This window comes from Nocardia sp. NPDC041819, from assembly GCF_055590505.1.
This window is the reverse complement of the sequence record NZ_JBVJAP010000021.1, coordinates 1-94,238: the sequence shown is the minus strand read 5'-3', so window position 1 is coordinate 94,238 and position 94,238 is coordinate 1. Positions and strand designations below refer to the sequence as shown.

At 64.2% G+C, this 94,238-nt stretch carries 85 protein-coding genes and 8 pseudogenes; 33 read left to right on the top strand and 60 right to left on the bottom strand.

The window, feature by feature from the left end; all coding sequences use genetic code 11:
- Positions 1–477: 477 nt before the first annotated feature.
- Complete coding sequence (locus tag ACZ6DL_RS34660) at positions 478–1,680, top strand: hypothetical protein (RefSeq protein ID WP_466057558.1); 1,203 nt, start codon at positions 478–480, stop codon at positions 1,678–1,680.
- A gap of 620 nt (positions 1,681–2,300) precedes the next feature.
- Here ACZ6DL_RS34660 and ACZ6DL_RS34655 read toward each other — a convergent pair.
- Positions 2,301–2,924: a TetR/AcrR family transcriptional regulator gene (locus ACZ6DL_RS34655; RefSeq protein WP_466057557.1), complete on the bottom strand. Its 624-nt coding sequence runs from the start codon at positions 2,922–2,924 to the stop codon at positions 2,301–2,303.
- A gap of 203 nt (positions 2,925–3,127) precedes the next feature.
- Here ACZ6DL_RS34655 and ACZ6DL_RS34650 point away from each other — a divergent pair, with 203 nt between their 5' ends.
- From ACZ6DL_RS34650 to ACZ6DL_RS34635, 4 genes are all read left to right on the top strand, one after another.
- Positions 3,128–3,940, top strand: coding sequence for an oxidoreductase (locus ACZ6DL_RS34650; protein WP_466057555.1), 813 nt, complete (start codon positions 3,128–3,130; stop codon positions 3,938–3,940).
- Between the two features lie 207 nt (positions 3,941–4,147).
- The gene (locus ACZ6DL_RS34645) at positions 4,148–4,291 is read left to right on the top strand and encodes an alpha/beta fold hydrolase (protein ID WP_466057553.1); all 144 of its coding nucleotides are present in this window, start codon (positions 4,148–4,150) and stop codon (positions 4,289–4,291) included.
- Between the two features lie 63 nt (positions 4,292–4,354).
- A complete protein-coding gene (locus ACZ6DL_RS34640) occupies positions 4,355–5,350 on the top strand; it encodes an NAD(P)/FAD-dependent oxidoreductase (RefSeq protein WP_466057552.1) in 996 nt (331 codons plus the stop codon).
- 155 nt (positions 5,351–5,505) lie between these two features.
- Positions 5,506–7,005: an MFS transporter gene (locus ACZ6DL_RS34635; RefSeq protein ID WP_466057550.1), complete on the top strand. Its 1,500-nt coding sequence runs from the start codon at positions 5,506–5,508 to the stop codon at positions 7,003–7,005.
- A 230-nt stretch (positions 7,006–7,235) separates the two neighbouring features.
- Here ACZ6DL_RS34635 and ACZ6DL_RS34630 read toward each other — a convergent pair whose 3' ends face one another.
- From ACZ6DL_RS34630 to ACZ6DL_RS34600, 7 genes are all read right to left on the bottom strand, one after another.
- On the bottom strand, positions 7,236–7,496 hold the full coding sequence (locus ACZ6DL_RS34630; protein ID WP_466057549.1) for a tyrosine-type recombinase/integrase: 261 nt from the start codon (positions 7,494–7,496) through the stop codon (positions 7,236–7,238).
- A gap of 137 nt (positions 7,497–7,633) precedes the next feature.
- The gene (locus tag ACZ6DL_RS34625; protein ID WP_466057547.1) at positions 7,634–8,605 is read right to left on the bottom strand and encodes a DUF7065 domain-containing protein; all 972 of its coding nucleotides are present in this window, start codon (positions 8,603–8,605) and stop codon (positions 7,634–7,636) included.
- Entirely contained in the window at positions 8,572–9,450 is an 879-nt protein-coding gene (locus ACZ6DL_RS34620) for a phosphotransferase family protein (protein ID WP_466057545.1), read from the bottom strand. The genes ACZ6DL_RS34625 and ACZ6DL_RS34620 overlap by 34 nt, the downstream gene beginning before the upstream one ends.
- A 202-nt stretch (positions 9,451–9,652) precedes the next feature.
- On the bottom strand, positions 9,653–10,954 hold the full coding sequence (locus tag ACZ6DL_RS34615; RefSeq protein WP_466057543.1) for an enoyl-CoA hydratase-related protein: 1,302 nt from the start codon (positions 10,952–10,954) through the stop codon (positions 9,653–9,655).
- Positions 10,955–10,965: 11 nt separating this feature from the next.
- Positions 10,966–11,817, bottom strand: coding sequence for a phosphotransferase (locus tag ACZ6DL_RS34610; RefSeq protein WP_466057564.1), 852 nt, complete (start codon positions 11,815–11,817; stop codon positions 10,966–10,968).
- Positions 11,818–11,904: 87 nt separating this feature from the next.
- Positions 11,905–12,165 (bottom strand): hypothetical protein, encoded by a 261-nt coding sequence (locus ACZ6DL_RS34605; RefSeq protein ID WP_466057541.1) that lies wholly within the window; start codon positions 12,163–12,165, stop codon positions 11,905–11,907.
- Between the two features lie 45 nt (positions 12,166–12,210).
- Positions 12,211–13,269, bottom strand: a complete 1,059-nt coding sequence (locus tag ACZ6DL_RS34600) for an ABC transporter ATP-binding protein (RefSeq protein WP_466057539.1) — start codon at positions 13,267–13,269, stop codon at positions 12,211–12,213.
- Between the two features lie 376 nt (positions 13,270–13,645).
- Here ACZ6DL_RS34600 and ACZ6DL_RS34595 point away from each other — a divergent pair, with 376 nt between their 5' ends.
- Entirely contained in the window at positions 13,646–14,680 is a 1,035-nt protein-coding gene (locus ACZ6DL_RS34595; protein ID WP_466057538.1) for an MBL fold metallo-hydrolase, read from the top strand.
- 63 nt (positions 14,681–14,743) lie between these two features.
- Here ACZ6DL_RS34595 and ACZ6DL_RS34590 read toward each other — a convergent pair whose 3' ends face one another.
- On the bottom strand, positions 14,744–15,721 hold the full coding sequence (locus tag ACZ6DL_RS34590; protein ID WP_396978113.1) for an NAD(P)H-dependent flavin oxidoreductase: 978 nt from the start codon (positions 15,719–15,721) through the stop codon (positions 14,744–14,746).
- A gap of 299 nt (positions 15,722–16,020) precedes the next feature.
- Between ACZ6DL_RS34590 and ACZ6DL_RS34585 the strand changes: the two are divergent.
- Positions 16,021–16,544: pseudogene (locus tag ACZ6DL_RS34585) on the top strand (GTP-binding protein).
- 487 nt (positions 16,545–17,031) lie between these two features.
- Here the strand turns inward: ACZ6DL_RS34585 and ACZ6DL_RS34580 are convergent.
- Complete coding sequence (locus ACZ6DL_RS34580) at positions 17,032–17,331, bottom strand: alpha/beta fold hydrolase (RefSeq protein ID WP_466057537.1); 300 nt, start codon at positions 17,329–17,331, stop codon at positions 17,032–17,034.
- Between the two features lie 221 nt (positions 17,332–17,552).
- Between ACZ6DL_RS34580 and ACZ6DL_RS34575 the strand changes: the two genes are divergently transcribed.
- The 4 genes from ACZ6DL_RS34575 (at position 17,553) to ACZ6DL_RS34560 (ending at position 21,676) form a co-directional block, all read left to right on the top strand.
- On the top strand, positions 17,553–18,245 hold the full coding sequence (locus ACZ6DL_RS34575) for a TetR/AcrR family transcriptional regulator (RefSeq protein WP_466057535.1): 693 nt from the start codon (positions 17,553–17,555) through the stop codon (positions 18,243–18,245).
- A 442-nt stretch (positions 18,246–18,687) separates the two neighbouring features.
- Positions 18,688–19,317 carry a TetR/AcrR family transcriptional regulator gene (locus tag ACZ6DL_RS34570; protein ID WP_466057534.1) on the top strand — a complete coding sequence of 210 codons (630 nt, stop codon included), beginning with the start codon at positions 18,688–18,690 and terminating at the stop codon, positions 19,315–19,317.
- Positions 19,318–19,374: 57 nt separating this feature from the next.
- Positions 19,375–20,526, top strand: coding sequence for an acetyl-CoA C-acetyltransferase (locus ACZ6DL_RS34565; RefSeq protein ID WP_466057532.1), 1,152 nt, complete (start codon positions 19,375–19,377; stop codon positions 20,524–20,526).
- Position 20,527: 1 nt separating this feature from the next.
- Entirely contained in the window at positions 20,528–21,676 is a 1,149-nt protein-coding gene (locus ACZ6DL_RS34560; RefSeq protein ID WP_466057531.1) for an acyl-CoA dehydrogenase family protein, read from the top strand.
- Positions 21,677–21,866: 190 nt separating this feature from the next.
- Here the strand turns inward: ACZ6DL_RS34560 and ACZ6DL_RS34555 are convergent, their stop codons facing one another.
- From ACZ6DL_RS34555 to ACZ6DL_RS34540, 4 genes are all read right to left on the bottom strand, one after another.
- The gene (locus ACZ6DL_RS34555) at positions 21,867–22,649 is read right to left on the bottom strand and encodes a CoA transferase (protein WP_466057530.1); all 783 of its coding nucleotides are present in this window, start codon (positions 22,647–22,649) and stop codon (positions 21,867–21,869) included.
- Between the two features lie 457 nt (positions 22,650–23,106).
- Complete coding sequence (locus tag ACZ6DL_RS34550) at positions 23,107–24,471, bottom strand: aldehyde dehydrogenase family protein (protein ID WP_466057528.1); 1,365 nt, start codon at positions 24,469–24,471, stop codon at positions 23,107–23,109.
- 32 nt (positions 24,472–24,503) lie between these two features.
- Positions 24,504–26,051, bottom strand: coding sequence for an acyl-CoA synthetase (locus tag ACZ6DL_RS34545; RefSeq protein WP_466057526.1), 1,548 nt, complete (start codon positions 26,049–26,051; stop codon positions 24,504–24,506).
- 38 nt (positions 26,052–26,089) lie between these two features.
- Positions 26,090–26,494 (bottom strand): SCP2 sterol-binding domain-containing protein, encoded by a 405-nt coding sequence (locus ACZ6DL_RS34540; RefSeq protein WP_466057525.1) that lies wholly within the window; start codon positions 26,492–26,494, stop codon positions 26,090–26,092.
- Between the two features lie 445 nt (positions 26,495–26,939).
- Between ACZ6DL_RS34540 and ACZ6DL_RS34535 the strand changes: the two genes are divergently transcribed.
- Positions 26,940–27,077: a hypothetical protein gene (locus tag ACZ6DL_RS34535; RefSeq protein WP_466057523.1), complete on the top strand. Its 138-nt coding sequence runs from the start codon at positions 26,940–26,942 to the stop codon at positions 27,075–27,077.
- A gap of 35 nt (positions 27,078–27,112) precedes the next feature.
- Here the strand turns inward: ACZ6DL_RS34535 and ACZ6DL_RS34530 are convergent, their stop codons facing one another.
- Positions 27,113–28,099 (bottom strand): MaoC family dehydratase, encoded by a 987-nt coding sequence (locus ACZ6DL_RS34530; RefSeq protein ID WP_466057521.1) that lies wholly within the window; start codon positions 28,097–28,099, stop codon positions 27,113–27,115.
- Positions 28,096–28,974 (bottom strand): HpcH/HpaI aldolase/citrate lyase family protein, encoded by an 879-nt coding sequence (locus ACZ6DL_RS34525; RefSeq protein WP_466057520.1) that lies wholly within the window; start codon positions 28,972–28,974, stop codon positions 28,096–28,098. Before ACZ6DL_RS34525 ends, ACZ6DL_RS34530 begins: the two co-directional genes overlap by 4 nt.
- Before the next feature lie 77 nt (positions 28,975–29,051).
- Here ACZ6DL_RS34525 and ACZ6DL_RS34520 point away from each other — a divergent pair, with 77 nt between their 5' ends.
- Positions 29,052–30,209 (top strand): acyl-CoA dehydrogenase family protein, encoded by a 1,158-nt coding sequence (locus ACZ6DL_RS34520; RefSeq protein WP_466057518.1) that lies wholly within the window; start codon positions 29,052–29,054, stop codon positions 30,207–30,209.
- Between the two features lie 82 nt (positions 30,210–30,291).
- Here the strand turns inward: ACZ6DL_RS34520 and ACZ6DL_RS34515 are convergent, their stop codons facing one another.
- The 3 genes from ACZ6DL_RS34515 to ACZ6DL_RS34505 all read right to left on the bottom strand — a co-directional run bounded on the left by ACZ6DL_RS34515 (position 30,292) and on the right by ACZ6DL_RS34505 (position 34,611).
- On the bottom strand, positions 30,292–31,743 hold the full coding sequence (locus tag ACZ6DL_RS34515) for a WS/DGAT/MGAT family O-acyltransferase (protein ID WP_466057517.1): 1,452 nt from the start codon (positions 31,741–31,743) through the stop codon (positions 30,292–30,294).
- Positions 31,744–32,001: 258 nt separating this feature from the next.
- Complete coding sequence (locus tag ACZ6DL_RS34510; RefSeq protein WP_466057515.1) at positions 32,002–32,886, bottom strand: SDR family oxidoreductase; 885 nt, start codon at positions 32,884–32,886, stop codon at positions 32,002–32,004.
- A 486-nt stretch (positions 32,887–33,372) separates the two neighbouring features.
- A complete protein-coding gene (locus tag ACZ6DL_RS34505) occupies positions 33,373–34,611 on the bottom strand; it encodes an NAD(P)/FAD-dependent oxidoreductase (protein ID WP_466057514.1) in 1,239 nt (412 codons plus the stop codon).
- Positions 34,612–34,855: 244 nt separating this feature from the next.
- Between ACZ6DL_RS34505 and ACZ6DL_RS34500 the strand changes: the two genes are divergently transcribed.
- Positions 34,856–35,410, top strand: a complete 555-nt coding sequence (locus ACZ6DL_RS34500; protein WP_466057512.1) for a serine/threonine-protein kinase — start codon at positions 34,856–34,858, stop codon at positions 35,408–35,410.
- Positions 35,411–35,804: 394 nt separating this feature from the next.
- Here the strand turns inward: ACZ6DL_RS34500 and ACZ6DL_RS34495 are convergent, their stop codons facing one another.
- The 18 genes from ACZ6DL_RS34495 to ACZ6DL_RS34410 all read right to left on the bottom strand — a co-directional run bounded on the left by ACZ6DL_RS34495 (position 35,805) and on the right by ACZ6DL_RS34410 (position 54,150).
- Positions 35,805–37,112, bottom strand: a complete 1,308-nt coding sequence (locus tag ACZ6DL_RS34495; RefSeq protein WP_466057510.1) for a phytoene desaturase family protein — start codon at positions 37,110–37,112, stop codon at positions 35,805–35,807.
- A 14-nt stretch (positions 37,113–37,126) separates the two neighbouring features.
- Positions 37,127–37,990, bottom strand: coding sequence for an SDR family oxidoreductase (locus ACZ6DL_RS34490; protein ID WP_466057509.1), 864 nt, complete (start codon positions 37,988–37,990; stop codon positions 37,127–37,129).
- A 35-nt stretch (positions 37,991–38,025) separates the two neighbouring features.
- The gene (locus tag ACZ6DL_RS34485) at positions 38,026–39,186 is read right to left on the bottom strand and encodes an acyl-CoA dehydrogenase family protein (RefSeq protein ID WP_466057507.1); all 1,161 of its coding nucleotides are present in this window, start codon (positions 39,184–39,186) and stop codon (positions 38,026–38,028) included.
- 8 nt (positions 39,187–39,194) lie between these two features.
- Positions 39,195–39,971 carry an enoyl-CoA hydratase/isomerase family protein gene (locus ACZ6DL_RS34480; RefSeq protein WP_466057506.1) on the bottom strand — a complete coding sequence of 259 codons (777 nt, stop codon included), beginning with the start codon at positions 39,969–39,971 and terminating at the stop codon, positions 39,195–39,197.
- A gap of 101 nt (positions 39,972–40,072) precedes the next feature.
- Entirely contained in the window at positions 40,073–41,266 is a 1,194-nt protein-coding gene (locus tag ACZ6DL_RS34475) for an acetyl-CoA acetyltransferase (RefSeq protein ID WP_466057504.1), read from the bottom strand.
- Positions 41,263–42,627, bottom strand: a complete 1,365-nt coding sequence (locus tag ACZ6DL_RS34470) for an OB-fold domain-containing protein (protein WP_466057502.1) — start codon at positions 42,625–42,627, stop codon at positions 41,263–41,265. Before ACZ6DL_RS34470 ends, ACZ6DL_RS34475 begins: the two co-directional genes overlap by 4 nt.
- Positions 42,627–43,823 carry an acetyl-CoA C-acetyltransferase gene (locus ACZ6DL_RS34465; RefSeq protein ID WP_466057500.1) on the bottom strand — a complete coding sequence of 399 codons (1,197 nt, stop codon included), beginning with the start codon at positions 43,821–43,823 and terminating at the stop codon, positions 42,627–42,629. Before ACZ6DL_RS34465 ends, ACZ6DL_RS34470 begins: the two co-directional genes overlap by 1 nt.
- Positions 43,824–43,890: 67 nt before the next feature.
- Entirely contained in the window at positions 43,891–45,147 is a 1,257-nt protein-coding gene (locus ACZ6DL_RS34460) for an acetyl-CoA hydrolase/transferase family protein (RefSeq protein WP_466057498.1), read from the bottom strand.
- Between the two features lies 1 nt (position 45,148).
- Positions 45,149–45,400, bottom strand: coding sequence for a hypothetical protein (locus tag ACZ6DL_RS34455; RefSeq protein WP_466057496.1), 252 nt, complete (start codon positions 45,398–45,400; stop codon positions 45,149–45,151).
- An 11-nt stretch (positions 45,401–45,411) separates the two neighbouring features.
- Positions 45,412–45,897 carry an aromatic-ring-hydroxylating dioxygenase subunit beta gene (locus ACZ6DL_RS34450; RefSeq protein ID WP_466057494.1) on the bottom strand — a complete coding sequence of 162 codons (486 nt, stop codon included), beginning with the start codon at positions 45,895–45,897 and terminating at the stop codon, positions 45,412–45,414.
- Positions 45,894–47,237, bottom strand: a complete 1,344-nt coding sequence (locus tag ACZ6DL_RS34445) for an aromatic ring-hydroxylating oxygenase subunit alpha (protein ID WP_466057492.1) — start codon at positions 47,235–47,237, stop codon at positions 45,894–45,896. Before ACZ6DL_RS34445 ends, ACZ6DL_RS34450 begins: the two co-directional genes overlap by 4 nt.
- On the bottom strand, positions 47,234–48,940 hold the full coding sequence (locus ACZ6DL_RS34440; RefSeq protein ID WP_466057490.1) for a class I adenylate-forming enzyme family protein: 1,707 nt from the start codon (positions 48,938–48,940) through the stop codon (positions 47,234–47,236). Before ACZ6DL_RS34440 ends, ACZ6DL_RS34445 begins: the two co-directional genes overlap by 4 nt.
- Before the next feature lie 6 nt (positions 48,941–48,946).
- Complete coding sequence (locus tag ACZ6DL_RS34435) at positions 48,947–50,572, bottom strand: class I adenylate-forming enzyme family protein (RefSeq protein WP_466057562.1); 1,626 nt, start codon at positions 50,570–50,572, stop codon at positions 48,947–48,949.
- 15 nt (positions 50,573–50,587) lie between these two features.
- Positions 50,588–51,370 carry an enoyl-CoA hydratase/isomerase family protein gene (locus ACZ6DL_RS34430; protein WP_466057488.1) on the bottom strand — a complete coding sequence of 261 codons (783 nt, stop codon included), beginning with the start codon at positions 51,368–51,370 and terminating at the stop codon, positions 50,588–50,590.
- A gap of 2 nt (positions 51,371–51,372) precedes the next feature.
- Entirely contained in the window at positions 51,373–52,164 is a 792-nt protein-coding gene (locus ACZ6DL_RS34425) for an enoyl-CoA hydratase/isomerase family protein (RefSeq protein WP_466057486.1), read from the bottom strand.
- Entirely contained in the window at positions 52,161–52,931 is a 771-nt protein-coding gene (locus tag ACZ6DL_RS34420) for an enoyl-CoA hydratase/isomerase family protein (protein WP_466057484.1), read from the bottom strand. Before ACZ6DL_RS34420 ends, ACZ6DL_RS34425 begins: the two co-directional genes overlap by 4 nt.
- A 29-nt stretch (positions 52,932–52,960) precedes the next feature.
- Positions 52,961–53,701 carry a 3-oxoacyl-ACP reductase FabG gene (gene fabG / locus ACZ6DL_RS34415; protein WP_466057482.1) on the bottom strand — a complete coding sequence of 247 codons (741 nt, stop codon included), beginning with the start codon at positions 53,699–53,701 and terminating at the stop codon, positions 52,961–52,963.
- Complete coding sequence (locus tag ACZ6DL_RS34410; RefSeq protein ID WP_466057480.1) at positions 53,698–54,150, bottom strand: MaoC family dehydratase; 453 nt, start codon at positions 54,148–54,150, stop codon at positions 53,698–53,700. The genes fabG and ACZ6DL_RS34410 overlap by 4 nt, the downstream gene beginning before the upstream one ends.
- Before the next feature lie 250 nt (positions 54,151–54,400).
- On the opposite strand from ACZ6DL_RS34410, the gene ACZ6DL_RS34405 reads away from it, so the two are divergent.
- The 3 genes from ACZ6DL_RS34405 (at position 54,401) to ACZ6DL_RS34395 (ending at position 57,591) form a co-directional block, all read left to right on the top strand.
- Complete coding sequence (locus ACZ6DL_RS34405; protein WP_466057478.1) at positions 54,401–55,198, top strand: SDR family NAD(P)-dependent oxidoreductase; 798 nt, start codon at positions 54,401–54,403, stop codon at positions 55,196–55,198.
- Positions 55,199–55,262: 64 nt separating this feature from the next.
- Positions 55,263–56,414 (top strand): acetyl-CoA C-acetyltransferase, encoded by a 1,152-nt coding sequence (locus tag ACZ6DL_RS34400; RefSeq protein WP_466057476.1) that lies wholly within the window; start codon positions 55,263–55,265, stop codon positions 56,412–56,414.
- Position 56,415: 1 nt separating this feature from the next.
- The gene (locus tag ACZ6DL_RS34395; protein WP_466057474.1) at positions 56,416–57,591 is read left to right on the top strand and encodes an acyl-CoA dehydrogenase family protein; all 1,176 of its coding nucleotides are present in this window, start codon (positions 56,416–56,418) and stop codon (positions 57,589–57,591) included.
- A 238-nt stretch (positions 57,592–57,829) separates the two neighbouring features.
- Here ACZ6DL_RS34395 and ACZ6DL_RS34390 read toward each other — a convergent pair whose 3' ends face one another.
- Positions 57,830–58,468 (bottom strand): TetR/AcrR family transcriptional regulator, encoded by a 639-nt coding sequence (locus tag ACZ6DL_RS34390; RefSeq protein ID WP_466057472.1) that lies wholly within the window; start codon positions 58,466–58,468, stop codon positions 57,830–57,832.
- A 201-nt stretch (positions 58,469–58,669) separates the two neighbouring features.
- Here ACZ6DL_RS34390 and ACZ6DL_RS34385 point away from each other — a divergent pair, with 201 nt between their 5' ends.
- From ACZ6DL_RS34385 to ACZ6DL_RS34360, 6 genes and pseudogenes are all read left to right on the top strand, one after another.
- On the top strand, positions 58,670–59,758 hold the full coding sequence (locus ACZ6DL_RS34385; RefSeq protein WP_466057470.1) for a phosphotransferase family protein: 1,089 nt from the start codon (positions 58,670–58,672) through the stop codon (positions 59,756–59,758).
- 14 nt (positions 59,759–59,772) lie between these two features.
- Positions 59,773–60,897 carry an Rv3169 family protein gene (locus tag ACZ6DL_RS34380; RefSeq protein ID WP_466057468.1) on the top strand — a complete coding sequence of 375 codons (1,125 nt, stop codon included), beginning with the start codon at positions 59,773–59,775 and terminating at the stop codon, positions 60,895–60,897.
- Positions 60,898–61,422: 525 nt separating this feature from the next.
- A pseudogene (locus tag ACZ6DL_RS34375) lies at positions 61,423–61,657 on the top strand (IS701 family transposase); the annotation flags it as partial.
- Positions 61,658–62,147: 490 nt separating this feature from the next.
- Positions 62,148–62,393 carry a hypothetical protein gene (locus ACZ6DL_RS34370; protein WP_466057467.1) on the top strand — a complete coding sequence of 82 codons (246 nt, stop codon included), beginning with the start codon at positions 62,148–62,150 and terminating at the stop codon, positions 62,391–62,393.
- Positions 62,394–62,437: 44 nt separating this feature from the next.
- Positions 62,438–63,163: a hypothetical protein gene (locus ACZ6DL_RS34365; protein ID WP_466057465.1), complete on the top strand. Its 726-nt coding sequence runs from the start codon at positions 62,438–62,440 to the stop codon at positions 63,161–63,163.
- Between the two features lie 130 nt (positions 63,164–63,293).
- A pseudogene (locus ACZ6DL_RS34360) lies at positions 63,294–64,228 on the top strand (IS481 family transposase).
- Positions 64,229–64,233: 5 nt separating this feature from the next.
- On the opposite strand, the gene ACZ6DL_RS34355 reads toward ACZ6DL_RS34360, so the two are convergent.
- The 4 genes from ACZ6DL_RS34355 to ACZ6DL_RS34340 are packed head-to-tail and all read right to left on the bottom strand — an operon-like array spanning position 64,234 to position 65,943.
- On the bottom strand, positions 64,234–64,617 hold the full coding sequence (locus tag ACZ6DL_RS34355) for a hypothetical protein (protein ID WP_466057463.1): 384 nt from the start codon (positions 64,615–64,617) through the stop codon (positions 64,234–64,236).
- Complete coding sequence (locus tag ACZ6DL_RS34350) at positions 64,581–64,868, bottom strand: cytochrome C oxidase subunit IV family protein (RefSeq protein WP_466057461.1); 288 nt, start codon at positions 64,866–64,868, stop codon at positions 64,581–64,583. The genes ACZ6DL_RS34355 and ACZ6DL_RS34350 overlap by 37 nt, the downstream gene beginning before the upstream one ends.
- Before the next feature lie 2 nt (positions 64,869–64,870).
- Positions 64,871–65,464, bottom strand: a complete 594-nt coding sequence (locus ACZ6DL_RS34345; protein ID WP_466057459.1) for a cytochrome c oxidase subunit 3 family protein — start codon at positions 65,462–65,464, stop codon at positions 64,871–64,873.
- A gap of 5 nt (positions 65,465–65,469) precedes the next feature.
- On the bottom strand, positions 65,470–65,943 hold the full coding sequence (locus ACZ6DL_RS34340) for a MaoC family dehydratase (protein ID WP_466057457.1): 474 nt from the start codon (positions 65,941–65,943) through the stop codon (positions 65,470–65,472).
- Between the two features lie 121 nt (positions 65,944–66,064).
- Between ACZ6DL_RS34340 and ACZ6DL_RS34335 the strand changes: the two genes are divergently transcribed.
- A complete protein-coding gene (locus ACZ6DL_RS34335; RefSeq protein WP_466057455.1) occupies positions 66,065–66,694 on the top strand; it encodes a TetR/AcrR family transcriptional regulator in 630 nt (209 codons plus the stop codon).
- A gap of 18 nt (positions 66,695–66,712) precedes the next feature.
- On the opposite strand, the gene ACZ6DL_RS34330 is transcribed toward ACZ6DL_RS34335, so the two are convergent.
- Entirely contained in the window at positions 66,713–66,904 is a 192-nt protein-coding gene (locus ACZ6DL_RS34330) for a ferredoxin (RefSeq protein ID WP_466057454.1), read from the bottom strand.
- Between the two features lie 373 nt (positions 66,905–67,277).
- Between ACZ6DL_RS34330 and ACZ6DL_RS34325 the strand changes: the two are divergent.
- Positions 67,278–67,566, top strand: a pseudogene (locus ACZ6DL_RS34325) (acyl-CoA dehydrogenase family protein); the annotation flags it as partial.
- 384 nt (positions 67,567–67,950) lie between these two features.
- Positions 67,951–68,511, top strand: a complete 561-nt coding sequence (locus ACZ6DL_RS34320) for a TetR/AcrR family transcriptional regulator (protein WP_466057452.1) — start codon at positions 67,951–67,953, stop codon at positions 68,509–68,511.
- A gap of 378 nt (positions 68,512–68,889) precedes the next feature.
- On the opposite strand, the gene ACZ6DL_RS34315 is transcribed toward ACZ6DL_RS34320, so the two are convergent.
- Complete coding sequence (locus tag ACZ6DL_RS34315) at positions 68,890–70,407, bottom strand: GMC family oxidoreductase (RefSeq protein WP_466057450.1); 1,518 nt, start codon at positions 70,405–70,407, stop codon at positions 68,890–68,892.
- Positions 70,408–70,516: 109 nt separating this feature from the next.
- A complete protein-coding gene (locus tag ACZ6DL_RS34310; RefSeq protein ID WP_466057449.1) occupies positions 70,517–71,338 on the bottom strand; it encodes a maleylpyruvate isomerase N-terminal domain-containing protein in 822 nt (273 codons plus the stop codon).
- Positions 71,339–73,018: 1,680 nt separating this feature from the next.
- Here ACZ6DL_RS34310 and ACZ6DL_RS34305 point away from each other — a divergent pair.
- Positions 73,019–74,287: a cytochrome P450 gene (locus ACZ6DL_RS34305; RefSeq protein ID WP_466057447.1), complete on the top strand. Its 1,269-nt coding sequence runs from the start codon at positions 73,019–73,021 to the stop codon at positions 74,285–74,287.
- Between the two features lie 343 nt (positions 74,288–74,630).
- Here ACZ6DL_RS34305 and ACZ6DL_RS34300 read toward each other — a convergent pair.
- A pseudogene (locus ACZ6DL_RS34300) lies at positions 74,631–75,299 on the bottom strand (IS3 family transposase); the annotation flags it as partial.
- A 113-nt stretch (positions 75,300–75,412) separates the two neighbouring features.
- Between ACZ6DL_RS34300 and ACZ6DL_RS34295 the strand changes: the two are divergent.
- Positions 75,413–76,022, top strand: a pseudogene (locus ACZ6DL_RS34295) (transposase); the annotation flags it as partial.
- Positions 76,023–76,486: 464 nt separating this feature from the next.
- On the opposite strand, the gene ACZ6DL_RS34290 reads toward ACZ6DL_RS34295, so the two are convergent.
- Genes ACZ6DL_RS34290 through ACZ6DL_RS34245 form a run of 10 tightly spaced genes read right to left on the bottom strand, consistent with a single transcriptional unit; the run spans position 76,487 to position 86,235 of the window.
- Positions 76,487–77,110: a twin-arginine translocation pathway signal gene (locus tag ACZ6DL_RS34290; RefSeq protein WP_466057445.1), complete on the bottom strand. Its 624-nt coding sequence runs from the start codon at positions 77,108–77,110 to the stop codon at positions 76,487–76,489.
- Positions 77,107–77,682, bottom strand: coding sequence for a hypothetical protein (locus ACZ6DL_RS34285; RefSeq protein ID WP_466057444.1), 576 nt, complete (start codon positions 77,680–77,682; stop codon positions 77,107–77,109). The genes ACZ6DL_RS34290 and ACZ6DL_RS34285 overlap by 4 nt, the downstream gene beginning before the upstream one ends.
- Before the next feature lie 51 nt (positions 77,683–77,733).
- The gene (locus ACZ6DL_RS34280; protein ID WP_466057442.1) at positions 77,734–78,933 is read right to left on the bottom strand and encodes an MCE family protein; all 1,200 of its coding nucleotides are present in this window, start codon (positions 78,931–78,933) and stop codon (positions 77,734–77,736) included.
- A gap of 18 nt (positions 78,934–78,951) precedes the next feature.
- Positions 78,952–80,088, bottom strand: coding sequence for an MCE family protein (locus tag ACZ6DL_RS34275; RefSeq protein WP_466057440.1), 1,137 nt, complete (start codon positions 80,086–80,088; stop codon positions 78,952–78,954).
- Between the two features lie 5 nt (positions 80,089–80,093).
- Positions 80,094–81,383 carry an MCE family protein gene (locus ACZ6DL_RS34270; protein ID WP_466057438.1) on the bottom strand — a complete coding sequence of 430 codons (1,290 nt, stop codon included), beginning with the start codon at positions 81,381–81,383 and terminating at the stop codon, positions 80,094–80,096.
- Positions 81,380–82,408, bottom strand: a complete 1,029-nt coding sequence (locus tag ACZ6DL_RS34265) for an MCE family protein (protein WP_466057437.1) — start codon at positions 82,406–82,408, stop codon at positions 81,380–81,382. Before ACZ6DL_RS34265 ends, ACZ6DL_RS34270 begins: the two co-directional genes overlap by 4 nt.
- Positions 82,405–83,418 carry an MCE family protein gene (locus ACZ6DL_RS34260; RefSeq protein WP_466057435.1) on the bottom strand — a complete coding sequence of 338 codons (1,014 nt, stop codon included), beginning with the start codon at positions 83,416–83,418 and terminating at the stop codon, positions 82,405–82,407. Before ACZ6DL_RS34260 ends, ACZ6DL_RS34265 begins: the two co-directional genes overlap by 4 nt.
- Complete coding sequence (locus tag ACZ6DL_RS34255; RefSeq protein ID WP_466057433.1) at positions 83,415–84,602, bottom strand: MCE family protein; 1,188 nt, start codon at positions 84,600–84,602, stop codon at positions 83,415–83,417. The genes ACZ6DL_RS34260 and ACZ6DL_RS34255 overlap by 4 nt, the downstream gene beginning before the upstream one ends.
- Positions 84,599–85,435 (bottom strand): ABC transporter permease, encoded by an 837-nt coding sequence (locus tag ACZ6DL_RS34250; protein ID WP_466057560.1) that lies wholly within the window; start codon positions 85,433–85,435, stop codon positions 84,599–84,601. The genes ACZ6DL_RS34255 and ACZ6DL_RS34250 overlap by 4 nt, the downstream gene beginning before the upstream one ends.
- A 32-nt stretch (positions 85,436–85,467) precedes the next feature.
- Positions 85,468–86,235 (bottom strand): MlaE family ABC transporter permease, encoded by a 768-nt coding sequence (locus ACZ6DL_RS34245; RefSeq protein ID WP_466057431.1) that lies wholly within the window; start codon positions 86,233–86,235, stop codon positions 85,468–85,470.
- Positions 86,236–86,632: 397 nt separating this feature from the next.
- On the opposite strand from ACZ6DL_RS34245, the gene ACZ6DL_RS34240 reads away from it, so the two are divergent.
- A complete protein-coding gene (locus ACZ6DL_RS34240; RefSeq protein ID WP_466057429.1) occupies positions 86,633–87,094 on the top strand; it encodes a B-4DMT family transporter in 462 nt (153 codons plus the stop codon).
- 1,205 nt (positions 87,095–88,299) lie between these two features.
- Here the strand turns inward: ACZ6DL_RS34240 and ACZ6DL_RS34235 are convergent.
- Both ACZ6DL_RS34235 and ACZ6DL_RS34230 read right to left on the bottom strand, forming a co-directional pair.
- Positions 88,300–88,686 (bottom strand): hypothetical protein, encoded by a 387-nt coding sequence (locus tag ACZ6DL_RS34235; RefSeq protein ID WP_466057428.1) that lies wholly within the window; start codon positions 88,684–88,686, stop codon positions 88,300–88,302.
- Between the two features lie 244 nt (positions 88,687–88,930).
- The gene (locus tag ACZ6DL_RS34230; protein ID WP_466057427.1) at positions 88,931–89,242 is read right to left on the bottom strand and encodes a hypothetical protein; all 312 of its coding nucleotides are present in this window, start codon (positions 89,240–89,242) and stop codon (positions 88,931–88,933) included.
- Between the two features lie 210 nt (positions 89,243–89,452).
- Here ACZ6DL_RS34230 and ACZ6DL_RS34225 point away from each other — a divergent pair, with 210 nt between their 5' ends.
- Complete coding sequence (locus ACZ6DL_RS34225) at positions 89,453–89,662, top strand: hypothetical protein (RefSeq protein ID WP_466057426.1); 210 nt, start codon at positions 89,453–89,455, stop codon at positions 89,660–89,662.
- A 251-nt stretch (positions 89,663–89,913) separates the two neighbouring features.
- Positions 89,914–90,564, top strand: a complete 651-nt coding sequence (locus ACZ6DL_RS34220) for a TetR/AcrR family transcriptional regulator (protein ID WP_466057424.1) — start codon at positions 89,914–89,916, stop codon at positions 90,562–90,564.
- A gap of 386 nt (positions 90,565–90,950) precedes the next feature.
- On the opposite strand, the gene ACZ6DL_RS34215 is transcribed toward ACZ6DL_RS34220, so the two are convergent.
- Positions 90,951–91,694, bottom strand: coding sequence for a TetR/AcrR family transcriptional regulator (locus ACZ6DL_RS34215; protein ID WP_466057422.1), 744 nt, complete (start codon positions 91,692–91,694; stop codon positions 90,951–90,953).
- A 135-nt stretch (positions 91,695–91,829) separates the two neighbouring features.
- Here ACZ6DL_RS34215 and ACZ6DL_RS34210 point away from each other — a divergent pair, with 135 nt between their 5' ends.
- Together ACZ6DL_RS34210 and ACZ6DL_RS34205 are read left to right on the top strand one after the other, a co-directional pair.
- Positions 91,830–93,461, top strand: coding sequence for an MFS transporter (locus ACZ6DL_RS34210; RefSeq protein WP_466057421.1), 1,632 nt, complete (start codon positions 91,830–91,832; stop codon positions 93,459–93,461).
- Positions 93,462–93,826: 365 nt separating this feature from the next.
- Positions 93,827–93,946, top strand: a pseudogene (locus tag ACZ6DL_RS34205) (transposase); the annotation flags it as partial.
- A gap of 8 nt (positions 93,947–93,954) precedes the next feature.
- Here the strand turns inward: ACZ6DL_RS34205 and ACZ6DL_RS34200 are convergent.
- A pseudogene (locus ACZ6DL_RS34200) lies at positions 93,955–94,152 on the bottom strand (IS30 family transposase); the annotation flags it as partial.
- Between the last annotated feature and the right edge of the window lie 86 nt (positions 94,153–94,238).

The window sequence follows — 94,238 nt, the reverse complement described above, 5'->3', positions numbered from 1 at the left end:
ACCGAAGGCACCGTCGGCACATCCGCCAACCGATACAAATGCGCCTTCTCCGCCGCATCCAACGACAACGTCCGCGCCACCGCATTCAAAACTTGGACACTGACATTGATTTCGCGCCCTTGTTCAAGCCAGGACAACCACGGAAAGATATATCAATGAGCCGGGGACAGCCGACTCCGCTCGAGACGCGCGAATATGCAGGTCAGAGCACCATTCTGGCGTCTACCACACAACCCCAGCAGGCGTATAGATCACTTGACGCCTGCGAGACATCGTCGAACGATGTTTTGGACTTCACCACAGTTCAGGTAGCCGGGCATGCGCCTACGCTCCAGGAGCATTACCAAGCCGCAGCAGGAACAGTGCGTGCAGAGCCGTCTCAACTGCCCAACGCAATGCGAAGGCTCCGCGACCAGTACAGCCACTTCGAACCGTGCGCCTGGCAACTGACAGCCCTGGATGTGCAACGATCTGTCGGTGCCTCAGCATTTCCGCATCTTTGTCGCCTCGCCGTCCGATGTGCGAGATGAACGCCAAGCGATCTTCGAAATAGCGGCCCGAGTTCCATACGACCCGGCGCTACGCGGCAAGGTCACGCTCGAGATCGTGGCGTGGGACGGCCCATACGGCTCGATACCCTTGCTAGCGACCGTCGACCCCCAGACCGCAGTCTCGGCAGGATTGCCACTGCCATCGGAATGTGACGTCGTGGTCGTCGTCATCCACAGTCGACTCGGCACCCCCCTGCCATCGAAATACGCGAAAGACGATGGGAACCGTCCTGTCACAGGAACCGAATGGGAGTATGAGGACGCAATCCGCGCCCATCACACATCAGGAACACCCGAGGTCTTGGTATACCGACGGGAGGGCCCGGTTTCTTTTGATCTCGATCCCACGACGGACACCTCCGTTGTGATACAGGCACACCGCCAGATCCAGGCAGTCGAGGAATTCTTTTCCCGGCTCGAAGCCGAGCGGCGCGGATTCAACAGCTACAACTCAGTGGCCGATTTCGCCGCGTCATTCGCCGACCACCTGAAAACAATCGTGCGTGCACGCTTGGACGACCCCACGCCGGTTCGCTCGAGGGTTCTCGCTGCGCTGGCCGATGGGAATGACGATGTCCCCACCAGCGAGCTCATCGGTTTTGCGGCGACCATACTGGAGGAGCCGCACCTTCGAATCATGGCGGTTGACCGACTCTCGGAGCGAGTCGTATCCGCCGAGCAAGCCGATGCCGCGCAACTCAGAGAGTTGGCGCAGCAACTCATGACCACTCGGCACGACGAACTCGGCGAAGCAGGCATCAAGCTCGCCAAACGCCTTGTCACCGATGGCAAGGCACCGATCGCGTTCCTGCGGTCGGGAGCGACGAACCCCAAGTGGCGGGTCAAGTCGGCAACAGTCGCCATCACGAGGGGGTTCGACGACACCGCTGTCATCGATGTGTACGAGGGCATCGGCAAGGCACTGAGCTACTGGCGGCCGGTGCAGACAATCTCAGAGCATCTCTGCGAGATGACGGAACGGTTGGGCGACACCGACCGAGCACGAGCAATTCATATCCTCCGAACGTTGTTGTCCAACCCTCGGCAATCGGCGAATCAGCAGACACGTCTACGACAGGCCATCACTCAACTCGGCGGTCAACCGACTTCCGACACTGCTTTCGACTAGGTCGAACTCCCACAGACGGACAGTGCCGTCGGCACCGACGCTCGCCAACCGTCTCGGGCCTCCAACGGCAAGACATCAGCTGTCCGGGCACCATGCCACCAAAAGCGCGGAGTAGGGATTCGCATTCCACGCGACCCCGCCATCAGCGGTCACCGAGCACAATCCGGCGTCGGAACTCGACAGACCGTTGCCGTCGCACACCGCCCAAAGCGACACCGACGAAGGAGGCCACAAAGCGCCCCGCCAAAGAACACCCCTACGGCGCCCACCGAGACCCTGACCGCCAGATAGGTCACCGACGCACTCGGCACCGCCCGAAGGCGCTGCGCGTGGTAGTCCTTCATGCGTCGGACGCCTACGTAGCCGTGGGCACCGGGTCGCGCTACTCGGTCACCGCGAAGGAGGTCGATCCGACGCACACTCGCTGATGACGTGTATCAACGAGCGCGAAGCCGCGAAGAATCTGCATGCCAACACCTGCGCCTGGAGGGTCACTACAGCTTCCACCTGCCCGACCTCGGCGGCAGCCACCGGCCGCTCAGGCCCGCGGCCAGGAAGGCGACGGCGTCGACCGCATCGACGAGCACGTCGAGTGTGACGAAAGTTCTGCCGTGCCCTTCTCAGCGGTGGCGCGGGCGAGGCAACAATGCGAATGCGCTTTCCGCAATCGAGGTCAGGCGGGCGGGACTGTGGCCGTGCGCGCCTACGACATCGATCCCGCGGACGATGGTCAGCAGAAGGTACGCGAGGTCGTCGGGATCCGCGTCGGGGTCGATGTCGCCGCTGCGCTGCGCGGCTCGCACACACTCGGCCACCGCCGTCGCGACCACGGAGAAGCAGTCGTTGGCCAAGCGTTCCACCTCGGGGTCGGAGGCGCCGAGCTCCAGGGCCATCTTGGCGGCGAAGCAGGCCGCCGCCGCCCGGTCCGGGGCGGGGGGTACGTCGGCGGCGAGTGGCACCCCGTCGACGGCGCGGAGCAAGAACCCGCGCAGTCGTTCCAGGGCGCCCTCGTCCGGTCCGGCGAGCGCCTTCGGCACAAACTGCCCCAGCCGGGCGGAGTACCCGGCCATCGCCTGCAGCAGCACGCCTTGCTTGCCGTCGAACGCGGCATACAGGCTGCCGCGGCCCAGGCCGGTGGCAGCGCTGATGTCGTCGACGCTCGTGCCGTTGTAGCCCGAGGTGCGGAACTGCCGCTCGGCGGCATGCAGGACGTGGTCACGGTCGAAGCTTCGTGGTCTCGCCATACACAGAAGGTAGCGCCGATCCGCCTTCTTGACAACTCAGTACAGAACCATCTAGATTTCTGACTGTTCAGTACACAACCACCCTGAGCCTGCCGGAACCGGCTGGTCGGGGCTTGCAGGACCGGCGCGGACCGTGTCGACCTGAGCACAGGCGACCCCGCACAGCGCACGACAAAGTCATGCCCACAACCGAAGGAACCAACATGCAGACAGCTCCCCCAGTGGCGCTCGTGACGGGCGCCTCCTCCGGGATCGGACGGGCGGCAGCGCTCGCCCTCGTGGAGGCCGGCTTCGCGGTGGTCGGCACGAGCCGCAACGCGGCGAACGCCGAACCGCTCGCCGGGGTGACGTTCCTCGATCTCGACGTGGCCAGCGACGAGTCGGTCCGCTCCCTGGTCGATGAGGTGATCGAGCAGTTCGGTCGGATCGACGTCCTGGTCAACAACGCAGGCGTGGGCGCGGTCGGCGCCGGCGAGGAGAGCTCGATCAACCAGACCAAAAAGGTCTTCGACATCAACGTCTTCGGCCTGATTCGGATGACAAACGCAGTGCTGCCCCACATGCGCGCCCAGGGCAGTGGCCGCGTGGTCAACGTCTCCTCGGTACTCGGTCTGATCCCAGCCCCCTTCATGGCCATCTACGCCGCCACCAAGCATGCGATCGAGGGCTACTCCGAGTCCGTCGACCACGAGCTTCGCGAGCACGGCGTCCGGATGCTGCTGATCGAGCCGGCCTACACAAGCACAAGTTTCGAGGCGAGCAGCCTGGCGCCCGACTCGCCCCTGCCGGTCTACGCCGCACAGCGGGAGGTCTCCCGAGACGTGCTGGCCACGGCCTTGCGCAACGCCGACAGCCCGGACGTTGTCGCGAAAGTGATCGTCGCGGCCTCCACCGATTCCAAACCCAAGCTCCGGTACACCGCCGGCTCGATAGCCGGACGCGTCAGCGCCCTGCGCCGGATCGCGCCCGCACGCGCCTTCGACAAACAAATCCGCAAGCTCAACCGACTGGCGTGACCCCTCATCGAATGGGCTTCGTGGCGGTGGGTGATGTACGTGAACGGCACCCCCGGCCTCGCCATACGTAGGAGGTAGGGCCGACCCGCCCTTCTTGACAACTCAGTACAGAACCGTCTGTTCAGTACGCAACCATCCTGAGCTGACCGGACAAGCTGCGTGCACGCCTGGCGCGATTGAGAGCAACCCATGATCGATGACAACCGCATGTCCGTGAAGTTGAGCGACGGCAAGGACGACCTGTTGACGAACGGCCTCGAACGCATCGTCATACCCGGCGCAGGGCACTTCCTGCACCTGGAGCAGCCCAAGACGGTCGCCGACCACATCCTGGGCTTTCCGAACAGCTGACCCCTCCAACCACCCAGAACCCGAGTTGACCGAACCATGACCGACAAGGAAAGGCAGGAAACCATGACTGTGACGACTCCTCCGTACGCGAGCGACGCACTGACCGAGGGGACCGTCGACGCGGTGGTGATCGGCGGGGGCGCCGCGGGACTGAACGGTGCACTGATCCTCGCCCGCTCCCGCCGCTCGGTCGTCGTGATCGACAGCGGCTCCCCGCGCAACGCGCCCGCGGAGGCAGTGCACGGCCTCCTCGCCCTGGACGGCACCCCGCCGTCCGAGCTCCTTCGACGGGGCCGGGAGCAGGTGCGCCAGTACGGCGGACGCGTCGTCCACGGCGAGGTCGCCTCGGCCGAGTCTGCCGCCCCGTCGCCGGACGGGGACCTGCGGTTCACCGTCACCCTGGCCGACGGCCGCAGCATCACCGCCCGCCGCATCCTGGTGGCCACCGGCCTCACGGATGTGCTGCCGGAGGTGCCCGGGCTCGCCGAGCACTGGGGCCACAGCGTGGTGAACTGCCCGTACTGCCACGGCTGGGAGGTGCGCGATGAGCCCATCGGCATCCTCGCCACCAGCCCGGCCTCCATCGGCCACGCGTTTCTGTTCCGTCAGCTGACCGAGGACCTGACCTACTTCACCCACGGCACTGACCTGGACGAGGACAGCCGCGCCCGCTTCGCCGCCCGCGGCATCCGCATCATCGACACCCCGGTCACCGAGGTCGTCAACGACGAGGACGGTGCCCTCGCCGGGGTGCGCCTGGCCGACGGCCAGGTCGTGGCCCGCCGCGTCCTCGCGGTTGTCCCGCAGATGCAGGCCCGCACCCAAGGCCTGGAAGGTCTGCACCTGCCGGTGCAGGACCTGCCGAACATGGGCCGCGGTTTCGCCTCCGGCATCGCCGGCACCACCGAGGTGCCGGGTGTGTGGGTGGCCGGCAACGCCACCGATCCGGTCGCCCAGGTCGGGGCCTCCGCAGCGGCCGGCGCACTGGCCGGCGACTACATCAACAGGATGCTGGCCACCGCGGACACCGACGCGGCCCTCCAAGGATCGCCGAGGTAAGCCCGGAAGGGGCCACAGGACGATCTCGAAGCCCTGAACTCTCAGCCCGTCACCCACTCGCCTCACCTTCATCGGCGAGGAAATCGATCAGTTTTCCCGTCTGGAAACCAATCAGTTCAGACGGTTCACAGCCATGCCCAGCAACCGAGGAGAAAATGAGTACCAGCATCGACCGCGGGGCGCCCGCCTCCGGAAAGACAGACCCGGGCCTTCGCGGCTCACATGCCGTGCGCTGGTGGGTGCTGGTCGTGCTAGGCCTGGCACAGCTCATGGTCATGCTCGATGCGACCGTCGTGAACATCGCGCTGCCCGAGGCGCAGCAAGACCTCGGCTTCAGTGACGGCAGTCGGCAGTGGGTCATCACCGGTTACGCGCTGACGTTCGGCAGCCTGCTGCTGCTCGGCGGCCGACTCGGTGACCTGTTGGGCCGACGTACGCTCTTCGTGATCGGGTTGGCAGGTTTCGGGGCCGCGTCCGTCGTCGGCGGCGCGTCTGGCAGCTTTGAGATCCTCGTCGCGGCACGCGTGGCCCAAGGCCTCTTCGCCGCACTGCTCGCGCCCGCGGCACTCTCACTGCTCAGCGTGACCTTCACCGAACCGTCTGAAAGGGCGAAGGCCTTCGGCATCTTCAGTGCGTTGGGTGGTGCGGGCGGCGCGATCGGGCTGCTGCTCGGCGGCATGCTCACCGAATGGGCGTCGTGGCGCTGGGTGATGTACGTGAACGTCGCCTTCGCGGCCCCCGCCCTGATCGGTGCATTGCTGCTGCTGGCCAAGCCCGTGATCACCAACAAGCCCAAACTCGACATTCCGGGCATCGTCGTGGTGAGCGCCGCGCTGTTCGCCATCGTCTACGGGTTCGCGCACGTCGAGTCCACCAGTTGGACCAACCCGGTCGCCCTCGGCTCCATGATCGTGGGCGCGGTGCTGCTCGTGGTGTTCGTATGGCTGGAGTCCGATGTCGCGCATCCGCTGCTGCCGCTGCGCGTTGTGCTGGACCGGACCCGCGGTGGTTCGTTCGTGGCGGTGTTCGTCCTCGGTATGGGGATGTTCTCGATCTTCCTGTTCCTGACCTACTACTTTGCGGCCAGCCTCGGCTACTCGCCGATCGAGACCGGTCTGGCGTTCCTGCCGATGGTCGCGGCCATCGTCGCTACGTCGACCACGATGCCTTCGCTGGTGCTGCCCAAGGTCGGCCCGAAGATCGTCGTCAGCGCCAGCTTCCTGGTCGCCGCAGCCGGTATGGCCCTGCTGACCCGGCTCGAGTTGGACAGCACCTACGCCACCCACATCATGCCCGGCATGATCCTGCTGGGTCTCGGCATCGGCGGGGCGATGACCACCGCGTTCCAGGGGGCGACCTCAGGCCTGCACCGCGATGACGCGGGCGTCGCCTCGGCGCTGATCAACACCGGTCAGCAAATCGGCGGCTCCATCAGTACGGCGCTACTGACCACCGTTGCCACGACGGCCACGACCGACTACCTGACTTCGCACACGCCCAGCGCGCTGGCCGCGGCGCAGGCCGGGGTCGAGGGCTACACGGCCACCCTGGCGTGGGGCTCCGGGTTCTTCGTGGTCGGTGCGGTGATCGCGGCGTTCCTGATTCCGAATCGGGCTCTGGAGCCGTCCGAGGGCGAGCCCGTGATGGCCCACTGAGCCTGGATCCACCCTAGAGATGCCCTGCTACCTGCGATGACTGTTGTTCTCAGGACACACTTCAACGCAGGAAGCAGGGCATTTTCAGTGTGGTGGCCGGCCTCTACCGAACGGACGCCTCCTGCCCGCCTTTGCCGTGTGCGACAGCCCGGCCCCACCCTGGAAACCGATCGCACGATGAGCGTCACGTTCGACGTGGTTACGCTGCACGTCACCGTTCACTGACCCTTTCACCCCCTCGGCGCTGACCGTCGGGCGGCGGGATCGGTCTGCGCCTGCCAGCGCATCAGCGCCTCCGCCGACGGGCGCGCATACCGGGCCAGCGACCGCACCGAGGTGTGCCCGCTCATCCGCATCAGCATCGGTGTCGAGGTCCCATCCTCGGCGGCATGGGTCAACCGGCTGTGCCGCAATTGATGCAGGGTGAAAGGCCCGCGCGCGAAGTCGGCAGAGTGGTGTTCGAAGACCTCGAGCGCACGTCGATACGACAACCGCCCCCGCAGAGTCGAAGGATCGATATCGTCGCAGCGTCTTGTCGACGTCGGTGGGTATCTGGACGCGCGTCGTTCGCAGCGCCGACGGGCCGTTCAGTGCCGAAACCTGCACGGCCCGCATGAGCGCCTGGCGCTCAGACACCTAGACCCACAGGAAGTTCATCGATGATCTGGTCCAGATACTCGCTCATGCCGAACAGTTCGGTGCCGTCATCGGCGATCCACCGCGTCTGGCCTTCGAGGATTCGGGTCACCTGATCGGCTCCCACGAAATCCCGTTTGCGATGCCGCAGCGGCACTGTGACACCGACATTCCCGACGAAGCGCCAGCTCTTGTCGCCGTCAGCGACAAGTTCCACCGAAATTCGCCGTGGCAGATAGTCGTCACTTCTTTCGGTGCTGACCCGGACCTCGACGCAATGATGCACCTCCTCGCCGTCCCAGACGAAGCCTCCGGTCAGTGGGGCGCCGTGCTGAGTGCCGAAGTACGCGCCCATGAATCCGAAGGTCGCGTTCGACCCGTGCAACCACCGATAGAACCAGGGCGCCTGCCACGACCGCGGGCCCCACGAGTGATCGCGCAACCCGGTGCCGGTCACTTCGAACGAGTCGCCTGCCACGGTAATCGAGCCGGTTACGGCCATGAACTGCTCGTAGTGGTTCGGCGCGAACGCGGGCCCATCTCCGTCGAAGCTGTGCGCGAATGGTTCGGAGAGCCGCGCGAAGGTCAGTTCCACGTCACATACGACGCGCAAGGTGGCCGCGAGGTTGCGCGGTTCCGAGAGAACTTCCGGATCGTCGAGAAGATTGACCTCCCCGGCAAAGCTGGCCAGAAGTGTCGTGAAGGGCTCCTCGACACGAAACTCCAGGCCCTCTCCCACCATCTTTTCGTTCGTTGTCGTCTCGGGCCGCGCGAATCCGAACGCCACCCTCCCATCAGGCAAGTAGAGGCAGACCGTGCGTTCGCCCTTGCCCTCGTTCGGCCGGTTGGCCAGTCGTACGAAGCCGCTGATTCGATTTTTCGGATCGTGGAAGTGGAAGTACATGGACTCGTTGAAATCGAGCTCTGTGCCTACGGGGTGGGTGTAATCGTCCTCGGGCCCCATGCGTTCTCCTCGGCGTATTCGATGTCGTCCTGGCCGCCGCCGTCGAGGAATACGGCCGCTGCCTCGAGCAGATTGCCGATGGTCGCGTCCAGCTCGGAGAGATCCAGCGAACCGTGGTCACCCATGGAACCGGACCGGCGCCGTAAGAGAACGCCCTGCAGCAGTGTCGCCGCGCGCCAATGGGTGAACGCGCGGTAGTAACCGATCCGTCCGGCATCCAAACCGGTTGCCGCGCAATACGTGTCGATCAGCTCTGCTCGGTTCGGGAATCCTCCGGCACGGGTCGGACTCGGCAGGACCGTCCGGGGCTCATTCGGCCCGCGCCAGTCGTTGAGGAGCCAGGCGAGGTCGGCCAGCGGATCGCCCAAGGTCGCGAGTTCCCAATCGAGCACCGCGGTGATCCGACTCGAGTCGACCAGCAGATTCGACAGTCGGTAGTCACCGTGCGTGATCACAAGGCGCTGCTGAAGCGGAATGTCGTCCTCGAGCGATGACCGGACGTGATGCCAAACGCGGTCGTGGGCCGACAGCTCTCCCCATTGCGACCAGCTCTTGACCGCCCGCCGTATCTGCCGCGGCAGATACTCGGTAGCGGGGCCGAGGTCGTCGAGCCCCACCGCCGCCGGTTCGATCGAGTGCAGACGAGCGAATACCTCGATCACCTGTCGTCCCAGCGCGGAACGTTGCCGTGGGCTCAGCGCCGCCGCGTCCTCCTCCGATTCAAATGGCGCCCCGGGCATCCGGGTCATGACATAGAACGGCGCTTCCTCGTTCACGCCGATCACGGACGGGAGCGGAACTCCGGTCTCCGCCAACGCATCGAGAATCCGGGCCTCACGCAGCACGTTGTGCGCCGTCGGGTCGTGCCTCCCGGCGGTGGCTCGCGTAGCACCCAGCGAGCCCCGGATTCGTCACTGATCGAACTGGTGATGCTGGACTGGCCGATTCCGATTCGCTCGATACGCAGGGCGCCGCACACGTCGGTCCGGTCCGAAAGCCAGCGCTGGAGCTGCTTCGCCCGTTCTACTTCCGCGCTGGTCACAGAAGTCACCGGCCTTCGAAGATGGGGGCGGATTTGGTGATGAAGCTGCGTACGGCTCGTGCCGCGTCGACCGTGCCGCCGGTGCGCGCCAGCGCGTCTATCTCGGCGCTCAACTGCTCGGGCAAGGTCGAGGACAGGGAATTCCGTAACAGGGTTCGGATTTCGGCATAGGCCGCGGTCGGTCCGGCCGCCAACCTCTCGGCGTGATCAAGTGCTATCCGCTCGAGCTGATCCGGCGCGACGACCTCGGAGACCAATCCCCACTCCCGGGCTTCGCGGGCATCGAGGACACGGCCGAAGTACAGCGCCTGCGCCCGACGCAATCCGACCAAACGCGGCAGAAACCACGAAGTTCCGCCGTCACCCGACAGACCGAGCGTGGTGAAGCCGGTCGCGAACTTCGTTCCTTCGGCGGCGAGGGCCACATCGGCGCAGTACATCATCCCGAGTCCACCGCCGCCCACCGACCCATGTACCGCGGTGATGACAGGCACTGGCAACTCGGCGAAGAGCCGCAGAGCTTCATGGTATGGCGTCGCCATACGGCGCAGAGTCGACGACAGTTCCCCGGGCTCCGTGTCGGCGAAAACAGTGATATCTCCTCCGACCGTGAAGGCCGGACCATTGCCCATGATCGCCAATGCCCGCAGATCCGATCGCGCCGCACAACGTTGCGCGACCTCGTACAGATCGTCGGCCATCGTTTGGTCTATCGCGTTGCGTCGAGATGGCCGGTTCAGACGAATGACGCCGATTCCATCGGTCACCGAGAACTCGAGTGTGCGCAGACCGCTGTCCGGGGTCAACGCCTTGCGCCATCGCTCGCTGTCCGTCAGCTGCACCAGTCCGCTGATCCGGCCCTGCGAGAAGGTCAGAATATGCACGAACTCGGCGTCCAGCACTCCGTGACCGATCCGGGCGGTACCGGTGTACCGGCCGATCACCGCGAGCCGGCCGTCATCGAGCCAGTTGAACTCCGCCGGCACCGCGCGCGCCGTGTAGTGCTGGGCGATGCGACCCCAGAAGTCGCGTCGCATCGCATCGGGTCCGCGGTACGCGCCGCCGAGATCGAATGGCATCCCCGCTGTTGTCCGCCCCTCGAAATGAGGGTGCAGTAGGGCATCGAGCCGAGTTCGATCCCCCGCCGCCAGCGCGTCGTACAGCTCGGATGCCAACCTTTGGCCCGTACCCCGCTCCGTCGGGTCACTCTTACGATTCATCGTCGAATCCAGCTTTCTCGCATACTTCGCCGCAAATTCGCTTCTAATATATATTAGAAATCTAGCGCACGAATGGCGCGCGGTCAAAGCCGCTCCGCTCAGCGGCCCCGGAGAGCGTCGAGCGTCTCCAGATCAGCAACGTGCCGCGCGATTCTGCGGATAGCCCACAGCGTGCAGTCCCGCGGTTGCAACTCCGGTTCGAAGCGACTGCCACCGAGGGTGAAAAGCCCGAAAACCAACGCGTGTAGCGGCTGTTGCCGGTAGGCGAGCCAGGCCTCGTCGAAGGTCGGGGGCTGCGCCACGCCGGCGGACCGCAACCGCTCGAGGTACAACTCCAGCAACTCCTTCTCCCACAGCCGCCGGTCGTTCGTGTCGAGGCAGCAGGCCATGGCGTAGGAATAGTCCAGAGCCCAGTTGCCGACCGCAACGCACTGCCAGTCGTACAACCCCATCCTTCCCTCGGGGTCGCGCAGCCAGTTGCCGAGGTGAACGTCTTGGTGCAGCAGGGTTCGGGGCCCCTGGTCGTGCAGTTCGAGCGAACGCATGAAGGCGGGATAGACCTCACGGGCGCGAGACAGCAGTTCCGCGGGGACGACCGCGGATGCCCGACAAAGTCCCGTCAGGGTGCGCTTTTCGAAGCCCACCTTGCGGTTGAGATTCGCCTGCCATTCGTGCGCGCCTTTCCGCCGATTCAGGTCCCGATCGAATCGGGGGCTGTTCCAGAACGCTCCGTGGTAGGCCGCCAGCTCGCACACGATGTCCTCGGCATCGGATCGGTTGACGCGATGCTCCAGCGGGTTGGGGAACGTCCAGCCCTGTGCCGCCAGATCCTCCAGCACCACGAACGATCGGTAGGTCCTCGGGTCGTATTGCGCGTAATACGCACGCGGGCTACGCAATTCGACCTGATGGCGGGCATTGGTATAGAACTGGGATTCACCCTCGCCGATCTCGGTCAGCCCGAGAAGCAGGCGGGACGCGAAAGTCGCGGTCGACTTCGTGAAGAAGGCCTCCGGGAGAGGCGCCGATCGCCCGGCCTAATTGTAGGTAACCGTCAGGCCCCGTCTGGAGCTCGTGCCGTCGCTGCCACCTACCACGTCGAATTCCACGACCTTGGCGGCGGATTCTCCGACACAGAGCACACGGGTGAGCCATTCCGGCGTTAGCGCGTTCGCGGAGGGCGGCACCTGTCCGGGATCGGTCACCGTGGCGCCGCCCGGCGCGCTTTTCTCACGAAGAATGTGCCACGCCACGCGGGCAGCCAAACCCACGGAACTGAGTTTGCTTCCATTGCCCATGTCTTTACCTGTCGATTACTTGCTGTCAGTACCTACGCGAGGTCACTAGCGGGCCAACGGTAGTGGGGTTTCCCCGTTGACCTCTGGATTCTTTGCCGTCCCCAGCACTGTGGCCGGCCAGTCGCCGATCTGCGCCAGTTCCTCGACGATGGCAACCTGCGCGGCGTGCGGCAGCGTGTGCATGATCTCCTGCACGCGCGCCTTGCGGCGGTGCACCGCCTGGCGCACCGGCCTGCCCGGGGTGGCCTTCATCTGCGGGATGATGCCCTCGACCTCTTCGGCGCCACCGTGATGGTGGCCCGCGTCGACCATCGCCTGCTCGCGCGCCATCTGCGCCTCGTCCTTCTCCTCGGACATGCCGATCGGGCCGATCATGCGGCCGTTGAGGAACTGCTTGACCACCGGCTCCTCTGAGGTGAGCAGCACCTCGCGCGGACCGAACATGACCAGCTGGCGGCGGAACAGCATGCCGATGTTGTCCGGCACCGTGCGCGCCAGGTTGATGTTGTGCGTGACGATCAGGATGGTGGCGTCGATCTGAGCGTTGATGTCGATCAGCAACTGCGACAGGTACGAGGTGCGCACCGGGTCCAGGCCGGAGTCGGGCTCGTCGACCAGGATGATCTGTGGGTCGAGCACCAGGGCGCGGGCCAGACCGGCGCGCTTGCGCATACCGCCGGAGATCTCACCGGGCAGCTTGCTTTCCGCACCGAGCAGACCGGTCAGCTCGAGCTTCTCCATCACGATCTTGCGGATCTCGGACTCGCTCTTCTTCGTGTGCTCCCGAAGCGGGAACGCCACGTTGTCGAAGAGGTTCATCGAGCCGAACAGCGCGCCGTCCTGGAACAGCACGCCGAAGAGCTTGCGGATCTCGTAGAGCTCTTTGTTGGAGCAGGTGGTGATGTCGGTGCCGTCGATGTAGATCGAGCCGCGCTCGGGGCGCAGCAGGCCGATCAGCGACTTCAGGAACACCGACTTACCGGTACCCGAGGGACCGAGTAGCGCGCTCACCTCGCCGGAGGGCAAGGTCAGACTGACATCCTGCCAAATTCGCTGCGAACCGAAGGACTTGGTTACACCCTCGGTCTTGACTTCGACGCCCATGGCGAACTCCTTTCTGGGTGAATGTCAGGCGGGTCTGATGCCGGAGATCAGCCAGGTTCCCGCGGCGTCGGCCATGTCACCCGGACGCGGCTTCCGTCCAGCCGCGGCCCCTTGTACGTGCTCATTGAACAGAAGTCTCATCTACATTTGATTAGATTCCATGATCACAAACCCCTCGAACGCGGAACACGGGGAGCTTTCAGGGATGTCACACGACCCGACCGGACGTGCGTGACATGTGCGGCGGATCACACACGAAGCGTAACATAAGTCGGCTTATCCACAAGTGTCGCAGGCCACTTGGCCTCCAGCGTGTTTTTAATCTAAAGTAGATAAGTATGACAAGTCTCATAGCGAGGAAGAGAGGGTGGTTCGCATGCTGCTGATTGCCGATCAACCCGAGGACTGGACAGCACCCGGCGCCCATCAGGTCGCGCGTGGAGTGCACCGCGTTCCACTTCCCCTCCCCCTCGACGGACTCGGGACAGTCAACGCGTACGTCCTGGAGACGGCCGCCGGGCTCGTCGTCATCGATCCCGGCTGGTCCGGGGCGGAGACCGAAAAGGCCATGACCGCGGCGCTACAGGGACTCGGCTTCCAACTCGACGACATTGTCACGTGCCTGGCCACACATCACCACTGGGATCACTATTCTCAGGCGTACGCTTGGCGCACCACTCTCGGCTGCGAACTGCTGGTCGGCAGGCAAGAACAGCACAGCATCTTGGGATTCCGTACCGACGCCGGTCGATACCCCAACCATGCCACGCTGCTTACCCGCTGTGGCGCATCCGAACTCGCCCGAGAACTCGCCCGCACTCCCGTACCAGAGGAGGAAATGGGCGTTGCCTTCGGCCCGCCGGACCGCTGGCTCGAGCACGGCGACCGAATCGAGATCGCCAACGGCGAGATCGAGGTGATCGCGACGCCCGGACATACACGGGGGCATGTCGTCTTCTACCACGCCAGAAGTCGATTGCTGTTCTCCGGCGACCACATCCTTCCGCACATCACGCCGTCGGTCGGTTTCGAGTGGACTCCCGAAGCTCATCCACTCCGCTCTTACATCACCTCGCTCGAACTGGTGCGCGGCCTGCCCGACGCGGCCGTGCTGCCATCTCACGGCCCGACGACCACCAGTAGCCACAGCCGCATCGATGAGCTCCTCGGCCATCACCAACAGCGGTTGGACGAGATCTGCGACGAGGTCGCCGCCGGCTCGTCGACCGCTTACGAGGTCGCCCGCGCCCTGCGCTGGACTCGACGAGGTCGGCGACTCGATGAATTGCCGATCGACCACCAACTATCCGCGGTCACGGAAATTCACGCGCATCTGGACGTGCTGTGCATGCTCGGACGAGTCGGTTACACCGACCAACGCAACGTGCGCAGCTACGCTCTCAGTGCGTAGTCCGCGTGCCCCGCCGGATCCCCTGTTCGGCGGGCACGCGGATGTGTCCGCCGAATCGCCACGTCAAGCGCTCACCCATGCCGCGGCGGTGATGCTGTCCACAGCCTGTTCGTACTCGACCCGCATGCGTTCCACGATCGCCGCGGTGCTCTCGACCTTGTCGATCACGCCGATACCCTGACCCGCTCCCCAGATCTTGCTCCACGCCTTCGGTTTCGACTCGTCGGACACCGAATCGAGTCCCTGCCCGTTGGTGGTAGGCAAGTTGTCAGGGTCCAGCCCGGCATCGGCAATGCTGCTGCGCAGGAAGTTGGCGCGCACCCCGGTGAAATAGTTCGAGTACACGATGTCGGATGCGGAACTGTCGACAACGCTCTGCTTGTACTCCGGAGATGCATTTGCCTCTCTGGCGGCGATGAACGCCGAACCGACATATGCCAGGTCGGCGCCTGCCGCCTGCGCGGCCAGCACTGAACGCCCGTGCGCGATCGCTCCGGACAGCAGCAGCGGACCATCGAACCACTGCCGAATCTCCTGCACGAGCGCGAACGGAGACAACGCGCCCGCATGCCCGCCCGCCCCGGCCGCGACGGCAACAAGACCGTCGGCGCCCCTCTCGACCGCCTTGCGCGCGAAGCGGTCATCGGTCACGTCGTGTAGCACGATTCCCCCGTAGGAGTGCACGGCTTCGTTCACGTCCTCTCGCGCACCGAGCGAGGTGATCACCAGCGGCACCCGGTGCCGCACACACACCTCGAGGTCGTCCTCGATGCGCGCATTACTCCTGTGCACGATCAAGTTGACGGCGAACGGCGCTGCCTTGCGCAGGCCGTCGACCGCCGCATCATGGTCGGCCAACCGCTCGGTAATCTCCGCCAGCCAGTCCTCCAGCATGCTCACCGGTCTGGCGTTGAGCGCGGGAAACGATCCAATCACTCCCGAAACGCACTGTGCGACTACGAGATCCGGGCAAGAAACGATGAACATCGGGGCGCCGACGACGGGCAGCACAAGTCGCGAGCAGAGGATTTCAGGAAGCATCGGCTACCACCGTTCGAGGTTCGGCCGACACGAATCAAGTCGGCAAGTTGTTTTTATCATATATTAAAATCGTTCGCCCGGTGGTCAACTGCCGCAATGCTGATCCGCCTGGTTACCGAGACGTAGTCTAATTTATAGTCAAAACTCTTGCTTTGAAAGCGGTACGGTGAGGCGGTGTCAAAGGCCAAGATCGGCATTCGATGCCGGATCCTCTCCATCGCACTGGTGCCCAGCCTCGCCCTCGTAGTCACGGGAGCGATCGTCGCTGGGCTTCTGCTGGTACGGCGACATCGGTAAAGATCCTCGTCGCGGGCGGCTTCGGGTCGGCAAGACAACGATGGTGGCTGCCGTCAGTGAGATCACGCCGCTCCGAACCGAGGAGTTACTCACCGAAGTCGGTCGCGCCGTCGACGATCTATCCGGTGTCGAGTCGAAGCAAACGACCCCCGTGGCCATGGACTTCGCCCGCATCACCATCGACCCCGACCTCGTGCTCTATGTATTCGGCACTCCAGGCCAGGACCGGTTCGGGTTCATGTGGGACGAGCCCGGCGCGTTGGGCGCAGTCGTCTTGGCCGACACCCGGCGACGCGAAGGTTCTTTTCCACCAGTCGATTTCTTCCAGCGTCGCCGATTGCCCTTCGTCGTCGGCGTCAACTGCTTCGACGGTGCCCCGGAGTACAGCGTCGTGGAGGTCCGGGAGGCTTTGGATCTCGACGAGCATGTACCGGTCCGGCTGCGCGACGTCCGCAGGCGAGATTCTGCCAAGGAAGTTCTGGTTCACCTGTGGGAGCACCTGATCTCGACACATGCAACTCGGTGAGAACGCCCCGCCGGAGCAGCTATGCGGAGCGAACCGCTCGGTCCTTTGCCGAATCGATGACCTTCCTGATCTCGCCCCGACCAACAGAGGAGCTTCCAACATCGGCACATGCCCGACCTCCGGCAGCGTTATCGCCGTGATCGTCGGTATCTCGGCGACGGTCCGCCGGCCGTATCGCGCCGGTGGGATGACCCGATCTCGGTCGCAGAACAGGACACTTGTCGGCACTTCGAGGCGCCGCATGGCCGCCACCGCGGTGGCGGCAATCGTCGACGATGCTGTCGAAACAGCGACAGTGCGCAGGGGCCTCGATTGTCACGGCGGCCAGATCCTGGGGCACCCGGCCAGGCCGTTGTGTGAACGATCGCAACAGCACGCGGCGCGCCAGATGAGGGACCAGGGGATGCGCCACGAACCATAGAGTCGGCGCCACTCGGGAGAACCTGCGGAACTTCCGCAGGAATGCATCGGAGGCCGGGCTGTTCGGCTACCAGATCCCGGCCGGTGCCACCGCGGTCACCGACCGCGCCCGACCGCGGGCCGCCAGTTCCAGCGCCAGCCAACCACCGAGCGAATTCCCCGCCACGTGGGGGTCGGGCCACCCGGCCGTGTCCATCTGACGCTCCAGAAATCCCGCGAGTCCGGCTATGGTGAGCGGCCCATCCGGTTCCGGACCACCTCGGTGGCCGGGCAACGTCGGCGCGAGCACATCGAAATCCCCGCTCAGCTCATCAATGACCGCGCCCCAGGACTGCCAGGTGAGGGTGAACCCGTGGATCAAGAGCACAGGATCTCCCGAGCCTCCGCGGTACGCTGCGGAGGCAATCGCAGCTGAACGCTTCCTTGCGCCGCCCATAATGCATCCTGCGGGTCAGTGCCCGTTTCGGCAGACAGGCCGATGCAATATCTTATAACATAGATTCGAAAATCGACAGCGAAGGGGGGAACCGCCTGTATCGTGGGTATGTCGCCGAGACGAGAGATAGAGAGCTGTCCTATAGTTGAACCGTGGCTAGAAAACCGAAGGCGCAGCAGACCGCGGACGAGGACCGCTCGGCCGAGCCGAAGTCGGCCAGGACCCGTCAGCGCATTCTGGACGCTGCCGCCCATGTGCTGAGCATCAAGGGGTACGCGGGGACACGACTGAGCGATGTCGCCGAGTACGCCGAACTTCAGGCGCCAGCTATCTACTACTACTTCCCCTCGCGCGAGGAGCTCATCGAGGAAGTCATGTGGAGCGGGATCGCGGAGATGGTCCGGCACATGCAAGGCGTTCTCGACGAGATACCCAGCGAAGTCTCGCCGATCGACAGAATCATGATCGCGATCGACGCCCATCTACGCCATGAACTCGAACTATCCGACTATGCGACAGCGGCGATCCGCAACAGCGGCCAGGTCCCGGAACACCTGCGCGCTCGCCAGCTGGCCGAAGAAGCCAACTACGGCACGATCTGGCGCAAGCTCATCAAGGACGCGGCCGCCGAGGGACAGATCCGGAAAGAGCTGGATCTACACATCACACAGATGTTGATCATGGGTTCGCTGAACTGGGCAGCCGAGTGGTGGACCCCGCGACGAGGATCGCTGGAAACCGTTATCCGCACGGCACAATCGCTGATCCGCAACGGAATCGCCACCGATTCGCCCGGCAAGCCGGCATTGCCCCCGATTATCCAAGCAGACGCCGAGTCCGCCTGACCGCGGAGCCGATCAGCGCACGATTCGGAGCTCCTCGGTCGAGCACTCTTGCACCGCCTCCTCGACAGCGGCGAACTCGTCGTCGGCGATGTCCCCTCGAGCTGGACGAGATCGCCGCTGTCGTCACTTTCGAAGTACGTCCAAGCGAGAGCTCGCAGATCCCCAGACCCGTGCACTTGCTGCGATCGACGACGACCTTCGGGGCTCCTATGTCAGGATCGACCGCGATAACGCCGGTTGGCAAGGTCTGCCATGGCCGCCATCCCGGTGCTATATTTTGAATTGAACTTAAATTAGTTATGCTCCAGGGTCGACAGTGGATCAACCGCAGGAGGGAGGGCGCGACCTTGTACCTACGATGCTCCGCCACGTGCACACGCGTCACGGGCGACAGCCAGGCGGCGGGACAGGGAACATCACCTCATCTCCACTCGCGTATCCGATGAACGCCACCCGCGAACGCATCCTCGCCGCGGCCGCCCATATTCTCAGTCGACGGGGTGTCGCGGGGACGCGACTTGCCGACATCGCGACACACGCAGGACTGCGCCCGCCCGCCGTCTACTACTACTTCCGATCACGCGATGATCTGATCGCCGAAGTGATGCGCGAAGGGCAGCGACGGGTGCGTGAACATGTCGAGCACGCGCTCACCTCCGCACCACCAGAGGCCTCCGCGATCGAGTTGATCGACGCAGCGGTCGAGGCGCACCTGCGCATCGAACTAGAACTTTCCGACTTCGCCTCCGCGGTGACCCGGAACGCCGGTCAGTTGCCGCTGTCGATCGCGGAGTCACTGCGCCAGGAGAGCGTCGCGTATCACGCGATTTGGCGTGCCCTGCTCGAACGCCTCGCCGAGTCAGGAGATCTACGCCCCGGACTCGACATCGGAATAGCCCGCATGCTCGTCGTCGGCGCACTCAACTGGACAGCGGAATGGTGGAATCCGGACCACGATTCACTGGACAACCTGATCGCGACCGCACAGTTGATCGTGCGCAACAGTCTTGCCACAGACAGCCGCGGCCGCCCGCGCCCGGATCAAGACGCCGTTGCCCTGCGGCACCCTTGAAATCGGTACAGATTTTAGTTTATATTAAAATAAATAGCACTCACCGTAGGAGTACCCATGCCTGAGGCGTACCTCATCGATGCCGTTCGCACAGCGGTCGGCAAGCGCGGAGGCGGATTCGCTCAATCGCATCCGGCGGATATGGCCGCGCATACCATCAAGACAGTGGTCGGCCGCAATGAATTCGATCCCGCCGACATCGACGACGTGATCCTGGGCTGTCTCGACAACATCGGTTCACAGGCGGGCGACATCGCGCGTACCGCGGCGTTGGCGGCGGGACTGCCGGAATCGGTCCCCGGGGTCACGATCGACCGCCAGTGCGGATCGGCGCAGCAGGCCGTGCATTTCGCAGCGCAGGCGGTCATGAGCGGTACAAGTGACCTGATCGTGGCGGGCGGCGTGCAGAAAATGAGCCAGTTCCCCATCCTGAGCGCGTTTCAGGCCGGCGAACCATACGGCGCGACCGATCCATGGACCGGGTGCGAAGGCTGGCAGGCCCGCTACGGCGCCGAGGAGATCTCCCAGTTCCGGGGCGCGGAGATGATGGCGGAGCAATGGAACCTGAGCCGGGAAACCATGGAGGCCTTCGCCTTCGAAAGCCACCGCCGTGCGCTGAACGCCATCACCGAGGGCTACTTCACGCGTGAGATCACCGAATTCGCCGGTGTGTCCGTCGACGAAGGGCCGCGCGCCGACACTTCGGTCGCAAAGATGGCGACACTGAAGACCCTGATCGAAGGGGGCCGCCTCACCGCCGCGGTCGCCAGCCAGATCTCCGATGGTGCGGCGGCTCTGCTGGTCGCCTCCGAATCAGCCGTCGAGCGTTACGGGTTCAAGCCCCGCGCGCGGATTCACCACATCTCGGTGCGCGGCGCGGATCCGGTAATGATGTTGAGCGCGCCGATCCCCGCCACCCAGCACGCACTCAAACGAGCGGGTCTGTCCATCGACGACATCGACGTCGTGGAGATCAACGAGGCGTTCGCGCCCGTCGTCCTCGCCTGGATTGCCGAGACCGGCGCCAACCCGGCCATCGTGAATCCCAATGGTGGCGCGATCGCGCTCGGGCATCCGATCGGCTGCACGGGGGCCCGGCTCATGACCAGCATGCTGTACGAACTCGAGCGTATCGGGGGCCGTTACGGTCTGCAAACCATGTGCGAGGGCGGCGGTCAGGCCAACGTCACCATCATCGAAAGGCTCTGAGATGCGCCGGGCCCTTTACGAGCCTGACCACGAGGCGTACCGCGCGACGGTTCGCGCCTTCCTCGAACGAGAGGTTGCCCCTTACAAGGACAAGTGGGACGAGGACCGTTGGATCGACCGCGCGGTTTACCAGAAGGCCGCGGCGGCCGGACTGTACGGACTCGAGATCGGGGAGGAATACGGTGGCTCCGGAGTGCGCGACTACCGATATCGGATGATCGTCTGTGAGGAAGTGTCGCGTATCAACGCACTGTCGTTCAACCTCACGATCAGCCTGCAGGACGACCTCGTCCTGCACTATCTTCTCGATCTCACCACCGATGAGCAGAAACGACGCTGGCTGCCCGGCTTCGCCGCGGGCGAGATCATCGGCGCCCTCGCCATGACCGAGCCTGGCGCGGGCAGCGACCTGCGTGGCATTCGCACCAGCGCGGTCCGGGACGGCGACCATTGGATCGTCAACGGGCAGAAGACCTTCATCTCCAGCGGCATCATGGCCGATCTGGTGGTGCTTGCCGCACGCACCGACCCCGACGCGGGCTCGCGCGGATTCAGTCTGTTCGCCGTCGAACGCGATACTCCAGGATTCGAACGCGGACGCAAGCTCGACAAGATCGGGTTACCAGGGCAGGACACTTCAGAACTGTTCTTCGAGAATGCTCGTGTGCCGCATGCGAACTTGCTCGGCGAAGAGGGCAGGGGCCTGCAGTATCTGATGAGCCATCTGCCCCGGGAACGCCTCGGCGTCACAGCCAAAGCCTTGGCGACCACGCGGGCGATCCTCGATCAGACTATCGAGTACTGCAAGCAACGGGGGGCCTTCGGCCAGCCGATCGCCGGCTTCCAGCATGTCCGATTCGAGCTTGCCGAGATGCAGACGGAAGTCGACCTCGCAGAGGCCTACACCGACAAATCGGTGCTGGCCTACAACGCGGGTGAGCTCGATCCGATCGACGCGGCAAAAGGCAAGTGGTACGTCAGTGAGCTCCAGAAACGAGTGATCGACCGCTGCCTGCAACTGCACGGCGGGTACGGCTATATGACCGAGTACCCGGTCGCCAAGGCCTACACCGATACTCGGATACAAACCATCTATGGCGGTACCACGGAGATCATGAAGGAGCTCATCGGACGGGCGATCGTACGCTGATTTCCCGGGCGGCCGGCTATACCGGCCGTAGACAGTGATAGATGCGAGCGGCCCCGAACCTTCAGAAGGTCCGGGGCCGCTCGTGTAGATGCTCAGCCCGCTATGCCACGCTCGATGAGGTTGTCCACCTCCGCGATTCCCCACTCGGCAAGGACGCTCCTGGTGTGCTGCCCGGGCACCGGAGGCGGAGTCACCGGTGTGGTCCGCGACAACGAGAACCGCGGCGCCGGCGTCGCCTGCACCACACCCTCGCGGTCGACGATCGATCCGCTGCCTGGATATGGCTGTGGGCCGCGGCTTCCCGCAAGCTGACGACAGGTGCGACGCACGCATCCGATTCCTCGAAGACCTCGCACCACTGCGCCATCGTCCGCGTGGCGAACGCCGCGGCGATCTTCGCCCGAACAGCGGGCCACGCGCGGCGATCGTGTTGCCGAGCCGGATCGTCGTCGATACCCAGCCGCACCAGCAACTCGCCGTAGAACTTGCTCTCTATCGCCCCGATGGCCATGTGGCGACCGTCGGCGGTTTCATACGTTGCGTAGAACGGCGCGCCGCCGTCCAGCATGTTTGCGCCTCGCCGATCGTGCCAGGCCCCGGCATTGAGAAAGGCGTGAATGCCCGTCAGCAGATGGGCGCCGCCGTCCACGATCGCCGCGTCCACGACCTGGCCGCGGCCGGTCTGCTCCGCAACGCGCAGTCCGGCCAGGAGGCCCACCACGAGATACAGCCCGCCGCCGCCGAAATCACCGACGAGATTGAGCGGCACCTGCGGTGCGCCCTGCGCGTCGCCGATGGCGTGGAGCGTACCCGTCACCGCGATGTAGTCGATATCGTGTCCAGCCCTTTGCGCGAGCGGACCGGTCTGACCCCATCCCGTCATACGCCCATAGATCAGGCGCGGATTCCGCTCCCAGCAAGTGTCCGGTCCCGGCCCGAGTCGCTCGGCGACTCCCGGCCGGTAGCCTTCCACCACCACGTCCGCCCGCTCGAGCAGTTTCAGAACGACTTCGACAGCCTCCTCCGGTTCGTGTATGCACGGTCGACAGCAGAAACGCACCCTGCGAAACCGTGATGGAGCCGATGGCTGGTTCGCAGAGTGCGTCGCCTTGCCGCCAGTGGGTAGCAGCAAGAGGCCTCTTCTGTACCGACACAAGTCGAGCCGCCGCGCCCTGGGATCGTCGACTATTGGGCGGCTCGGATCCCAGGGCGCAGCTTTCCTTGCTGCACTGGGGGCTTACTGGGCAGCAAGGGGTTTCTCCCGCCCGTCGGATCCGGCTCAGGGGACCGGACGTCCGTCCCCTGAGCCGGAGGGGCGCACCCTGAGACAGGCATCGGGTAATCGAGCGGGAGGCTCGCGCCCCGGGGTGCGCCCAGCCTTGCCGCCACGGGCTGTTCGGCGGCAAGTGGCTTCCATCGAGCGAATTGCGCTAGAAGATCTTCCGCAGGATCTTCATCGCCAAGTCGGTGTAGGGCGGATAGACAAGCCGCAGGTCAGGGCGGAATGTCTTCTTCAAGACGGCTTTGCGGTGGCTCAATGCCTCGAAACCCCAGCGACCGTGATAGGCGCCGATGCCGCTCGCGCCGACTCCGCCGAACGGGAGTTGCGGCACCAGGCAGTGCATGGCGACATGGTTGATCACCGCACCGCCGCATGGGATCTCGTCGACGAGACGCCGCTGCGCAGAGCTCGACCTGGTGAAGTAGTACCCGGCCAGCGGTTTCGGGCGCGCGTTCACGAAGGCGATTGCCTCATCGAGTGTTTCGTAGGAGAGCACAGGCAGGACAGGTCCGAAGATCTCCTCCTGCATCACCGCGTCCTCCGGATGCGGATCGACGATGACGGTCGGCTCGATCGACAACGACGACTCGGTCACTCGCCCGCCGAGCGCGATTCGGCCGTGCGTCTGGTCCAGATAGCCCGCGAGGCGATCGAACTGGCGCTGGTTGACGATGCGTCGTCCAGCGGCACTCGTATCGCGCTCGAACTCGACGATCTGCGCGATAATCTTGTCTACCAGGCAATCTCGAATACGACGATCGGCCAAAACGTAGTCCGGCGCGATGCAGGTCTGGCCGGAGTTCATGAGCTTGACCCACGCGATTCGGCGGGCGACGATATCGAGGTCCGCATCCTCCGCGACAATCACCGGACTCTTACCGCCCAGCTCCAAGGTCACCGGAGTCAAGGTCGGAGCCGCGCCGGCCATGATCTTCTTGCCGATCTCGGTGCCGCCGGTGAACAGCGCATGGTCGAACCCGCAAGACAGCAGATTCTGGGTGACAGACGCGTCACCCTCGATTACCGAAATCGCCTCGGAATCGAGGTATTCCGGCACCAGACGAGCAAGAAGGGCGGAAGTGGCCGGCGCGAGCTCGGATGGCTTGACCACCGCGCAGTTTCCTGCCGCGACGGCCGCGACCAGAGGGCTGAGCGTCAGGTAGACCGGATAGTTCCACGGCCCGATGATCAGGACCACGCCGAGCGGCTCGAACTGGATCCATGCCGAGCCTGGGTACTGGATCGGCGACAGCGGCTGGCGTCGGCGCCGCATCCAGCTACGCACATGCTTGATCGCGTACTCGGCTTCACCGCGCGTCGAGGCGACATCACCGAACCACGCCTCGGCCTTGTTCCGGCCGAGGTCGTCGGCGAGCGCGGCAGCGATCTCCTCCTCCCGATCGTCTAGCAGCTTCACGATGCCCCGCAACTGCTCGAGGCGCCACTCCACGCCACGTGTCCGTCCCGAAGCGAAGCTGCGCCGGGTGCGTTGCACGGCCGCGGAAACAGTCATGTCGGCACTTCCTTCGAAAAGATCGAGCATCATCAGTTCTGGGCCGCGGACGCGGAGCTGTACAGCTTCTCGAGCTCACGCTTGACAAGCTTTCCCGTGGCACTTCGCGGCAACGAGTCGACGAAGTCCACGGTTTTGGGCGCTTTGTAGCGCGCCACCCGAGCGCGCGCGTAATCGATGATCTCGGCGGCTATTTCATCTGTCCGCGCGACTCCCGGGTTCAGCTGAACGACGGCCTTCACCTGCTGGCCCATCTCCGCGTCGGGAACTCCGATCACTGCCACGTCGAAGATCGCGGGATGCAGGGTGAGGACGTTCTCGACCTCTTGCGGATAGATGTTCACTCCGCCGGAGATGATGACGAAGGACTTCCGGTCGGTCAGGAAGAGAAAGCCGTCCTCATCGACGTACCCGAGGTCGCCGACGGCCGTCCAGGTCGGGTGGTCCGGATGCTGGGCGGCAGCGGTCTTCTCCGGATCTTTGTGATAGGTGAACGGCAGTGTCTCGCGCTCGAAGTACACCGTGCCGACCTCACCGTTGGCCAACAGCGCGCCATCATCGTCGCAGATGTGCACCGGCCCCAGAATGCTGCGGCCGACCGAGCCCGGCTTCTTCTCCCACTCCGGGCTCGTGATCACAGCCAACCCATTGCCTTCGGTCGATCCGTAGTACTCGACGAGAATCGGCCCCCACCAATCGATCATCGCGCGCTTGACCTCCGGCGGGCACGGCGCGGCCGCATGAATAACCAGCCGCAGACTCGAAAGGTCGTATCGTTCCCGCACCTCGGTGGGCAGCTGCAACAGCCGCACGAACATGGTCGGGACCACCTGGGTGACCGTCACCCGGTACTGCTCGATGGCCTGCAGCATGTCCTCGGCACCGAACTTCTCCATCATGACCACGGTCCCGCCGTAGGCATGAACGGCTCCGGACCACCGCAACGGTGCCGCGTGGTAGATCGGGGCGGGCGATAGGTAGATGTCGGATTGGTTGACGCCGAAAAGCTTTCCGACCACCATGGTCAGTGGTTCTCCCGGCTGATCGACGGTGAGTGGCAGCAGTGGCGACTTGATGCCCTTGGGCCGCCCCGTGGTACCCGACGAATACAGCATGTCCGCACCGCGTGGCTGCTCCGTGAGTCTCCCGGCGACACCGGCGAGCTCAGCCGTATACGAGCGGTAACCCGCGACTTCGCCGCCGAAGGCCAGCCAATGCTCGACCCGCGGAGCCAGCTCAAGTACCGCCGCGGCAAGTTCGGCGACACCCGCCGAGGCGATCACCGCTTTCGCATCGCAGTCGTCGACGATGTAAGCGGCCTCCACTGGGGTCAGATGCCAATTTATCGCGGTCACGTACAGCCCCGAACGCATCGCCGCCCAATAGATTTCGAAGCATTCCGGCTCATTGTCGGACACCAGCGCGACGACGTCGCCCTTGCGCAGGCCGAGGTCGTGCAACGCTCGGGCGAGTCGTGCCGAATTCTCGTCCAGCTCGCGGTAGGTGATCGTCCTGCCGGAACCGGCCATGATCACGGCCGGCTTGTCCGGTGTCGACAGGGCGTGGATGCCTGGAAACATTGTGCGGTTCCTCTTCGTTAGATCTGTTGCGGTCGGTCTCAGACCAGAAGGTCCGCGCGACCGTTCTGCTTCAGGCTGTCGATGTAGACCGGGTGCAGCTTGCTGCCCAGCGGAGCCAACTTGAGCATGCTCGCGACATTCCCCCCGATCTTGATCTTGCCCTTCGCCATCGCGAGCGGCAGGTTGACCTTTCCTTGCCAGTAGGCGTTACCCGTGTCGGCAGTCATCCGCATGGTCGCGGTCGACTTTCCGAAATGCTCCCGGCCCAGTTCCACGACACCCGCGGGTGCGTCGATGACCAAGAAAGCTTCCGGATCGGAGAACTCGAACCCGAGCACGACACCGGTGGCCGCCAGCTTCGGACCGATCTCCGGATCGGCGAACGCCTGCTCGAAGATGCCGCCGATGTACTTGCGTACTTCACCCGCGTCCTTGAAGGCCATGTCGGTTCCTCTCCCGCAGGGGCGCAGCCCTGCACTACAGAATCTAGGTTCGATTAAATTTCAGTCCGGCTATTCACCGGATTCCTCGATGGGAATCTGGGCGAACCCCAACGGAGCATGCCATGTGGTATGCCTCACAGGCGATGCGAGTATCGTAAGCATAAGTCGACTTATGCACAACCCTCGGGACTAACTTGCTGCCTTGAAGCGGTCGACCACCCACGAGGGAGATCCATGGCCATCAAGCAGGACTACTTCGACACCGCGCTCGAGCTGCTGTCCGAGCAGGGTTACAGCGCTCTGAAACAGGCGCCGTTGTGCAAGCGGCTCCGCGGGACGACCGGGTCCTTCTATCACTCCCCCATCGCGCCGAGGCCGCGATCCGGGTCTGGAGCAAAGTCGACCCGCAGGTTCAGGCGGTCCAGGATGCCGTCGACACTCAGCGATGGAAGTGCTGCTGCAGGCCACACGAGCGATCTTCGGGGACGAAGACAAAGCGCTGAATCATGCCCGCTGGGGTTTGTACCTACTCGCCGGATATCAGGAACTGGACTCCAGTCGAGACCCGGCGGCGCTCGAATAGTTTTAGGCCGCCTGCTCAGCGAACTGAAGGAAAAGTCACGCGAGAAGGGCCATGTAGCGCCAATCTAGAACCGGCCGGTCGCGATCGACCGCCGGGCCGCCGGCGAAAACCTCCGATCGAAGATGTACCAGGTGAGCGCCGACGCTGGTCGGAACCACCTCTTCGACGGTGATCAGACTGTGCAGTGTATCGCCTTCGTGAACCGGACCGACGTGGTCGCAACCGTGCCAGCCGACCACCGTCGCCAGATTCGGGAAGGCCCGCGAGGCCTGCGACAAAGCGATTCCTATGGTGTGGCCGCCGTAGACGAGTCGGCGACCGCCTGCCGCATGTTCGTCGTGGTGCACTCGAGCGATGTTCAGGCTGATTCGGGCGAGCCGCGGGGCCGCATCGACCACGTCACCGCCGATCACCTCGAACTGCTGTCCGGCTTCTGGAACGGGGTCGCCTGCACCCCGCATCTCCGCCAGCGCATTCGAATCCCATTCACGCACCGCCGCAGTCCAATCGAGGTCGGCACCGGAGCCGATACCGTTCAGATCGTCCGCGCGTCCGGTGTCGTGGTCTGCGCGCAGCGGCAGCATGGCGCAGCGCCAGAAATCGAGGACATCGCGGTCGTGCTGGTCGACAGTCCGAATTCGTAAAGCCACCAATCCCGTCGGAGCGCGATCGGGTCGACGCCGATTCTGTCGCAGCCCTTCGACCGCGGTCGTGGTGGTGAGGGTGTCTCCCAGATGCGGCATGCGCCGGAAGACCAACCCCCGATAGAACAGATTGGCTTTGACATGGTGAGTGACCACCGTGGACTGACCGATCGCTACGTCCCACACCAGGGCCGGGTGCGCCAGGCCCGGGGCACCGGTCACAGCCGCCGAAAGGCCGTAGTCGAGCGGAAGCCGTAGCCGATCGCCGACCACCGACTGGTGGACCGCTGCGAGACCATCCGACAAGGTGACCGAGGGCGCAGCGTCGAATACCTGTCCGAGTTCCAGCTCCTCGAAGTAAGGCCCTTCCGCCTTCACAGCGAAACTCCGATCTTCAGCAGGGTTCGACGAGCCGCCACCGCGACCGCTTCATCGATCATCTGACCGTCGAGTTCCACCGCACCGCGGCCGCCGTCGTGGGCCGCTGCCAGTGCATCCACCACGCGCCGCGCGTGCCGCACCTGCTCACTGGAGGGCGCGAACGCACGTTCGATGGTGTCCACTTGTCGGGGATGAATCGCCCACTTGGCGTCGAAACCGATCCGCGCGGCATGACTGACCGCCGCCTCGAAACCGTGGTCGAGCGCGACGCCGAGATATGGGCCGTCCACCGCATCCAGATGATTCGTTCGTGCGGCAGTGATCACCCTGTCCTGCACCGCGAGCCAGAGCGTTGGGTCCAGGCCCGCGGCCCTGCCCAGCGACGCAGCAAGATCCGCGTATCCGGTGATCAGCGCGGATAGCCGGGGGGTAGCCGAGGCGATCTGGTCGATCCGGCTCAGCCCGTCAGCGGTTTCGATGAGCGCTTCCACGGCGAGCGGGGCGGCGCCCCCGCCGTCGGCCTCGACGCCATCGAGTAGACGATCGGCGAACTCGAGATCCCCCGGCGACTCGACCTTGGGCAGCACAATGGAGCTCGCGGGAATCGTGGACCGTACAACCGCGTCGATATCGAGATGGCACCAGCGGCTTCGCGGCGCGTTGACCCGGACCGCGATGGAAGGCACCTGCGCGAAGTCTCCCCAGGTGACCGCACCCAGCAGCGACCGCGCGCGATCCTTGTCCGCGGGCGGCACCGCATCTTCCAGATCGATGACCACCTGGTCGGCGCCGGACACCAAGGCCTTGCGGATCTTGTGCTCGTCGCCCCCTGGCACGCAAAGGACCGACCTCCGCGGTGGACGTACCGTCATCACACAACCACCTTTCACAGTTTTTAATCTATGTTAAAGTATATCGGTAGTTGTCCGAGCCCAACGAGGAGTCAACGGTGAGCGAGCTGTCCGCCGAGGAACAGCAGGTAGTGGCGACGGTGCGCGAATGGGTGGACCGAGAGGTCCGACCCGTTGCTCGCGACCTCGAGCACGCCAACGAGTACCCGGAAAAACTGATCGAGCAGATGAAGCAGCTCGGCATCTACGGCCTGGCCATCCCGGAGCCCTACGGCGACGCGCCGGTATCCATGCCGTGCTACGTAGGGGTGACCGAGGAACTCGCCCGCGGCTGGATGAGCCTGGCGGGCGCGATGGGTGGCCACACGGTCGTTTCCAAGCTGATCCTCGCCTTCGGCACGGAGGAACAAAAGCAGCGGTATCTGCCGAAGATGGCCACCGGCGAGATCCGGGCGACAATGGCTCTCACCGAGCCGGGCGGCGGTTCCGACCTGCAAGCCATGACCACTGTCGCCAAGCGCGACCTGGACGGCTACACGATCAACGGCGCCAAGACCTGGATCAGCAACGCACGCAGGTCGCAATTGATCGCACTGCTGTGCAAGACCGACCCCACTGCCCAGCCGCGCCACGAGGGCATCAGCATCCTGCTCGTCGAACACGGCCCCGGCCTGACCGTTTCGCGCGATCTGCCCAAGCTCGGCTACAAAGGCGTCGAGAGCTGTGAACTCGTCTTCGACGGCTACCACGCACCCGCGGACGCCGTGCTCGGCGGCGTCGAGGGCAAGGGTTTCGCTCAGATGATGAAGGGCCTGGAAACAGGTCGTATTCAGGTGGCATCGCGTGCCCTCGGAGTCGCCCAGGCAGCTTTCGACGACGCATTCGCCTATGCACAGCAGCGTGAGAGCTTCGGCGTGCCGATCTGGCGGCACCAGGCCATCGGCACCTACCTGGCCGAGATGGCCACCAAGCTCACCGCCGCACGACAGCTGGTCTTGCACGCCGCACGCCGCTTCGACGCCGGCGAGCGATGCGATATGGAAGCGGGTATGGCCAAGTACTACGCCTCCGAAGTCGCCATGGAGATCGCGCTCAACGCGGTGCGCATCCACGGCGGCTACGGCTATTCGACCGAATACGACGTCGAACGGTATTTCCGCGACGCGCCGCTGATGATCGTAGGCGAGGGCACGAACGAGATTCAGCGCAACGTCATCACATCGCAGCTCATCGCCCGCGGCGGTCTCAGCCGATAAGGACCGCAAGACTGGAACGGCCGGTGCGGGCGACTCGACTCGCCCGCACCGGCCCTTTCGTTACGGCACACACGCCCAACAACTACTCGGAATCGCCCTGTGGTACAACAGGTTCGGATGAATACTCGAGGCCGAGCGCCTGCTCGATCTCCTCGAGCGCCCCTGCCATGTAGACCGCTAGCCGCTGCACATGCGGCAGCGACCTGCTGCAAGCGGTGAGACTGATAACGGCTTTACCAGCGTAGCTCGACATCGTCACATTCAGCGCCTGCCCGTGAAAGACCACGGACGGGCCGTAGATCTCCTCGACCCTTGCGCCGTTGAAGTACAAGCGTTCGACAGGACCGGGCACATTCGAGATGACCAGATTCGCGGCCGGGCGGCCGTACCCGCCGAGGCCGAGCAGCAGCATCGCCATTTGCGGGCCCAAAAGCAACATCGTGAAAGGCGTCACCGCCGACGGCGGCAGCGCCCGGTGAAAACTTTTGGCTGCCACCGTGGACCGATGCACGGCCCGCAATCGAACGACCGGATCAACAATATCGGTGCGCAGCCGTGCGAAGACGAAGGCCAGCGCGTTCCCCATCGACTCGGCGTTCAGTTCACGCACGTTCACCGGGATCTGACCGACTATCGGGCCGTCGGGCACGGCGTTCAATTCACCGAGGTATCTCTGCAACGCTCCGCCGAAGGCGGTCAGAAAGACATCATTGACGGTGACGTTCGCGGCCTTGGCCACGCGCTGGAACCGCGCCAGCTCGTAGTGCTGGGTAGCGAACCTCCGCTGGCCTCCGATGCGCTGATTGAACAGGGTCCTCGCAGCCTGGAACGGGCGAGTCAGATCGCCGGTCCGGTCCGAGCGCACAGCGACGGCCATCGCACCTATCGCCCGCACCGCCACCGCCAGGGAACTCGTTGCGAGACAGAACCTCCCGACAACACCGAATCTACCCAACGCCGACATTGCGGTCCCGGCCGTTTCGACGGCGACAGGCCGTCGCGCGGGACCATTACCGCGGATGCCCGCGCTCCACGGGGGCAGCAGATCGCGAGCATCCGGATCGGTCGTGAAGATCCGGCCTATGAGGCGCGCGGCCGCGACACCGTCGAGTTGCCCGTGATGGAGCTTGAGGTAGATCGCGAACCGGCCGTGCTCGAGCCCCTCGATCACGTGGCATTCCCACAGCGGCCGACGCCTATCCAGCGGGATGGAGTGCAAATGCGAGATCAGTACGCCCAGCTCCCGCTCCCCACCCGGGGCAGGCAACGCGACGTGGCGCAAATGGTAGTCGAGATCTACGTCTTGATCAGATACCGCTGACCAGCACGGAATCGGCCTCTTACGCAGCACGTAATCGAACGGCGATGCGAAGCTTTTGCTCTCACGCCACTGCGCGACAAGATCTGCCACGTACGTCGGGGCTGCCGCCTGCGGCGGCGACAGGATGATCAGCGGGCCGAAATGAGCAGGCGCGTCACCCCTTTCCGCGAAGAACCACGCGGCGTCAAAGAGGTTCAGGAAGGTTTTCGTCATCTACCTGTTCTCAATCAATTGGAACGGATGGATGGCGTTCGTCGTTGAATGCCCTTGCTGGAGAAGCGCGGACTCGCCCCCGGTCTCCAGTGGAATCTAATATATGTTAAATTGATGCTCTCGTTCGACATCGAGGTACTATGTGGCGCTCTACATAGCAATATCCGCCACCAGCACCTTCGAAATCCCCGAGTGGGCACGAAAATGGGTGACCCCAGGGAGAGACCACCCATGCCGTAACCGGGACCGATCGATTGGCTACTTGCGCGCTGCTCGCACCGGCGCGGATTTCGGCGCCGCAGGCGCACCGTTGATTCGCGCGTCGTATCCGCTCCGAGCCGACTTGTCGACCGTCAGGAACGTCGTGTCCGCCTTCAGCAGATGGTTCATGAAATCCCGCATTCGACGACCGAAGACGGGCTGCAGCCGCGCCACCGGACCAAGGATCCCGGGCAGGTAGACGTCCGGTTTGCGTGCCGCGATCGCGCCGACGATACCCGCGGCGACCTCTTCGGGCTCTAGATTGCGAACGAACTTCGTCCCGGTCGTACCAGCGATCAGATCAGTATTGGTGAACGAAGGCAGGACGCAAGTGAAGGACACACCGGACTTCGCGAACTCCACGCGCGCCGTCTCCGTCATGGAGATCACCGCGGCCTTACTGGCTCCGTAGCTCAGACCGCCGGGAACCGGTGCCGTGCCGGCCATGGAAGCAACGTTGACGATATGGCCCCGGCCGCGCGAAATCATGCCGGGAAGCGCCGCTCGCATGCCGATCATCGGGCCCACCACGTTGATATCGAGCACCCGCTTCGACAACGACGTCGACTCCTCGAGAAAAGGCCCGATCGGCATGATCCCGGCATTGTTGATCAAGATGTCGAGCGGACCGAAGCGCTCCTCCGCCTTGGCGAGGAACGCGCCGAACGACTGCTCATCAGTGATGTCGACCCGTACGGCCTCGACGGTCGGGCCGATCTCGGCGGCCGCCCGCAAGACGGCATCGCCGTCGATATCACCGATCACGACTTTGGCGCCACGGTGATGCAGCTCCTTCGCGGTCGCCAAGCCGATTCCACGCGCCGCACCCGTGATGGCCACGACGCGACCTTCGATCCGGCGGTTCAGTTGCGATTCTTTCATTCCCTACCTACTTCGTTGGAGGTCGTCAGCCGCGAGTTCAACGGCTCGAGTCCCGTCGCGCCGCGACGGCCTGTGTAGTGGCGCTGCCGTGCATCGAGCAGCCGTCGCAACAACTATATTGGAAGATAGATTAAAATCTAGCCCGAACGCGTTACCAGATCCAGGCAGTGGTGCAACATCCCCCATCAGGCGTACTGCCAGAGGTTGCGGCACGGCAATGGCCGCAACCCCCGTCGAACCCTCCCGTCTACCAGCACGCGATAGCCACGCCGGAGCATGGCAGCGGCAAAATGACGGGCTTCCGCGGCCGTGGCCGCGTACTCCAGCCGCATCTCCCCCGCCACAGAGTCGAACCGAATCTCCACGCGAAAGAACGGCTGGCGTATGAGCGACACCGCAGGCGTCCGAAATCCGCCGCCCATCCCGCTGACCTCCGCCCTGTCCCAGGCGCCCGACGCGCTCAATCGACGTGACATCCGATGACGGTCATGAACTCGAAACCGGACTCGTACGCCGGGACGCAGCGAAGGCAAGAGCCTCGTCCCAGCCGGCCTTCTTCATGAGCAGTGCGCGGTACTTCATGATGACGTTCTGACCGTTCAAGGTGAGCGCCCCCGCGAGCCGATCACCCTCACGGTACAGCGCGACCCACCGCTCATCGGCGTCCAGATCACCGTCGACTACCCGAATCTCGTCGGCGGTAGGCACACCGACGAACTGGATCCGACTGTCGTACCAATCGGACCAGAAGTACGGCACCGTCTGATACGGCCTGGCGGACTCCGGGTCCAATGCGTTTCGCGCGGCGAGGGCACCTTGTTCGGCCGCGCTGGTCCAGTGCTCCAGCCTCATCAGCCGGTCGAACAGCGGGTTGTGCCAGCGCGCGACATCGCCGGCGGCGTACACCCCGTCGACGCCGGTCCACAGTGCCGCGTCGCAGACGACACCGTTGTCCAGACGCAGACCCGAGCCCTCGAGCCAACCAGTCGCAGGAATCGCACCGATCCCGACGACCACCAGGTCGGCCTCGATCGCGGTGCCGTCGCTCAGCAGCACGCGCTCGACACGACCATCTCCTTCCAGACCCGTCACACCGACGCCACAGCGCAGGGGGGTGCCGTTTCGCTCATGCAGAGCAGCACACGCCGCACCCATTCGATCGCCGACGGCCCGGACCAGCGGAGTGGGCAGTGCCTCGAGAATGGTGACATCGAGCCCACGCTTGCGCGCACCGGCGGCTACTTCCGAACCGATGAAGCCGGCTCCGACGACGACGGTCCGCGCGCCCGCTTCGAGGGCTTGCCGAATGGCGATCGCGTCATCAAGGGTTCGCAGGGTGTGTACGCCGCTCAAGCCTTCCGCTCCGGGCAGTGTGCGCGCGTCGGCGCCCGTCGCGATCACGAGCGCGTCGTAAGACACCGCACGCCCACCGACCAACACTTGCTTTCGCTCGGCATCCAAGCTGGTAGCGGGCGCGCCGAGTTCGAGTTCGACCCCGAGTTCCTCCCGCAGGACTTCTTCGGTACGGAAGATCGTCGAGGCGGGGCCCGCACCGTCCGGCAGTTGCTCCAAGTACGCCTTCGACAGGGGCGGCCGGTCGTACGGTAGGTGCTTTTCGGCCCCGATCAGCGTGACGGCTCCCTCGAAGCCCGCTTTGCGGGCGGCTTCCACCGCTCGCAAGCCGGCGAGGGACGCTCCGACCACTACGAAGTTCTCCTTGGTCAACTCGCCTACCTTCCACTCCCGACGACTGCTTTAATTGAGATTAAATTAGAATACTGGCGCCGGTCAACAGGTGTGTCCGCTTCAGCGGCTGCCATCCGGTTGCCAGCGGTCGTATCCTTGATCCACGAGAAGACCGTGTCGAGGACGATTCATGAGCACCGTCGACGATCCCGCGAGTACCCAGCGGCACTCGGCAGCCGGAGTCGAAGCGGAACTGGACGCCTAAGGTTTCGAGGGCGCCGAGGTGATCGGGCGTGGCGGCTTCGGCACGGTGTATCGCTGTCTCGAGCGGGCCCTCGATCGGCTGGTGGCCGTCAAGGTGCTCAGAGTTGGCTCAGGCATCAATGACCTGGAGAGATTCCTGCGCGAACAGCGCAGCCTCGGCAAACTGTCCGGCCACCCCAATATCGTTACGGTGTTACATGCCGACGTCACCGCGACCGGCCGGCTGTATCTCGCGATGCCCTATCACGCACGTGGTTCGTTGTCCGAAATCCTCGAAGCTTCCGGGCCACTCTCGCTCTCCGACGGTGTGCGGCTGGTTGTGAAACTCGCAGGTGCGCTGGAGACGGCGCATCGCAACGGCATTCTGCACCGCGACGTGAAGCCCGCGAACATCCTGATCACCGGCTACGGGGAACCGCAGCTCTGCGACTTCGGCATCGCACACGGCGCGGGTGGATTCGAGACGGGCACCGGCGGGGTGACCGATGTCGTCTCGCAGAGAACCGCTACTCGTCGCGAAAGCCGAAGCGTTGGTTCAGACGCTGACCGAGCGCGGCCGGGGCACGCGCACTGATCACAGCGGAGATTTGGCTTGCCCGCTGCCTATGGGCTGCGGGCAAGCACGACCCGGCGCAGAAGATATTGGCCCGGCTCGAGGCGCGGTGCGAAGAACTGGGATTGATCCGGTTGATCCGTGACGAGGACGCGCAGCCGATCCGCATGGCGAGCGCGGCACCGGACTCCGGCACATCGGCCTGACCTGCGTACTTCATGATGGTCTCGATCCCCACGGAACTGCGTCGAGGGGGTAGGCCGAGCGACGTGAATAGGCCGTGGGCGTATGGTTCTCTTTGCCCACGGCCTATTCCGTCGTGCCGCTGCCTGGATCTCGGTGGAATGCCACCGATTGCGGCCGTCTCGGTACGCGCGCCCGCCGGGTCGCGGCGGCCGCACGTCGCGTCGTGTAGTTACGCCGACGCGACCGGGAACTGGTCTCGAATCTTGTCGACGACGATCTTGGCGGTTTCGGCGCACGCGGTGGTGCCGCCGTTCGCGTACTCCTTGACCGCATCGCCAACGTTCCACAGGTTCGGGATCGGCGTGGTGTGCGGCAGGTCGTAACCGGCGACCGCGCGCTGCGGCGGCCAGCCGTCACGAGTGACGTTGATCGACAGGATGCGCGCCTCGTCGAAACCCGGGACTTCGTCCCGCAGATCCTGCAGCAGCAGTTCGGTTTCGGCCTGTTCGTCGAAATCGCCCACGGCCGGCTTCGGGACCGCGGTGCCCTGGTAGAGGTGCCATCCCTCGGGTGCCATCTCGGGGCACAACGCGGTGAAGTTCGCGATGTAGCAGAGGCGGCGGCTCTGCGCGAAGCTGGTGAGCCCCGGCGCCTGCACGAGCGGCCGGCGACTGGCGAAGTTCACCGAGATCATGGCGGACGGCCGGTTGGCCTTGTCGACCTGTGTGACATAGTCGGCGGGCAGGTTGTCGCGACCGACCAAATCCAGGGTGGCGAAGGGACCGATATCGCTGACCGTGAAACGGCTTGTCACTTCGAGGGTTTCACCGCCGCGCTTGATCACTGCGCCCGTGATCCGACCTTCGCTCAGGGTCAGCGAGGTCACCTCGCTGTCCAGCCACACCGCGCCGCCATTGCCCTCGACCACTTCGGCCAGTGACTTCCACACACCGATGGTGCCCTCCGGGCAGAAACCGAACTTCTTGAACGCGCTCTTGCGAGTGAAGTAGGTGAGGAATACCCGAGCGGGCAGTTCCTCGGATCCGACCGCGAACACCGATCCGCACATATTGCGGAAGATGCCGTGCACGGATTCGTTCTTGGTGTATTTGGACACCCAGTCGGCGGTGGACAGTTCGCCCTCCGGCAGGCCGCTGTCGTTGCGCGCCGCGCCCAGGCCCTTGACCAGCTTCGCACCTTGGCGGGTCAGTTTGGACAGCAGGAATCCCCAGCCGCCACCAGTGACGTCGACATCCTTGCCGCCGATGCGATACAGGATCGGGGGTTCCGGTTTGCGGATGTCGAACTTCGCGCCGACCTCGTCGAAGGTCTCCTCGGTGATCCCGCCGAGTTCGATGACGATGGCACCGTTGTTGACCTTGAAGCCGTCGACCTCATCGGTGGAGGCCCGGCCGCCGACCTTGTCCAGACGTTCGACGACGAGGGTCTTGTAGCCCAGGTGCGACAGTCGCGCACCGGCGAGCAGCCCGCCGGCGCCGGCGCCGATGACCAGGGCGTCCCAGTTGTTCTCGCTCATAATTGATCCTCGTTTCAGCCGAGCGGGTTGGCGCCGGGCTCCGCGCCCGACATGTCGGTGATCTGGCTCCATTGCGCCGCGACCTCATCGATGCTCGGCGGGGCGGCGAAGACAGCGCCCTTGCTCTGGAATTGCTGCACCCGGTACACCCGGCCGCCGCCCGCGACGACGACCGTTGCGGTGTCCGCGCATTCATCGCTCATCAGGTACCCGACAACTCCGGCCACATGGGCGGGCGGCAACTTGTCGAGCAGCTCCTTGGGCGCGATGTCCTCGGTCATTCGGGTCGCGGCCAGCGGTGCGATGGCATTGGCGAGGATGTTGTTGCGGGCGCCCTCGATGGCGAGGGTGTTGATCAGGCCGACCAGGCCGAGTTTCGCGGCACCGTAATTGGCCTGGCCGAAGTTGCCGAACAGGCCGCTGGTGGAGGCGGCGACGACGATGCGGCCGTGGTTCTGCTCGCGGAAATACGGCCAGGCGGCGCGGGTGACGTAGTAGCCGCCCCACAGGTGCACCTTCTGCACGGATTCCCAATTGTCGGCGGTCATCTTCGCGAACGAGCCGTCGCGCAGGATGCCCGCGTTGTGGATGACGCCGTGCACGGTGCCGAAGTTGTCGACGGCGGTCTTGATCAGATTGGCCGCGCCTTCCTCGGTGCCGATGTTGTCGTAGTTGGCGACCGCCGTGCCGCCGGCGTCGCGGATTTCCTGGACTACGGCGTCGGCCATCGAGGTGCCGGCGCCGGAGCCGTCTCGCGCGCCGCCGAGGTCGTTCACCACGACCTGGGCGCCCTCTTCGGCCAGCAGCAGCGCGTATTCGCGGCCGAGTCCGCCACCGGCTCCGGTGACGACGATGGCACGATCGGTTACTCCGGGCATTTATTCTGTCTCCCTCGACTTTTCACGGCAGTAGTTCAGTAGGACGCCGGCAGCTTCAAGCTGGTCTGCGCGACGAAATTGAGGACCATCTCCCGACTCACCGGTGCCGTCTTCAGCAGCCGTGCGGAGAACCAGAGCTCGGCCAGGCCGTACTCGAGCGAAAGACCGTTGCCGCCGTGGGTCTGAATGGCCTGGTCCAAGGCCTTCAGCGAGGCGTCGGCAGCGGCGAATTTGGCGATATTGGCGGCCTCGGCGGCGGGCCGACCGGCGTCGAACAGCTCCGCCGCCCGATACGCCGCCAAGCGAGCGAGTTCGACCGCGATGTGCGCCTCGGCGAGCGGGTGGGAAATGCCTTGGTGCGCGCCGATCGGCACCGACCAGACTTTGCGGTTCTGGGCGTAGGACACAGCCTTGGAGACCGCGTAACGGCCGATGCCGGTGCTGATGCCCGACGCGAGGATGCGCTCCGGATTCAGCCCGGCGAACACCTGCCGCAGACCGTTGCCCGCCTCTCCGATCAACGCCTCTGGACCGACGCGGACATCATCGAGGAACACGGTGAATTGATGGTCGGGCGAGACCACCGCGGTCGGCAGCGGTTGCAGCGTCAGCCCGGGGGCGTCGGTGGGCACGACGAACATCGACAGCGGCGATCGCGAGGCGCCGACGAACTCCGGGTCCCGGGTGATCAGCAGGACCGCTTCGCATTCGTCGATGGCCGAGATGAAGTACTTGCCGCCGGAGATCACCCAGCCTCCGCCGTCGCGGCGCGCGGTGGTGCTCACGTTGTGGCTGTTGGAACCGGCGTCGGGTTCGGTCAGCCCGAAGGCCATCTTTCGGGTGCCGTCGGCGAGGCCGGGCAGCCATTCCGACTTCATCGCCGCCGAGCCGTGTGCGGCGAGTATCGAACCGCAGATCGCGGGCGAGACGACCGCGAGCAACAAGGGGAACCCCTGCGCGGCGAGCTCTTCGATGACAATGAGCATTTCTGACAGGCCCGCGCCGCCGCCGCCGTACTCCTCGGGCAGGTGCACACCGAGCAAGCCCGCCTGACCGAGGTCACGCCAGAGTTCGTCGACCTTGGCTCCCGACCGAGAGCGTTCCAGGAAGTACTCCTGACCGTATTTGGCGGTCAGCTTGGCAACGCTTTCGCGCAGCAGTGCGTGCTCGTCGGTATCAGTGATATAGGCAGACAACGGTTGTCTCACTTTCCGGTGAAGGTCGGCTGCCGTTTGGCGAGGAAACTGTCGATGGCGCCGGTCGCATCGGCCGTGTGGGCGATGCGGCGCAGGGCCGCCGTTTCCTCCGACAGCGCGTGGTCGAGGGTCGTGGTCCAGGAGCTGTGCAGCAGGCGGCGCATCTCCGCGTAGCCTCGAGTCGCACCGGCGGCGAGCCTGCGAACTGTCGCCTCCGCGGCGGCCTCGAGTCGATCGGCAGGGACCACACGGTTGATCAGGCCCCACTCCGCGGCGGTGTCGGCATCGATGACCCGGTCTTCGAACAGCATCTCGCTCGCACGCCGAATTCCGACGAATTTCGGCAGATACCAGGTGTTTCCGGAATCCGCGGTGATGCCGATGCGGCCGAAACCGGTCGCGAACTTGGTCCCATCTGCGGCGATCGTGATGTCGGCGGGATACAAGAAGCCCAGCGCGCCTCCCGCGCATGCTCCGTGTACGGCCGTGACGATCGGCACGCCCACCCGGGCCAGCAACCGGATGGCTTCGTGCATGAGCAGCGCCATCCGGGTAAGGGTGTCCGGAAGGTCGGCCGCTCCGTCGGAGAACGCACCGATATCACCGCCGACGCTGAATACCGGACCGTTTCCCGTGATCAACACCGCCCGCAGCCCATCATCGTTGGCGATCCGTGTCGCCACTTCGAGCAGCGCCTCCCCCATCGTCTTGTCGAGGGCATTGCGCGCTTCGGGCCGATCCAGCTTGACGTAGGCGACATCATCGACGACCTCGTACGAAATCAACGCCGCACCTCCTTTTCGAATTTAATGTAAATTAGTAAATGGCTTCAGGTCAAGCCACGACTCCTGGCGGACAGACGGTATCGCCGCTTCCGGGTACCGCTTCAGCCGAGCTCGGAACCCACCACGGCGACGAACGAGACGCATGCGCCCGGGCGACCGCCGAGATTGTGCGTGACAGCCATCCGCGGATTCGCCAGCTGACGTTCACCGGCCTCCCCACGGAACTGCAGCCAGCACTCGTAGAGCATGCGCAGGCCGCTGGCGCCGACGGGATGACCGAACGATTTCAGGCCACCATCGGGGTTTACGGGAAGCCGACCATCCAGGTCGAAATCGCCTGCGACACTGTCCTTCCATGCCTGCCCGCGGTCGGCGAAGCCGAGGTCTTCCATGAGGACGAGCTCGGTCGGGGTGAAGCAGTCGTGGACCTCGGCGAAGGAGATCTCGGCACGAGGGTCGACGATTCCGGCCTGGGCATAGGCATCCTTGGCGCTCGACACCACCTCGGGAAACGTCGTGAAGTCGTAGTCCGAGTCGACGGCTCCCCGGCCGGGTCCGGCGGTGAGCGACAGCCCCTTCACATACAGCGGCGTATCGGTGTAGTTCAGGGCGTCCTCGGCGCGGACGATCACCGCACAGGCCGCGCCGTCGGACACCCCGGAGCAGTCGAAGATACCCAAGCGCCCCGCGACAAGCGGGGCATCCGTGATCTTTTCCTTAGCGACCTCGGATCGGAACTGCGCCTTCGGGTTCAGTGCACCGTTGTGGTGATTCTTCCAGGCGACGTGAGTCATGGCGTCACGCATGAGAGCGGGATCCACACCGTACTTGGCGCAGTAGGCGGGGTCCAGCAGCGAGAAGGCGGCCGGCGCGGTCACGGCCAGCTCCGAGGCCGTGCCATCGCTGGGCGGGTCGCCGCGGAGCAGGCCCGAGAAGCCCGAGTCCTTCAGTTTCTCGACTCCGATGGCCACGACGCGGTCGTAGGCACCCGAAGCGACGGCGTAGCAGGCGTTGCGAAAGGCTTCCGATCCGCTGGCGCAATAATTCTCGACGCGAGTGACCGGTGTGTGTTGCAGGCCGAGCGGCTTGCTGACGGTCAGCCCACTCTGCCCGGTGCCGAGCGTGCCGAGCCAGTAGGCGTCGATGTCGCCGCGGTCGAGTCGTGGGTTGTCGTCGAAGCAGTCGGCCATGGCCTCGACCAACAGGTCGTCGGCGGAGCTTTCCCAGCGCTCGCCGAACCGAGTGCAACCCATGGCGACGATGGCGACCTTGTCACGAATTCCATTGCTGCTCATTGCAGTTGCGCCTTCCAGAAGTAGTTGTGCACGCCTGCGGCACTGTGCAGGCGACGGAAGGTAGTGCGTACTCGGGATCCCACTGCCAGCTGGTCAGCGGCCCCATCGGCTACCTCGAGGGTGTAGCGTCCGCCACCGTCGAAGTCGATGACCGCCTCCACCACGGGCGGGGCCGGTGAGTAGGCGAGCCGGTCGACGGTAAACGTGGTGACCGTCCCCTCGCGATGGGCCATCGACACATCGATCATGGCGTCGATCGCGCCGCAACGCTTACAGATTCGAGCCGGTGGCAGATGCATGAGCGCGCAGGAGCCGCAGGTACTGCCGGTGAACGCGAACTTCCACCGGGTGGCTCGGGCCGACGGCGGGGCGGCCACACGGTCCGGCTCCGGTCGGCGCGGCGGTTCGCGGTCCAGAAGGCCACGCCAGTTCAGGTAGGTCGCGTAAGGCACAGGGGCACCACGCTCGAGTTGTGCTGCGACCGCAACCGGCTGTCGTGCAAGCGATATACGCTCTGTGACCCGGAGCACGAGGGCATCGCAGCCATCGGCAGCCGAGATCACCAGCACCGTCTCGCCCGGTTCCGCCTCGTCCAGGACAGCAGCCAAAGCAAGCCCGACGTCGGCGGTGCCTGCGTGGCCGATGGGTGAGTTCCGGGTGGTCAGCTTCCCTGCCACCGCTTTCACGGCACGTTTGGCGAGTGTGAGATTGGGTGAGACCACTACGACGTGATCCGCATCGGCGAGCCCTGCCCCGGTCAGAGCCATGGCGGCCGCGCGACGGACCAGCGGCATGTACTGCTCGATACCGAAACGTTCCTCCCATTGCACTCCAGTAGCCGAGAAGGGATCGCGCCACCGGTCCAGGAATTCGGCGGTCAGTGAGGATCTGGCGATGATCTGCGCGATCGGGTCGGCACCGAACAGGAATGCCGCGGCAGCGTCTCCCCCGCTGCGCTCGTCAGCTGAGCCGGGACGGCCGATACGCAGGTCCGCCAGCACCGCTAGACCACCGGCGTTCGCGCCCGCGAGCAGCGCCGCGATGCCGCTGCGTGCGGAACCGGCCAGGTCGGCAGCGAAGACTTCGGGAGATAGACCGAGCGCCGCGTGGACCGCTGTCACGTTCGCCTTGTCGGCGTAGGCCGGGGTGGTGGTTGCGAAGTACAGGCCGGCGGGTTCAGCGCCCGGGACGAGCGCGGCCGCGGCAGCCGCGACACCCATCGTGGTGCTGTCCTCGTCGAAGGCGGCGGCGACACGAACACCTCTGCCCGCCCTCATGTTCAGGGTTGCGCCGATATCGGCGAGCGAGACCCGGTGTGCGGGCACATAGGTGCCGTACGAGGTGATTCCATAGTTCGTCATCAGGGTGCCTCGAAAAGTGCCGCCATGCCCTGGCCGCCGCCGACGCACATCGATTCCAGGGCGTACCGTCCACCGCGTCTGCGGAGCTCGTGCAGCATGGTGGTGAGAATGCGAACACCAGTGGCGCCGATCGGGTGACCGAGGGAGATGCCGGAGCCGTTGACATTGAGCCGGTCGTGGTCGTCGAATCCCCAGCCCTTCAGCACCGCGAGCACCTGGACCGCGAAGGCTTCGTTGAGCTCGACGAGATCGACGTCGTCGAAGCTGTGTCCAGTGCGATGGAAGAGTTTCTCGACGGCGGGCACCGGGCCGATGCCCATCTCGGCGGGTTCGCAGCCCGCGGCCGCCCAGCCGACGAGAAATCCGAGAGGTTCGAGCCCGAGCTCGTCGAGCTTGTCCTCGGCGACGACGAGGCACGCCGCCGCGGCATCGTTCTGCTGGCTCGAATTCCCCGCGGTCACGGTGCCGTCGCGCATGATGGCACGCAGCCGCCCGAGCGATTCCGGTGTCGAGTCGGCGCGAATGCCCTCGTCGCGGCCGAACTCGATCGGGTCGCCTTTACGCTGGGGCACCGCGACGGGCACCACCTCGGCGTCGAATTTGCCGGAATCCCGAGCGGCAGCGGCCTTTCGGTGACTACTGGCAGCGAATTCGTCAGCTGCCTCACGGGTGATCGAATACCGCTGCGCGAGATTCTCGGCGGTCTCGATCATGCCGCTGATCCGTCCGAACCGCTCCACCGGCTGGGAACGTTCCCGGCCACGGTCGAGACGGTCATAGAAAGCGACATTGCCGGAACGCGAACCCCACCGCATGTCCTGGGTGTAGTACTCGATATTGCTCATGCTTTCGACACCGCCCGCCAGCACCACGTCGGCCGCTCCGGTTTGCACCATCATGGCGGCGGTGACGACGGCTTGCAGCCCACCACCACAGCGTCGGTCGGTTTGGAAGCCCGGCAGCTCGATCGGTAGACCGGCCGCGAGCGCGGCCCAGCGGCCGATACAGGGTGCTTCGGAATTGGTGTAGGACTGCGCGAACGAGACGTCGTCGATGCGTGCCGGATCGATGCCGGCGCGGTCGACGACCGCTCTGATGATGTGGGCGGCCAGTTCCTCGGCGGGGACGGGCCGCAGTGTGCCGCCGAAGGTTCCGACGGGTGTGCGCAGCGGGCTGACGATAGCCGCTCTCTTCATGATTCCACCTCAATGCTGACTTCTACTGTGCCGCCCCGCTTCGAGAACACAACGGCATCGGCCGGAGTCACCACCGACTCGCCACGACGCGCAGGGCGTCGCGATGGTCGGGGTGCGCGATGGCGAGCATTCGCTCGCGCCGCTCGGACAGCGGCAGTCCGCGTAGGTCGGCGACGCCGAATTCGGTGACCACGATGCCCGCGTCGCTGCGTGCGATGCTCACCGGTCCGGACAGGCGATCCACGATGCGACTGTGCGAGCCCGCTGTGGCGGGCAGCGCGATGATCGGCACTCCGCCGTCCGACCGGGCCGCTGCCCGCAGGAATTCTCCACCTCCGCCGACCGCACCGACATACCGGCCGCCGGCCACTTCGGCGTTGACCTGCCCGGTCAGGTCGACTTCGATGGCCGAGTTGATGGCGACGAATCGATGTTGCGCGGCAAGGCGTTCGGGATCGTGAGTGTAGGCGATCGGCCGCAGCGACACCGCGGGGTTGTGGTGCGCGTGGTCGAACAACCGTCGCGTGCCGATGAGTACCGCGGCGACGGATACGCCGTGATCGGTCGTCTTGCGGGAATTGGTCACCACACCCCTGTCGACGAGCTCGACCGCGGCGTCGGTGAAGATGCCGGAATGGATGCCGAGGTCGTTGCGCTCACCGAGCGCGCCGAGTACGGCTTCCGGCACCGAGCCGATCCCGAATTGCAGCGTGGCGCCGTCGGGTACGAGTCCGGCGACATGTGCACCGATGGACGTCATCGCCGGTGACGGCGCGGCGACGGGGCTGTCGATCACCGGGCGCGAGGTTTGGATCGCGATATCGATGTCGTCCCCGGTCAGGTAACGATCGCCCGACGTGGCGGGCGCACGGTCGTTCACCTCGGCGATCACGATCCGCGCGTTGTCGATGGCGGCGCTGAGGTAGTCGTCGGCCAGACCCAGGCTGTAGCGCCCTTGTGCGTTCGGCGGTGCGCACTGGACCAGCACCACATCGGCGCGCGAGACGAACTCCGGCAGCGTCGAGTAGTGGCCGGGATAGATTTCCAGCGCACCGGCGGCGGCGAGCGCGCGGTTGCTGCCCGTACCGCAGTAGCTGATGAACCGAATATGGTCGGCATGTTCTGTCTTCACCGTGTCGGCCGCCGGAATGCCGAGGAAGCAGGTGATGCCTCCGAGATCCGCGCGCTGCGCGAGCAGCTGCTCGGTGAGCGTGACCGGTTCCGCACAGGACTGCCCCCAGACGACGAAGTCGCCTGGTTCGATCAGCGCACGGAAATCGACGCTCGGCGCGGTCACCGCACCGGACGGCATCACGTTCGGCATATCAGTCCTCACGCCACCGATCGGCGGACGGGTCGAGCAGACGCTCCATGTACCCCTCTGCCAGCCAGACGATCGTCTCCAGTTCGAGGGCGTCCAGGTAGCGAACGCGGCCGGTCTTCAAGTCCTCGAGCCGCAGCCTGGGTCCGTTCGCCGTCTCGTCGACGCCGACGCGCACCTGTGCGAATTCACTATGAATCACGCCGAATTCGCGGCCGCGACTATCGTTCCCGTTGTTCGTCCCTGGAATACCCATCTCATCAATCCTCAGATCAGGAAACCCATACTCGGGATCGCTTCCGCACTGTTGACGAGCACTACGGTCTTCCGGACCAACTTCAGCTCGCCACCCGCTCGCCGCAGCACATAGGTGTAGCGGCCCGCCCACGTGTGAATTCCGCGCGGCTTCGACTCGTAGAGCACGAAATTCGCGCCCGCCGTCACCTCGTCACCCTCGACTCCGAGCAGTTCGACGTTCGAAACAGTGCGGCGCAGATTCGACGGCGGTGACTGCGCGTACCGCTTGCCGGTGCGCAGCTGCTGCAACCGGGTGGAGATACGACGACGGTTGTCGTACATCACCGATACATGCCGTTCGGGGTCGTAGTCGCCGCCGTCGACGGGCACCCAGTACAGGGCGTCGTCGGTCCACAGCGCCTCCCACGCGTCGTAGTCGTGTTCGTCCGCCAGGCGGGCCTCGCGGTAGATGAACTGTTCGATCTCACGCAGATCGATATCGGTCGATGCGGTCATCGCTTCTCCATCAAGGTCTTGTAGTGCTGCCAGAACGCCCGCATGGCGGTCTCGTCGGTCGCGCCGCCAATTTGGAAGCCGTTCTCGTCGACCGATTCCCGGATCACGCCGCGGCGGATGTCGAGCCATTCGGGCAGCAGCTGTGCAACGCCGACCTGGTTGCGCTCGTACATCTCGGTGTCGTCGGCCAGCAGCATGCCGGCGGGACCGACCGAGCCGATGGACTGCGACAGCATCCGCTTGTTGAGCTCGTCCGCGCCGTCGAGCTGAACCGAGGTGGCGAACTGGATGCACTCGTTCGCCGACAGCGGCTGGATGTTGAACACCTGAATCTCGGCGATGAACAGGTTGGGGAAGATCATGACGTGCGGAGCGCCCTCGATCATGATCTCCTCGGCCGCCTCGCCGTGGACCTCCCGCATCGTGGCCGCGTACTCCGGCACCCGATCGGCGGTGGTGCCGAACCAGCGCATGGGCTCGGCGAACTTCCGGAATTCCGGGCGCAAGTCGTTCTCGCTGTGCCCATTGCCCAGCGCGCGGGTGACGGCGGTGGAGGCGTCGCTGTAGAGCGGGCCGATGGTGGAGCCGGTCACCGAGAAGATGGAGCCGTGGACGAACTGCGGATGGTAGCCGTCGGTTTCGTTCTCGGCGAGAAGTTTCCAGTTGGCGTGGGTGCGGTGCCTGAGCCACCCGTTGTCCAGCCGGATCTTGCCGGTAGGCGAGAGTCGTGCGAGCCGGTCGATCTCCCCGGCCGCCGCGCCGAGGTGCTCGAGCAGCGGAGGCACGTCGGCGTTGAAGCTACCGAAGACGAACCCGTGGTAGCTCTCGACCCGTGGCACCACGCCGAGGCCGAGGTCCAGCTTGCCCTTGCCACCGTATCCCTTGTTGTACGGGTAGCCGAGCATGTCACCGGTGTTGCTGTAGGTCCAGCCGTGATAAGGGCAACGGAAGGAACTCGAGTTGCCGCGAGGCTCGTCGCACACGAGATTGCCGCGGTGCGCGCAGCGGTTGGTGACCAGGTGGACCGCACCGGCGCGGTCTCGGGTCATGATGATGTCCTGCGGACCGATGTTCTTGCGCACGTAGTCGTTCGGCTGCGGCACCTCGGACTCGTGGCCGACGAACACCCAGCCGCCGTACCAGATGCGTTCCAGTTCGTCGGCGAAGACGGCCGGATCGGTGTAGAGCGAGCCGTGGACGCGTTCGGGGTGAATGAGCCGCGAATAGTCGACGCGTGGAGCGTGTTCGGCGACCGGACTTTTCCCACACGACGAGTCCGCCTCGCACAGCGAGTTGTGGTCCGGCTCGCGCACAGCGTCCGGCGGTGTCGTAACCGTCATTTCTGTTGCTCCAATCGTGCTTTCGCGTAACTCACGAGACGGAACTTCTGCACCTTCCCGGTCGGGGTGGTGGGAAGCTCCTCTGCGGTGAGAAATAGGACGTATTTGGGGACTTTGAACCGGGCCAGGTTCGCCTTGCAGATCTCGATCACCTGCTCGGCGGATATCTCGGTTCCGGGCGCACGTACGATGCACGCACAACCCGCATCGCCCCACCGCTCGTCCGGAACGCCGATCGAATATGCCTGGCTGATCTCCGGCCGAGCGGTGAGCAGTTCCTCGATCTCCTTGGGCATGACCAGTTCTCCGCCGCTCTTGTAGAGCTCCTTGCTGCGGCCGGTGATTTCCAGATAGCCGTCCGGACGCACCCTGCCCAGGTCGCCGGAGAACACCCAGCCGTCGCGAAGCCCCTTGGCGGTCTCCTCCGGCTTGCCCCAGAACCCGAGCATGCTCGTCGGGCCGCGGGACACCAATTCGCCTTTTTCGCCTTCGGGCAGCAGCCTTCCGGTTTCCGGGTCGGCAGTGCGATAGACCACCAGCGCGCCGCTATCGATTCCCGCCACACCAGCGGCTTTCGGCCGACCGGCAGTCGTGGCGGTCAGCTCCAGCGGATCCTCGGGCCGAGTCAAGGTCATCGCGCCGCCGCATTCGGTCATGCCGTAGCCGGTGACGATCTCGGTGGCGCCGAGTTCGTCACGGACCCGCTCCCACAGCCACACCGGTGCGGGCGCCGCGCCGGACAGCACCGCCGACAGCGAGGACAGGTCGTATTGATGCCGATCCGGATGCTCCAACAGCGCGACAGTCATGGTCGGAACACAAAGGATGTCGTCGGCGCGGTGCCGCTCGATTCCGTCGAGATACTTCGCCGGGTCGAACGACGGCAACATGATCACCGCGCCGCCGACCATCATGGCCGCGATCAAGCCCTCGACGTAGCCGAACATGTGATAACAGGGCAGCGAAAAGAGAATGCGGCGCCCGTCGCCGAACGCGCGGGTGAGCGCCGAGGCGTAGCCGGTCCGCAGCACCGCGTCATGGGTGATGAGCACGCCCTTGGGTGATCCGGTGGTCCCGGACGTGTAGAGGATGTCACCCACGCCGGCAGGATCCACGGGGACCGCGGAAGTATGGCCAGGGTGCAGATCGCCGACCATGGCGAGGTCGTCGACGGTGGCAACACCGGCGCGCTCGCGTCCGTCGGTCGGCAATTGGATGACCGTGTTCAGCTTGGGAAGCCTGGAGAAGTCGCGTTCCTTCGATTCCCACCCCGGCGCGATCTCATCGAGCATGCGCAGGTAGTCGAGTCCCGCGAAACCGGTCATGGTGATGAGAACCCGGCATTCGGACTGCTCGAGCACATAGGCCAGTTCCTCGGTGCGGTACAGGAAGTTCAATGGCACCGAGACGGCGCCCGCCAAGGCAATGGCGAATTTCATCGGCACGAACTCCGGGTAGTTCGCCATCAGCAGCCCGACGTGATCCCCGGGCCGGACACCGAGCGAAGCCAGCCCGTTGGCGAGCCGGGTCGCCAGTTCCGCAGTCTCGCGATAGGTGAGCGTGCGCTCGTCGGTCAGGACCAGTGGACGGTCGCCGAATTCGCCTGCGCAATGCAGCAGCCAGTCTCCCAGAGACCGCGGTTGCCAGCTCGGGAACCGCTCCGCGAGCCGCTTCCGTCGGACGTCTAAATCACTCTGAATCATAACTCTTCACCCGATCTCGTCGACAGCGCCGTCGAGGATCGCCGCACGGAGTAGAAATTTCTGAACCTTGCCCGACGGTGTGACGGGCAGGCTGTCGGCGACGAACCAGCGGCGCGGTGTCTTGAACGGCGCGAGCGTCGTGCTGAGCCGCTCTTTGACCGAGTGCACCAGATCGTCCGGCTGCTCACCACGCACTACGAGGACGGCAGCCACGGCCTCACCCCATTTCGGGTCCGGGAGGCCGACAACGGCTGCCTGCTGGACCGAGTCATGTTCGACCAAGCGAGATTCCACTTCCGCAGGAGCGATGTTCTCACCGCCGCTGATGATCATGTCCTTCAGCCGTCCGGTCACGGTGATGAAGCCACGCTCATCCATCGCCCCGAGATCTCCGGTGTGCAGCCAGCCCTCGGCGTCCACCGCAGCCGTCGTGGCCGCCTGGTCGCGGTAGTACGCGATCATCTGCTGGTAGCCGCGGGCGCAGATCTCACCGGTGACACCCAGCGGAGCCACCCCGGCGCCGCCCGTGCCCGCGATCTTCACCTCGACCTGTGGAATCGGACGTCCCACCGTGCCCAGTTGGTCGGCGAGCGAGTCGTTCCGGCGAGTCAAGGTGATGACCGGGGCGAGTTCGGTCTGGCCGAACAGGTTGTGCACCGCGGCGCCGAAAACCCTCGCCGCACCCTCGATCATCACCTGCGGCACATTGGCCGCACCGCCTACGATGCTTGTGAAATTCGGCGCGGCGCTATCGCTTTCTCGGCTGGTCTCCAGCAAGGCTCCGAGGATCGTGGGTACGAAGAACAGCACGTCCGCGTTCTCTTCGACGGCCCATGCGAGTACCTTTTCGGGCACGAAAGTTTCCACCAGCAGTACCGTGCCCGCCATCCAGACCGGCCCGAGGGCACCGATCACGCATGCGGCGGTGTGGAACATGGGCAGCGGATTCACGAAGACCGATCCCTCGGCGATCTCGGCGGCCGCCATGGTCATCTTCGCGACATTGACGAGTGAGCGGTGCCGGAGCAGAACGCCTTTCGGATTGCCGGTCGTACCCGAGGTGTACTGCAACATCACCGGGTCGTCGGGATCGATCTCGGGCGGGTCGTAGTCCAACGAGCTCGCTTGCCAGCGCGCGGTGTCGGACAGGCTGATCCGCTGGCGGACGCCACGGACACGGTCGACCGCCGCGACGGCGACTGCCGCCATGTCATAGCCCCGGTACTCATCGGCGTGGATGAGCACCGCCGCCCCCGAATGTTCGAGCGCGAAGGCCAGTTCGCCCTCGCGGAAGGCGGGGTTGAGCGCGACCAGCACGCGCCCGGCCAACGCGGCGCCGAATTCGATGATGGGCCACTCGACGACATTCGGCGCCCACAGGGCTACGAATTCGCCGGGTTGGCTGAGCTCGGTCATTGCGGCCGCCACTCGCAGCGCCGCCTGGTGGAGCTCACCGTAGGTGAGGCGGACTGGCTCGGTACCGCGATGCGGTGTGCCGACCAATGCCGGCGTGATGGGATGCCTCCGGGCTCGGTCGGCCAGGAGCGAACCAACGGTGTGGTCCGAGAGCGGCACGCTGTCGTCTGCCGCCCAATAGGACTCACCGAGCGTGCGTTCTGCCATGGCTGTCATAGACATGCGCTTCCGCTAGTTCCCGCGAAACACGGGAGTTCTCTTCTCATGGAACGCCGCGACACCCTCGGCGAAATCTTCGGAGTCGAACAGCTTCACCTGGTTGTCGACTTCGGTGTCCAGTACTGTCATCGGATCGCGCGGCCACCGCACGAACATGTCCTTCAGCGCAGCGATCGCGAGCGGAGGGGCAAGAGCCATGCGCTCGGCGTCGGCAAGTGCCGTCTCCAGGGCGGTGCCCGTAGCCACGACGGCGTCGGCGAGGCCGATCTCGGCTGCTTCGGCACCGGTAAGACGCGTGGGCAGCAGCATGAGTTCGCGGGCCTTGGCCATGCCGACGCGCGCGGGAAGCGAGGCGAAAATGCCCATGTCTCCGGCCAAGCCGACGCCGGTGAACGCGGTGCTGAATACCGCGTCTGTCGCGGCGACGACCCGATCGCAGGCCAGTGCCAGGGACACACCAGCACCGAAGGCCGCGCCCTCCACCGCCGCGATGACCGGTTTGCTGCTTTGCCAGATCGCGCGCACCACCCGCTGCGCCGCCTCGGCGCGCGGCCGAGCCTCTGCCGCGTCCATGCGCCGCATGGTGGAAATATCACCGCCTGCGCAGAAGCCCGCGCCCGCACCAGTCAGCACGATCACCCGCACACTCGAAGCGGCCATGGCCTCCTCGAGCCGCTCGGCCAGTGCATAACGCAGCGGCAGATCGATGGCATTTCGCCGCTGCGGGCGGTTCAGCGTGATGATTCGAATCGGCCCGCGGTCCTCGATGAGCACGGGAGATTCATCGCTGGACATGGCTATTCACCTCGAAACTTCGGTTCGCGTCGTTCGATGACGGCCGCCAGGCCCTCGCGGGAGTCCGCGGTGCCGGACAGGTCGGATACGGTCCGGGCCTCCTCGGGCAGCCGGTCCGCGAGCGTCGCACCCAGCCCGCCCCACAGCAGGCGTTTGGTGGCGCCGATCGCTTTCGGTGCCGTCATAGTGAACTGGCGGGCGTAGGCAAGAGATTCGTCTTCCAAATCCGCGGCGGGCACGACTTTGGTCAGGAGCCCGATCTCGAGCGCTTCGACGGCGTCGAGGATCGGGTTGGTCAGCAGGATGTGCATGGCTCTGCGCAGGCCGACCAACTGGGTCAGAGTCACCGATACGCCAGCGTCAGGGGCCATGCCCACACGTACGGCGCCGGACATGAACTTCGCCGTATCGGCGGCGATCACGAAGTCCGCGGCACACACCAGACCGAAGCCGCCACCACCAGCCGCGAATCCGTGCACCGACGCGACAACGGGGACGTTCAATTGCGTCAGCGCGGCGACGGCGATCTGCAACCAGGCCGTCGCCTCGCGCAGATAGTCCGGGAGCTGTTCGCCCTTGGACGCGAATACCTTTACATTGCCGCCGGCACAGAAGTTCTTGCCAGCGCCGGACAGCAGCACCACTCGCACCCGCGGATCACCATGCACTCGCAGAATGGCGGAATGTAGCGCCTGAAGGAACGGCACGTCCATACCATTCGAGGTGTCCGGGCTGTTCAACAGCACACGGGCGATACCTTCGTCGTCGACGACGACGCTGACCAGGTCGTTCATCGGTTGCTCCCAGTAGTGAACGAGCCGATTCCGTCTCCTGCGGAACGACTGGTGAGGTGGTCGAGGACCGTCTCGAACTCGAGGCTCAGCCCTTCCGCGAGCGACATGCCCAGCCCTTGGTGGACGAGTCGCTTGCTCCTGGCCAGCGCGGCGGGATTCTTCGTTGCCAGCCGTTCGGCGAAAGCGCTTACCCCGGAGTCGAATTCGGCTGCGGAGTACTTCCGGTACGCCAGCCCCCAGAGCACTGCGTCGTCTGCTGTGAGACGGTCTCCGGTGAGGATGTGCGCCAGTGCGCGCTGCCGCCCGACCAAGCGCGGGAGGCGCTGTGTGCTACCGCCGCCCGGGATCTGCCCATACCTGGAGTGGATGTCCGCGAGCACTGCGTTCTCGTGGACGAGCACGATATCGGCGGCCTGAGCGAGTTCGAACCCGCCAGCCGTCGCGTAGCCTTCGACCGCGCAGATCACAGGCACCGGCAGCTCGGAGATCGCATCGCAGGCGGCCCGGAAGTTGGCGAACAAGGGCGCCATGGCGCCGCGGCCTGATTCCCGAAGTCGTTCCAGCTCATGAAAATCACCCCCAGCGCAAAAGTTTCCACCCCTGCCACGGATGACGATCACGTTCGCCCGCGTGGCCGTCTCGATGAGCGCGACGTGCAACCGCGCACCCAATTCGACGGTGATGGCGTTCATCTGTTGCGGCCGATTCAGGGTGATAATTCCGACACCGTCGATCACCTCGGTCAGCACCACGTCCTGCGACGTCATCTCACGGCCGCCTCGTGCACCCGATTCACTCACATCAACCGACCTCCGCCGACCTCGAGCACCGCCCCGGTCATGTAGCTGGACAGGTCAGATGCCAAGAACAGTGCGGCACCGGCCACTTCCCCGGCCTCACCGGCGCGGTTCATCGGGATGGCGGCCTCACGCTCGGCGAACACCTCCGGCGGCATGGCCTCGGTCATGGCCGTGCGAATGAGCCCGGGTTGGATGGCATTGACACGCACGTTCTTGTGCGCCAACTCCTTCGCCCCCGCCTTGGTCATACCGACTATGCCCGCCTTGGCGGCGCTGTAATTGGTCTGCCCGGGATTGCCGGACTTGCCCGACAGCGAGGACATATTGATGATCGACCCGCCGCCGGCATCACGCATGACCGCCGACGCAGTCCGCAGTCCGAGCCACGTACCGCGCAGATGCACCGCCATTACGATGTCGAAGTCGGCGACGGTCATCTTGCGCAACGACGCGTCCCGGGTGACTCCGGCGTTGTTGACGAAAACATCCAAGCCGCCCGTCCAGCGCATCGTCTCGTCCACCAGGCCCTGCACCGAATCCTCGTCGGTCACGTCGCAACCGATGCCGATCGCGCGGCCGCCGATCGATTCCGCCGCCGCCTGAACGCCCTTTTCGTTCAGATCGGCGAGCACGATTGCGGCGCCGTGTTCGTGAAAGAGCTGCGCGATGGCCAGCCCGATACCGCCCGCCGCGCCGGTGACGACTGCGGTCCTCCCACTGAGCAGCGCGCCGGTCATGCGATAAACCGTGCGATCGACTCTGCGACGCAGGCCGGCTTGGCCGAGCCCTCCACCTCGATCGTGGTGGTCATCTTCGCCTGGAGACCCCCGGGGACCTGGTCGACGGAATCGATGGTGGTCGTCGCCCGCACTCGCGAGTTCACCGGTACCGGCGAGATGAAACGCACTTTGTCGAAGCCGTAATTCACCGCCATGGAGAGCGTTTCGATGGTGTAGAGCTGATGGTTCAGCACCGGCAACAGCGAAAGGGTCAACAGCCCGTGCGCGATGGTGCCCCCGAACGGCCCGTCGGCGGCCCGCTCCGGATCCACGTGAATCCACTGGTGATCACCAGTCGCGTCCGCGAAGCTGTCGATCCGCTTCTGGTCCACCTCGAGCCACTCGGTGGTCCCCAGGGACGTCCCCGCAGCGGCGGCGAACTCCTCGATGGTGGCGAAAACTCGCACGTCAACTCTCCTCACTCGGCTTTGAATTTAATATAGATTCGAATGTACGATGGGTCAAGCCTGCGGCACATCCGGCCCACTCCAGGATCCGACCACGGTTTGGCGACACCTCAAGGGGGCGGACCTGTCAACCCGTGACGCGGACGACCAAACGGCGTTCGATGTGCATTCGACGGCGAGAGCCAAGCTGGTTGTTTAATCGAAGATAAATTATGCTCGTATCCGGTCATCGACGAAGGAGTTAGACCGCATGGATCTGCAGCTGCGTAATGCCCGCGTTCTCGTCACCGGCGGTGGCTCCAACATCGGCCGCGGCATCGTGCATGGCTTCGCCCGCGAGGGTGCGCGCATCGTCATCAGCGATATCGACGCCGAGCAAGCGGAGAAGGTGCGCGCCGAGGCCCTCGCGCTCGGTGCCGCAGCGGTCGAGGTCGCGGCCGGAGATCTCACCGTCGACGGCGTCGCAAGGGGGGCAGTGGATCGGGCGCTTCGAAGCTGGGACGGCCTCGACGTGCTGGTCAACAACGCGGGCTGGAGCGTCCCCGGGTTCATCGCGGAGGACACCGACCGGGCCAAATGGCAGCGCACCGTGGAGGTCAATCTCTATACCGCGATCGCGTCCACCCAGGCCGCCATCCCCGTGATGCGGGAGGCCGGCCAGGGCTCGATCGTGTTCATCTCCAGCGATGCCGCGTTCGGGCAGATCCGACAGGGCGTGTATGGAGCCACGAAAGCAGCGTTGATCGCACTGGCTCGCACCACCGCGCGCGAGCACGGCCGTCACGGTATCCGCTCGAACGTGGTCTGCCCGGGGTTGGTCATCCCCGAGGGCCCCGACGCCGTCGGAAAGGACAGCCTGTGGGCCGCCGGCGAGGACGCGGTGTTCAACGAGAAGCAGATCGAGTTCCTGCGCAAAGACATTCCGTTGCGGCGCCTCACCCAGGCCGAGGACATCTCCAACGCCGTCCTGTGGGTCTCCTCCGAGACTGCGGCCCGCCAGGTCACGGGTCAGGTGTTCTCGGTCAGCGGCGGCTACACCATGCCGTAAACCATCCGGCTGCGGCCCGCTAGGTCGCAGTTCGATCCTATTCCATCAGTATCCGGAGGACTTCATGCCAGAGGCATACATCATCGATGCGGTGCGCACACCCGTCGGACGCCGCAAGGGTGGCTTCACCGATGCGCATCCCGCCGATATGGCCGCCCACGTCATCCGCGCGCTCGTCGATGGCGGGGACTTCGATCCCGCCGCCATCGACGACGTCGTGCTCGGCTGTATCGACCAGATCGGTTCACAGGCGGGCGACATCGCGCGCACCGCCGCCCTCGCCGCCGGCCTGCCCGAAACCGTGCCCGGTGTCACCATCGACCGCCAGTGCGGATCATCCCAGCAGGCGGTGCACTTCGCCGCCATGGGCGTGATGAGCGGAGCGCAGGACTTGGTGATCGCTGGTGGGGTGCAGAAGATGACCCAGTACCCGATCCTGTCGGCGTTCGCCGCCGGCGAGCAGGCGTGCGGCGGTCCTGGCGATCCGTGGACCGGCTCCAAAGGCTGGGAAGCGCGGTACACCACCGAGATCTCGCAGTTCAAATCCGCCGAGATGATCGCCGAGAAGTGGGGCATCTCCCGAGAGGAGATGGAGGTCTTCGCGCTCGAAAGCCACGCTCGGGCCATCACGGCGCGCGCCGAGGGCCGATTCGACCGGGAAATCCTGGCGTTTGAAGACGTCACCCAGGACGAGGGTCCGCGCGACACCAGCCTGGAGAAGATGGCGGCGCTCGACACGTTGGTGCCGGGTGGTCGTCTCACCGCCGCGGTGTCCAGTCAGGTCTCCGATGGCGCGTCGGCCATGCTCATTGCCTCCCGGGCTGCGGTGAAAGCCCACGGGCTGACTCCGCGGGCTCGCATCCACCACATCTCGGTGCGCGGCGCGGACCCGGTGATGATGTTGCACGCACCCATTCCCGCCACCCAGTACGCACTGGAGAAGGCCCGCATGAGCCTCGACGACATCGACCTCATCGAGATCAACGAGGCCTTCGCCTCCGTCGTCATCGCTTGGGAACGGGATCTGAAGGCCGATCACGCCAAAGTCAACGTCAACGGCGGCGCCATCGCACTCGGTCACCCCATCGGGGCAACCGGCACGCGCCTCATGACCACCCTGCTGCACGAACTCGAGCGCACCGGCGGCCGGTACGGCCTGCAGACGATGTGCGAAGGCGGCGGACAGGCCAACGTCACCATCATCGAACGGATCTGACATGGACACAACAGCATTCGACCTCTCCCCCGCCCAAGCCGACATCCAAGCGCGAGCACGGGCCTTCGGGGAGAAGTGGGCGCCCCTGGCGACCCAGATAGACCGCGAGGACGCCGCGCCGATCGCCGACATGGTGCGCGACACCGTCGACATGGGTCTGGCCGGGATCACCATCCCCGTCGAGTACGGCGGCAAAGGACTGAGCGCTATCGAATTCGCCTTGGCCATCGAGGCGGCGTGCCGCGCCATGAAGTCTTGGATGGCCGGCGACATCCTGTTCGCGACAACCTGCACCGGCCCCTCGGTAATCATGATGTCGGACAACACAACGGCACACGCGAAATACCTGCCCAGGATATCGGCGGGCGAACTCACCGCCTCGATCGCTCTGTCCGAGCCCAAGTACGGCTCAGCGGTTACCGACATCGAGACGACTGCGATCGTCGACGGCGACGAGATAGTGCTCAACGGCAGCAAGCGCTTCATCACCGGTGCACCCGATTACGACCTCTACATCACCTTCGTGCGGTTGAACGGGACACCCGGCATGAAAGGTATCGGCGCGGTCGTCGTCGAAAAGGGCACGCCCGGCTTCACTCTGGGCGACGGTCCGGAGTACATGGGCTCGCGCGGTTCCAAGCACGGTGACTTGACGTTCACCGACTGCCGCATTTCCAAAGAAAACCTTCTGATGGGTGAGGGCTCCTTTCCGACCCTCATGCAGGCATTCAACATGGAACGTCTCTACATCGCCTCCCTGTGCCTCGGCCTCGCCGAGGGCGCCCTGGACGAGGCGATCACCTACTCCAACGAACGAACGCAGTTCGGCCGCCCGGTCAACGAGTTCCAGGCGATCTACCATCTGATCGCCGAGATGTGGACCCAAATCGAATCGGTCCGCTACCTCACCTACAAGGCGGCGATGACCGCCGAAAAAGGGAAATTCCCCCAGCCCTTGGACGTCTCCGTTGCCAAACTGCATGCCGCTGACATGGGACGCGACGTGTGCTGGAAGGCCATGCAGATCCTCGGCGGCAACGGCCTGGTGACCGGATTCCCACCAGAGCGGTGCTTCCGCGACGTCATCGTCTCGTCCATCGCAGGCGGCACGATGCAGGTGCTGAAGAACACCATCGCAGGCCAAGTCCTCGAAAAGAAACTCGACCAACGGCGTTAGCCACACCCAGAACAGTGAGCGGCCCTCCTGCCGAGTCGATCTGGATCGACAACCGCCACGAGCGGCGCAACTTCGGCTGCCCGGCGTAACTGCGAACATGAAGTGCCACTGTGTTTTTCGGAGTGGCACTTCATACTGTTGCCGCACTGACCCCACTCGGCAAATCACCAGGACCGGACCAGTAGCAGGCTCGATCGCGTGCCGCTCCGGTCTGGAGAAACGCACAGTCGGGCGGCCGTCATGCACTGGAACCCAATCGCGCGAACAGCGCCTGTCGCCAGGTGCCGAGATGGCCGGCCAGGTCGTACCGCTGTGCATCGATCACCCACCGGTAGGCAATGCCGACCCCTGTGTCGACGATGCAGGCTGCCTCGAAGTCGGGATCTGTCCCCGAAACGACGGATCCGTCCTCGACTCCCGCCCGCAGCGCGTCCGCTATCGTGCGGTCGAGCGCGGCCAGCAGTCCGGAGACGCGATCTTTCGGTATCGAAGAGGGCCCTGTCGCTTCGAAACTCACCAGAAGGAACGCCCGTAAGCGTGCGGGTTGCTCGACGGCGAATACTCGCAGTCGATCAATCACCCCGAGCGCACCGTGCAGTCCGTCGGACGCGTCGGACACGTCGAACAGCAATCGGGAAACCCATTCGTCCTGCAGCATCGCCACCAGCAAGCCCTCTTTGCCCCCGTAGCGAGTGTTGACCATCGAGCGCACGTAACCGGCCCTGTCGGCGATGGCGCCGGTCGAAGTCGCTTCGTATCCCCGTTCGGCGAACAAGGAAATGGCGGCCTCCATCAGCCGTTCCCGTGATTCTGCGACACGGTCGGCCTGTCGCCGCCGTGCACGGCGAATCTCCTTGGCGTGCTCGGTGGATGCCACCCACCGAGTGTGCCATGACCGCGCACGGCCGCAGCCCGACAGTGCTGCACCGACGGCGGCCACTACGTCGATATTGACTGCGCAACTTATCGACACTACTGTCATTAAGTGAGTGCTTCCGGTCACACACCGCTGGCTTGTGTGACCGGACGCCCCAGTCCCGGCGCCGCTTAGCGCCGTTCTTCGATGCAAGGAACACACATGAGTGATGTGCTGCAACCACCCCTGCCCACCGTGGTCGAGTTGTCTGATCTGACCACCGAGGCGGTGACGGCGATCCTGCGGCGCACGTGGGATACGCCTGCCGAGGTAAGCGAAGTACGAGCGGAACGGTTCGGGCTGGGTCAGACGGCCGACAGCTACCGGTTGCATCTGTCGTTCGACGGTGACCGGGGCGCGGCGCCGGCCACAGTGGTGGCGAAGTTCGCGTCCGAGGATCCCGCGAGCAGGCAGATCGGGCGAATGGCCGGTCTGTACGAGCGTGAAGCGAAGTTCTACCGGGATCTGTCGCATACGGTCGCGGTGCGCACACCGCAGCTTGTTCATGCCGAGGCGGCCGACGACGGGCGATTCGCGCTCCTCATAGAAGATGTCGCGCCTGCGCAGATGGTCGATCAGATCGACGGTTGCTCAGCAGAACGCGCAGCGGTGGCGATGCAGCAGGCTGCGGCACTACACGGCTCGTCCTGGCGTCGACCCGACCTGGCCGCTCGGCCGTGGCTGCGGAGTTTCATCCCGGTGTTGCAAGCGACCGTGAACAACCTGCCCGACCACCACGCGCAGTTTGCGGCCACTTACGCGGGCCTGGTGGACCGGTCGATCCTGGATATCACCGCAGCGGTCGTGGCGGCGGCGCCGACGTGGTTCCAATCGAAGGTGCACGGATACAGCTTGTGGCACCACGATTTCCGGCCCGACAACATGCTGTTCGATGCGCATAACGGCAGAGACCCTCTGGTGCTGGTGGATTGGCAAACTGTGTCATACGGTCCAGGGATCGCCGACGTGGCCTACTTCCTCGGCTGTGGTCTGACGATCGAGGATCGGCGCGCTCACGAACGTGAGCTGATCGGGATATATCACGACGGGCTCGTCGCCGCAGGGGTCGATGACCTCACCCGCGACGAATGCTGGGCCAGCTACCTCGACCACGCGCTGGCTGGGCTGTTCATGGCGATTCACGCGTCGGTGCGGGTGGTGCGGACCGAACGCGGAGATCAGATGTGGAAGTCCTGGCTCGAACGCGGCGCGACCCTGTTGACGGACCACGACGCGCTCGCACGGTACTGAACGGGGATCCGACCATGCTCATTCCCTTCGACGACTACCCCATCCACCAGACGCCACTACCGCTCGGACAACCCGGCTATGGCAACCCTCATCACTATGACCGCTTCTGGTTCAACGGATTCCGTGACGATCTCATCTTCGGGGTGGCGTTCTGCTCCTACCCCAACCGCCAGATCATGGACGGCGCATTCTCGGTCGTGCACGGTGGCGTGCAGCGCTCGGTGTTCGCCAGCGGACGCATCAACCGCGACCCCGTCGACACCCACATGGGGCCCATCCGAATCGAGATCGTCGAACCGATGCGAGTCAATCGAGTGATTGTCGACGCCCCGGATCACGGCTTGATCGCAGATCTCACCTATACCGCTCACACGGCCGTCGTCGAGGAAAGCCGCCAGATCTGTTACGACGGAGCGCGTCTGTTCATGGACACCACCCGGGCGACCCAATGGGGTACGTGGACCGGCAGCCTCGAAGTCGACGGCTACTCCGTCGACCTCGGCGCGGGCGTGCACGCGACCAAAGATCGATCGTGGGGAGCGCGCACCATTCACAGTTCGACCGGCGGCGCCACGCAGGACCCGCCCGAGGTGCTCTTCTTGTGGTCACCCATTCATTTCGACGACGAGTGCCTTCATTTCCTCGTCTTCGAGAACCCCGACGGGTCCCGTTGGGCACAGGACGGTTTCGTCGTCCCGAAGACCGGGCCGGACGCCCCGGTCTTCGGCCCCGGAACCGAACCAACACAGTTCGCACAGATCGACCACCACATCGATTGGATCCCCGGTCAACGCCGTGCCCGCGCTGCCCGCCTGACCGTCCGCACCCTCGACGGTCAGACCGAGGACATCCGCCTCGAACCGTTGATGACATTCCAGATGAAAGGAATCGGCTACGGGCACCCCGTCTGGGGCCACGGCAACTGGCACGGTGAACATGCCGTCGGCGGCGAGTCCTACCCCGAAGGCACCACCGATCCGATGCGGCCGGAGAACATTCACATCCAGCAGGTCGTTCGAGCATCCTGGCGCGGCAAGCAGGGCCTCGGCGTCCTCGAACAAGTCTTGCTCGGACCTCACTATCGTTACGGCTTCGCCGACTACCTCGACGGCGCCCCGCCAGGGATCCGACCTCACTGACCACTCGAACGATCGGGAGCCGGTCACGGACCGGTCCCGACCACCTCATCCCCGAGCGTGCTCAACGCTGTCGCCGCGAGACTGTCACATGAAGGGTCGTCCGCGCCCTCCCGGATCGGCGGCACACTGCCCGCCCACCTCACCGCTGTCGGCAAGTCCATGCTCCGGCCAGCACGCCTCCGCAGGGTGCACAGGAATCCGCCGGGCCGGAGCGCATCGAGTTCACCCAAGGTCAGCGCAGGCTGAGCCGAGTCCGGTTCCTCGATGATTCGCCTCGTCCACGCTGTAGGACATGGAGCGCATACTTCTGCATGAGACGGTCGACCTAGGACGCCACGGCGTAACATCACCCAGCGAAAACGGGACCTGCGCCCACCGATTTACACCGGACTCCGGGCTCTGTCCCATATTCGGTGGCGACGCCGCCGTGACGGCACAATGTCGCGGCGTGTGAGTTGAATGTGCCTGCCGCCGTGGCATTTTCGTGGTTATCGCCGCTGACCGGAGCACCCGAGCCCACCGGCTACTGGCTACTGGCTTTCGACCCTCCCCGCCACGATCCCGCTACGGAACCTGGTGTGGCTGGCGAAATTCCGCTGGCGCATGGAACACGACTACCGCGAACTCAAAGACGGCCTCGGGTTGGACCACTAAAGGACGGTCCTGGCTGGGCTGGCACCGCCACGTCACCCTCGCCTCCATCGCCCAAGCCATCTGCACCCAGCTGCGCCTCACCCCAAAAGGCCCTGCGCAGGCCTGACCCTCTACGCCGTCCTGCGCCGGCTCCAACACCTCCTCGCCACCTGGACCGGACACTGCCCCACCTGCCACCAACCCCTACCCACCCGAACACAACCACCCCACACCTAACAAAGCACTAATCATGAAACTCTGCGGTTGTGGATCAAGAAGGCCCTCGACTGTTGACTCCTCGTTGAACTCCGACAAGTATCGATGAAGTTTAACAAAAATTAAAAACTATGAAGGACGGATGTATGACGGGACGTCCGCCGCGCAGATCGGTTCTCTGCGTGCCCCGGCGGCGACGAACGTAAGGTCGTCAAGGCGATGACGGCAGGAGCCGACCAGGTGGTCATCGACCCCGAGGAGGCGGTGGCGCCCGCGGACAGGGCCCGAGCCCGCCCGCTGCTGGATACGGTCGCCTGGGGCGAATTCGACTGCCTCCCGGCCATTGCCGTGCGGGTAAACGCGCCCCGCAACGGTGGTGCCACCTCGATATCGAGGCCGTGGTGGGGTCGGCGGTCCCGCGAGCTCCATGTGCGCCGAAGGTCGAGTCCGCCGGTGACCTGAAGTTCGTCGAGCGCCTGCAGGACGGTGTCGAGGCCGATGTCGATGGCGGTTTCCCGATCTCGGTGGAGGCGCTGATCGAAACCGCCGACAACTCGAGCCGGGTGGAGACGATCGCGGCGGCGTCGCCGCGGTTGTCCGCCCTCCTCACCGTACGAAGCGCGTCGGACGGGGGCGGCCAAATTTGAATACATACTAGAAATGTCAGACCACATCGGCCATACTGTCCGATGTGGAACCGACAATGCGAGCGACAAGGGCCGTTGATTCCGACACGGCATTCGAGGCGAAGGTCCAGATCGCGTTTGCGGGAATCGCGCTCGCCGGCATGCTTCTGGTCGCAGCGGGCTTCTTCGTGATCGCGGGCTACATGCCGCCGCCACGGGCCGACTGGTCGCAGGAGAGGATCGCCGAGTTTTACGCCGACAACACGACGGCCATCCGACTCGGCCTGCTGATCTCATTCGTCGGCTGGGCGGGGTGGGGGACGCTGGTGATCGCCGTCAGCGCCCAGATCAAGCGGGCCGACGGCAGCCCGTCATCGCTCTCACGACTAGCTGCGCTCGGCGGCGGCGTGGCATGGACGCTGCTGCTGCTCCCGACGATGCTGCTCGTCGCCGCGACCTTTCGCCCCGAGCGCGACCCGGCACTCACGCAAACCCTGCACGACATCGGCTGGATCACGGCCTTCTATACGACGGTTCCGTTCATCGTTCAAGCCCTCGCCATTTCAGCCGCGACGCTCGCCGGCCGGTCTCCGTATCCCCGGTGGGTCGGCTATTTCTGCGCCTGGTGTGCGCTGACGTTCGCGCCGGGCAGCATGCTCGCGTTCTTCAAGAGCGGGCCGTTCGCCTACCAGGGGATCTTCGTCTTCTGGGTGCCCTTCGCGGTCTTCGGCGCCTACGTCATGGTGCTGATCTGGGCCGTCTGGCGCGCGGCGCGGGCCGAGCTCGAGTGACCTCCTGTAGACCATCAGGCGCGGACGCCCCAGCGTAGCCACTAGGTCTAAAACTGACGGAGGTTGTTGACACTGTGGGCTCCTGATACGAAGGAGTCCCGTGCCCGAACTTGTATGGAGTGAGAAGGATCTGGTCCGGCGAGCGAACCCGCGCCTGGCGGTGCTTCGGCATGCCGAGGAGGTCAGCGGCAACGTGGCCGCGACCTGCCGCTACTACGGCATCAGCCGCAACATCTTCTACCGATGGAAGCGCCGCTACGAGGACGAAGGGCTCGACGGGCTCAAGGATCGCTCCAGCGCTCCGCTGCACTGCCCGACCGTCACAGAACCCGAGGTGGTCACCAAGATCATCCACTTGCGCCAGCACTACCACTTCGGTCCGATGAAGATCACGATGTATCTGCAGCGCTACCACGATGTGTCGATCAGCCAGTCCACGGTATGGCGAATCTGAAGCGGCTGAACATGAACCGGCTGCCGGCCTCGCAGCGCTACAAACGCCACAAGCAGCGCTGGAAGCGCTACGAGAAGCAGCGCCCCGGCCACCATGTGCAGATCGATGTGAAGTTCATCGAACCGATCGCCACCGCGGCCGGGCGGCGCAAGCGCTTCTACCAGTACACCGCCATCGATGATTGCACCCGGCTGCGGGTGCTGCGCGTGTATCCCCGCTCGGACCAGAAGACCGCGATCCAGTTCCTGGACTACGTCCTCTCCCGGCTGCCGTTCCAGGTCGAGAAGATCCAGACCGACAATGGTGCGGAGTTCCAGTCGGCCTTCCACTGGCACGTGATCGACCAGGGCATCGGCCACACCTACATCAAACCGGCAACCCCACGCCTCAACGGCAAGGTGGAGCGCTCCCACCGCATCGACGCCGAAGAGTTCTACCGCCTCCTCGACGGTGTCGTCATCGACGACACCGGGTTGTTCAACGACAAGCTCAAGGAATGGGAGGACTACTACAACTTCCACCGCCCACACGGCGGCCTCGCAGGGCAGACACCCTATGAGAGGCTGCTACAGAAGACCCAGGCCCACACTGTCAACGGCCATCGTCAGTAGCACAGCTAAGGCCCCATTAAGGCAAATGAACCGGTCTTGAAGAAGACGATCAATCCGGCCGGGAAGAACGCGAAACCGACCCAGAAATTGAGCCATGCGGTCCACCGCGGAAAGACAGGGTCGGGATTGTAGTCGAGAAGAATAGCCAGGTCGAGCGCCCAGACCCAGATGGCGACCGGCGCCCAATAGATGAGGAAGATGAACCGGCCGAGGTCGTGCAGCCTACGTATCAAGTCCGGGACCAGCTCGGCAGGGCGGTAGGCGGCGAGAGCCCAGATCATCAGCATCAAAACGCCGAGTGCCGTCGTCGAGATCGCGCAGTCGATCTGGATAAGGGTGAGAATCGAATCGGCTATGCCGTTAGGAACATGCCCACGACAACGGCGCATACCACCAGGCAGTACGCCTCGAACAAGTAGCGCAATACCAATGGCGCATTCCGCAATTCCATGAAGTACAAACCGACGAATCGCACCTTCACAAACGCCATCAGAATGATCACGACGCTCTCAGTTCGATGGCTCCCACCGGCACGATTTCCCACCTCGGTTCCCAGCCACCAGGATGCCACTGTTGCCGAGACCAGCGCCAGCCAGATCAGGGTGGCACGGGTCCGCGCGATTGCTCCCAATGTCGTCATTCCTACCTCACCAGATACAACAGGGGGAACAAGACGATCCACAGTAGATCGACCATGTGCCAGAAACAGGCACCGCCCTCGAAGAATGCATACTGAGAGGCACTCAGTTTCGGCCGTCGGGCCAGGATCAACAATGCCGACAACACTGCCATTCCGATAATCAAGTGGAACCAGTGCAGCCCGGTCATCACGTAGTAGAACGTGAAGAAGTTGTTCGTCGCGGGCGTGATGCCGTGATGAACCTTGCTCACGTACTCCACGATCTTGAGCACAGAGAAGATCAATCCGCACACGAGTGCGGCGGCGACGAGCGGAGGCGCCCAGGCCGATCTCATTCGCACAGCCCGCACTGCGAGCACCAAGAATAGCGAACTAGCAAGCAGCACAACGGTATTAGTCGCACCGAAGTTCTGATTCAACTCGCCCTGCGCATCGGCGAACAAGCGCGGATTCTTGGAACGGTAGTACAGGAAGGTGATAAACAGGACGGCGAACATTATCATGTCACCGAAGATGAAGACCCATATCCCTTCTTCGCCCGGGGTGCGGCGTCTCCCCTCGATGTCGGTCCGCGGCTGCTCGGTTGTCGTCGACATGATGATCAGAAGATTCCGCGGATGCGATGTCCGGCGCCGTTGCCGCAGGCGAAATCACCGAAGGCAGCGCCGGCGTACTTGCGGACTTCGACGGTGGTGATCATCTTCGCCTGAATGCCGCCGGGAACCTGGTCCACCGCATCGGGGGTGGCGGTGGCCCGCACCCGTGAGTTCACCGGAACGGGCGAGATGAACCGCACCTTCCCGAAGCCGTAATTGACTGCCATCGAGAGCTTTTCGATGGAGTAGAGCTGATGGTTCAGGACCGGCAGCAGCGACAGGGTCAGTAGTCCGTGCGCGATCGTGCCCTTGAACGGCCCGTCGGCCGCACGTTCCGGATCGACGTGTATCCACTGGTGATCGCTGGTCGCATCCGCGAAGGTGTCGATCCGATTCTGATCGAGTTCAACCCACTCGGTGGTTCCCAGGGACGTCCCCGCAGCGGCGGCGAACTCCTCGATGTCTGCGAGAACTCGCAAGTCAGCACTCCTCACCACACTTTGAATTTAAAATAGATTTGAATGAGGGATATGTCAATCCCGCAGCACACCGGTCCGCGGTCGCGAAACCGGGAGGCAGCCGAGGATCGGAGACACCGACATGGCACAACCGGTCACCGACGAGAGTGCGGAATCGAAGTCGGCCCGCACTCGCACGCGCATCCTCGACGCAGCGGCACACATACTCAGCCGCAAGGGCTATGCGGGCACGCGCTTGTCCGAGGTAGCCCAGCTCGCCGCCCTGCAGACGCCCGCCATCTACTACCACTCCCCCTCTCGCGACGACCCGATCGAAGAGGTGATGTGGTCGGGGATCGCCGATATGCACGAGCACGTTTCGGCGATCCTGGATAACCTGCCGACATCAACCCCGCCGCTCGATCGGATCACGGTCGCGGCGGAAGCCCATCTTCGGCACGAACTCGAGATCTCGGACTACACAACGGCTTCCATCCGCAATGCCGCACAGGTACCCGAAACGATCCGCGCTCGGCAGCTCGCCGAGGAGAGCGCATACGGCCGCCTGTGGAAGCAGCTGTTCCAGGATGCGGCGGACGCCGGCGACCTTCCGGGCCATCTCGATCTCAGCACCGCCCGCATGCTGATTCTCGGTGCATTGAACTGGGCTGCGGAGTGGTGGACGCCCGAGGCCGGGCCACTCATGTCACCGCCGCGACGCCGGCGGGCGCCGCGGAAGTCGACAACCAAGGCCGTAGCCGAGTCCGCCTGAGTACATCGCCCTGACAGATCAGCGAACGATCCGCAGCGCCTCGGTCGGGCATCCTTGCACGGACTCCTCGACGGCGGCGAGCTCGTCGTCGGCGATATCCTCCTTGAGCTGAATGAGTTCGCCGCTGTCGTCGACCTCGAAGAACAACGGGGCAAGCGACTCACAGATGCCCAGACCTGTGCACTTGCTCCGATCGACGACGACCTTCATCACTGCCTCCTCTGTCGAGATTGGGACCGAGGTTTCCGCCGCGCACCAGGTGCCGGTTCCAACCTCGGGTTTGCCTACCTTTTGAATTGAAGATAAATTAGATTTCCCACTCGGTCAATAGGGGAGGAGCCATCCGCATCACCGCATCACCAATGAGCACGGCGGCGATCACCTCAGCGTGCCCCGAAAGCACGGTGATCACGCTGATCGACGCCGCGGTCGCGGCACACCTGGAGATCTAACTAAGGTTGTCCGACTTCGCTCGACAATCTGGCTACCACCGCGCAATCCATCGTTCACAGCAGCGAGCCCGGGCCACGCGAACCCGCCGCGACCCGACGGCCTACCCTGAGCAGTAGCCCGTTCGACACTGTACAAGTGGGACCAGGATCGGTGGATCGATCGAGCCGTCTACAAGAAGGCGGCAGCGGCCGGGCTGTACGCACTCGAGATCGGTGAGCAGTACGGCGGTTCGGACGTGCACGACTACCGGTATCGAATGGTGGTCTGCGAGGAAGTATCTCGCATCAACGCCTTGTCCTTCAATCTCACGATCAGCCTGCAGGACGATCTTGTCCTGCACTACCTGCTCGATCACGACCGAGCCCGGCGCGGGCAGCGATCTGCGCGGAACGCGCACCATCGCGGTCCGTGACGGCGATGAATGATCTCGCACCACTGCGCCATGGTCCGGGTCGCGACGGCGCCGGAGATCTTGTCACGACCGGCCACGCACTGCGATCTGGATCTTCATCGATACCCAGTCGTGTCAGCAGTTCAGCGTAGAACTTGCCCTCGATCGCTCCTACCGCCATTTGACGGCCGTCGGCGGTCTCGTAGGTGGCATAGTACGGCGCCCCGCCGTCCAGCATTGGCGCCGCGCCGGTCGGACCATACCCCGGCGTTGACGAAGGCATGCGCGAGTCCTGTGGCGCGCTTCATAGGCAATGTCAGTATCGTAAGCATAAGTCGACTTATGCACAAGGGTGGGGCAAACTTGCTGTACACAAGGTCGTCAACGACCGAAGCCACCATGACGGAGATCCATGGCCATCAAGCAGGACTACTTCGACACCGCGTTCGAGCTGCTCTCGGAGCAGGGGTACAGCGCGCTCAAACAGGCGGCGTTGTGCAAGCGGCTGCGAGTGACGACAGGGTCCTTCTATCACTATTTCGACAACTGGCACGACTTCACGTCGCAGCTGCTGGAGCACTGGCGCACGGCCCGGACGACCGAGCTGGTGACGCTGGCGCAACAGCATCAGGATCCGGTCGACCAACTCGATACTCTCCTGCAGTTCGCACTGGAACTCCCCCATCGCGCGGAAGCCGCGATCCGGGTGTGGAGCAAGGTCGACCCGGACGTTCGGGTGGTCCAGGACGCCGTGGACTCCCAGCGCATGGGCGTGGTCGTCCACGCCACCCGAGCGATCCTGAAGGACGAGCAGGATTCGCTGAACCATGCGCGCTGGGGGCTCTATCTCCTCGCCGGATACCAGGAGCTGGACTCCGGCGAGGATCCCGCGGCGCTCGAATGGGTGTTGCGCCGCCTGCTGGACGAACTCAAGGAGAAGTCACGCGAACAGCGCCACGTAGCGCCAATCTAGGACGGCGCGTTCGCGTTCCTATTCACGGCCTCCGCGAACACTTCCGAGCGCCGGTGCGCCAGATGGGCTCCGGTGCCGGTCGGAGCCACCTCTTCAACCGTGTCGCAGTGCGCAGTGTGTCGCCCTCGTGCATGGGCCCGCGATGGTCACAGGCGTGCCATCCCACCACTGTGGCCGGATTAGGGGAAAGGCCCGAGAAGCTTGCGCACGGCGCAGCCCCAGAAGTCCGGCACTTCTCGCCCGTGTTGATCCGCGGTGCGAATCCGCAAGACCACCAGTCCCGTCGGAGCCCAGCGAGGAGTCAACGGTGAGCAAGCTTCGATGGTTCGACGGCACTGCCGCCGACGAGTCGGCGAGAGACCGTCTCGTCGTGGCGCGTCAAGCCGTGCCGCGCAGGATCAGGTCGGCCGCCCGGTGGGCGATCATCATCGTCGGCGCGTTGGTGTTGCCAGACGTCAAGGTCGGCATCACCGAGGCGTCGACGATCCGCAGCCCGTCGACGCCGTGAACTCGCAGTTGCGGGTCGACAACGGCATCATCGTCCATGCCCATGCGACAGGTTCCCACCGCGTGGTAGATGCTGTCCTCTTGCGCGGCCAGCCACGCGGCGCCCGTGGCGCCGTCTTTCTCGCTGAGGTAGCGCCCGGCAACACCGCGCATCGCCGACTGGGAGTCGATCAGATCCCGCGCAAGCCCAGATCCTTCTAGCAGCTTCCGCACGTCGTCGCCGTTGGCCAGGCGTTCGAACTCGACGCGAGGCCGGCCGCCATACAGGCGGACACGCCCGCGCCCCTCGGGATGCATGAGCACGGTGTACACCGTGAACCCGTCAACTCTTTCGAGCTTCGCCCGCCCGGTGATCCTGTCGAGCGAGTAACGCACCGGCGTGACGGCGATCTGGAAGTCGTCGGTGATCAACTGAGCTTCAAAGGGCGTAGTTGTAAGCGGGCCTGTCCCGCGGGCGACCAACGACGCGACCGCCTTGACCGCGCCGACCGGGCCTAGCGTGTTGATGGTCGGAACCTTCGACTCCCAATACTGGGCAGAGACGAGGTGGTCCTGAAAGTTCTCGCCGACACCCGGGAGATCGACAAGCGAGCCACCCGGTCCGACGCCGGACTCGAGCAGCAGTGCGGGTGTCCCGATCGCACCGGCACCGAGCACTACCTCCTGGCGGGCACGCAGCACGCGGCCTCCAGCTTCAACGCCAACGGCACGGCCACCTTCGAAAAGAATCCGGGACACCGACGTCTTGGTGAGGACGGTTGGGCGCCGATCACGCGGAAGGCTACGGAGGAACCCCTTCGCAGACGAGGAACGAAACCCTCGGTGCTGGTTGACCTGGCTGCGTGCGACACCCAATTGAGTACGGCCGTTCTGGTCTGGATTGAGGTAATGGCCGGCGTCGGTCGCGGCCTGAATGAAAGCGTCATCGATCTCATGGTGATGTCCACACCAGGAAACCTGAACAGGTCCGTCCGCACCCCGGTAGTCGTCAGGGCCCCCCACCCAGGTCTCGGTGGCTTTGAAATGCGGCAACACCTCATCGTACGACCACCCATGGTTCCCAGCAGAAGCCCAGCCGTCGTAGTCCGAACGCCGCCCACGTGCGTAGACCATGGCGTTGATCGATCCGCTGCCGCCGACGATTCGGCCGGCCGCGAAGCCGTCTCCTTCACGCCCCTTGCTCGGATCGGGTGCCGTCGGATACTTCCAGTTGGCAGTCGCGTAGAGCGTGACGATTCCGAGGGGTAGAGAAACATCCGGCCGCAGATCGGTACCACCTGCTTCGACCACGATCACGCTCGCACCCGCGGATGCCAGTCGTGCCGCGACGATCGAGCCCGCAGAACCGGCACCGACGACCACGTAGTCCACGAGGTTCTTGTCCGTCATGATGCGCTCACTCCCATGCCGCCGCCGTCCTTCTGTCCGTTCTCCGACTCGACGAGCCAGCGCAGCCAGCCGAGTCGGCGCCGACGACGTAGTCATACTCGGCCGATACTCAAATCACGTTCACCCAGTCGAGGAAGTAGGCTGCGTATTCCGCGTCGCCCGAGATCCGCACATCGCGGTCGCGCCAGCAAGCGCGCCGTGTCGCCCACTCGGGAAAGTCCGTGGCGAGTCCACTGATCGTTGCCGCGGCTCCCCTGACCTGGCCCGGGGCTATCGCAGCTCCGGGAGACACGCTCCGACTGCTGCCCCCCGGCCCTTCGAGTTCGATGACGATCGTCTGCGTCAGCCAGTCCGGCTCGTCCGATCGCAGTTGATTGCCAAGGACAGCGAACATCCATTCGAGAACCGTCGCCATCCGGCCAGCGTCCGTTTTCGGAACCGGTCGAGACAGCGCGGGGGCGATGTCATGTCGTAGGTGCGTGTGGTGATCGAACACCATCGCCCCACCTACCAGGAGCCCGGCGGGGAACCAGCCGAGCTCGGCCAGCGGTAGATGTACGCGGTCTGCGGGCAGGTGGTTCAGTGCCTTCGCCAACGTGACCACCCCCGCGCTCCATCGCTCGTACTCGCGGAAGGTTTGCAACGGACCCCAGCTGCGGCGCTGATCCACGAACCAGTCGTTGGTCCTCTCGATGTCCTTGCTCCGCATGATCCTCAGTAAGCCGGGGCTGAACATGGAGCGACATCCGGACGACAGGTGTGCCATCACATCCTGCACGCGCCAACCGGTCGCACGACTCGCGGTCCGCCACTCGGATTCATCAAGCTCCCGGCAGAATCGCACCATCTCCGCGCGCTCTCGTTGTAGCGCACCTGCCCGGTCCCACCGCATCGCAGCCCTTTCGCTCAGCATGCCGCGAAGATCGCGCATGTCATACGCGTCGTATTTTTGAATATAGATTCGACATTGCAGAGAGTCAACAGAGCAACATCGCCGCGACGCCAAGGACTGGGGGCGTGCAATCAATCAGGAGAGTTGAAGTTGGAATGACCGGGCGGAACGACTCAACGGGCCAGCCCCTATCCACCGCAGCTACAGGCCGCGTAGCTCGCGCCGGCACTGCGCGCACAAGCGTCGAGCCGTAGGCGGCAGGAGCCCCGGCTACTTCCGAATCCCGATGACCCCGCCGACCGCAGGAGCGAGGATCTGACCTGCCGCAGCTCAGGACGCGTGGTGGCCGTAAGTGTCAACAATGGATCCACGTCCGCCAACGGGCAGTATGAGCACCGACGCCACGGTTCACCCTCAGGCGAGTGCCGCGCGGAACGCGCATGCGAGGCTCACCCTGTCGCAGTCAGGACTTCGCGCCGGCAGAGTCCGCCGAGCCCTTTCGAGTCGGCGCCGACGTCCGGAACCGACATCCCGTACCACGCAGGATCAGACCATCGGCACGCCGACGATTGACACCGGCACTGCCAGAAGTTAGCGTGTCGACGCCGCGTGAAGAATCTAAAATAAATTCCTCAATGACATGAGGCCCATGCACACTGCTTCTCACCTCGGCCGGTTTGGTGGCATCGGCCGGTAGACTGGTGCCACTACACCAAATCACCCCGATCTCGGTGGGAACTGCTCCAGCGTGAGATCGAGAAAATCGCCGCACACTTCGCTTTCCAGGCGGCCCGAACGCGACCACCAGTCACGGTGAATTCGGTCGACACAGAATAAAATTTACTTCGGAGGACGTCTGCTGATCGGTCGGCGGCGGAATCGGCATCAGAGACCGGCACTTGCCTGCCACCGAGCTTCTCCGGGCCCACGCGTACGAGCAGAATAGCCTCACGCACGGCGCCCCGCGCCTCGAACCAATCGAGCATCGGAAACCGGCTGACCAGCCATCTTCTTCGAATCGCGTGATGCCCACGTCTCACGGACTTCCCGTCGGCGCGCCCGTCCCACCTATCCCGCATGACCGACCGGTCTGCATCCCAGGATCGGGCCGGCATAGAAGATCTCGACCAGCGGCCTTGCTGGCATAAGTTCGCTTATGTTAGTCTCGTGCGAGATGCAGCACAGATCACACATCGGTCCGTCATGACAGCCGGTTGCGGCCGTGTGAATGCGTGGACATCGACCCTGATCTAGAAGAGGTTCGAATGCGACGACCTGGCCGCCCCCTTGGGGCCCGCCGACTAGACCTCGACACCCGAGGTCTTATCAACATTCGGCACTTTGCGTGGAATGGTAGCCGGATGGCCGGGTCGGGCGTGCGCGCCCGGCTCCAGATGAGTGGGCCGTGGTCGAAAATTCACGGTGACGCCAGCGAGCGGCGGTCGCCCTGGCGAGACTCGCTTCTGTGACATGAGTTCCGAAGCGGAAGCCTAGCAACAGATTTCGATCTTGACCACGAGGGAGTTCGATATCTATTCTAATTTAAACAATATTCTTCCCTTTGGGCATCGCATCGCGGCGAGCAGCGTCGCGCTTCGCTCAGCGTCCACTTCCCCCGGGGCTCGGCAAGCAGCCACTCCCTCCAGTGAACACCCGGAAGGTCGAAGAGTGCGCTGACCTTCTCGTATTACTTCGGAATCAACCACAGGAGAACCACCGATGAGCACACTGCCTGCAGATCGTGAGTACGATCCGATCGAGGTATCCAGCCTCAGTTTCTGGACGATGAGCCCGCGGGAGAGGGATGTCCGACTGGCCGAGTTGCGGCGGAACCGGCCGGTGAGCTGGCAGCCTCCGGCCGAGGGCGGCATGATGGTGCCCGAGAATGACGGGTACTGGGCGGTGACATCGCATGAGCTGATCAGATATGTCAGCAGGCGACCGGATCTTTTCTGCTCCGGCGAGGGAATCCAGATGGAAGAAATTCCCTCGGAAATACAACAGGCCGCCGCAGGCTTCCTTGCGATGGATGGCGAAAAGCATATGACCATGCGCAAGCTCGTCAGTGGTGCATTCACACCGAAACAGGTCAAAAAGCTCGAAGACAGCATTCGTGCTCGTGCTACTGCTATCGTCGACCGCCTGCTCGAAATTGGTGAAGGTGATTTCGTACAGAACGTGTCCAAGCAGATGCCGATGAACACCTTCTATGAGATCGCGGGACTGCCTGAGCAGTACCGAGATCAGGCGGCTCACAATGCCGACGAGATGGCCGCATGGAATGATCCCGATGTCGCCGCCGGACGACCACCTGCTGAGGTTCTCATGGACGGAACGATTGGCAATTTGACAATCGGTTTCGAGTTCGCCGAGTTGACCAGGTCCCGTCCTCGAGACGACGTGTGGTCGAACCTCATCAGTGCCGAAGTCGATGGCAAACGGCTTACCGACGAAGAACTCGCGACAATGTTCGTACTGTTGTCGTTCGCCGGAAACGACACCACTCGAACCTCGATCAGCTTGGGGACCAAGGCTTTTCTCGAGAACCCCGATCAGCTCGCCTACCTGCTCGAAGACTTCGACGGTCGAATCAACAACGCGATCGAGGAAGTCCTGCGATGGGTGACCCCGATCATGACCTTCCGGCGGACCGCTACCCAGGACACCGAACTCGGCGGACGGCAGATCCGCAAGGGGGACTGGGTTGTGATGTTCTATGCCTCCGGCAACCGAGACGAGTCCGTATTCGTCGATCCATGGAAGTTCGATATCAGCCGGGAGCCGCGAGGGCACGTAGCATTCGGAGGCGGAGGCCCACACTTCTGCATCGGAAGTTTTCTGGCCCAGTCGATGCTTCGCCACATGTTCGATCAGCTCTTTCACCGCGTTCCCAGCCTGGCGCTGACTGAACCAGAGCTGCTTGTCGGCAACTTTGCCGGCGCAGTAAAACAGATGCACGCCACGACTGGCTGCCCTGTGGCGCACTGACTGCACCAAAAGTAGCATCTAGTTCCCGGAGTAGACATGGCCACTACTTGCTGAACTTTGAGTCATGCAGTTACCTGGGCCTCGAGATGCACCAGGACGGCGGGGGGACCGTACTCGTGCCCGCCGGCACATGACCGCGGCGATAGATCGATCTCGCGAGGCAATTAGTCACATCCGACCCGCAATGGATACAGGTCAGGCCGGGTTCCGAGGTTCATTTCGGAACGCGGCCTGACCGGGTCGACAGCAGCCATCGAGGATGGTAGCGAGCACACTGCGGATGCTACACAGGGGCTGCTGCGCGGATAGGTGACAACCTGACCTGCCCCACCCTTGGGGTTCCAGAGTGGCGGCGCTGGCGGTTGTAGAGGATTTCGATGTAGTCGAAGATCGCGTTCGCGAGTTCGACGCGGGTCTTCCATTTCTTGCGGTCGAGCAGCTCGGTCTGCGTCGACGACCAGAAGGATTCGATCATGGCGTTGTCGAGCCCGTCACCGACAGTCCCGCACGACGGCAGTGGCCGGCCGATCGGAACGAAAACCCAAGAGTGAACTGGGATCCGTAATCGGCGTGGACGATCCCGCCCGGAGCTGGCCGCCGGTTGCGGCTGGCCATGTCCAGGGCGTTGACCACGAGGGTGGGGCCGCGCGGGAGTCGATGGACCAGCCCACGATCTTGCGGCTGAAGGTGTCCAGGACCGCGGCGCATTAGACCCGTCCTTCCTTCGTGCGGTGCTCGGTGATGTCGGTGACCCACAACTCGTTTGGTTTCAACCGATGGAATTTGCGTTGACCAGGTCATCGGCGGTCGGTCACCACGCCGCGTAGGTTCTTGGCCCGTTCCGAGGCCGCAGCCTGCGGATCCCGGCCACCGTCATGAGTACCGATACGGTGCGTGAGCAGACCTTGATGCCCATCGCCATCGTCAGTTCTGCGTGGATTCTGCGGTAGCCGTAGTTGCCTCGTGATGCGACGTGGACTTCCCGGATCACTCCCGTGAGCCATTGGCGACGCGACTGTGAATCGCCCCTGGCCGGTCCCCGATGACGGGACCGGATCGAGCGGTCCCAATCACCGGGGACGGGCCACCCCGGCATGTCTGGAGACTTCATCTGTTGAGGAAGGGATGAAGTCCGTGAGTTCGAAGAAGTACCCGCTGGAGTTGCGTGAGCGTGCGGTGCGGATGGTCGCGGAGATCCGTGACCAGTACGAGTCGGAGTGGGCGGCGATCGGGGCGGTCGCCGAGTTGCTGGGTATCGGGACGGCTGAGACGGTCCGGAAGTGGATTCGCCAGGAGCAGGTCGATGCCGATGCGGGCCGGGATGAGCAGTGAAGCGTCCGCGGAGTTGAAGCGGCTTCGCCGGGAGCACGCAGAACTGAAGCACGCCAACGCAATTCTTAACGCTGCATCGGCCTTCTTCGCGGCCGAACTGGACCGGCCGCACACTGATCGTCACGTATATCAGCCAGCATCAGGGCCACCGGGTCGACGGTGGGCTGCGATGGGGTGTCGAGTCGATCTGCGCCGCGCTCACCGTCGGCATCAAGATCGCCCCATCAACGTATACGAACAGCGCCAACTGGTGTCGAGTAAACGGTGGTGGCGTGACGAGGCATTGAAAGTGGAATTCACGCGGGTTCACCGGGAGAACTTCAGCGCTTGCGACGCCCGGAAGGTGTGGCTGCAACTCAATCGTGAAGGCATCAGCGTGGCCCGCTGCACGGTGGAACGGCTGCCAGGGGGATTCACCTTGCAGGTGTGGCGAAACAGCCCAGTCGAGTACTCCCACGCCGGCGACGACCTGGCCCGCCTCCACCATAGTGAGATGGAACCCATGACGAAGATCGCCCCATGAATCGATAGCGAAACCGCCGTGTCTGATCGTGCGGGTTCACCCCGATCCTATCGTTCGCCTTGAGCACGACCGGTTGGCGTCTTTGAAGTACGTTGGCCACCCCCTGCACCGGCAACACCGCCACGACGGTCGCAACTCGAACACCAGGCTTCCTCTCAATGTGCTCGTCGCCACGCACTTGTCGCGAGGATCCCCGATGGGACGACTGGTCGTTGTGCCGCTCACTCCGTTGGCTGAACCAACTCTTATGCGGGCGGCAATTGCCCACGGAACAGCAGGTAGGCAATCGCTTTGACGATGTACTCGATCGGATCGACAAGATCGATGATCATTTGAACTCCTTATCAGACCGGCTCGAATTTCGAAACGAGCCATTTGCCGCCTTCGCGGTCGAGGACAATACGAATGGTCGTACTGGTTGTGCTCGGGCGTGGAGCGTCTGCCACGGTCGTGGACTGATTGACGAACAAGAGGACGGATGCGCTGTTCTCACTGAACTCCGAGATAGCCTGGCCGACAACGCTTGCCGATGTCGTGATGTGCTTCTCCTTCGCGGCGGGCGCAACGACATCGCGCGTGAAGGACTTGTAGTAGTCCGCGAATTGCCCAGTGAGAAGACTGTTCGCCCTCGCGAGGTCCGAATCGACCGTGTCCGACTTGTAGGACAAGATCGAAACGGTTGCTTGTGCGGCAGCGTCCACCGCGACCTTCTGCTCACTTGGCGCGAGTGCGCGGTCGTCAGGGCGAAGCACGAGAAAGGCGTAGCCCCAGGTACAGACCGCGATGGCTGCGGCGAGGCCCAAAGCAGCCAGAACGAGTACTGTCTTGCGCTGGAAACGGCTATTCGATTCGGTACGGTCCTCGACCGGAACGGATGCCGGTGTCGACTCCGGCGTCGATAGACTCTCGGGAACGACCGGGTCGTCGCACGATGACGCTTTGGTCAGGTCAATCGTCTCGGCGCTCATGCGACGAACTCCACATTCGACATCTTGTATCGACCTCCGTCATCGGACATTGTCACTCGCAACCGCCATGTCCGTGATTCATTCTGCGCTCCAGCAGCATTCGAAACTTTTGATGTTGCGTACACAAGGACTTCCGCTGAATCGCCATCACGGGATTCGATACCCTGCGCGATGACGTCGCCCGTCGTCACCACCTTTGCCTCCTGGACTACGGAGATAAACGACCGTGCTCGCGACTCGAAGTCCTTATGGAACGCACCTGTCGATTGTTCGAGAACTTTCGCGATGTCGTCGGGGGCGGAGGTATCACGTATGGAAACCATCGCGAGAACGCCCGATCTGGCTGCATCGAGTATCTCGGCATCCGTGCTGCGTTGATGTTCGGCGATCTGATGGTCCCGCAGGGCCACGACAGAGAGGACGGCGAATACTACCGCGAACGTGGCGAGCAGCGCACCGATGACGACGAACTTGCCCGGCCTGACGTGCATCAAACTGCGTAGCCGAGACTCGCTTTTCGCTTCCGGTGACTGTTCAGTTGTCGATTCTTGCTGGGAGAGTTCAGTGCTCATTTCGTACCGTTTTCGTCGAATGGATTCTCGACTGACGTGCAGTCAAGTCGGTCAGTTGCCTCCCTCAATCAATGGCGGGTTATTTCCGAGTGGAACGTAGCCATTTGGATCCCGGCAGTCCTGGACCGTCGGTGCGCGCCGTCCCGGATTCTCCATGCATGGGAGATTTCTCGCTCCACGCACGACGCTGGGGTCGTCCTGGGGAACAGCACAATAATTACGTGGTCCAGGCAGCGGGATCGGTTCGGTCTCGATGGGCGAGCGCCGTTCCGCAGGCGGAGCAAATCCGGTGATGCAGTGCGGTGGCGCACCGACGCCGAGGTTGAAGTCCAGGTTGCCCATGGTCGGCGTAGCAGAGCCTCTAGTGATGCTCTGGAGAGCTGCCACCAGTGCGGGGTAGACGACGAGAATCTGTTCGATACTCGCGTTGTAGATGTGGGCGACGTCTGCCACCGAGTTGAGGTTTGCCAGCGCGACAGGCAGTGTCGACGAAATATCGCCGAACAGCGCCGCGAGTTCGTTCCCCGCCGGTGCGCCGTTGTCGACGAAGCTTCTTACCTGAGAGTCGTGATCGGTGACCGAGCGCGTGATCGAGTCGAGGTAGCCCGACCATGCACGGATCGATCCTCCTGTCACGATCTGAGTGTCCAGCAGGTCTTCTGACTGATCGATGAGCGATCGCGTCACTGCGATGTTGGCCTGCCCCTCGTTGATGAACGCGTTGAGGCCGTCCAGGATTTGTTGCATGTCGCCGCCTGCATTGCGGAATGCGGTGCCACTTTCATCGATCAGCGTCTTCAGATCGGGGCGTGGAACGGCGGACAGCGCAGTATCGAGGGAAGTCACAAGTTCCGTTGTCGAAGTTGGTAGTCGACCACCAACGATCACATCGCCACTGGCAAGGAACGGCCCCGAATCGGTCTGCGGCAACAGCTCGATGTACATCTCACCAATCGCCGAGCGACTATGAACCTCCACCTGCAGGTTTGTCCTTGGAATATCGACACTGCTGTCCAGGTCCATGGACACGATGACTTGGTTGTCCTGGACACGGATGTCGTCGACCACACCCACTTCGACACCGCGGTACTCGACGTTCGATTTCTTGTACAGACCGCCACCTGCCGGCAGGACGAGATCGACTGAAGTTCGCCCTATGCCCACCAACGATGGAAGCCGCAAGTACTGCATGAGGATCCAGCTCACCGCGACAACGGTGATCAACGCGAACGCAATCAGCTGCCGCTTCACGAACCTGGAAAGAAGCATTTAGTTTCCGCCTTCCGAAGGACCTGTGCCACCTTGATTCAGTGGCGTGATCAGCGGATTTCCTTGGATCGGCGGGAGCGGTGGCAACTGGCCGATAATGCCGCCAAGCGAGGCCAGCTGTCCCGCCGCCGGCGTTCCTGTAAGCAGTCCGCGATCAACTCGAGCAGTGGTCAGGTCGAGGTTGAGGAACAGGTTCGCGAAGTCGCCCTGCACTGCGTTGCGATACGAGTTCATCGGGAACGGGACGGTTGCGAGCAGCGAGAGCGATGACGTCAAAGCCGGGCCTGCATCTGCCAGTCCCCGCAGAGTCGGCTCGAGCGCCTGCACATTCGCATCTATATCCGCACGACTTGCCGCAATCACACGGTTGGCCGAATCAGCGAAGTATCCGATAGCCATGATCGCGTTGGTCAGATCATCTCGTTGCGCGTCGAGTGTGCCGAGCGCCGGATCGAGGGTTTGCACAGCCTTGTCCAAGATCACGCGGTCGTTGGCGACGATCGTTGAAAAGCGGTCGAGCCCCTCGAGGGCACGAACAATATCGTCACGCTGGTCGTTGAGTCTGCTCGTGAAGTCACGCACGTTATCCAGGAGGCTACGCACGATGTCCTCTCGGCCGGCCAGTGCCAGACCGACCTCACGGTTGATCTCTTCGAGTTTTCCAACTCCCCCACCGGTGAGCAGGAAGGACAGGGTCGACAGGGTTTGCTCGGTCGTTGGGTAAACCGCGGCCTGTTCCAACGTGATTCGGTCTCCGTCGCCCAATTGACCAGTCGTAGAGTCTGTCTCACCAGCAATTAGCTCGACGTGCGGCGAGCCGAGCAGACTGGTGGCGCCGATCTTCGCGGTGGTGTTCGCCGGAAGAACAACCTCCTTGCCGAGCGTCACCTTGACCAGTGCGTGGTCGCCTTCGACATTGATCTCGCGAACAGTCCCAACGTTCACGTCACCGACCCGAACACGTGCGTTCTTCGTCAGCGTCGACACGTCCGGCATCTCGATGACAAGCGACCATGCGCCTTCCTCGGATCCCTCCGTTCCGGGTAGCGGCAATTGGTTGAGCCCGGTCCAGCCGCAGGCCGAGAGCTGAACTGCTGCAACGGCTCCGACAGCGGCACTGACGATTCGATAGGTCATGGATTTCATCGTGGTCCACCTGGGATCGGGATCTGTGGCAGCATCAGGCCGGGAAGGCCGGGAACGAGTGGTGGCGGGGCGGCCTGGACCCGCAATTGCGAATCAGCCCCGGTCGAGACCGGCCCCTGCTCCAGCCCTGGTTCGCTGTAAACGATTTGTTCGGGCGTCGCGCCAATCGAGTTGCCGATCACAGCGCCGATCGGAATGTAGTTGAAGGCGAGCGTCTTCAACAGCGGCCCCAAATATTGAATGCACAGATCGGCCGCCTCCTTTGCGCCCATCTCACCGGCTCCGGCAATCGCCGAGCATATGAATTGCACAGGATTGGCGAAGTTCGCCAGCGCCGGAGCGCCGGTGAGCGAGTTCTGGGCGGGCTGGTAGATGTTGTAGAAATCGACGAGCGAGTTGGGGCCGACATGGAGCACCTGTTCCAGGTCGCCTCTGCTGTCGACGAGCTGTTGTGTTGCGGCCCCGAGCTTGTCCACCGTGTGGGTCATCGCTGTCCGATTATCGACGACGAACTGCCGGATATCGGTCACCGCGAGGTCGAGGTCAGAGACTGCATCACCGACAGACGTTTCCGCATCCGCGAAAACCTCTGTCACTGATGCAAGGTGATTTTCGAACTGCACGATTTGCTCGTGGCTCTGGGAGAGCGCGTCGACTAGGATGGACAAGTTTCGTACTGCGGCGAACAGATCCGTTCGCCCGTCAGAAAGCGTCGTCGTCGCTCGTGCCAGATTCTGAAGCGTCTCGTTAAAAGTCAGACCGTTGCCGCGCGCATTGTCCGCGGCATTCTCCACGAATTCGGCAAGAGTGCCGGCATCACCTCGGCCGTCTGGATCGGCCTGTGGGCCTAAGGTCTTGGTGATCCGCGTCAGTTGTTCCTTGATCTTGTCCCACTCGACCGGTACCGCGGTGCGGTCTTCAGGGATGGTGCCGCCGTCAGGAAGCGTCGGGCCACCGGTATAGGCGGGAGTGAGTTGGATGAATCTGGCGGTCACGAGCGTTGGGGATACGATGACCGCCTGCACACCTTCCGGAATCTCCCATCTCCGGTCGATCGTCATATGAACCGCTACGCGAGTGCCCTGGGGTTCGATCTTGTCGACCGACCCGATCTTGACGCCGAGAACGCGTACTTCGTCATTCGGATACAGACCGACGGCGGCCGGGAAGTAGGCGATGACAGACCGGCTGGTCAATTTCGGGAGGATGAAGTAGCTCAGGAGCGCGAGCACCGCAAGAATCCCGGTGACCACCGCGACCGTTGTCTTCTTCTTTCCGCTCTTCATCGTGGGCCTTCCGTAGGTACCGAAGGAACGCGTCCGTCGCCGAGCGCGGCATCGATGAACGGTTGAATGAACTGTCCGGGAACGAGGTTGCCAACATAGGCGTCGAAGAACGGACCACTGCCAACAGACTCGCCGAGCGTCGTCGCGTACTGGGCGAGCCCTGGCAGCGCGCCCTCGATCGAGGTCTTGTTTCTCTCCAGCAATTCGAGGACACGGTTGAGCCTGTTCAGTGTCGGCCGCAACTGTTCGCGGTTGTCGGCAACAAGGCCGCTGATTTGCTGTGCGACTGCCGAGACGTCGGCAGCTAGCCGGGCCATGGAATCTCGGCGAGCATTCAACTCCTTCAGCACACGGTTTCCGTCCACGAGCAGCAGGTTGATCTGGCGGCTGCGTTCAGCGAGCACGCCGCTCACTTTGTTGCCGTCAGCGAACAACTGCTTGATCAATGCGTCTCGCGAGCCAAGCGAATCCGAAAGGCGCGCAACGCCGTCCAACGCCTCCTTCAACCCGGGCGAGGTATCGTCGAAAACATCAGAGGTTTCGTGCAGCGCGTCTGACAACTGGTCGGTGTCGATGTCTTCGATGTTCCCGCTGAGCTTGCCCAACTCGGTTGGTAGGTCATAGGGCGATCGTGTGCGCTCAATCGGAATGGGGTTCTCATCGTCGAACGTTCCGCTGTCGTTGCTGGGCAGCAGCACAACTGCCTTCTGTCCGAGCACCGTCCGGCTTCGCGTCTGCGCGCCGGGAAATTCACCCAGTGGCAAGTTGTTCTTGATCGACATCGTGATCTCGACCTGGGCACCGAGCAAGGCCACGTCTCGCACGGTTCCGACGTTGACTCCTGAGAGTTCCACCGCATCGCCCGACTTCAAACCGCCTGCGTCTGCGAAGATCGCGCGAATCTCTCGGTCGGAGTTGAGCAGTGGCAAGCTGTCATAATTCGAGATCGCCGCCACTGCCGCCATCACCAAGGCAGCACCGACGATCCCCGTGCGGGTGGTGTTTCGATTATCGAATCTTCTCATTTCGGCGTCACACACCTGCCCTGCTCTTGTTGAACGAGTTTCGTAATGATCGGCGCTCCACCTGGGCCGTCGATCTTGACGGTCACCGTGCACAGATAAAAGTTGAAGAAGCTGCCGTAGGCTCCGAGTCGGCTCAATCGCGCATAGGTGTCGGGCAGTCGAGTCAACACCGATTCGATCTGAGCACTCCCATCGTCCAGAAGCGTTGCGGTGCGGTTCAATTCGGCGATATCACCCTGAATCGCAGGACGATCTGCGATCAGGAGGTCGGAGACGGATGCTGCCGCGCTGTCTATGTGCACGAGCGCATCACTTATCGGCACGCTTCGCTCGGCGAGTGTGGACACCAGCCGTTGCAGGTGGTCGATCACTCGCGAGAATGCATCGCTGTTGTCACCGACGGTGCGCAGCACCGAACCCAGGTTCGTAATGACTGCTCCGATCAGTTGGTCACGATCGGCCAGTTTGCTCGTCAACACCGCGACTTCCTGCAGGACCCCGGCGATTGTGCCTCCCTGTCCCTGTACGACCCGGATGAGCTCGGATGTCAATCGGTCGACCTGCTCGGGTTCCAGCGACCGAGTCAGCGGGGCGAGCCCACCCACGAGCGCATCGATATCGAGCGCGGGTTTGGTCTGGTCGAAGGAGAACGTGCCATCCGCAGGCATCGGATCGTCGATCCGGTTGCCGTTCTTGATCTCGAGGTATCGGTCCCCGAGCAAGTTGGCATAGCGGACCTGCAGCTGCGCGTCGCTGGTAACGCGAATGTTGTCCGCAACATCGAAGTCGATGTGAACCGTACGTCCATCGAGCTCGACCTCACCAACCCGACCGACATCGACGCCGGCCAACCTCACGATGTCGCCGTCCTGAAGGCCGGAGACGTCGGTGAACTCGGCCTGATAACCAGTTCTGCTATCGAGCCGCAGTTGACCGAGCACCAGGGCCAGCACTGTCAGGAGCATGACCATCACCAGGGCGAAGGCCCCGAACTTGAAGGCGTTTTTCACCGCTGGCCTCCCGGGACGCCGTAGAGCATGAAGTCGAGGACATTGAGTTGGGCAGGCCGATCCGTCGGGGCATACGGGTTGACTCCGGTATCGGTGACCAGGTAGTTCGCGGACCTGCCGTTCGAGTTGTCAACGACGGGAAGGTTGCCGCAGTACGGTCCGCCGCCCGCGCTGATCTTCGGCAGATCCTGGGGGTAGCGGTACGGCATCTCGCCGGCTAGAACCGTTGCGCTGAGATTGAGACCGGGGACCGTGCCGCCGATGACAGGCTCGAGGGAAGCGCGGGCGATGTCGGCGCCCTGGAAAAAGCAAGGAAACCCTGACGAGTACTTCTCCAGCAGACGAGTTGTCGGTACCAACCGTGTCATCAGGTCCTGGATCGACTCGCCGTTGCTGTCGAGGACCTTCCCGGCTGAATTTCCGAAGCTACTTGCAGCGAGGAAGAATTGGTCAAGCCCGTCGGCCTTCTCAACAACCGTCGAGCCGGTGGTCGTCAGCGCGTCGAGTGTCCGGACGATGTCCGGGGCAGCATCGGCGTAGATGTCGGTCACTTCGGCGGTTGCCCTGAGATCACGTTGGAGGTTGTCGAGGCTGGGTCGCAGGTCGTTCAGATAGGTGTTCGCGGCCTCGAGTGTGTGACCGACTTGTTCCCCGCGCCCCCTGAACGCATCCGATATCGCTGTCAGCGTTGCGTTCAGATTCTCAGGTGAGACTGCTCGAAGCACATCGGTCAGGCGCTCGAACAACGTGTTCAATTCCGGCGCGATAGTACGGTTGTCGATGGTGGCACCGCTCGACAGCGACTCCGGCGATGAGTTCGCAGGCAACTGCAGTGCAACGAATTTCGCGCCGAAGACGGTTGTCGAGTCGATCGCCGCCCCGACATTGGCCGGGATGCGCTTGGCGTGATCTGGGAAGATATCCAACTCGACTCGGGCGTACCCGTCGGCTTCGGTGACCTTGCCGACCCGTCCCACTTGAACGTCGAGCAGTTTCACGCGCCCGCCGGGGTCGAGATTGAGACCCGTACGGGAGGTTAGAAGAGTGACCCGAACGCTGTCGACGAAAGCGCCGGTGAACTGACCGGCGACGAACACAGCGACCAGGACCAAGAACCCGATCAACGTCATCCCCGCGGTAGTGTAGTGAGGTTTGCGCGGCCCTCTCCGCCTTTGCGTGCTCATCCGGCGAAGTTGAAGTTGCCGGATACGCCGTAGACGGCGAGGGAGACGGCCAGCGTGACGAACACTACTGCGGCGAGAGACGCGCGCACCGCCCGCCCGACGGCTTCGCCGACGCCTGCAGGTCCGCCGCTTGCGGTATATCCGAAGTAGGTGTGAATAAGCATGACGACAAGCGCCATCAAGATGGCCTGCAGAAAGGACCACAGCAGGTCGGTCGGCACAAGGAACGTGGTGAAGTAGTGGTCGTATACACCCGCAGATTGCCCGTAGATCACCACTGTCGCAGTACGACTGGCCAAGAATGACGCGATGACAGCGACGCCGTAGATCGGGACGATCGCGATCATTCCAGCGAGGATGCGGGAAGAAGCCAGGTACGGAATCGATCTCACACCTATGACTTCCAATGCATCGATCTCCTCTGAGATCCGCATCGCGCCGAGTTGAGCAGTCGCCCCCGCCCCGATTGTCGCCGCAAGGCCGACACCGGCGATCACTGGAGCGGCGATGCGAACATTGACGTAGGCCGCGAAGAACCCCGTCAACGCCTCCACGCCAAGATCGCCGAGGGTGGCGAAGCCTTGCAACGCCACGACAGCACCGGCAGACAAGGTGAGGAACCCGCAGATCACTACCGTACCGCCGATTACCGCAAGAGCGCCGGAGCCCAGCGCTACGTCAGCGACCAGGCGTAGCATCTCCCGCCGATAGTGCCGAAGCGCGATAGGGATCTCGAAGATCGCGTTGCGGTAGAAGATCGCCTGCTGCCCGACTTCGTCGATCACCCGTTTGGCGCCCTTCGCCCGACGGACAGTCGCGCGGGCAGGACGCATCGTGAAACCGGGCGTCACTGTCTCTGTTGTCATCACTTTCCTGCTGTCATTTTGATTCCGATGGCTGTCAGAACGACGTTGACGAGGAACAACGCCATGAACGCGTAGACCACAGTTTCGTTGACAGCCTGCCCCACACTCTTCGGGCCGCCTTTGACGGTCAGCCCGCGATAGCACGCGACCAAGGCAGCGATGAGCCCGAAAGCGCCGGCCTTGATTTCCGAGATCACCAGCTCCGGAAGGCCCGTCAGCAATGGAATGCTGTCCACGAACGCGCCTGGCGTCACGTTCTGGAAGTAGACCGAGAAGAAGAAGCTGCCCGCTATGCCGATCACACACACGAGCGCGTTCAGAAGCAACGCAACCAACGTCGATGCCAAAACACGCGGAGCCACCAGCCGCACGACTGGGTCGATGCCCAGCACTTCCATGGCATCGATCTCTTCGCGAATCGTCCGAGAACCAAGATCGGCGCAGATGGCCGTCGCTCCGGCACCCGCGACGACAAGCACGGTAACAATCGGCCCGACCTGGGTGACCGCACCGAGCGTTGCCCCGGCGCCGGCAACGTCGGTCGCGCCGAACTCTGCCGCCAGAATATTGAAGGTGAAGCTGATCAGCGCGGTGAACGGCAGCGCAACGAGGAGCGTCGGCACGAGCGACACCCGAACAATGAACCAACACTGGTCGATGAATTCCCGGCCCTGAAACGGCCACGTCGCCAGCGCCCGAAATGTGTCGGCCGAGAGGCTGAAGAACTCGCCGAGATAACGCATCGGCCCTGTGAATGTACGGCGCATTCTCGCTCTCCGTCGGTCTGGGTTCGATTCGATGATCATGGCGCCGAACACGCACAAGCTTTGGGCTGGTCTGGTGGGTCTCGCGCCCCTCAGCCGTACGCATCTGTGAGCCACAGCACGTGAGCGGCCAGAATTGACCTGCGTCACATACCGTCGGGGGCATAAGTTAGCTTATGTTTTGGCTGAGGTCAACCGTTCGACATCACTCGACGCTCCGTCCGCGGGCGGGGAACCATACGCCGCGGTCCGCAGACATGCCAGAATCGAGCATGACGATCTTCCGCCGGGCGAGTAGGCGTGGCTCCCGACGAAGAGGGGCGCCTCGGTGCCCTAGATTCTAATCTAATTTCAACAAGAGGGTACCGCGGACCTCCCCCCGGAGCTACGATCTCTCGCTATGCAGCCTTGGATCGCCCGTGGACTAGCACTAGCCCTGCTGATGGTCGTGATTCGTTCCTTGCTCAGCGTCGCCCTGGAAGCGTGGGCTGCGCAGTCGACCGCGCTGCGCCTGTCGGCGCTGGTTGCCTTCGCGCTGGCGGCAGCTGCCTACGGCGCGCGCGACGGTTACCGCGACCCTCTCGCCAATCCCGATCCCGCCCATGGCGAGGATCTGACCATCCGGTGGCTGTCAGCCGGGTTGACCGCTGGCGTTGTAGCCGGGTGTACCGCCTCGCTACTGCGCGCGATGACGCCGGTCGACCTCGGCAACAACTCTTGGTTGTTCGAGATCACGTCCGGTGCCGCATGGACGATGTTGCTCATCTTCGCTTCCTCCACGGTCGGCGTTGCAATCGCCAGGGTGAACGCGACCCGGACTTCACAACAAGCACCACTCGCACAGCCCACATCTACCGTCTAAGCGACTTTCCGCCCGATCGAATCCGCGCCGCGATGTTCTGTTCGAGAGCAACCACAGTTCGAGATTGTCGCCCTGAACTCGGATCCCGCCGGCTTGCCTGCGAACGGAGTAGCGTGCCGCGTGATGAGCTGGCCAGCCGCAGAACATCACCCGTCCGACTGGCCGGACCGAGTCCGCAACCAGCTGCGGCCCACTCCTGTTCATTGCCTCGCGGCGGGAAGAGTCGCAGAGCCCCTCGGGAGCGGGCCCTTGTGCCACCTTATGGCCAGCGAGTCGGGCGCCAGCGAGACTTGGCGTGGGGATCAACACCGTCTCCGCAAGTATCCACCTCGTGCCCGTGGTGTCGGATTCAAATCTATGTTAAAATAGAGTCCAAGCCTGCGCTAGGCGGACCTCGAATTCCTATACCAGCGGCGATCCGTCAACCGAAACGGCTCGACCCCCAACTTTGGACTGATTCGGCTTAGTAGGAAATAGGCCGCCTTCCGAAAGGGCTAGATGCAATGACCGCGACGCCACACCACCGCACACAGAGCCCGGACGTCGATCGGCTTCGGCTCGATTTCCAGACGCTCCGCGTGTCACTGTGGTCCTGCGTCGCATACTGCACGCTCGGCCTTGTCGGATTCGCAGGCTTCGCCGTATTTTGGCCCCCTCCCGCGGAATATCTAAATGCCCCGGAGATCACTGAGTACTTCACACAAAACCAAACGCGCATCACCTTGGGCATGATTTTGATGGCCGCTGGTGCGCCATTCTATTATGTGTGGAGTGTCGTTCTCTCGAAGATAACCACGCGGATCGAAGGGCCGATGGGGCCTCTCTCGCGAACATCGAGCGCCTGGGCGGCCTTCTGACCGCTCTGGTCACAGTGGTCCCCGCCATAATCTGGTTGACAATCGCCTTCCGGTTGGAGGCGCGCTCCCCGGAGTCCGTTCAGCTTTTCTACGACTTCGGCTGGATCTTCTTCGACCTCGCCTTTGCATGTTCGGTTCTGCAGAGCGTGGCGATGGGTGTAGCGATCTTGCGGGATGTCCGACCAGTCCCGCTGTTCCCCAAATGGACGGCTTGGATCTGCTTCGTCACCGCGGCCACCTACGTTCCACTCGTGCTCGTTCCACTCGTCACCGACGGACCGTTCGCCTGGCACGGCCTGATCAGTTTCTGGGCCGTTTTTGTGATGTTTTTCGTGATGATCGCAGTACTCACACCATATGCATGGACAGCGCTCGGCCGAATCTGCGGAGCTCGATCGCGTATTCCCATATCTTTGAAACCGCGAACAACAGTCCGCCAAGCAAGCCTGCGAGGATCCAATGCCGAGCGCGCCGTGGCGAATGGGCTAGCGTGGCACGTACGACACACCATGAGCTGGTCAGCAGGAGGAGTGTGTTGATGCCGCCTCGGTTTGGATCTAAGCTCTCCCGACCGTGTTCGAAGAGAATCGGATCGTCGGCGCGAGCAGAGAGGAACGATGCGAACAGCAGCGTGAACAGCGCAAGATCAGCGCCGATGAACACCCAGAAGCCCTCCAGGCCGGGAAGTCTCCGTGAAAACCTTCCCGGCGCTGAAGCTGATTGGACGACGTTCACTCCGCTGCTTCTGCCAGCATCTCGTCCTCGGACAGTAGCTGCTGCGCAGGATTGGTCGGCACATCTTCGGTCGCCGGGCTCGCGCCCATCGCCATTCACGACGTGGCAGAGGTCTGCGTGAAGATGCTGGTCGACCCCGCACCGCACATCTCGAAGTCCTACGCGCTCACCGGTCCGGAACTGAAAGACATGTGCGGGTTCGCCGAGGACTACGCAGCCGCCCTGGGACGATGCTTCCCCAACCTCAACCACGAAACGGACAAGAGATCACGTTCCGCACTCTCAGGCTGAGGACTCCGGTGTGGCCGTACCGCCCGCCGGCGATCAGCCTGGTCAGGATCCTCATGTGCGCCGCCACGTGCCGGGCCACAGCCGGGTCGCCCAGGGACTCCTGCAGGAAGGTCTCGTCTATGACGGCCTCGTTCCAGGCCTCCACTTCCTCAGGGATGTAGGTGACCTGGCGCGCTGGTCGCGGACGCGAGGCCGACTTCGACTCGGGCAGCGCGGCCACGACGTCGTTCGCCTGGTCCTCGGCCTGTTCGACGACCGTGCCCACCGCGTCGGTAGTGCCGCTTCCGGGCCCGGTGATGTCCACCCGGGTCGGCCGACGCGGGAGGCGCCGTCGGAGACCTGACAACGTCGTCACCGACCAACTGGAAACCCTGCTCGGGCGCCCACCGCGGACCATGCGGTGGGCGCTACAGAACAATGCGCGCCTGCGCGAACTGGCGGTTGCCCCGAGCCACTGAGCGCTCCGGAGCAGAACATGACGGGCGATGATCTCCGGCCCGGCCGGGGCGCCGGCCTCCTCGGCTTCGGCGAGCGCGGTAGACGGAGACGACCGAGGGTCGACGACAGCCGGTACGCGCACTCGACCGTGGTCTTCCCCGACCCGTCCGACACCGGCCTGGCCCTGCTCACCATCGACGAGCAGGCGGTGTTCCGGAACATGGTGATCCGGGAGTTCGCGGTCTGATCCGACGGGGGTGGCCGGTGGGATGGCCGCGACGGACGAGGTCGTCGGCGGCGGCCGCCGGGGCTCTCGTCGAGGAACAAGCGCGAGGGCCGCACCGGGCGCGCTCGGTGGCGCGTCGGCCGAGCTTCGGGGCCACGAGATGGGTCGGGTCCCGAGTGAGGTGCGGCTGGTGGGGCGTGATAGGGGGGCTTCGGCTCGGCGTGACAAAATGGAGGGCCATTCGTCCATCCATTGATGCTGCGAGGTTCTCCGTGAGCAAGCACGTGGCCCGCGAGCCGCTGCGCCGTAATTCGCGGTCCAACCGGGCGCGCATCCTGGCCACGGCCCGTGAGGAGCTAGGGCGCAACCCCGATGTCACGCTGGAGGAGCTGGCGCGGGCCGCCGGGGTCGTCCGGCGCACCCTCTTCGGGCACTTCCCGGGGCGGGCGGCGCTGCTGGAGGCGCTCGCCGAGGAAGCTGCCGAGACGTTGCGGAACACGGTGGAGGCCGGGCCGGAGACGGGGGAGTCGGCCGAGCGGGCGTTGGCGCGGTTCGTACTCCGGATGTGGCCCGTGGGCGACCGCTACCGCATGCTGCTGGCGCTCACCCGGCGGGACCTCGGCTCCGAGCGCGTCACCGAGGTGCTCGCGCCGGCCCGGGAGGCCGCCACCGGGATCCTGGAGCGCGGGCAGCGGGACGGCGTCTTCCACTCCCATCTGCCGCCGGCCGTGCAGAGCACAGGCCTGATGGCGTTGATCGTAGCTCTGGTGGAGTCCGTCAACACCGGCGCGCTGGAGGACGACGGGCACCGGATCACCACGGCCACCCTCATCGCGGCCGGCGTGCCGGAAGATCGGGCGAGCGCGGTGGTCGAGGACGTTGCGTCGGCGATGGCTACGGCTCTTCCGGCCCACGGCACCTGATTTCTCTCCGGCCGACCCGTTCGGTGAGGTGTCCCGGGTGTCGTCGCGGCGGAAGGTGACCGACTTGCCGGAGAAGTGGGCGGTGAGGCCCTGCTCCGTGGTGGTGACCGAGCGCAGTCGGAGGCCGTCGGGGATGTTCCGCGGCGCGATCGGCTCGGCGAAGACGGGCCGAGCAACTTCTCACCGGCCTCGGGCAGGGCGACGCGGCCCGCGGTCTTGGAATCCTTCGAGGTGACGCGGTTGCCGGAGGCCGCCGAGACGGTCGTCGTCGCGGTGACCTCGAAGCCGAGGGTGGTCAGGACGCGAGCGCGGATCCGGGGGCTTCGAGGGACAGGGAGTCGGGAGCGGACATTTGTGTGAGTGCGAGTGGTGTACGGGCACGGGGTTCAGACCGGACTCCGGGGCAACCCGGACTTCCGTACCTGATCGACCTTCGCGGCGGCGGTGTCCGGGGCGACTCCGGCGGCGATGAGGGCGGCGGTGGCGGCGCCGGTGCCGTCGTCGGACCACAGGCCGCAGTCTGCGCAGTCGAGCAGGGCCAGCAGTTGGGCCTCGATGGCTCGGCCCAGCGGGTAGGGCGGGACGGTGGTCTGGAAGACGCCCTGTCGGCGGCCGTGGGCGAAGACCGTCGTGGCCATGTCGCGGGCGGGGGTCAGTAGTTCGTCGACGCGTGCGCGTGCGAGGTCCTGGCCGCGGGCCAGCCGGATGAGGGCGCGGTAGTGGTCGCCGACGGGCCACACCATGAGGACGAATCGCGCCAGGTCCGCGACGGCGTCGGGGGTCGGGGCCGGGGCACCCGCGACGGCACGCCGGATCGCCTCCGCGGCCTCGGCGGCCAAGCCCTCGACGAGCTCGGCCCGGCAGGCGAAGTGGACGTACACAGTGCGCCGGGCCACACCGGCGGCACCGGCGATGTCCTCCAGGCGGCTGTCGGGGTCGCGAGTCAGTTCCCGCCGAGCCGCGTCGAGGATCCGGGCACGGGTGGCCCGCGCGTCCCGACGCTGCGCTGAAGTCGAAGTCGGCGAGGGGGACGAAGTCGAAGTCGGAGCAGGAGGGGGCGGCGTCTCGTGGGGGCGGGCCGGAGACCGTCTCGGCCTCGTTCTCGGTGTTTGTGCTGGTCGGCTGATCACGTCGGTACCTCGAGGGCGGGTGGGAGAAGGGAGTCATCGCGATAGTTGCACAGCAAGGGGCAATAAACTAGTCTGCACATCGATGGGCAATTAAGCGATTCCGCTCGTCTTCCCCGTCCCTCTCAGGAGCTACTGATGCCCTTCCTTGCGAACACCCCCGTGGAGAAAATGACCGGGCCTTACGCGCGGCGCTGGTGGGCACTGCTCGTGCTGTGCCTGAGCCTGCTGATCACGGTGATGGCGAACACGTCACTGATCGTCGCCGCCCCCGACATGACCACCGACCTGGGCCTGAGCAGCAGTGATCTGCAGTGGGTCGTCGACAGCTACACCGTTCCGTACGCGGCGCTGATGCTGGTGCTGGGCTCGATCGGCGACAAGTACAGCCGGCGCGGCGCGCTGGTGCTGGGTCTGCTGATCTTCGCCGGCGGTTCGGTGATGGGGAGCATGGTCGACGAGACCTCGCTGGTCATCGTGGCCCGCGCGATCATGGGTGTCGGTGCCGCGGTCGTGATGCCGGCCACGCTGTCCCTGGTGGTCGCGACCTTCCCCCGGAGCGAGCGGACCAAGGCCATCACCGCCTGGGCCGCGACCTCCGGGCTGGCGGTAGCCGTCGGCCCGCTGGTCTCCGGCTGGCTGCTCGAGGACCACGCCTGGGGCTCGACCTTCCTGATCAACGTGCCGATCGCCGTCCTCGCCGTGTTCGGCGCGCTCGCCCTGGTACCGCCGTCCAAGGCGGAGGGCATGGGCCGGATCGACTACCTCGGTGGTCTGCTGTCGATCGTCTCCGTCGGCTCTTTGATCTACGCCGCCATCGAGGGCCCGCGGTTCGGCTGGGGCGCCGGCCCCGGCACCGCCGCCGTGGTCGCCGGTGTCGGTCTGGTCGCCTTCGCCGCCTGGGAGCTGCGGCACCCGCATCCGATGCTGGACGTCCGAAAGTTCGCGCTGCGGCCCTTCAGCGGCTCGATGCTCGCGGTGCTGTTCTTCTTCTTCGGTATGTTCGCCGTGCTCTACTACGCGACGCAGTTCCTGCAGTTCGTCCTCGGCTACGGCGCCCTGGACACGGGCCTACGGCTGCTGCCGCTGGGCGGTGCGGTGTTCCTCGGGTCCGCGGCGACCGGGACGCTCACCCCGAAGCTGGGGGTGAGGGTGATGGTCGTGACCGGCCTGGCCGTCGGCACGGCGGGCATGTTCCTGCTCACCCAGATCGACAAGGGGTCGACGTACGGGGACTTCCTGGCGCCGCTGATGATGCTGGGCCTCGCGCTCGGACTGGCCATCTCCCCGGCGACCGACACGATCATGGGCTCCTTCCCCGAGTCCGAGCTGGGCGTCGGCGGCGGTGTCAACGACACCGCGCTGGAGCTGGGCGGGGCGCTGGGCATCGCGGTGCTGGGCTCGCTGCTGGGCACGGCCTACCGGGATGAGCTGACCGACCTGGTGGGCAACCGGCTCCCGGCGGAGGCGATGGAGATCGCCAAGGACTCGGTCGGTGGTGGCTTGGCCGTCGCGGAGCGAGTCGCGCAGGATCCCTCCGCCGGGCCCCAGCGTGCCCAGGCCGCCGTGGACGCCGTCCACCAGGCCTTCGCCCACGGCGTCGCCCAGACCAGCCTCATCGGCGGGATCGTCATGGCCACCGGAACACTGATCGTCCTCGCGATCCTGCCGGGCCGGCGCGGGTTCGCGAGGAAGAGCGCCGAGCCGAGGGCCGGGACGGCGGCGAGCGAGGCGGCGACTGTGCCGGAACACGCCGGGTCCACCCGCTAGAACGCCGGCGGGGCATCCACTGGATCGCCGGGGACGCGTCCGCCGGATCACCCGCCGGGAGCCCGGCGGCGCGAGATGCGCAGGGCGTGGTCCACGGTCCACGGTCCACGGCCAGCGGGTCTCCTCTCGGAACACCTCACCGTCCTCGGCCTCCGGGCCGCCCCGGAGCTCTCCTCCAGGGCGGCCCGGAGGCCGGGGGCCGTGAGGTGACAGCGGCGGTCGCCGCAGACGCCGCCCTGCGACTACAGGCGACCGCCGCTACGCCGCACTCCGCTATGCCGCAACCGCGCTGCTCGCCACCCACGCGGCGGCGTCGTGCCACCGCCCTGCGGCCCTGCTCGCGCCCCGCCCCTGAGCCTCGCGCCTTCCTCGACTACGACGTCGAGATAAGGCGGGTCATCTACTCCACCAATGCCATCGAGCCCCTCAACGCCCACTATCGCAGGGCGGTGCGAGCGCGCGGGCATTTCCCGACCGAGCAGGCGGGGTGGATTCAACTGGCCAACGCAACACCGGGCGGATTGCTGTCTGGTTCTGAGAGTAGCTGCTCGAGTGCTTCGGCAGGGCTACGCCAGCCGAGACGTTTGCGGGGCCGGTTGTTGAGTTCGGCGGCGACGAACTCGAGGTAGTCGGGGTGGTAGCCGGAAAGGTCAGTGAACTTCGGAAAATACTGCCGGAGCAGTGGAGTGGTCCCATGAAGTTGGACACCGTAAGTAAGCGTCCATCTTCAGGAGGCAGGCCGATGTACTCGGGAAGCATGTTGAGTCAGGCCGATGC

Coding starts and splice junctions, on each gene's coding strand:
- ACZ6DL_RS34310 (WP_466057449.1), bottom strand. CDS start 71,338: ATGCGCGATCTTCGCGGCATGCTGAGCGAAAGGGCTGCGATGCGGTGG.
- ACZ6DL_RS34320 (WP_466057452.1), top strand. CDS start 67,951: ATGGCCATCAAGCAGGACTACTTCGACACCGCGTTCGAGCTGCTCTCG.
- ACZ6DL_RS34590 (WP_396978113.1), bottom strand. CDS start 15,721: ATGCTTCCTGAAATCCTCTGCTCGCGACTTGTGCTGCCCGTCGTCGGC.
- ACZ6DL_RS34565 (WP_466057532.1), top strand. CDS start 19,375: ATGCCTGAGGCGTACCTCATCGATGCCGTTCGCACAGCGGTCGGCAAG.
- ACZ6DL_RS34385 (WP_466057470.1), top strand. CDS start 58,670: ATGAGTGATGTGCTGCAACCACCCCTGCCCACCGTGGTCGAGTTGTCT.
- ACZ6DL_RS34470 (WP_466057502.1), bottom strand. CDS start 42,627: ATGACGAACTATGGAATCACCTCGTACGGCACCTATGTGCCCGCACAC.
- ACZ6DL_RS34355 (WP_466057463.1), bottom strand. CDS start 64,617: ATGCGCCGTTGTCGTGGGCATGTTCCTAACGGCATAGCCGATTCGATT.
- ACZ6DL_RS34625 (WP_466057547.1), bottom strand. CDS start 8,605: ATGGGGCCCGAGGACGATTACACCCACCCCGTAGGCACAGAGCTCGAT.
- ACZ6DL_RS34425 (WP_466057486.1), bottom strand. CDS start 52,164: ATGAACGACCTGGTCAGCGTCGTCGTCGACGACGAAGGTATCGCCCGT.
- ACZ6DL_RS34350 (WP_466057461.1), bottom strand. CDS start 64,868: ATGACGACATTGGGAGCAATCGCGCGGACCCGTGCCACCCTGATCTGG.
- ACZ6DL_RS34275 (WP_466057440.1), bottom strand. CDS start 80,088: ATGACCTATCGAATCGTCAGTGCCGCTGTCGGAGCCGTTGCAGCAGTT.
- ACZ6DL_RS34515 (WP_466057517.1), bottom strand. CDS start 31,743: ATGACGAAAACCTTCCTGAACCTCTTTGACGCCGCGTGGTTCTTCGCG.
- ACZ6DL_RS34305 (WP_466057447.1), top strand. CDS start 73,019: ATGAGCACACTGCCTGCAGATCGTGAGTACGATCCGATCGAGGTATCC.
- ACZ6DL_RS34650 (WP_466057555.1), top strand. CDS start 3,128: ATGCAGACAGCTCCCCCAGTGGCGCTCGTGACGGGCGCCTCCTCCGGG.
- ACZ6DL_RS34210 (WP_466057421.1), top strand. CDS start 91,830: ATGCCCTTCCTTGCGAACACCCCCGTGGAGAAAATGACCGGGCCTTAC.
- ACZ6DL_RS34450 (WP_466057494.1), bottom strand. CDS start 45,897: ATGACCGCATCGACCGATATCGATCTGCGTGAGATCGAACAGTTCATC.
- ACZ6DL_RS34435 (WP_466057562.1), bottom strand. CDS start 50,572: ATGACAGCCATGGCAGAACGCACGCTCGGTGAGTCCTATTGGGCGGCA.
- ACZ6DL_RS34240 (WP_466057429.1), top strand. CDS start 86,633: ATGCAGCCTTGGATCGCCCGTGGACTAGCACTAGCCCTGCTGATGGTC.
- ACZ6DL_RS34285 (WP_466057444.1), bottom strand. CDS start 77,682: ATGAGCACTGAACTCTCCCAGCAAGAATCGACAACTGAACAGTCACCG.
- ACZ6DL_RS34640 (WP_466057552.1), top strand. CDS start 4,355: ATGACTGTGACGACTCCTCCGTACGCGAGCGACGCACTGACCGAGGGG.
- ACZ6DL_RS34440 (WP_466057490.1), bottom strand. CDS start 48,940: ATGATTCAGAGTGATTTAGACGTCCGACGGAAGCGGCTCGCGGAGCGG.
- ACZ6DL_RS34495 (WP_466057510.1), bottom strand. CDS start 37,112: ATGAGCGAGAACAACTGGGACGCCCTGGTCATCGGCGCCGGCGCCGGC.
- ACZ6DL_RS34265 (WP_466057437.1), bottom strand. CDS start 82,408: ATGAGAAGATTCGATAATCGAAACACCACCCGCACGGGGATCGTCGGT.
- ACZ6DL_RS34290 (WP_466057445.1), bottom strand. CDS start 77,110: ATGAGCGCCGAGACGATTGACCTGACCAAAGCGTCATCGTGCGACGAC.
- ACZ6DL_RS34430 (WP_466057488.1), bottom strand. CDS start 51,370: ATGTCCAGCGATGAATCTCCCGTGCTCATCGAGGACCGCGGGCCGATT.
- ACZ6DL_RS34270 (WP_466057438.1), bottom strand. CDS start 81,383: ATGAAGAGCGGAAAGAAGAAGACAACGGTCGCGGTGGTCACCGGGATT.
- ACZ6DL_RS34345 (WP_466057459.1), bottom strand. CDS start 65,464: ATGTCGACGACAACCGAGCAGCCGCGGACCGACATCGAGGGGAGACGC.
- ACZ6DL_RS34540 (WP_466057525.1), bottom strand. CDS start 26,494: ATGGCCTTCAAGGACGCGGGTGAAGTACGCAAGTACATCGGCGGCATC.
- ACZ6DL_RS34645 (WP_466057553.1), top strand. CDS start 4,148: ATGTCCGTGAAGTTGAGCGACGGCAAGGACGACCTGTTGACGAACGGC.
- ACZ6DL_RS34335 (WP_466057455.1), top strand. CDS start 66,065: ATGGCACAACCGGTCACCGACGAGAGTGCGGAATCGAAGTCGGCCCGC.
- ACZ6DL_RS34315 (WP_466057450.1), bottom strand. CDS start 70,407: ATGACGGACAAGAACCTCGTGGACTACGTGGTCGTCGGTGCCGGTTCT.
- ACZ6DL_RS34405 (WP_466057478.1), top strand. CDS start 54,401: ATGGATCTGCAGCTGCGTAATGCCCGCGTTCTCGTCACCGGCGGTGGC.
- ACZ6DL_RS34455 (WP_466057496.1), bottom strand. CDS start 45,400: ATGGGTATTCCAGGGACGAACAACGGGAACGATAGTCGCGGCCGCGAA.
- ACZ6DL_RS34245 (WP_466057431.1), bottom strand. CDS start 86,235: ATGCGCCGTACATTCACAGGGCCGATGCGTTATCTCGGCGAGTTCTTC.
- ACZ6DL_RS34400 (WP_466057476.1), top strand. CDS start 55,263: ATGCCAGAGGCATACATCATCGATGCGGTGCGCACACCCGTCGGACGC.
- ACZ6DL_RS34460 (WP_466057498.1), bottom strand. CDS start 45,147: ATGCCGAACGTGATGCCGTCCGGTGCGGTGACCGCGCCGAGCGTCGAT.
- ACZ6DL_RS34255 (WP_466057433.1), bottom strand. CDS start 84,602: ATGAGCACGCAAAGGCGGAGAGGGCCGCGCAAACCTCACTACACTACC.
- ACZ6DL_RS34600 (WP_466057539.1), bottom strand. CDS start 13,269: ATGGGCGTCGAAGTCAAGACCGAGGGTGTAACCAAGTCCTTCGGTTCG.
- ACZ6DL_RS34380 (WP_466057468.1), top strand. CDS start 59,773: ATGCTCATTCCCTTCGACGACTACCCCATCCACCAGACGCCACTACCG.
- ACZ6DL_RS34510 (WP_466057515.1), bottom strand. CDS start 32,886: ATGAAAGAATCGCAACTGAACCGCCGGATCGAAGGTCGCGTCGTGGCC.
- ACZ6DL_RS34465 (WP_466057500.1), bottom strand. CDS start 43,823: ATGAAGAGAGCGGCTATCGTCAGCCCGCTGCGCACACCCGTCGGAACC.
- ACZ6DL_RS34225 (WP_466057426.1), top strand. CDS start 89,453: ATGACGGGCGATGATCTCCGGCCCGGCCGGGGCGCCGGCCTCCTCGGC.
- ACZ6DL_RS34250 (WP_466057560.1), bottom strand. CDS start 85,435: ATGCGTCCTGCCCGCGCGACTGTCCGTCGGGCGAAGGGCGCCAAACGG.
- ACZ6DL_RS34475 (WP_466057504.1), bottom strand. CDS start 41,266: ATGAGCAGCAATGGAATTCGTGACAAGGTCGCCATCGTCGCCATGGGT.
- ACZ6DL_RS34560 (WP_466057531.1), top strand. CDS start 20,528: ATGCGCCGGGCCCTTTACGAGCCTGACCACGAGGCGTACCGCGCGACG.
- ACZ6DL_RS34395 (WP_466057474.1), top strand. CDS start 56,416: ATGGACACAACAGCATTCGACCTCTCCCCCGCCCAAGCCGACATCCAA.
- ACZ6DL_RS34655 (WP_466057557.1), bottom strand. CDS start 2,924: ATGGCGAGACCACGAAGCTTCGACCGTGACCACGTCCTGCATGCCGCC.
- ACZ6DL_RS34595 (WP_466057538.1), top strand. CDS start 13,646: ATGCTGCTGATTGCCGATCAACCCGAGGACTGGACAGCACCCGGCGCC.
- fabG (WP_466057482.1), bottom strand. CDS start 53,701: ATGACCGGCGCGCTGCTCAGTGGGAGGACCGCAGTCGTCACCGGCGCG.
- ACZ6DL_RS34550 (WP_466057528.1), bottom strand. CDS start 24,471: ATGACTGTTTCCGCGGCCGTGCAACGCACCCGGCGCAGCTTCGCTTCG.
- ACZ6DL_RS34605 (WP_466057541.1), bottom strand. CDS start 12,165: ATGGGCAATGGAAGCAAACTCAGTTCCGTGGGTTTGGCTGCCCGCGTG.
- ACZ6DL_RS34420 (WP_466057484.1), bottom strand. CDS start 52,931: ATGACGTCGCAGGACGTGGTGCTGACCGAGGTGATCGACGGTGTCGGA.
- ACZ6DL_RS34490 (WP_466057509.1), bottom strand. CDS start 37,990: ATGCCCGGAGTAACCGATCGTGCCATCGTCGTCACCGGAGCCGGTGGC.
- ACZ6DL_RS34535 (WP_466057523.1), top strand. CDS start 26,940: ATGGAAGTGCTGCTGCAGGCCACACGAGCGATCTTCGGGGACGAAGAC.
- ACZ6DL_RS34525 (WP_466057520.1), bottom strand. CDS start 28,974: ATGACGGTACGTCCACCGCGGAGGTCGGTCCTTTGCGTGCCAGGGGGC.
- ACZ6DL_RS34570 (WP_466057534.1), top strand. CDS start 18,688: ATGAACGCCACCCGCGAACGCATCCTCGCCGCGGCCGCCCATATTCTC.
- ACZ6DL_RS34545 (WP_466057526.1), bottom strand. CDS start 26,051: ATGTTTCCAGGCATCCACGCCCTGTCGACACCGGACAAGCCGGCCGTG.
- ACZ6DL_RS34445 (WP_466057492.1), bottom strand. CDS start 47,237: ATGACGGTTACGACACCGCCGGACGCTGTGCGCGAGCCGGACCACAAC.
- ACZ6DL_RS34330 (WP_466057454.1), bottom strand. CDS start 66,904: ATGAAGGTCGTCGTCGATCGGAGCAAGTGCACAGGTCTGGGCATCTGT.
- ACZ6DL_RS34635 (WP_466057550.1), top strand. CDS start 5,506: ATGAGTACCAGCATCGACCGCGGGGCGCCCGCCTCCGGAAAGACAGAC.